The sequence below is a fragment of the uncultured Bacteroides sp. genome, from assembly GCF_937912035.1.
GTDB lineage: Bacteria > Bacteroidota > Bacteroidia > Bacteroidales > Bacteroidaceae > Phocaeicola.
The window spans coordinates 1-115,343 of the sequence record NZ_CALDPF010000022.1; the positions used below are offsets into that span (position 1 = coordinate 1).

Annotated in this window: 74 protein-coding genes (1 of these 74 running past the window's edge); 33 read left to right on the forward strand and 41 right to left on the reverse strand. The window is 38.5% G+C overall.

The window, feature by feature from the left end:
- Positions 1–319, reverse strand: a 319-nt coding sequence (locus Q0486_RS03295; RefSeq protein ID WP_299230280.1) for a hypothetical protein, incomplete at its 3' end; no start/stop codon positions are given.
- Positions 320–540: 221 nt separating this feature from the next.
- Here Q0486_RS03295 and Q0486_RS03300 point away from each other — a divergent pair.
- The 6 genes from Q0486_RS03300 to Q0486_RS03325 all read left to right on the forward strand — a co-directional run bounded on the left by Q0486_RS03300 (position 541) and on the right by Q0486_RS03325 (position 8,870).
- Positions 541–1,590, forward strand: coding sequence for an efflux RND transporter periplasmic adaptor subunit (locus tag Q0486_RS03300; RefSeq protein ID WP_299230281.1), 1,050 nt, complete (start codon positions 541–543; stop codon positions 1,588–1,590).
- Between the two features lie 14 nt (positions 1,591–1,604).
- Positions 1,605–4,640 (forward strand): efflux RND transporter permease subunit, encoded by a 3,036-nt coding sequence (locus tag Q0486_RS03305; protein ID WP_299230282.1) that lies wholly within the window; start codon positions 1,605–1,607, stop codon positions 4,638–4,640.
- 24 nt (positions 4,641–4,664) lie between these two features.
- Positions 4,665–5,963, forward strand: coding sequence for a TolC family protein (locus Q0486_RS03310; RefSeq protein ID WP_299230283.1), 1,299 nt, complete (start codon positions 4,665–4,667; stop codon positions 5,961–5,963).
- 75 nt (positions 5,964–6,038) lie between these two features.
- Positions 6,039–7,073 carry a histidine kinase gene (locus tag Q0486_RS03315; protein WP_299230284.1) on the forward strand — a complete coding sequence of 345 codons (1,035 nt, stop codon included), beginning with the start codon at positions 6,039–6,041 and terminating at the stop codon, positions 7,071–7,073.
- Positions 7,066–7,854, forward strand: a complete 789-nt coding sequence (locus Q0486_RS03320; protein ID WP_299230285.1) for a LytTR family DNA-binding domain-containing protein — start codon at positions 7,066–7,068, stop codon at positions 7,852–7,854. The genes Q0486_RS03315 and Q0486_RS03320 overlap by 8 nt, the downstream gene beginning before the upstream one ends.
- 47 nt (positions 7,855–7,901) lie before the next feature.
- The gene (locus tag Q0486_RS03325; protein WP_299230286.1) at positions 7,902–8,870 is read left to right on the forward strand and encodes a calcium/sodium antiporter; all 969 of its coding nucleotides are present in this window, start codon (positions 7,902–7,904) and stop codon (positions 8,868–8,870) included.
- 79 nt (positions 8,871–8,949) lie between these two features.
- On the opposite strand, the gene trpS is transcribed toward Q0486_RS03325, so the two are convergent.
- On the reverse strand, positions 8,950–10,041 hold the full coding sequence (gene trpS / locus Q0486_RS03330) for a tryptophan--tRNA ligase (protein WP_287678099.1): 1,092 nt from the start codon (positions 10,039–10,041) through the stop codon (positions 8,950–8,952).
- 80 nt (positions 10,042–10,121) lie between these two features.
- Positions 10,122–10,760: a lipoprotein signal peptidase gene (locus tag Q0486_RS03335; protein ID WP_154043438.1), complete on the reverse strand. Its 639-nt coding sequence runs from the start codon at positions 10,758–10,760 to the stop codon at positions 10,122–10,124.
- A 345-nt stretch (positions 10,761–11,105) separates the two neighbouring features.
- Here Q0486_RS03335 and Q0486_RS03340 point away from each other — a divergent pair, with 345 nt between their 5' ends.
- The 5 genes from Q0486_RS03340 to Q0486_RS03360 all read left to right on the forward strand — a co-directional run bounded on the left by Q0486_RS03340 (position 11,106) and on the right by Q0486_RS03360 (position 19,882).
- The gene (locus Q0486_RS03340) at positions 11,106–11,846 is read left to right on the forward strand and encodes a (Fe-S)-binding protein (RefSeq protein WP_299230383.1); all 741 of its coding nucleotides are present in this window, start codon (positions 11,106–11,108) and stop codon (positions 11,844–11,846) included.
- The gene (locus tag Q0486_RS03345) at positions 11,843–13,210 is read left to right on the forward strand and encodes a lactate utilization protein B (RefSeq protein ID WP_299230287.1); all 1,368 of its coding nucleotides are present in this window, start codon (positions 11,843–11,845) and stop codon (positions 13,208–13,210) included. Before Q0486_RS03340 ends, Q0486_RS03345 begins: the two co-directional genes overlap by 4 nt.
- 2 nt (positions 13,211–13,212) lie before the next feature.
- On the forward strand, positions 13,213–13,827 hold the full coding sequence (locus Q0486_RS03350) for an LUD domain-containing protein (protein ID WP_154043441.1): 615 nt from the start codon (positions 13,213–13,215) through the stop codon (positions 13,825–13,827).
- Positions 13,828–14,084: 257 nt separating this feature from the next.
- Complete coding sequence (gene carB / locus Q0486_RS03355) at positions 14,085–17,309, forward strand: carbamoyl-phosphate synthase (glutamine-hydrolyzing) large subunit (protein ID WP_299230288.1); 3,225 nt, start codon at positions 14,085–14,087, stop codon at positions 17,307–17,309.
- A gap of 134 nt (positions 17,310–17,443) precedes the next feature.
- Positions 17,444–19,882, forward strand: a complete 2,439-nt coding sequence (locus Q0486_RS03360) for a glycoside hydrolase N-terminal domain-containing protein (RefSeq protein ID WP_299230289.1) — start codon at positions 17,444–17,446, stop codon at positions 19,880–19,882.
- An 85-nt stretch (positions 19,883–19,967) separates the two neighbouring features.
- Here Q0486_RS03360 and Q0486_RS03365 read toward each other — a convergent pair whose 3' ends face one another.
- From Q0486_RS03365 to Q0486_RS03385, 5 genes are all read right to left on the reverse strand, one after another.
- Positions 19,968–20,267, reverse strand: a complete 300-nt coding sequence (locus Q0486_RS03365) for a heavy-metal-associated domain-containing protein (RefSeq protein ID WP_299230290.1) — start codon at positions 20,265–20,267, stop codon at positions 19,968–19,970.
- A gap of 19 nt (positions 20,268–20,286) precedes the next feature.
- Positions 20,287–22,506: a TonB-dependent receptor gene (locus Q0486_RS03370; RefSeq protein WP_299230291.1), complete on the reverse strand. Its 2,220-nt coding sequence runs from the start codon at positions 22,504–22,506 to the stop codon at positions 20,287–20,289.
- A 118-nt stretch (positions 22,507–22,624) separates the two neighbouring features.
- Positions 22,625–23,047, reverse strand: a complete 423-nt coding sequence (locus Q0486_RS03375; RefSeq protein ID WP_299230292.1) for a hypothetical protein — start codon at positions 23,045–23,047, stop codon at positions 22,625–22,627.
- 131 nt (positions 23,048–23,178) lie between these two features.
- Entirely contained in the window at positions 23,179–24,243 is a 1,065-nt protein-coding gene (gene buk / locus Q0486_RS03380; RefSeq protein ID WP_299230293.1) for a butyrate kinase, read from the reverse strand.
- 13 nt (positions 24,244–24,256) lie between these two features.
- The gene (locus Q0486_RS03385) at positions 24,257–25,168 is read right to left on the reverse strand and encodes a phosphate acyltransferase (protein ID WP_299230294.1); all 912 of its coding nucleotides are present in this window, start codon (positions 25,166–25,168) and stop codon (positions 24,257–24,259) included.
- 79 nt (positions 25,169–25,247) lie between these two features.
- Between Q0486_RS03385 and Q0486_RS03390 the strand changes: the two genes are divergently transcribed.
- Positions 25,248–27,014: a gamma-glutamyl-gamma-aminobutyrate hydrolase family protein gene (locus Q0486_RS03390; RefSeq protein ID WP_299230295.1), complete on the forward strand. Its 1,767-nt coding sequence runs from the start codon at positions 25,248–25,250 to the stop codon at positions 27,012–27,014.
- Between the two features lie 70 nt (positions 27,015–27,084).
- On the opposite strand, the gene Q0486_RS03395 is transcribed toward Q0486_RS03390, so the two are convergent.
- Positions 27,085–28,614, reverse strand: coding sequence for a Gfo/Idh/MocA family oxidoreductase (locus Q0486_RS03395; RefSeq protein ID WP_299230296.1), 1,530 nt, complete (start codon positions 28,612–28,614; stop codon positions 27,085–27,087).
- Between the two features lie 320 nt (positions 28,615–28,934).
- On the opposite strand from Q0486_RS03395, the gene Q0486_RS03400 reads away from it, so the two are divergent.
- The gene (locus tag Q0486_RS03400; protein WP_299230297.1) at positions 28,935–29,162 is read left to right on the forward strand and encodes a winged helix-turn-helix domain-containing protein; all 228 of its coding nucleotides are present in this window, start codon (positions 28,935–28,937) and stop codon (positions 29,160–29,162) included.
- Between the two features lies 1 nt (position 29,163).
- Complete coding sequence (locus Q0486_RS03405; RefSeq protein WP_299230298.1) at positions 29,164–29,385, forward strand: winged helix-turn-helix domain-containing protein; 222 nt, start codon at positions 29,164–29,166, stop codon at positions 29,383–29,385.
- A gap of 74 nt (positions 29,386–29,459) precedes the next feature.
- On the opposite strand, the gene bglX is transcribed toward Q0486_RS03405, so the two are convergent.
- The 8 genes from bglX to Q0486_RS03445 all read right to left on the reverse strand — a co-directional run bounded on the left by bglX (position 29,460) and on the right by Q0486_RS03445 (position 44,739).
- On the reverse strand, positions 29,460–31,757 hold the full coding sequence (bglX, locus tag Q0486_RS03410) for a beta-glucosidase BglX (RefSeq protein WP_299230299.1): 2,298 nt from the start codon (positions 31,755–31,757) through the stop codon (positions 29,460–29,462).
- 8 nt (positions 31,758–31,765) lie between these two features.
- A complete protein-coding gene (locus Q0486_RS03415) occupies positions 31,766–33,103 on the reverse strand; it encodes a glucoamylase family protein (RefSeq protein ID WP_299230385.1) in 1,338 nt (445 codons plus the stop codon).
- 60 nt (positions 33,104–33,163) lie between these two features.
- The gene (locus Q0486_RS03420) at positions 33,164–34,636 is read right to left on the reverse strand and encodes a RagB/SusD family nutrient uptake outer membrane protein (RefSeq protein ID WP_299230300.1); all 1,473 of its coding nucleotides are present in this window, start codon (positions 34,634–34,636) and stop codon (positions 33,164–33,166) included.
- Positions 34,637–34,657: 21 nt separating this feature from the next.
- Entirely contained in the window at positions 34,658–37,696 is a 3,039-nt protein-coding gene (locus Q0486_RS03425) for a TonB-dependent receptor (protein ID WP_299230301.1), read from the reverse strand.
- A 156-nt stretch (positions 37,697–37,852) separates the two neighbouring features.
- Positions 37,853–40,699 carry a two-component regulator propeller domain-containing protein gene (locus Q0486_RS03430; protein ID WP_299230302.1) on the reverse strand — a complete coding sequence of 949 codons (2,847 nt, stop codon included), beginning with the start codon at positions 40,697–40,699 and terminating at the stop codon, positions 37,853–37,855.
- Between the two features lie 131 nt (positions 40,700–40,830).
- Positions 40,831–42,561, reverse strand: a complete 1,731-nt coding sequence (locus Q0486_RS03435) for a family 43 glycosylhydrolase (RefSeq protein ID WP_299230303.1) — start codon at positions 42,559–42,561, stop codon at positions 40,831–40,833.
- Between the two features lie 233 nt (positions 42,562–42,794).
- Positions 42,795–44,432, reverse strand: a complete 1,638-nt coding sequence (groL, locus tag Q0486_RS03440) for a chaperonin GroEL (RefSeq protein WP_289090939.1) — start codon at positions 44,430–44,432, stop codon at positions 42,795–42,797.
- A 34-nt stretch (positions 44,433–44,466) separates the two neighbouring features.
- On the reverse strand, positions 44,467–44,739 hold the full coding sequence (locus tag Q0486_RS03445; RefSeq protein ID WP_154043459.1) for a co-chaperone GroES: 273 nt from the start codon (positions 44,737–44,739) through the stop codon (positions 44,467–44,469).
- A 295-nt stretch (positions 44,740–45,034) separates the two neighbouring features.
- On the opposite strand from Q0486_RS03445, the gene Q0486_RS03450 reads away from it, so the two are divergent.
- The 5 genes from Q0486_RS03450 to Q0486_RS03470 all read left to right on the forward strand — a co-directional run bounded on the left by Q0486_RS03450 (position 45,035) and on the right by Q0486_RS03470 (position 50,860).
- A complete protein-coding gene (locus tag Q0486_RS03450; RefSeq protein ID WP_299230304.1) occupies positions 45,035–45,400 on the forward strand; it encodes a BlaI/MecI/CopY family transcriptional regulator in 366 nt (121 codons plus the stop codon).
- An 11-nt stretch (positions 45,401–45,411) separates the two neighbouring features.
- Positions 45,412–47,007, forward strand: coding sequence for a M56 family metallopeptidase (locus Q0486_RS03455; RefSeq protein ID WP_299230305.1), 1,596 nt, complete (start codon positions 45,412–45,414; stop codon positions 47,005–47,007).
- Between the two features lie 26 nt (positions 47,008–47,033).
- Positions 47,034–48,215: a TlpA disulfide reductase family protein gene (locus Q0486_RS03460; protein WP_299230306.1), complete on the forward strand. Its 1,182-nt coding sequence runs from the start codon at positions 47,034–47,036 to the stop codon at positions 48,213–48,215.
- 241 nt (positions 48,216–48,456) lie between these two features.
- The gene (locus tag Q0486_RS03465) at positions 48,457–48,822 is read left to right on the forward strand and encodes a BlaI/MecI/CopY family transcriptional regulator (RefSeq protein WP_299230307.1); all 366 of its coding nucleotides are present in this window, start codon (positions 48,457–48,459) and stop codon (positions 48,820–48,822) included.
- Positions 48,823–48,847: 25 nt separating this feature from the next.
- On the forward strand, positions 48,848–50,860 hold the full coding sequence (locus Q0486_RS03470; RefSeq protein ID WP_299230308.1) for a M56 family metallopeptidase: 2,013 nt from the start codon (positions 48,848–48,850) through the stop codon (positions 50,858–50,860).
- Positions 50,861–50,905: 45 nt separating this feature from the next.
- Here Q0486_RS03470 and Q0486_RS03475 read toward each other — a convergent pair whose 3' ends face one another.
- Together Q0486_RS03475 and Q0486_RS03480 are read right to left on the reverse strand one after the other, a co-directional pair.
- On the reverse strand, positions 50,906–52,384 hold the full coding sequence (locus Q0486_RS03475) for a sulfatase (protein ID WP_299230309.1): 1,479 nt from the start codon (positions 52,382–52,384) through the stop codon (positions 50,906–50,908).
- Positions 52,385–52,445: 61 nt separating this feature from the next.
- Positions 52,446–54,440: a polysaccharide lyase family 8 super-sandwich domain-containing protein gene (locus tag Q0486_RS03480; protein WP_299230310.1), complete on the reverse strand. Its 1,995-nt coding sequence runs from the start codon at positions 54,438–54,440 to the stop codon at positions 52,446–52,448.
- Between the two features lie 406 nt (positions 54,441–54,846).
- Here Q0486_RS03480 and Q0486_RS03485 point away from each other — a divergent pair, with 406 nt between their 5' ends.
- From Q0486_RS03485 to Q0486_RS03540, 12 genes are all read left to right on the forward strand, one after another.
- Positions 54,847–56,367, forward strand: coding sequence for an arylsulfatase (locus Q0486_RS03485; RefSeq protein WP_299230311.1), 1,521 nt, complete (start codon positions 54,847–54,849; stop codon positions 56,365–56,367).
- 151 nt (positions 56,368–56,518) lie between these two features.
- Complete coding sequence (locus Q0486_RS03490; RefSeq protein WP_299230312.1) at positions 56,519–58,330, forward strand: heparinase II/III family protein; 1,812 nt, start codon at positions 56,519–56,521, stop codon at positions 58,328–58,330.
- Between the two features lie 33 nt (positions 58,331–58,363).
- The gene (locus Q0486_RS03495) at positions 58,364–59,848 is read left to right on the forward strand and encodes a sulfatase-like hydrolase/transferase (RefSeq protein ID WP_299230313.1); all 1,485 of its coding nucleotides are present in this window, start codon (positions 58,364–58,366) and stop codon (positions 59,846–59,848) included.
- Positions 59,849–59,934: 86 nt separating this feature from the next.
- The gene (locus Q0486_RS03500; protein WP_299230387.1) at positions 59,935–61,326 is read left to right on the forward strand and encodes a sulfatase-like hydrolase/transferase; all 1,392 of its coding nucleotides are present in this window, start codon (positions 59,935–59,937) and stop codon (positions 61,324–61,326) included.
- 414 nt (positions 61,327–61,740) lie between these two features.
- The gene (locus Q0486_RS03505; protein WP_299230314.1) at positions 61,741–62,859 is read left to right on the forward strand and encodes a glycoside hydrolase family 88 protein; all 1,119 of its coding nucleotides are present in this window, start codon (positions 61,741–61,743) and stop codon (positions 62,857–62,859) included.
- Positions 62,860–62,876: 17 nt separating this feature from the next.
- On the forward strand, positions 62,877–64,103 hold the full coding sequence (locus Q0486_RS03510) for a DUF2264 domain-containing protein (protein WP_299230315.1): 1,227 nt from the start codon (positions 62,877–62,879) through the stop codon (positions 64,101–64,103).
- Between the two features lie 18 nt (positions 64,104–64,121).
- Entirely contained in the window at positions 64,122–65,267 is a 1,146-nt protein-coding gene (locus Q0486_RS03515; RefSeq protein ID WP_299230316.1) for an SGNH/GDSL hydrolase family protein, read from the forward strand.
- A 260-nt stretch (positions 65,268–65,527) separates the two neighbouring features.
- Entirely contained in the window at positions 65,528–66,364 is an 837-nt protein-coding gene (locus Q0486_RS03520; RefSeq protein ID WP_299230388.1) for an ABC transporter ATP-binding protein, read from the forward strand.
- Positions 66,365–66,380: 16 nt separating this feature from the next.
- Entirely contained in the window at positions 66,381–67,235 is an 855-nt protein-coding gene (locus Q0486_RS03525) for a hypothetical protein (protein ID WP_299230317.1), read from the forward strand.
- On the forward strand, positions 67,235–67,603 hold the full coding sequence (locus Q0486_RS03530; RefSeq protein WP_299230390.1) for a GntR family transcriptional regulator: 369 nt from the start codon (positions 67,235–67,237) through the stop codon (positions 67,601–67,603). Before Q0486_RS03525 ends, Q0486_RS03530 begins: the two co-directional genes overlap by 1 nt.
- Before the next feature lie 43 nt (positions 67,604–67,646).
- Entirely contained in the window at positions 67,647–68,360 is a 714-nt protein-coding gene (locus Q0486_RS03535) for a DUF2807 domain-containing protein (RefSeq protein WP_299230318.1), read from the forward strand.
- A gap of 18 nt (positions 68,361–68,378) precedes the next feature.
- Entirely contained in the window at positions 68,379–70,862 is a 2,484-nt protein-coding gene (locus Q0486_RS03540; protein WP_299230319.1) for a TonB-dependent receptor, read from the forward strand.
- A gap of 120 nt (positions 70,863–70,982) precedes the next feature.
- Here Q0486_RS03540 and Q0486_RS03545 read toward each other — a convergent pair whose 3' ends face one another.
- A complete protein-coding gene (locus tag Q0486_RS03545; protein ID WP_299230320.1) occupies positions 70,983–72,344 on the reverse strand; it encodes an AAA family ATPase in 1,362 nt (453 codons plus the stop codon).
- Between the two features lie 185 nt (positions 72,345–72,529).
- Between Q0486_RS03545 and rmuC the strand changes: the two genes are divergently transcribed.
- On the forward strand, positions 72,530–73,876 hold the full coding sequence (gene rmuC / locus Q0486_RS03550; protein ID WP_299230321.1) for a DNA recombination protein RmuC: 1,347 nt from the start codon (positions 72,530–72,532) through the stop codon (positions 73,874–73,876).
- A 183-nt stretch (positions 73,877–74,059) separates the two neighbouring features.
- Here rmuC and Q0486_RS03555 read toward each other — a convergent pair whose 3' ends face one another.
- The 4 genes from Q0486_RS03555 to Q0486_RS03570 form a co-directional block, all read right to left on the reverse strand.
- Entirely contained in the window at positions 74,060–75,898 is a 1,839-nt protein-coding gene (locus Q0486_RS03555) for a U32 family peptidase (RefSeq protein WP_299230322.1), read from the reverse strand.
- Positions 75,898–76,821 carry a homoserine O-succinyltransferase gene (metA, locus tag Q0486_RS03560; RefSeq protein WP_299230323.1) on the reverse strand — a complete coding sequence of 308 codons (924 nt, stop codon included), beginning with the start codon at positions 76,819–76,821 and terminating at the stop codon, positions 75,898–75,900. Before metA ends, Q0486_RS03555 begins: the two co-directional genes overlap by 1 nt.
- Positions 76,822–76,989: 168 nt before the next feature.
- The gene (locus Q0486_RS03565) at positions 76,990–77,643 is read right to left on the reverse strand and encodes an FKBP-type peptidyl-prolyl cis-trans isomerase (RefSeq protein WP_299230324.1); all 654 of its coding nucleotides are present in this window, start codon (positions 77,641–77,643) and stop codon (positions 76,990–76,992) included.
- A 3-nt stretch (positions 77,644–77,646) separates the two neighbouring features.
- Positions 77,647–79,188, reverse strand: coding sequence for a glycine--tRNA ligase (locus Q0486_RS03570; RefSeq protein ID WP_299230325.1), 1,542 nt, complete (start codon positions 79,186–79,188; stop codon positions 77,647–77,649).
- A 218-nt stretch (positions 79,189–79,406) separates the two neighbouring features.
- Between Q0486_RS03570 and Q0486_RS03575 the strand changes: the two genes are divergently transcribed.
- Positions 79,407–80,777, forward strand: a complete 1,371-nt coding sequence (locus Q0486_RS03575; protein WP_299230326.1) for an MATE family efflux transporter — start codon at positions 79,407–79,409, stop codon at positions 80,775–80,777.
- Between the two features lie 22 nt (positions 80,778–80,799).
- Here Q0486_RS03575 and Q0486_RS03580 read toward each other — a convergent pair whose 3' ends face one another.
- From Q0486_RS03580 to Q0486_RS03660, 17 genes are all read right to left on the reverse strand, one after another.
- On the reverse strand, positions 80,800–81,936 hold the full coding sequence (locus Q0486_RS03580; protein ID WP_299230327.1) for a Gfo/Idh/MocA family oxidoreductase: 1,137 nt from the start codon (positions 81,934–81,936) through the stop codon (positions 80,800–80,802).
- Between the two features lie 17 nt (positions 81,937–81,953).
- Positions 81,954–84,050, reverse strand: coding sequence for a polysaccharide lyase 8 family protein (locus Q0486_RS03585; RefSeq protein ID WP_299230328.1), 2,097 nt, complete (start codon positions 84,048–84,050; stop codon positions 81,954–81,956).
- Entirely contained in the window at positions 84,047–86,215 is a 2,169-nt protein-coding gene (locus Q0486_RS03590) for a polysaccharide lyase family 8 super-sandwich domain-containing protein (protein ID WP_299230329.1), read from the reverse strand. Before Q0486_RS03590 ends, Q0486_RS03585 begins: the two co-directional genes overlap by 4 nt.
- Positions 86,216–86,239: 24 nt before the next feature.
- The gene (locus tag Q0486_RS03595) at positions 86,240–87,712 is read right to left on the reverse strand and encodes an arylsulfatase (RefSeq protein WP_299230391.1); all 1,473 of its coding nucleotides are present in this window, start codon (positions 87,710–87,712) and stop codon (positions 86,240–86,242) included.
- Positions 87,713–87,831: 119 nt separating this feature from the next.
- Positions 87,832–90,210 (reverse strand): glycoside hydrolase family 95 protein, encoded by a 2,379-nt coding sequence (locus tag Q0486_RS03600; RefSeq protein WP_299230330.1) that lies wholly within the window; start codon positions 90,208–90,210, stop codon positions 87,832–87,834.
- A 109-nt stretch (positions 90,211–90,319) separates the two neighbouring features.
- Positions 90,320–91,762 carry an alpha-L-fucosidase gene (locus Q0486_RS03605; protein WP_299230331.1) on the reverse strand — a complete coding sequence of 481 codons (1,443 nt, stop codon included), beginning with the start codon at positions 91,760–91,762 and terminating at the stop codon, positions 90,320–90,322.
- A gap of 109 nt (positions 91,763–91,871) precedes the next feature.
- Positions 91,872–93,437 carry an arylsulfatase gene (locus Q0486_RS03610; protein ID WP_299230332.1) on the reverse strand — a complete coding sequence of 522 codons (1,566 nt, stop codon included), beginning with the start codon at positions 93,435–93,437 and terminating at the stop codon, positions 91,872–91,874.
- Positions 93,438–93,527: 90 nt separating this feature from the next.
- Positions 93,528–96,185, reverse strand: a complete 2,658-nt coding sequence (locus Q0486_RS03615; RefSeq protein ID WP_299230333.1) for a sugar-binding domain-containing protein — start codon at positions 96,183–96,185, stop codon at positions 93,528–93,530.
- Positions 96,186–96,328: 143 nt separating this feature from the next.
- A complete protein-coding gene (locus tag Q0486_RS03620) occupies positions 96,329–97,252 on the reverse strand; it encodes an endonuclease/exonuclease/phosphatase family protein (RefSeq protein ID WP_299230334.1) in 924 nt (307 codons plus the stop codon).
- Between the two features lie 21 nt (positions 97,253–97,273).
- Positions 97,274–100,642, reverse strand: a complete 3,369-nt coding sequence (locus Q0486_RS03625) for a glycoside hydrolase family 2 TIM barrel-domain containing protein (protein ID WP_299230335.1) — start codon at positions 100,640–100,642, stop codon at positions 97,274–97,276.
- Between the two features lie 23 nt (positions 100,643–100,665).
- Complete coding sequence (locus Q0486_RS03630) at positions 100,666–102,939, reverse strand: alpha-N-acetylglucosaminidase (protein ID WP_299230336.1); 2,274 nt, start codon at positions 102,937–102,939, stop codon at positions 100,666–100,668.
- Between the two features lie 74 nt (positions 102,940–103,013).
- The gene (locus tag Q0486_RS03635; RefSeq protein WP_299230337.1) at positions 103,014–104,249 is read right to left on the reverse strand and encodes a glycoside hydrolase family 88 protein; all 1,236 of its coding nucleotides are present in this window, start codon (positions 104,247–104,249) and stop codon (positions 103,014–103,016) included.
- A 155-nt stretch (positions 104,250–104,404) separates the two neighbouring features.
- A complete protein-coding gene (locus Q0486_RS03640) occupies positions 104,405–106,075 on the reverse strand; it encodes a RagB/SusD family nutrient uptake outer membrane protein (protein ID WP_299230338.1) in 1,671 nt (556 codons plus the stop codon).
- A 14-nt stretch (positions 106,076–106,089) separates the two neighbouring features.
- Complete coding sequence (locus Q0486_RS03645; RefSeq protein WP_299230339.1) at positions 106,090–108,867, reverse strand: TonB-dependent receptor; 2,778 nt, start codon at positions 108,865–108,867, stop codon at positions 106,090–106,092.
- Between the two features lie 26 nt (positions 108,868–108,893).
- Positions 108,894–110,762 carry a RagB/SusD family nutrient uptake outer membrane protein gene (locus Q0486_RS03650; RefSeq protein WP_299230340.1) on the reverse strand — a complete coding sequence of 623 codons (1,869 nt, stop codon included), beginning with the start codon at positions 110,760–110,762 and terminating at the stop codon, positions 108,894–108,896.
- 12 nt (positions 110,763–110,774) lie between these two features.
- Positions 110,775–113,915, reverse strand: coding sequence for a TonB-dependent receptor (locus tag Q0486_RS03655; RefSeq protein WP_299230341.1), 3,141 nt, complete (start codon positions 113,913–113,915; stop codon positions 110,775–110,777).
- Positions 113,916–114,343: 428 nt separating this feature from the next.
- Positions 114,344–115,343, reverse strand: partial view of a two-component regulator propeller domain-containing protein gene (locus tag Q0486_RS03660; protein ID WP_299230342.1) — the end only. The gene runs 2,921 nt beyond the window's last position; the window shows 1,000 of its 3,921 coding nt (coding positions 2,922–3,921); the start codon falls outside the window, past its right edge — the gene reads right to left on this strand; it ends in the stop codon at positions 114,344–114,346.

The window sequence follows — 115,343 nt, forward strand, 5'->3', positions numbered from 1 at the left end:
CGACCCTCTGCTTGTAAGGCAGATGCTCTGAACCAGCTGAGCTAAACGCCCGAAAAGGTCTCTTTGTCAATTGCGATGCAAAGGTATTACTTTTTTTTGAAATGACAATACATTTCCCGTTTTTTTTCTTGAAAAAACTGTATTTCTTCTTTTTTCGCCTGTAATCATCTATCATAAGACCTGACATTGTTATCTCCACACGAACGTGTGGAGTACTCGACACGAACGTGTGGAGAACTCCGCACGAGCGTGTGGAGATCTTTACACGAGCGTGTGGAGACAAACCTGTATTGTATTTCTTAGAACAGAAACACCTCATTCATTTCAGTAATTAAAAACAACATTTCAGCAATCTCATTACCGGGTTGAGTAGAATCAATGTTTAAGACCTTATTATACAAGTATATATTTGCACGTGTAAAAGACGGAATTCAATAAGGAACACGCTGTTGCAAAGACATACTTCTCAGATATACACCACATATAGACAAGCGTGTTCCTTTTCCACCAAATCACAAGAATAATAAATATATGAAGATTATGAAGAAATTTTTGCTATTCACATGCATCGTATGCTGCTTGTTTTCATGCAAAGAAACAGCTACAAAAGAAGAACAACCAACAACAGTAAAAACAGTGAAGGCTATTGAAACCCCAAAGGAAACTACACGTAGCTACACATTCATCTCTAAACCTTACAGAGTTACCGAACTTTCTTTCCGTGTTGGAGGTCCTGTAAACTCATTCGATGTGCAAAACGGACAGTTCTTCAGGAAAGGAGAACTGATAGCTTCCATTGACAATCGCGACTACATTATACGTCAGAAAAGAGCCGCCACAGCACTGGCACAAGCAGAATCGGAATACAGAAGGATTTCAGCACTTTATGAACGTGACAATATCTCTGCTGCAAATTTTGAAAAGTCACAAGCAGATTTCGAAAAAGCCAAAGCTGATTATGATGATGCCACAAATGCACTTAATGATACAAAAATATATGCACCTTTCGATGGATATGTACAACAGACTCATATAGAAAAATATTCAGACGTAAAGCCCTCCGTTCCTGTAGTGACATTTATCGATCTGTCGAAAGTAAAAGCGGAAGCATATATCACAGAAAGCATGGCTAGCTCTTTCCAGAATAAAAAACAAATGGATATAACTGCCGGTTTCTCCACTCTACCTAAAAGAACATTTAAGCCAGACGAAACTTTCGTTACACAAAGTACAGCTGACAACAATATTTCATACCTTCTTACTTTGATTATAGACAATAAAGACAACAGCCTAATGGGCGGGATGACAGGTTCCATTTATATATCTTACCCTTACTCATTTTCTTCATCATCTACTGTTAACGGAACCGTAGTCATCCCCCAGGCGGCTGTTTGCCATAATAGTTCTTCGGGAGAATATGTCTGGAAGATAGAAAACGGTAATACCGCGAAACTGACACAGGTAAAAACAGGAAAACTGACAAAAGGAAATAACATAGAAATTATTTCAGGGATTGGCGCAGGCGATAATATAGCAATATCCAAGCTCTATCAGCTTTCGGACAACAAACTGGTAACTATAGTAGAATAAAAAAATAAACATTCATGAAAGCATTCGTAAAATTTTTCCTCAACAATAAGGCTTTGACATGGCTATTGCTCATACTGATAATAGCCGGAGGAGTGGTAGCCTACTCTGGGATGGGAAAACTGGAAGACGCGCCATTCACCATCAAACAGGCTGTAGTGACTACCACCTACCCCGGCGCTTCTCCACTGGAGGTGCAACAGCAAGTGACAGATGTATTGGAGGAATCTATCCAATCGCTCGGCGAACTTTATTATCTGAAAAGCGACAACCGCGCCGGGCTGTCGAAAATAACAGTATATGTAAAGAAGGAAATCCGCGCAAAGGACATGCAGCAATTATGGGACAAGCTACGTAGAAAGGTAAACGATGTTCAGAACAAGTTGCCACAGGGTGCAGGACCTTCGAAAGTTAACGATGATTTTGGAGATGTATTAGGAGTATTCTATTCTCTGAGCAGCGAAACACGCAGCTACAGAGAGCTGGAGAACTGTGCAAAAGATATAAAGAACGAACTGCTCAACGTAAAGGATGTTGCAAGAATAGAACTGTTCGGAGTACAGACAAGAACTATCGACATTTCTATCAAACCTAACCTGATGACATCGTGTGGTGTAACCATAAACGACATTGCCACAGCATTCGACCGCCAGAACCGCATTGTAGATGCAGGAGCAATGGAAACAGACAAAAACAGGATAAGGGTACAGTCGACAGGTAGCTTCAACAGTACAGAAGAGATAGAGAACCTGACCGTCAGCAATTCAAAAGGCGAATATTTCCGTTTGGGAGAAATAGCAGATATAACAGAGAGCTACTCTCATCCTGCCACAAACATCATGAAGACAGCCAATGTTCCAGCCGTTGGTATAGCCATTTCCACTGTATCGGACGGCAATGTGGTAGAGATGGCGAAACTGATATCAGAACGCATGGAAGAACTGAGAAATTCACTTCCCGAAGGTTTCAAGATAGATATTCTCTACGACCAGGGACACGAGTCGGATGTGGCTAATGACGGTTTCGTGATGAACCTGATAGTATCTGTCATAACCGTAGTGGCGGTACTGCTCTTCTTTATCGGACTAAAAAACGGTTTTCTGATAGGTAGCGGACTGATATTCTCCATTCTCGGTACACTCATATATATGCAGGCCACAGGAATTGCCCTGCAGCGTATGTCACTGGCAGCAATCATCATTGCCATGGGTATGCTGGTGGACAACGCCATAGTGGTTTACGATGCAACACTTGTAAACATGCAGCGCGGTATGCGCAAACGTATCGCGATAATCAATGCCGCAAGTTCAACAGCTATGCCGTTACTGGGAGCAACACTCATAGCCATACTTACATTCCTGCCTGTCTATCTGTCGCCACATATCACTGGTGAAATTCTTGAATCACTCTTCATCGTTATAGCTGTTTCTCTTCTTCTTAGCTGGATACTGGCAATAACACAGAACGTGTTCTTCGTACAGGAATTTGTACGCCGCCCGCGTCCGGAAGAACTGAAACAGGAGCTGTTCAGCGGCAGGATATACGATTTCTTCCGCAAGTCGTTAAGATTCATGATAAGGAAGAAATACACCGTGACGACATGTATGGTAGTTCTCCTCATCGTTTCAGCTTGGGCTTTCAGGTTCATACCACAACAGTTCATGCCATTGCTGAACAAACAATATTTCACCATAGAAATGTGGATGCCTGAAGGTACAAAAATAGAGGAAACTGAAAGGAAAGCAGATTTCCTGACAGAACTGTTGATGAGCAAGGAAGGTGTAAAAACCGTATCATCATACACTGGTCAGACTCCTCCAAGATATTATCTTGCAAATACCGCCTACGGTCCACAATCAAACTATGCACAATGCCTGGTTGAAGCAGAATCGCCAGAGAAATCGAAAGAACTTCAGGCCGTGTTATACGATGAACTTCCTGACCTCATACCGGAAGCCGTAGTCAAGGTGAACAGCTTTGAAATCAACTCTATACCACAGGCTCTTATAGAAGCCAGATTTTGCGGAGACGATCCGGCTGTACTCGACTCGCTTACCAACATAGCTATTAATATAATGAAGAAGAACCCTAAAGTTCTGAATGCACGCAACGAATGGGGAAACATGGCTATGGTTATCGAAGCGGGATATGACCCAGTAAAAGCCGGTATGCTGAACATAGGACGTGCAGACATGATGAATGTTGTTAAATCTGTATATGACGGTACTACAATTGGAGTATATAGGGACGGAGAAAACAAGGTTCCTGTACGCCTCATCACGGAAAAGCCTGAGACATGGGACACTGAATATATAAAGGACCTGCCGATATGGAACGGAAAGAACTCTGCCCCACTCGCTCAGGTAGCAGACGGAATAACAACCGGCTGGGAGTATCCTTTGGTAAGAACTTACAACCGTAAGTTGTCTATGGCAGCACAATGCGATGTGAAACGCGGATATACAATGAAGGAAGTGCATAATGAAATTCGCGAAGAGATAGAGAACATAAATCTGCCCGAAGGATATACTTTCTTCTGGGACTCACAGTACAAAGACCAGAAAGAGGCAATGGAAGCATTAACAAAATATTTCCCACTTGCCATAATAATGCTTATTGTGATACTCGTAATGCTGTTCGGCAATTTCAGACAACCGCTGATAATATTCCTGATTCTTCCACTGTCCATCATAGGTATGGTGATAGGATTGCTCATCACAGGATTCCAGTTCGGTTTCTTCTGCATTGCAGGCTGGTTGGGACTGCTCGGTATGATAATAAAGAATGTCATCGTACTGCTTGACGAGGTAAACATCCAGCGCAGAAATGGTCTTGAACCACATACAGCAGTTATTGAAGCTACAGTATCGAGAGTACGTCCTGTACTTATGGCAGCCCTTACTACAGTATTCGGAAGCATACCTCTGCTGTTCGATGTAGTGTTCGGAGGTATGGCAGCCACAATCGTATTCGGACTGACATTTGCTACTATGCTGACGCTGTTCGTAACTCCGGCTTTATATGCCATATTCTATAAGATTGAGTTGAAATAACTAACAACTAAAAAAGCAACTAAAATGAAAATCTCGCTAATATATATAGCTGCAACACTAATTTCCGGAAGTATTCACGCTCAAACTTCCGGACTGTTGCAGCAATACCGTTCTAAGGTGGAAGAATACAATCAGGATATCCGTTCCGCCGTACTTTCTTCACAAATCAGCAATGAAAAGCAGAAATCGGCAAAGGCTGATTTCCTGCCATCAATAAGTGGTAATGCCAACTTCAACTATGTAGGCAACCCGTCGGAACTATCAGTAGAGATACCTTCGCTCACCGAATCACTGTACTTCCAGGGACGCGACATGAAATACGGAGCATCACTTACTCTGGCACAACCTGTATATATGGGTGGCGCTATAAAAGCAGGATATGATAAGGCTAAGAAAGAGAACGAAATGTCACAATACGAAATAAAGCGTATTACCAACAACATCATATACAATGCCGACGTATATTACTGGAACAAAGTGGCACGACAGGAAATGACACTCGTAGCTAAGGACTTCAAGGAGTCCATCGAACTCCTGGTAGATGTAGTGAAGGACCGCGTAAACGAAGGATATACAGACCGTAACGACCTGCTAATGGCCGAAGTGAAACTGAATGACGCCGAGTACCGCCTCGTGCAGTCACTCAACGATGCAGAGGTAGCAAGAATGTCGATGAACTCATTCTCAGGAATACCATTCGATGAAGAAGTTCCTACAGACTCGATAGTAATTCCTCTGAAGGAAGAACCTTCATATGCAGGCATAATAGATATGGCCATGACTTCACGTCCGGAAATGCTTATTGCAAGCGGAAACATTGATTTGCAGAAATCATCAGCCAGACTTGCCAACTCCCAATATATGCCCAAATTGTCCGTAGGTATAGACGGAAGCTACTCATCGCCTGGCTATAACTTCAAGGCGGACCTGAACCCGAACTATGCCATATATGCCAAACTGAGCGTACCTATATTTGAATGGGGCAAACGCAGAAACACACGCAAGGCAGGGAAATATGCCATTGATATGGCTACAGAAAATCAAAGGAAAGTGACTGACAATGTACGACTGGAAGTGGAAACAGCCTTCTATAACTATTCACAGGCTATCAGAAAAGTTTATCTTACAGAGAGTTCACTAAATAAGGCGGAAGAAAGCAAGGAACTGGCATTCGAAAAATACCGTGAAGGAAACATTTCAATAGTAGAAGTTATCAACGCAGAAATCTATCATCTTGAGGCTAAAGTGAATTTCATACAGTCAAAACTGAATGCACAGATAGCCAAAAGCGGACTTGAAAGAGCAAGAGGAGAAAGGTTCTGAGTTTTTATTGGCAACAAATAACTAATAACTAACGACTAATTCACTACCTTTATACCGCAGATAAAACAAAGAATAATGAAACGTTACATATCAGATATAATACTTTACCTCTGCCTGGGATGTTTTTCATATTTCGTATTGGTAAACTACGCCGATATTCCTATACGCTCACGCGAACAGCTGATTACATTCAAGGCCTTTTCTACCGTAGCATTCATATTTTGCGGTGTCGGTCTCAGCATACGGCTTGTGTATGGAAAGATGATGTCATTCTACCAATACTTTCTGAAAGACAAAAGGGCATTATCTATAGCGATGATAATATGTGCCATTATTCTACTGGCTGTAAACTATCTTATGCTTGTCACATCAAAGTATATGGTGGGAGTCACTAATCCGTTTAATCTGCAACAAAACGGTATAACAATTATTCTTGGAGTATGGCTCATCGAGATTATAATAGTTGGACAGTTCATGCAAAACAAATTCTATGCCGATCTTGTAAGACTCTACAAGCGTGCCGAAGAACTTGAAAAGGCAAATGCACAAGCCAAATATCAGGCTTTGCAGAGCCAGCTGAACCCTCATTTCCTTTTCAACAATCTGAATACACTTATATCCGAAATAGAATACTCGCCTGCCAATGCGGTAGAATTTACAAGAAACCTTGCCGATACATACAGATATATTCTCATAAGCCAGAACAAAAATACAGTAAAACTGAGTGAGGAGCTTGAATTTATCGACAAATACATACAACTGCACAAAGTCAGGCTTGGTGACTGTATAGAAATAACCAACAGCCTTGATGAGTCATTTGCAGATACGTCCGTACCTCCGCTGACCATGCAACTGCTTATAGAAAACGTGATAAAACACAATGTAATAAGCATCAGCAAACCAATGAATATCAGTATCTATAGCGAAAGGAATGGCAAGTCATCTTTTATATGCATATCCAATCCTGTCAGGAAGAAACAAAATGCAGCCTCATCAGGAAAAGGCCTTGAAAACCTTTTACAACGCTACCGGATGATTTGCGGAAAAGATATCATTATAGAAGATGAAAACAACATTTTTACAGTAAAACTACCTTTGATATATGAGTAAGATTAGAGCCGTTATTATAGAAGACGAAATCCCTGCCGCACGTCTGCTGAACAAGATGGTTGGCGAACTGCGTCCTGAATGGGAAATCACTGTATTGCCCGGAATGATAGAAGATGCAGTGGAATGGTTTGCCGTAAATCCGCATCCGGACATCATTTTCCTCGACATACAGCTTAACGACGGCATATCATTCCTGTTCATAGAGCAGGCCAAACCCCAAAGTATGATTATTTTCACCACTGCATACGACGAATATGCGGTAAGGGCATTCAGCGTGAACAGCATTGACTATCTGCTGAAACCTATACACAAGGAAAGACTGAACGATGCCATAGAAAAGTTCGAGCGTTTTTATATGGCAGACAATGGGGCTAAATATCATTACGAAGGTATAGAACAACTGCTGAAAACCTTTACAGGCAAGCAGGAGAAGCAGTACCGTACAAGATTTCTCATATCATCGCCCAAACGTTTCTACACCATAATGGTGTCTGATATAGCTTATTTCTATTCGGAGGACAAAACTACATTCGCAATCACAAACGACAAGAGAAGGCATCTCATAGACTATCCGCTCACGAAACTGGAAGAGCAGCTTGACCCGAAACAGTTCATGCGGGTAAACAGGCAGTTTATCCTGTCTGCAGGATGCATAAGGAACGTACAGAACTATTTCAACGGGAAGATGACAGTCAGTGTATCACCCGAGTTTGAAGGTTCGATACAGATAAGCCGTGAGAAAGTTCCTGCAATAAAAATGTGGTTGGCTGAGGAAATATAATATTAAACTATATCTTTGCAACCGTAAAAAACAATAAACTAAAAGTTATGATTTGGAATATCTTTATATTGGTTGCAGGCCTGGCGCTGATATTGGCAGGAGCCAACGCACTGACAGACGGAGCCGCATCGGTGGCTAAACGGTTTAAAATATCCGACCTCGTAATCGGTCTTACTATCGTAGCATTCGGTACATCAGCACCTGAGTTGGTAATAAGCCTCCTGTCTTCAATACAGGGCAGCGCGGAAATGGCAATAGGTAATGTGGTGGGTAGCAATATCTTCAACATACTTATGATTATAGGCTGTACGGCTATGGTACTACCTATACAGGTGGGACAAGGAACAATGAGCAAGGAGATACCTCTGGTTATTCTTTCCTCACTCGTACTTGCTTTCATGGCTAATGATATATGGCTTGATGGTGGAAGCAGCAATGTGATAGGACGTGCCGATGGACTTGTACTGTTGGCTTTCTTCCTTATATTCATGCGCTACACTTTCTCTATAGCCCGCAATCAGGAAGGAGAATCGGAGGAACAGAAAATAGCAGAAATGCCGGTATGGCGTTCTTCAGTCTATATCCTTGGCGGACTGGCAGGACTTATTTTCGGAGGACAATGGTTTGTGGAAGGTGCCAGCGGTATAGCCTCATCACTTGGAGTAAGCGACTCTATTATAGGTCTGACACTCGTAGCAGGAGGTACTTCATTGCCTGAGCTTGCCACTTCAGTGACAGCCGCACTGAAGAAAAATCCGGGAATAGCCATAGGAAACGTAATAGGAAGCAACCTGTTCAATCTGTTCTTCGTACTTGGATGCAGCGCTTCGGTATCGCCACTGCCTATGGGAAATATCAACAATGTTGATATTCTGGTACTTGTATTGTCGTCCGTACTGTTCTGGCTGGTTGGCTGGTTCTTCAAAAAACGTACTATTACAAGAATCGAGGGTGCCTTACTTGTGATTTATTATATAGCTTACACAACATATCTTATCATGCAACAACAGGCATAACATACATATAAAGAAAAATGTCCGGAGCGATAAACACATTATCATCCGGACATTTTTCAGTTATATAATAATTCAAGAATTATTCAGCAAAGCGTTTAGCCTGTTCAGCTATAAGTTCTACATCATCAAAATAATTGATTTTCATTGCCTTGCGAACCTCATCCATAGTCTGTGCTGCTGTTTCGCGTGCCACCTCGCAACCTTTCTTCAACATTTCGTAAACGGCTGGGATATCTTTTTCGAACTCGCTGCGGCGTTCACGAATCGGACCAAGTTCTTCCTGCATGATGGCTGCAAGGAACTTCTTCACCTTCATATCACCAAGGCCACCACGTGTATAGTGAGCTTTCAGTTCGTCAAGGTTCGGATAGTCAGGCAAGTAACGTTCGAAGTGTTCAGGACGACAGAATGCGTCAAGATATGTAAACACACAGTTGCCTTCCAGTTTTCCCGGGTCGCTCACCTTGATGTGTGTAGGGTCGGTGTACATGCTCTTTACCTTCTTTTCCACTTCATCGGCAGAATCTGACAGATAGATACAGTTTCCAAGTGATTTACTCATCTTAGCCTTTCCGTCTGTTCCCGGAAGACGAAGACATGCGGCATTGTCAGGAAGGAGGATTTCAGGTTCTACCAGTGTCTCACCGTAAATATGGTTGAAACGGCGGACGATTTCGCGTGTCTGTTCTATCATAGGTTCCTGGTCCTCACCGACAGGTACTGTAGTAGCCTTGAATGCAGCGATATCGGCAGCCTGGCTGATAGGGTATGTAAAGAAACCTACAGGGATACTTGTTTCGAAGTTACGCATCTGAATTTCAGTCTTCACTGTAGGGTTACGCTGAAGACGTGAAACAGTAACGAGGTCCATGAAATAGAAACTCAACTCGCAAAGCTCAGGAATCTGTGACTGAATGAAAATAGTAGATTTGTTCGGATCAAGACCTACAGCAAGATAGTCAAGAGCCACTTCGATAACATTCTGACGAACCTTTTCAGGATTGTCTATATTGTCGGTCAGAGCCTGTCCGTCTGCCTCGAATACAAATATCTTATCAAATTTCCCAGAGTTCTGGAGTTCTACACGACGACGTAGAGAACCCACATAATGACCTATATGAAGCTTACCGGTTGGACGGTCGCCGGTCAGTATAATTTTTTCTTTTGCCATATATTAATTTATTTATAATTCCGATTTGCCGCAAAAATACAAAATAAAGAAGTATTTTGCACTAAACATTTAAACTTTAATTACTTGGATGTATTATTCTTACCGAACAACGAAAAACTCTCACCAAAAGTTTTTGAATAGAATATAAGCAATGCTATAGTGCCACAGCTTATTGCCGCATCTGCCAAATTGAATACCGGGGAGAAGAAGATAAAGTGATTACCACCTACAACAGGCATCCATGACGGCCAGTCAAATTCGAATAACGGAAAATAAAACATATCCACTACCCTACCGTAAAGCCAATCCGCATAACCTTCACCGGCAGGAACAAAAGTAGCGACACTGGAATATGTACTTTCGCTGAAAATAGCTCCGTAAAATATACTGTCGATGACATTTCCTATTGCTCCGGCAAAAATCAGTGAGATGCAGGTTATATAACCGTTCTTATATTTCGCCTTCACAAGTTTCATTATATACCACAATATAAACCCTGAAAATATCAGTCGCATAATTGTCTGAACAGCCTTAGGCATAACCTGCATACCGAATGCCATACCGTTATTTTCGATGAATGTAAGATAAAACCAGTCTGTTATACGAACACTTTCGCCATAATGGAAATTGGTCTTTATTATTATCTTAATGAGTTGGTCAAGAATTATAGTAACAAGTATCACGGCTATTGCCAATATGGATTTTGATTTATTGTTCATACACAAAGATCTGATTATTAAATTCTCCGTTATTTATTCTTCATTGAAGTGTGAATTACAGTAAGTCCGTAACTGTTTGCAAAGATAATTATTCGAATGAAAAAATCTATTATATTTATCATTATTCATGATACAATATTTACCTCATGAGTATCATAAATAAAATATGATGACATGCGATTTTATAGCACCTTAAATGAAGTGCCATTTATAATAGATGCAACCTAAACAGCTTACTTTTTTCTTAATAACCGCATATTTCTGTAACTTTTTTTATTTTTATTTTCTTGTTTATTCGATAATAACACATACCTTTGTTTATACAGAAACGAAATAGACAAAATGATGAAAGTAGGATTATTTATTCCCTGTTATATCAATGCTGTTTATCCCGAAGTTGGAGTTGCTTCATATAAGCTTCTTAAAAGTTTGGGGGTAGATGTTGACTATCCGTTAGACCAGACCTGCTGCGGACAGCCTATGGCGAATGCAGGGTTCGAAAACGAATCGAAGGAATTAGCCAAACGATTCGATAGATTATTTGAAAACTATGATTATATAGTCGGCCCTTCTGCCAGTTGTGTAGTATTTGTACGCGATCATTATGGTAATCTGCTGGAAGGAGAAAAACATCGTTGTGCCAGCGAAGGCAAGATATACGATATCTGCGAGTTTATTCACGATGTAGTGAAACCGTCTTCCCTTCAGGCTTCATTCCCTCATAAAGTAAGTATTCAGAACAGTTGTCATGGGGTACGTCTGATGAAACTTTCTTCTCCAAGCGAATTGAACATACCTTATTATAATAAGCTGCGCGATTTGCTGTCGTTGGTAAAGGATATCACAATTGTAGAACCAGAACGTCCGGACGAGTGTTGTGGCTTTGGCGGTATGTTTGCCGTAGAAGAGCACGATGTATCAGGGCAAATGGGGCGTGATAAAGTAAAACGTCACATGGCTACGGGAGCCGAATATATCGTAGGAGCCGACGGTTCTTGTCTGATGCATCAGAACGGTATTATCTCGCGTGAAAAACTTCCTATAAAGACCATTCATATTGTTCAAGTATTAGCTGCAGGATTATGAGTACAAAACATTCAAAAGCTGCCGGAAAGTTTCTGGAGAATAAAGGACTGGCAGCATGGCACGATGAAACATTGTGGATGGTTCGTGCCAAACGTGATAAAGTGAGCAAAGAGGTTCCTGAATGGGAACATCTTCGTGATATGGCATCTGCTATAAAGATGTATAGCAACAGTCATCTGGAGCAGTTGCTGATGGAGTTTGAAAAAAATGCCTTAGCCAACGGAGCTCATGTCTATTGGGCAAAAGATGCCGATGAGTACTGTTCCATTGTCTATAATATATTGAACGGACATCAGGTGAAGCATTTTATCAAAAGCAAATCAATGCTGGCTGAGGAATGTGGACTGAATGAATTTCTTGAGAATAAAGGTATAGAGGTCGTTGAAAGCGATTTGGGAGAACGTATTCTCCAGCTGATGCATAAACGTCCGAGTCATATCGTACTTCCTGCTATCCATGTCAAGAAGGAAGAAATCGGAGAGTTGTTCGTCCGTGAAATGGGAACAGAGCCCGGCAATAATGATCAGACTTATCTTACTCATGCTGCACGTAAAAACCTACGTCGTAAGTTTATCGAAGCCGAAGCAGCTATGACAGGTGCAAATTTTGCAGTTGCTTCAACCGGAGAATGCGTCGTTTGTACAAACGAAGGTAATGCCGATATGGGAACATCACAGCCAAAACTTCAAATAACAGCGTTCGGTATGGAGAAAATTGTACCGGACCGTGATGCAATGGGGGTATTTACCCGTCTGCTTGCCCGTTCTGGTACCGGACAGCCTATTACGACTTATACATCTCATTATCGGAAACCTCGTAAGGGAGGAGAGTTGCATATCATCATTGTAGATAATGGCCGAAGCCGTATTTTGGCCGATCAGGAACATGTCAAAACCTTGAACTGTCTTCGCTGTGGAGCATGTATGAACACATGCCCAGTATATCGTCGTTCGGGAGGTTACTCATATACTTATTTTATTCCCGGCCCGATAGGTATCAATCTGGGTATGCTGAAAGCACCTCTTCATTACTATGATAACGTATCGGCATGTTCTTTGTGCTATTCATGTCAGAACGTGTGTCCTGCAAAGGTAGATCTGGCAGATCAGATTTATCACTGGAGACAGCAACTGCATACACTAGGGGTAGCCAGCTCTTCCAAGAAACTGATGTCAGGTGGTATGAAATTCCTTATGTCGCGTCCTGCATTATTCAATTTCGCTTTAAAAAATGCTCCGATTGTAAACTCATTGCCTCGAGGCATGATATACAACAACTTGAATGATTGGGGTAAAGAACGTGAAATACCAAAATTTGCCAAAGAGAGTTTCAACGAAATGTGGAAAAAGAATAAAGTAAAATAAGTATGAGTAGCAGAGAAGACATATTGCAAAGCATACGCCGCAATACCAGAGTGCGTTATGAAAAGCCAGACTTATCAGGTTTGGAACATGAGGCTCTTACGTACGAAGATAAACTTTCGAAGTTTTGTGAGATTCTAAAACAGGTAGGCGGACAGGCTGTAATACTGAAAGATAAGGAAAATGTCAATGACGTGATAAAGGCTGCATATCCTGAAGCCAAACGTATTGCTTCAACAATAAAGGAAATAAAGACAGGAAATACAATACAGCCTATTACTTGCAGCACTTTTCATCCGGACGATGTAGAGAAACCGGGAGACCTGGATGGTACTGATGTGGCAATTGTAGAAGGACATATAGGAGTCTGTGAAAATGGAGCTGTATGGTTGACACAAGATGTAGAACAACGTGCCGTATATTTTATATCCGAAGCGCTTGTAATTATACTCGACAGAAACAATCTGGTAAATAACATGCACGAGGCTTATAAGCAAATCGATACAGGCGAATATGGCTATGGCGTATTCATTTCCGGCCCTTCCAAGACAGCCGATATCGAACAAGCGCTTGTTATGGGAGCACACGGAGCCCGCAGCGTTACGGTTATTCTGATTTAACAGTTCTTTTTGACCCAAATAAAAGCTTGCCCTATTCACACTGAGCAAGCTTTTTTTATTGGTATGACCGTTGTGGTATTAGCCAGTCAACCCTTTAAAAACCACATTTCTGTAAAATATTGTTTATCCAACAGATGGATGAATTGTTTAAAGGCAGACAAATACTTTGTTTTCTTCAAAATAATTGTTTTCTTTGCATATATTGCAAAAAATGAGACGACTATACATAAACAACCTTAAATAAAAACAAACATTTTATGAAGCAGAAATTCAAAAAAGTGCTTGTCCTTGGATCAGGAGCCCTGAAAATTGGTCAAGCAGGTGAATTCGACTATTCAGGTTCACAAGCTCTTAAAGCTTTACGTGAAGAAGGAATCAAGTCTGTTCTTATTAATCCAAACATTGCCACCATTCAGACTTCGGAAGGTATAGCAGACCAAGTATATTTCTTGCCTGTAAATACATATTTCGTAACTGAAATCATCAAGAAAGAAAGACCTGACGGTATTCTTCTTGCTTTCGGCGGTCAGACTGCATTGAACTGTGGTACTGAACTTTACCAGCAGGGTATTCTCAAGGAATATGGAGTTGAAGTTCTGGGTACATCTGTAGAAGCTATCATGTACACTGAAGACCGTGACCTCTTCGTTAAGAAACTTAACGAGATAGAGATGAAAACTCCTGTAAGCCAGGCTGTGGAGAACATGAAAGACGCCCTGGAAGCTGCACGCAGAATAGGTTATCCGGTAATGATCCGTTCGGCATACGCACTTGGAGGTTTGGGTAGCGGTATATGCCCTAACGAAGAAAAATTCATCGAACTGGCAGAAAGCGCATTCACATTCTCTCCTCAGATTTTGGTGGAAGAATCATTGAAAGGATGGAAAGAAATTGAATTTGAGGTTATACGCGATGCAAACGACCACTGCTTCACTGTTGCCAGCATGGAGAACTTCGACCCTCTGGGTATCCATACAGGTGAATCTATCGTTGTTGCTCCTACTTGTTCACTTACTGAAGAACAGGTTACAATGCTTCAGGATCTGTCAAAGAAATGTATCCGTCACCTTGGTATCGTGGGTGAATGTAATATCCAGTACGCTTTCAATGCTGAGACAAACGACTATCGTGTAATTGAAGTTAATGCACGTCTGAGCCGTTCTTCTGCTCTGGCTTCAAAAGCTACAGGTTATCCTCTTGCTTTCGTAGCTGCCAAGATCGGTTTGGGATATACTCTCGACGAAATCGGAGAAATGGGTACTCCTAACTCTGCTTACAAGGCTCCGGAACTTGACTATCTGATTTGTAAGATCCCTCGCTGGGACTTGACTAAGTTTGCAGGTGTTTCTAGACGTATCGGTTCAAGCATGAAATCTGTAGGCGAAATCATGTCTATAGGCCGTACTTTCGAAGAAATCATCCAGAAAGGTCTCCGTATGATTGGTCAGGGTATGCACGGTTTCGTAGGTAACGACCACACTAAGTTCGAAAATCTTGATGACGAACTTGCCAACCCGACAGACTTGCGTATATTCGCCATTGCACAGGCTTTGGAAGAAGGCTACAGCATAGAGCGTATATTCGACCTTACTAAGATAGACCCTTGGTTTATCGGCAAACTGAAAAATATAGTTGACTACAAGGCTAAACTCCAGACATATAACTCATTGGAAGAAGTTCCTGCCGAAGTATTGCGCCAGGCTAAGGTTCTTGGTTTCTCAGACTTCCAGATAGCACGCTTCGTTCTTAAACCTACAAGCGGAAATATGGAAAAAGAGAATCTGGCTGTACGCGAATACCGTAAGAGACTTGGTATCCTTCCGGCTGTAAAACGTATCAATACAGTAGCGTCAGAACATCCTGAACTGACAAACTATCTTTATATGACATATGCAGTGGAAGGTTACGACGTGAACTATTACAAGAACGAAAAATCAGTAGTGGTTCTCGGTTCGGGCGCATACAGAATCGGTTCTTCTGTAGAGTTTGACTGGTGTTCTGTAAACGCTATCCAGACTGCACGTAAGTTAGGCTACAAGTCTATAATGATTAACTACAACCCTGAAACAGTATCTACAGACTATGACATGTGCGACCGTCTGTACTTCGACGAGCTTTCATTCGAACGTGTACTCGACGTTATCGACCTTGAACAGCCTCGTGGAGTTATCGTTTCTGTGGGTGGACAGATCCCTAACAACCTGGCTATGAAACTTCACCGCCAGTCAGTACCTATCCTCGGAACATCTCCTGTATCAATCGACCGTGCAGAAAACAGAAACAAATTCTCTGCAATGCTCGACCAGCTTGGTATCGATCAGCCGGCATGGCAGGAACTTACAAGTCTTGACGATGTAAAAGCATTTGTACAGAAGGTAGGTTATCCAGTTCTTGTACGTCCTTCATATGTATTGAGTGGTGCAGCCATGAACGTATGCTACGATGAAGAAGAACTTACACGATTCCTGCAAATGGCAAGTGAGGTATCTAAGGAATATCCTGTTGTTGTATCTCAGTTCATGCAGGAAACTAAGGAAATAGAGTTCGATGCTGTAGCACAAAACGGAGAGGTTGTGGAATATGCAATCTCTGAACACGTGGAATATGCAGGTGTACACTCAGGTGACGCTACATTGGTATTCCCTGCCCAGCAGATTTATTTCTCTACAGCACGTCTGATAAAGAAAATCAGCCGCCGCATCGCTAAAGAACTTAACATATCAGGTCCTTTCAATATCCAGTTCCTTGCACGCAAAAATGAGGTTAAGGTTATCGAATGTAACCTTCGTGCTTCAAGAAGTTTCCCATTCGTATCAAAGGTTCTGAAGAGAAACTTCATCGAAACAGCTACACGTATCATGCTGGATGCTCCTTATACACAGCCTGACAAATCTGCATTCGACATAGACCGCATTGGTGTCAAAGCTTCTCAGTTCTCATTTGCACGTTTGCAGAATGCCGACCCTGTATTGGGTGTTGACATGTCGTCTACAGGTGAAGTAGGATGTCTTGGAGATGACTTCAACGAAGCTTTGCTCAACGCTATGATTGCTACAGGATATAAGATTCCTAAGAAAGGTATCCTTGTTTCTTCAGGAGCTACCAAATCTAAGGTTGATTTGCTCGACGCAAGCCATGCCCTAAGCCAGAAAGGTTACAGCCTATACGCTACAGCCGGTACAGCTGCATTCCTCAACTCACATGGTATCCCTACAACTCCTGTATTCTGGCCGGATGAACGTCCTGATGCAGAAAACAATGTGATAAAGATGATAGCTGAACATAAGTTCGACCTGATTGTGAACATTCCTAAGAACCACACAAAACGCGAGCTTACAAACGGTTACCGTATCCGCCGTGGTGCGATAGACCACAATATTCCGCTTATCACAAATGCACGTCTTGCAAAGGCATTTATCGAAGCATTCTGCTCTATGGATGAAAAAGACATCCAGATAAAGAGCTGGCAGGAATACGTATAATATTCTTATCAAAAGCTCCATAATCAGTCCGGTACCCACAAAGTGCCGGACTATTTTTATAAGTCAGAGAATGTTTGGATTTACGATTAAATAACTGTATTTTTCATTACCATTAAAATAGAATCTAATTCATTATGAATATAAACATTAATAAATACATTAGTACATTTATATTGATGTATGCATCTTTAAGTTCATTAACAGCATGGGCAGAAGGAGAAAGAAAAAGCTGTGATCTCAAACTAAGCTATGACCATCCTGCAGAATATTTTGAGGAATCAATAGTTATAGGTAATGGAACAATGGGAGCAATTATATATGGAGGCACAACCAATGATGTTATTTCACTTAATGATTTGACATTATGGACAGGTGAACCTGATAAAAAAATAACGTCACCAGACGCACACAAAGCTATTCCCACTATACGTGAGATGCTTAACAAAGAAGATTATCGTAATGCAGATATTGAACAACGTAAAGTACAGGGACACTATAGTGAAAATTACCAGCCATTAGGTCGTATCACGATTTCATATTTGGATAATTCTGCAAAAATATCAGGTTACAACCGTTCGTTAAATATTAGTAATGCCATAGCACAAACAAAATACTCAAGAGACAACCAAACTTTTTCTTGTGAATATTTTGCTTCTGCTCCAGATTCTGTCATTGTAATAAATCTAAAATCTGAGAAAGCAGAAGGAATAAAAGCAGTGATTTCGTTCAATTCACAGTTACCACATGCAACAACAGCTTCAAACAATGAAATATCATCAGAAGGATATGCTGCATACCATTCTTACCCTTCATACTACAAACAAATTAAGGAAAAACACTTATACGATCCTGAACGAGGAATACATTTCCGTACCATCATTAAAGTAATTACAAAAGACGGTAAAATAGAAAGCTATCCGTCAGGTGAGATAAAAATAGAATCAGTACATGAAGCCAGAATATTGATAGCAAATGCCACTAGTTTCAATGGATTTGATAAAGATCCTGTAAAAGAGGGGAAAGACTATCGTAATATAGTAAAAAAACGCATCAATTTAGCATCTGAAAAAACATACGAAACATTAAAAGATAATCATATAAAGGACTATAAATATTTCTTTGACCGAGTAAACCTGTCACTGGGAAAGACATCTCCGGAAATTACAGCTCTACCTACTGATGAGCAACTTCGCAGATATACAGACTACTCGGAATATAACCCAGAATTAGAAGCATTGTATTTCCAGTTTGGTAGATATTTATTAATATCGTGTTCACGAACCTCTGGAGTTCCTGCAAACCTTCAAGGATTATGGAACGAAAAAATACTTCCACCATGGAGCTGTAATTATACCACAAACATTAATCTGGAAGAGAACTACTGGGCTGCTGAATCGGCCAACCTTAGCGAAATGCACCGTCCATTAATGGACTTCATTGCCAATCTAAGCCATACAGGAAAAGGGACAGCAAAGGCTTATTATGGAGTGGACAAAGGTTGGTGTTTAGGACAAAACACTGATATATGGGCTATGACTTGTCCTGTTGGATTAAATGTAGGAGATCCTTCATGGGCATGCTGGACAATGGGAGGAGCATGGCTTTCAACCCATATCTGGGAACATTATGTATTTACAAAAGATATTGAAGTTCTTAAAAAATATTATCCTGTTCTGAAAGAAGCTGCCGAGTTCTGTATGAATTGGTTAATAGAAAAAGACGGAAAACTTATTACATCACCCGGAACTTCTCCAGAGAATAAATTTATCACACCCGAGGGATATATTGGTGCCACATCATACGGTTGTACTGCAGATTTGGCAATAACACGCGAATGTCTTACTGCCGCAATAAAAGCAGCAGAAATCTTAAAAATAGATAAAGATTTTAGAAAAGAAGCCAATAATACTATTTCTCAATTATCACCATATAAAATAGGGGAAAAAGGTAATCTTCAAGAATGGTTTCACGACTGGGAAGACAAAGATCCTAAACATCGCCACCAATCACATTTATTCGGACTATATCCAGGACATCACATATCAGTAGACAAAACACCTGAATTAGCAAAAGCATGTGCAAAAACACTTGAGATAAAAGGTAATGAAACTACTGGGTGGAGTACCGGGTGGCGTGTAAACCTGTACGCAAGACTTAAAGACAACAATAACGCTTATAATACTTACAGACGCCTATTACAACTCGTCTCACCAGATGAATATAAAGAAAAAGATGCACGTCGTGGAGGCGGTACTTATCCTAATCTGCTGGATGCACATTCTCCATTCCAAATTGACGGTAATTTTGGAGGTTGCGCCGGTGTAATTGAAATGCTCATGCAATCATCAGAAGAAAGTATAACATTACTACCTGCTTTACCTAAACAATGGAAAGATGGTTCGGTTAATGGTATCTGTGCACGAGGTGGTTTCGTTATTAATATGACATGGAAAGATGGTAAAGTGACTTCGTTAAATATTCTCTCAAAAAAAGGAGGAAAAACACGCGTCTATTTCAATGACAAATCTATAAAAATCAATCTAAAAGCTAACGAAACGAAACAGTTATTATAAAATATATTCAGCAGCTGTTTATTATCCGTTTAAGTTCGTTTAAACAGTAAATAAACATCTGCTGAATTATATCTAAAATTCTATTTTATTTTACTTCAGCATCACTGATGACTTTTGCCTCGTATTTAAATTTGGCAAAACCTTCTTTCAACTTTTGTATATTTGTTTTATCTGAATCGTAAGTAATAGTAACTGTACGTGTCTTAAGATCTGTTTCCATCTTCTTGACTCCTTTTTCAAAAGGTATATTCTTCTTTACTTTGTTTTCGCAGTTAACGCATTCCATTTGGTCAACTTTGAATACGATTTTACGAAGTTCTTTAGCAGATACCTGAGCTGCACACATAAAAGCAGCCATGAATGTAAACAATAATACTCGTTTCATAATATAAATGTTTTAAAGATTAGTTTCTTGGTAAATTATATCTCACTCCTATATATCCCTTTGCTCCGTGCATAGGTCCCCATATCATAGAAGCATCAAAGTTATCACCCCAAGGATCGTCTGCACCGATAATGGCATTCTTCTGCTTGAAGTTTGTAAGGTTCTCGCCACCAATATATACAGACCAGTTTCTGAAGAAACGTGTAACCTGGAAGCTCAACTGTTCGAAGCCTTTATATCTCTCGTTCCATGAAAGAGTTCCGTCGGCAAGAGTTTCCGGTGTCGGCATACGTCCACCTCCATTCAACTGTAATGTTCCATCAAACTGCCATTTTCCAAGAGGAGTCTTGTAAGATGCAGTCAATAGACCTTTATACTTTCCGGTAAGCGCTTTTTCATAAAGTTTTCCGTTTATAGTCTGCTTTACATCTGTCATACGCCATGCAGCAGTAAGATTAAATCCTTCGAAGAAAGGATATGTAGCCTCTATCTGGAATACCTGTGAATATGAACGTCCGTCAAGATTGGTAAATGCTATTGTATGAGCATCTGATTCCATATCCACTACTAGCTGATTCTGGAAATCCGTATAGTAATATTCTGCATTCAAATTAAGTGTCTTACCGAACAAAGGAATATACGACGCTATACTCAAACCATAGTTCCATGCCTGCTCCTGATCCAAATCGTCAGCAATAACTACTTTTCTGCTGCTGGCAAGCATATAACAGTTTTCTGCCAATATATGGTTTGTGCGATATCCCTTTCCTGCCGAAGCACGGAAATTGATATATTCATTAGGAGCATAGCGTACATTTGCACGCGGAGTAACAAAGAATCCGTACAAGCTGCTGTAATCACCTCTAAGACCAGCCATAACAGTCAGTTTATCACTTGGCATATATGTATATTGTGCATAGACACCACTCACAGTCTCTTTGTCAAGTTCCGGAGTCAGACCTAGATTTACATCATTCACAAGACGGTATTCCTGATCATAACGGTCATAGTTCAAGCTAAGACCAGTTGATAAAGAATGCTGGGAAGTGAATTCTGTTTCAAACAAAAGTGACGCGTATGCATTCTGCTGATCTACGTTATAGAGTTTACGTCCATATACTGCATCCATATTATGAATGGTACCGGAAGTGATAAGCGCGATATTTGTGTTATGTTCCTTATTGAAGATATAAGCCTGTTTGATAAAAGCCTCATATCTGTCTGTATTCATGTCTATACGATATGGATCGGCATATGTATGTCCGCCATGAGATACCTGTCCGCTGGCACGTTCTTCATTTATAAATTTGATACCAGCCTGGAACACATAGTGTTCGCCCATATAAGCCCATCTGTTGAAAAGATTGTATTGTTCCACCTGTGGGATATCGGCAAATCCGTCACCATCGCTGTCATGCGCCTTTGTCTCATTCTCATAATGAGCAAAAAGCATTGTACTCCACTTGTCCGACAGTTTAACTGAAGCATCAGCATTTGCCTCATAACGGTTTGTAGTACTTGCAAACAGATTGGCAGAGAACCAGTCTGCCTCGGCAGCCTGAGGTTTCTTGAATTCGATATTAATCTGACCTGTAAGGGCCTCGTAACCGTTCTTTACAGAAGATGTACCTTTGCTCACCTGGATACTGCTCATCCACGGTCCCGGAACATATCCCAGTCCGTAAGGCGCAGAAGCACCTCTGAAGTTAGGAATATTTTCAGTAAGCATCTGTACATATGTACCTGACAGTCCAAGAAGTTTTATCTGCTTTGCACCTGTTGCCGCATCGGAATAATTCACATCAACAGAAGGGTTAGTGACAAAACTTTCCCCAAGGTTACAGCATGCGGCACGACACAACTCATCCGAATTAATAAGTTCCGCATTTGTCACGCTACTACGCAGTTTCTGGAAGCCCATTTTTCTTCCGGTCACATTTACTTCAGCCAGCTGTACACCTTCGTTCAATACTATATCAATATATTCCTGATAAGATGCAATGCTTATGGTATCTGTGTTATAACCGATAAAGCTCACAATAAGCTTATCAGCATTAGCCGGACGTTCAAGAGTAAACTCACCATTCATATCAGTACTGGCTCCATGCGAAGAATTGAGCCATACAAGGTTTGCTCCGGGTATAGGTTCGCTGTTGCTATCTTTAACTGTACCCGTAAGAGTATTTGCCGCCATCATAGGCAAGGCGGTCAAAGACAATAAAATAATCAAGTATTTCATTAAAAAAAATATTTAGTTAAACACATTTTTCACAGTGCAAATGTAGCTATTCCTCAATGCAACACGATTGCAAAGAAGAGACAGCACATCAAGCATAACAAAAGCAAAATGTGTAAAACTAAATAATCAATACTGAATGAAAAGCCAATAATTTCCGTCCACTGTTATATACAGGAGGAGCATTAGGAGCCTGTGAGAATAAAAGTCCGGCAGAAACCGGAGGTATTATATAAGATACATGTTCAGGCAAATCAAATAGCATCGGAACAAACGACACCATATCATCATCCTGCGACACCTTAAAGAAATCTATGTTATAATGAACATTGATACAAGAACATTCCTCAGAAACAGATGTACACGAAGTGTCTTCATTAGAATGATGACAACATCCTGACATCTCAGTCTGCTTATGCAAAATAGAGGAACATGTCTGTGTCTTACAATAAGCCGAACAGATATGTACCACTCCTACACCTGCTCCCAGGTTAAATACGGTGAAAGCAAGTATAAATACCAATATGTTGCACAAGTTCTTCATCGGCTGCAAAGATAATACAAACTGAGCGAAGTACAAAGTGAAAACAAAGTTTTCGACTTTTAATTCCGAGATGCAGACTATCTTATATAAAGGTGCGAAAAGCTATCAAAATATGACAATTTCGTGACAAGCTATTTCGGATCGTAAACCTGCAAAGGCAATTCGCCACGTAATGCCCCCAGTGCATTCACAGCCAAAGCACCCATCTCGTCTTCACCCGGAATTACTTCTATCGGAGCAAGTCCGTCTATCCATGATGATATTTCAGATATGACATAATCACCGTGAGCCATTCCACCTGTAAGTATTATCGCATCTGTCTTTTGCCTCAAAACAATATGCATACTGCCTATAGTTTTTGCGATATTATATGCCATGGCATGCAAGACATTATATGCATGCTTGTTTCCGGCCTTTATTTCTGCAACGATACTTCTTACATCTGTAGTTCCCAAGTGAGCAAACAATCCTCCATGTCCGTTTATCATCTTACGTATCTCGTCATACGAATATTTTCCGCTGAAACATAAATCCACAAGTTGCCTCGTAGGTATAGAACCGGCTCTTTCCGGACTGAAAGGTCCGTCACCGTCAAGTGCGTTATTCACATCTATAACCCTGCCTTTTGAGTGTGCACTGATAGAGATTCCACCACCCAAATGGGCAACTATAAGATTAAGGTCTTCATACCTGCGTCCAACACTTGCAGCATATCTTCGTGATACGGCGCGACTGTTCAACGCATGAAAAACCGATATACGGGATATTTCCGGCATTCCGGTTACACGTGCCAGGTCGCTCATTTCATCCGTTACCACCGGATCAGCAATATACGCAGGACAATTACATCCTTTTGCAATCTCATCGGCAATCAATCCTGCCAGATTGGACGCATGCTCCATCTTGGCATTTATCAAATCATATTTAATCTTTTCATCTACCAGATAAACACCACCTTGTGTAGGTTTAAGCAACCCTCCTCGTCCTATCACCGCATCGAATTCCACCTTGAAACCTGCCTCTTCCAAAGACTTTATAATAAGCTCCTTTCTGAAATCATGCTGTTCATTGACATGCGAAAAACGCGAAAGTTCCTCAGCTGGATGATATACATTTTCACTCCACAGTTGTTTCTCATTATCATAAACGGCAACCTTTGTTGAGGTTGATCCGGGGTTTATTACAAGTATTCTCATAAAAACATAAGATTTATTTTCCTGCAAGACATGCCAGCACAAGACTGTAGTATTTAGAATTACCGGAATCGCTTCGCGAAGGAACAACTACCGGAGCTATAGTACCGGTAAGCATTCCTGCCATGTTGGCATCTCCAAACAGGGAAAGTGTTTTATAAAAGGTATTTCCAGATTCAATGTTAGGGAATATCATAATATCGGCATTACCGATAACAGGCGATGACATTCCTTTTATTTCTCCACTATGAGCGTCACAAGCAGTTTTCGCATCCATCGGACCATCAATATAGGCCTTACCCATCTTCCCTTTAGACGCTTCTTTTTTCAGTTCAGTATAACAAATGGTATGAGGGAATTTGGCATTCACCTTCTCCGAACAATGTATAAGAGCGACACGAGGTTCTTCCATTCCAAGCCTGTTGCATATCTTGATATCGTTCATTATCATGGCCCTGAACTGGTCTAATGTAGGTTTGGGAATTACGGCTGCATCAGAAAAGAACAATAATTTATGATAAAGCGGGATCTGTGCCACTGCCACATGACTAAGAACTCCACCTGGAGGAAGTAATCCTCTCTCTTTATGCAGAACTGCTCTCAGAAGATTGTCTGTATTTATCAATCCCTTCATAAGCACATCAGCCTCACCGGAACGGACCAGCTCCACAGCCAAAGCTGCTGCATCATCAGGAGTAGGAGCAGTATAGATACGAACAAAATCAGGAGATGCTGCATAAAGACTATTTGAAATGTCAACGTGATCAACATCAGTCACCAAAAGATATTCAGCAATTTCTTCTCTCAGACTTCTTATTATAACATATTCGGTGTGCGGATCATTAGGACAAACAACGGCAACCCTGCGTCGCTTATTGCTTAAACGCAGCCTGCTTACCATTTGGGAAAGAGTTCTTACAGGTTCCATAGTGTGTTATTTTAAACAAATATCCGAAATAAATCCGATTTTTCCGTATATTTGTCAGAGTTATAATAAAGATTAACGTATGAAAACGTATAATACATTTGATATACAGGCTGATTATGACTATTTGCATAGCAAATTGCCATCTGACAAAAGACGTCCGATAATTGGCATTACCGCCAACATAAGTGATGGAAACGTATCACTGTTTCCTGGATATTTCAAATCAATATATGAAGCCGGAGGAGTTCCGCTGGTTATCCCTCCTTCTGATGACCTGACCATCCTGCCAAATCTGCTTGATTCATTAGACGGGATACTTCTCAGCGGAGGCGCAGATATCAATCCGCTATTTCTGGGAGAAGACCCTGTAAGGGAACTCCATAATATAAATCCTTACCGCGACCGTCAGGAACTGATGATAGTAAAAATGGCTGCCGACAGACAAATTCCGATTCTCGGCATTTGCAGAGGTATCCAAATAATGACTGCCGCACTGGGAGGAACTTTATATCAAGACATCTACTCACAAGCTGAAGGGAAACTGATAAAACACAGTCAGGACCTTGACAGATCATATGCATCACACACGGTAAATATAAATGAAAACAGCCTGCTTGCCGAAATAATGGGTAATACAATATTGCCAGTAAATTCGTTCCACCACCAGGCAGTCAAGGAGCCGGCTCCAGGATTCAGAGTATGTGCACGTTCAAACGACGGTATAATAGAAGCTGTGGAAAGCACAGAATACAAATCGATGCTCGGAGTCCAATGGCATCCCGAATGTTTTATCCTTAACGGGGATAGAAGCATGATGCCTATATTCGAATGGCTGATAAAAGAATCATCTTCATTCAAAGAAGCAAAAAGGCTTCATCAGAGAATTCTGACACTAGATACCCATTGTGACACTCCCATGTTTTTCGGACAGGGAATAAACTTCGCCACAAGAGACAGCAAGATAAAAGTCGATCTTCATAAAATGACAGAAGGAAGACAGGATGCCACAATAATGGTTGCATATATTCCGCAGAAAGAACGTACAGACGAAGCATTGCTAGCCGCCACAGCAAAGACAGACAGACTGCTTAATGAAATGGAAAAGATGATTGCCGAAAACTGTACGGCTGTGGATATTGCCTACACGCCTTCGGATCTTTACCGTCTTAAAGCGGAAGGGAAAAAAGCCATAATGTTAGGTATTGAGAACGGATATGCCATAGGCAAGGACATTACCAATGTGGAACGTTTCAGGAAAAGAGGTGTGGTATATATGACATTGTGCCACAATGGGAATAACGATATATGCGGTTCGGCAAGATATAATGACGAGAATCTTGGTGTAAGTCTGTTCGGTGAAGCTGTCATACGTGAAATGAACCGCACGGGTATGATGATAGACCTGTCGCACAGTGGGGAAAGAAGTTTCTACGACACACTGGATATAAGCCAGATGCCTGTAGTATGTTCACACTCCTCATGCCGTTCTTTATGTGATCATCCACGCAACCTTACAGATGACCAGATAAAAGCCATTACTCGTAAAGGAGGAGTGATACAAGTTTGTCTTTACAGCAGTTTCCTCCGCTCAGACCGTGAGGCAAATATACTTGATGCGATAGAACATCTGAACCACATAGTAAATCTTGCAGGTGTGGAACATGTGGGAATAGGAACAGACTTCGATGGCGACGGCGGCATAATAGGATGCAACGACTCTTCGGAACTTATAAACTTCACCCGTCGTCTCATGAAAGAAAGATATAGTGAGGATGATATCAGACAAATATGGGGAGGCAACTTTCTGCGAGTAATGGAAGAAGTTCAAAAACACTCTTCACTATAAAATTTAAAGCCTTTTGAAAACTGTTTGCAAAGAGTTTTCAAAAGGCTTTAAAGATATTATCTATTCTGATTTATTTCCAATCCTCAGCACCCTGAAGTTTTAGTTTCTGTGTATAAGCCTCAGCTTTCTTGGCAGCTTCAGCCTCATCATCAGGTGAAGCAAAGGCATGTCTGTATCCTTTCACCTTATTCCAGTCACCACGTGTGAAGTCAGGGAATTCCACAGGAGCACAGTTATTGTCCATAGACAATTCACCAAGCTCGGCAAGGCAACACCATTCAGCCAGGTCATAAACATCCATATCCAATGGCAAACCGTTCTGTAGGCAATAAACCAAACGTGAATCCATAATGAAGTCCATACCACCGTGTCCGCCTACTTCCTTGGCCATATCACCGTATTTCTTCAATATAGGATGTCTGTATTTCTCTACCAATGCATTCATTTCCTTTTCTGGAAGGAAGCTGTGTGCATTCAGATTGTCAACTTCCGGTTTTACGCCTGAGGCCTCAAGCTGATCACCTCCTACAGCATATCCCTCAATAGGATATTTATTTGCAAAACCTTTTGTTCCTGTAAGCTGATAAAGTCTGTTGTATGGTTGCGGAGTCATTACGTTATGCTGTATTTCGATAACCTTACCATTTTCTGTACGTATCAAAGTTGTGGTATGATCACCGTTTCTGAAATTCTCGCATACTGAATCTGCAGATGCTTCAACCCATGCTTTTCCATTCACAGATTTGGTATCCATTGCCACCAAAGTCTTCATTCTGTCGCCACGATGAATATCAAGAGCCTGAGCTACAGGACCTAGACCGTGAGTTGCATACACATCACCACGATGACGCATATTATAATCCAGACGCCATCCCAACTTGTCTGATTCACCATTTTTCCAGTAATGCTTCCAGAATGGACTTAAATCGTGGATATATGCACCCTGAGCGCGTATCACCTCACCGAATACTCCCTGCTGTGCCATATTAAGGGTATTCATCTCGAACCAGTCATAACAGCAATTCTCAAGAATCATACAGTGCTTCTGATACTTCTCACTCAAGTTTACCAATGTCCAGCATTCTTTGAGGTTCATTGCAGAAGGAACTTCAATAGCAACATGCTTACCGTTTTCCAAGGCACATTTAGCCACTGGGAAATGATGTAACCAGTCTGTTGCTATATATACCAAATCAATATCGTCTCTTTTGCAAAGTTCTTCATATCCTTTTTCACCTGAATATATAGCTGCTTTAGGAAGTGAAGCCTCTTTAAGATATTTCTGACACTTTTCAGCACGCTTCTCTTCAAAATCGCATAAGGCAACAATATGTGTACCAGGAATGTGAGTAAAACGTTCTACCGCACCAGGTCCACGCATACCAAGCCCTACAAAGCCGACTCTGACAACCTCCATCTTTGGAACTGTAAGTCCCAGTACACTCTTTTGTCCAGCCTCACGTTCAGGGGTATTAACTACAATAGTACCACCGTCCCATTTCCATTCGGTACCATGTCCGTTTACATTAATCTTAGCTGTGTCATTCGAACAGGCAGTAATAGCCAGACACAACATGACTGAAAATAAAATTTTTTTCATCGTATTATAATTTATCCTCCGCTTTAAAACATATTTCTGTAAGGCTGCAGAGGATTTCACCTACAGAAACAAAATACAGCGTAAAGATAGAAATATTTATTATCACAATAAACATTTTTATGTTTTAAAAGCAAGAAAAAACTAAACATTATTGAAACGTCGTTATCAAAAGCAGAAAATTTCATAACATCATGATAAAAAAACATGCTTAACAGGTTACAACGTATAAAAAAAAATTGTATATTTGGGAAAAGCCTAAGGTTTAATAAATATTTGACTATATACAAAAACTGTATTTCTTAACCTAAATAATTAAAGATATGGATGTACAAAGTATAGGAAAATGTGCAGGTGTAGTATGGCAATTACTTAATAGCGAACACCGTAAATGGTCTTATAGTGAGATCAAGAAAACTTCCGAACTATCAGACAGAGAACTAAATGCAGCCATAGGATGGCTAGCAAGAGAAGGGAAACTCAACATTGAGGAAACTCAGATCGGTAAAAGAAACATACTATACGTAGAACTAAATTTTTTTATTGGATAATATGGATAAACACATTATTGGAGAAAATGCCGGTATTATATGGAAATTACTTAACAACGGTGAACGTTGGGAATATGAAAAACTTAAAGCCGCTTCCGGTATGTCCGACAGAGACCTCAATCTGGCCATAGGCTGGCTGGCTAGGGAAAACAAAATATTCTTTGAAAGAAACAAAAACGAAGGCAAAGAATATCTGTATCTATCATTGGATTTGTACTTTTAAAAAAATATATCCAAATATAAAAAAAGAGACTGTCTCATTTTGAAGTGACAGTCTCTTTATACTAATATCTATACTTATTTAGTAAGAGTAAAACCCAGCTTTGTAACATCCTTACTGTTAGGACCAATCATTACATCAAAATCTCCAGGTTCACAAACGTAATTCAAATCATAATCATAAAATTTGAGCATTTCAGGAGTTATTGTAAACTCAACAACCTGACTTTCTCCCTTCTTAAGATGAATTCTCTTGAAACCTTTCAACTCTTTTACAGGACGTGTTATACTTCCTACAACGTCTCTGATATACAGCTGTACCACCTCGTCAGCATCGTAGTTTCCTGTATTCTTTACTACGATAGAAGCAGTGATATTACCATTTGCATCCATCTTGCTGTTGCTCAGCTTCATGTCAGAATAACTGAATGTAGTATAGCTCAAACCATATCCGAAAGGATATAACGGATCGTTGGAAACATCAATATAGTTGCTTCTGAACTTTTCGAACCATCTTCCTTCTGCCAATGGACGACCTGTATTCTTATGATTGTAATACAAAGGTATCTGACCTTCGTTCTGAGGGAATGTAGTTGTCAGTTTACCGCTAGGCACAACATCACCAAACAAAACATCACAAATAGCATCAGCCGATTCACTACCTCCAAACCATACATTAAGGATAGCAGGAACATTTTCGTTTTCCCATGTCATAACAGTCGGACGTCCTGAGAAATGCAACAAGATTACAGGCTTGCCTGTAGCCAACAATTCTTTCAACAAATCATGCTGTGCATCCGGCATTCTCAGTTCTGAACGGCTACTAGACTCACCACTCATTTCTGAAGACTCTCCTAAAGCAGCAACAATGACATCAGACTTCTTTGCCACTTCAATGGCTTTCTGCAACAGCTCCTTGTCATCCTTTCTTGGGATTTCACGGCCAAACATTGTTGCACGAGTCTGATATTCCGCATCGTACATCAGATTACTGCCTTGAGCATACAATACATTAGCTTTTCCTTCTACAGCATTCTTCAGTCCTTCCAACAGTGTACTGTATCTGTTAGGAGTAGCAGCAACACTCCATGTACCAGGCATATTTGTACGAGTATTTGCAAGAGGGCCTATCAAAGCTATATTTCCTTTCTTTTTCAAAGGAAGCATATTGTTTTCGTTCTTCAAAAGTACGAACGACTTGGTTGCGATCTCACGTGCCACTTTACGATGTTCCTTATTAAAGATGTCTTTTGCAGGACGTTTCAAATCGCAATATTTATAAGGATCTTTAAACAAACCAAGTTTGTATTTAGCTTCCAACATTCTGCGACAAGCACGGTCTATATCTTCCATTGTAACCTTGCCTTCCTTCAACGATTTTTCCAAAGTTCCTATAAAACCGTCTGACACCATATCCATATCTGTTCCTGCTTTCAATGCTCTTGCAGATACTTCCTGCAAATCACCAATACCATGATCTGTCATCTCGTATATTGCAGTATAGTCAGTAACCACGAAACCGTCGAATCCCCACTGGTTTCTCAACACATCAGTCATCAACCAGCGGTTAGCAGTTGCAGGAACACCGTCAACTTCATTGAATGAAGACATGAAACTACCGGCCCCCTCTTCTGCTGCGGCTTTGTAAGGAGGGAAAAACTCATTATACATACGGTTACGGCTCATGTCAACCGTATTATAATCCCTTCCCGCTTCAATAGCTCCATACAATGCAAAGTGCTTTACACAAGACATTATTTCAGTATTACTGCTCATATCCTTACCCTGATAACCTCTTACCATAGCCTTGGCTATTTCAGAACCCAGATATGGATCTTCACCGTTACCTTCTGATACACGTCCCCATCTTGCATCTCTACAGATATCTACCATCGGACTGAAAGTCCAGCATATTCCGTCGGCACTTGACTCAATCGCTGCTATACGTGCTGATTTTTCCACTGCTTCCATATCCCATGTACACGACAATGCCAAAGGAATAGGAAATACGGTTTCATAACCATGAATAACGTCCATTCCGAAAAGCAACGGAATACCAAGGCGGCTTTTCTCTACTGCAAGTTCCTGCATTTCACGAATAGCCTTAACACCTTTCAGATTGAACAAGCCTCCGACTTCTCCACGGCTTATCTTACCTGCCACATCACTACTCTTAGCCTGACCTGTAGTAATATTTCCTGTTACAGGCAGGTTAAGCTGGCCTAATTTTTCCTGAAGAGTCATCTTACTCATAAGTTCTGTTACGAACTTATCCATATTACCCTCATCTTTAGGCAACATACTTTTCTTATTTCCTGCAATCACTGTTGAAGAAACAAACAGTGACGCCAATAATATAAATGCTGTCTTTTTCATTTTGATGATTATTTATTTATTTCAAATCCCAATTTCTTTAATCCATCCTGTATTTCAGGACAACTCATAAACAGATTCCACAAAAGTCCTGAGCGATAGTTCTCTATCATAGGAGCAATTGTACATTGATCTATTGCAAGGTAGTGAGGAACTGTCCAGTTATCTGTCTCAGAAAAGGCATCATAAAATCCGTATTTACCCCAAATCCAATCACCTTTCGAATAAAAATACCTCAATGCCCTCATTGACTCAACCGGTGTATATGGGAAGCTTGACAATGCAGCTGTAGGAGTTATTACACCCAGGTCATTATCTCCAGGACAATGTGCCGCATAACCTTTCACTGAGTAGCTGGCAGTCAGTCCCCAACAGTTCTCACCATATCCCTTGTAGTTTTTAGGATTATCCACACAATAGTTGTAATTTGATAGAGCATGGTTCTTAACCACATTCCAGTAATCAGAATATTGGTCAGACAGTCCTTTCGGATTTAGTCCGATGTAAGAATAATGCGCCCAGAAAAGAGGTCCTCCCAGTTTTTCTGCTCCATTGTGTTTAACCTCCAGCGGATAACCGTACGGTTTTGAGTCGGATTTGATATTTCCGCCTCTTGCCCATCCGTTATGATAGGCAGTAGCTGTAACCGGATGTGTTGGCGATGAAGCAGCAAGTACATAAACTATAAGAGCCTCATTATATCCTTCGAGAGGGAAATTCATCTCCCAACCATAGTTAGGCGACCAATGCCAATAAATCACATCTTTGCCGTTCTGGTACCAGTCAAATTCTACCTCATGCCATATCTTGTTGATTTTCTCACAAAGCTGTCTTTCCTTTTCATTTCCGTTCTGGAAATACTGACGTACACACAACAAACTCTGTATCACGAAACAGCTTTCCACCAGGTCACCGCCGTCATCTTTCTTACTGAAAGGTAATACCTTACCTGTAGAGCCTTCCAACCAATGAGGCCATACGCCATGAAAACGATCAGCCTTAGCCAGATAATCAACAATCTTTGTAAGTCGTTCCACACCTTCCTCACGAGTAATGAATTGGCGGTGTATAGCAGTTAAAATACCTGCTATACCAAAGCCGCTTCCTCCAATCGTTACGGTACCCTCATCATTCTGAGGGTAATTATTGTCAAGGTGTATTCTTTCCAAAGCCAGACCTGAAGTTTTCTCGGCTCCATCCCACATGTAATTAAAATGTACTTTCTGGATGTAATCCAACATTACACTATCATTCTCAAAAGAATCCGGACGTGAAGCAGTCTGTTCGGTAATACTCTCAACCTTTTCTGATGTCTTTTTATTTCCTGTATTACAAGATATAAGCAACATCGTAAGGAAGAAATATATAAGTCTGTTTTTTCGTATCATTCAAATTATATATTTATTTCATTAATTATCTTTTGGTTCATTTTCCAGTGCTGGAGATATATCAATTTGAGCAGTTGGAATAGGATAATACTCCTGACCTTGTTTCCAGCCTAATGGACCAAGCACCTCCTGTAATTTACCATTACGTCTCAAGTCATTATAACGTTCTCCCCATTCCAGTGCTAACTCCATACGTCTTTCGTCCAAAATCTGCTCCAATGTTACACCTGTTATTTCAGACATCTTTGCACGTTTTCTTACTTCATTGAATGAATTATCTCCACTCTTGTTTAGACGAACTTTTGCCTCTGCATTCATAAGTAATACATCTGCATATCTGAATACACGGATGTTATTATTTGTTCCATATTCAGTACGTCCCGGAGTTATCTGGCTTGAAGGTGTATATGCCTTACCATTAAAACAATCAGGAGCGACTTCGCTTGCGGGTTCCTTTATAAAATCACCTTCTGGTGTTGTTTCGCCAGCCATAAGGAAAGTAAGTTCAGCACGAACAGTTTCGCCACGTTCTTTAGCCCACTTTCTAAATTCTTTTGTCGGGCTAATAAATCCCCAGCCTGAAATAATTCCATCATTTATTGGGCCTTGGAATGTAAACCAGCTATCAGAAGTCACAACTTCACCAGAGCCATTTCCAAAATCTGTAAACTGTAACTCAAACAATGATTCATCACATAATTTTCCAGGAATTTGGAATAAAGCTCTATAATCTGGATTAAGCTCAAACTTACCACTACCAATTATGTCATCAGTCAGCGACTCTACTTTATCATATTGTCCTAATTCCATATACACTTTAGCAGCAAGCATTTCTGCAGTAAATGCAGAAGCAGCACCTATTCGGTCTGTATATTCATTAGGGCGTATTCTCTGCAAGTTATTGATAGCAAAATCAAGATCTTCCAACATATATCTATATACAGCCGCAATCGTAGAACGTGTCATATCAACTTGCTTATTATCGCGTAAAATTGTGACAGGACCAAACAATTGAGTCAGTCTATAATAACAATATGCTCTTATGAACTTTACTTCACCTGTATATTCGTTATAAAGTTTCATATCACTGTCTTTAGTGATATTTTCCTTAAACATATCAAGTGATTCCAAAGCAGCATTTGCAACTTTAATAATATCATAATAAACCATCCATGCCTCATTACATCCCCAGAATCCGGCATTATATGTATAATTCTTATCTATTGCCACCAAATCAGCCTGATCGTCAATTCGTCCAGTTGATACATCATCATCACGTACTATAGTTGCCCCCCATACAATCCAGTGCGATCCTCTCGAACGTAATTTTGCATACACTCCTGATACCGGCTGGTACATATTAGACAAGTTTGTATAATCTACATTCTCTTCATTTACTTTATTTTCCGGAAGTTTATCCAGAAAATCAGAGCAAGAAGAAAACATTATCAATGCGCTACATGCACACAATAATATATTTCTATAATTCTTCATATTATGTTCTTAGTTTAAAGGTTAGAAATTAATAGTCAGTCCGAATGTATAAGTTGCAGCCAATGGATATACTCCTTCATCCCATCCAAACTGATTACTGATTTCAGGAGTAAATCCGTTTGAAGTAAAGTAAGTATATGGACGGTCGGCTGTAAGACTTATTTTTGCATTAGGAAGAGTATATGAACCTATTTTTACATTCCTAAAGTTATAAGCCAACATTATATTCTGTATTCTGAAATAATTGCCTTTTTCAACAAAGAATGAATTTGTATTGCTATTATTCCATGCTTTCAACATACCCTTTGATGAAGGATAAGAATTGCTGGTTCCTTCTCCAGTCCAACGGTTATCATAGAAATCCTTATCGAAGTTAAAATTAGCCTGTGAATATCTTACAGCTCTTTTACGGTTATATATCTCATTTCCGGCCTGTCCGAATGTTGATAAAGAGAACTCCAGATTCTTATACTGGAAACCTAAATTAAAGCTATATGTCAGACTAGGAATATTCGAACCTAATATCTGACGGTCTCTATCATCAATCACCTTATCTTTGTTCACATCCTCAAAAATAAGATCTCCCGGCTCAAGTCCATTTGCTACAGCTATAGGATCTGCTTCAACTTGTTCTTTGTTCTGATATACTCCCAACACCTTATATCCATAATAAGATTGCATTTCTTCGCCTACTATATTTATTGTACGGCTTTCAGCACTTCCTCCATAAATATACGGTGCCCCATTAAGACTTTTCACTTTATTTTTGAGAGTAGACAGATTTACACCTGCATAATAAGAGAAGTCTTTACCTATCTTATCATTCCAGCTCAATTGAATATCAAAACCACTGTTAGAAATCTCACCATTGTTTCCAGCCAATGTTGCAGTACTGAAAGGCAGTGTTGTATTTATAATAGCATTCTTTGTAATACGGTTATAATAGTCAAAATCAACACTCAAACGGCTATTAAACAACGCAAAGTTCACACCTGCATTGAATTCTTCCACCATTTCCCAGCCTAACCAACTAAAGTAACTGGTATTCTGGAAACCTGGAAGTGTAGTATTTCCAAATACTCCAGAAGAACCTGTACCAGTAGAAATAGAAGCGAATCCATCGCTTGCAGCAACACGGTCATTACCTAACTGTCCCCAGCTGGCACGTATTTTCATATATTCAATCACATTCTGCTTCTTGAAGAATTCTTCATCACTTATAACCCAAGCAGCACCAACAGAAGGGAAATATCCCCATTTTTCCTGGTATTTTGAACTACCGTCGGCACGCATTGTAGCAGACAACAAATATTTACCTGCATAATCATAACTGATACGTGCAAAATATGAAAGACCTCTATAGCAATAACCGTCATCGTTAACTTCACGTCCGGTAGCGTTACCCTGACTTATATATAAATATTCATCATAATCGCCTGGAACATTTGTAGCAGTACCTTCCAGCTTTCTATATTGCTGTTCTCTGCTAGACTGTCCTAACAACACATTAAAATTATTATCCTTCCAAGAATCAGTATATGTCAAAGTATTATCCCAAACATAACTATAATAATTTGAATTTGTTTTTGTCAGTTTAGACTCAGCATTCAATTGTGTAGAGCTTACCTGATATGGTTGATAATATACACGTCCTCTTATCAAAGAGAAATCCTGATTATAACTTGTCTTAAATCTTAATTTTTCAGGTATAAGTGTAAATTCAGCATAAAAGTTAGCCATTGCCTGGAAATTATCATTCATGCTGTTATCATTATATTTTGCAATAGCTACAGGATTTGTAAAGTTACTTGTAAGCCCAATCTGCTGAGGAGCGGCAAACTTCTCAGGATATGCCTCCTCATCACTTCTTGAATAATCATAAACCGGTATTAATGATGGAGTCTTATACGCAGAAAGCCAAGCTGAATTATCAACATTATATTGTTCTGAGTTACTAATTATAATATTGCTACCTACTTTCAACCAATCTGTTGCCTCAAAATCAAGATTTGCACGGAAGTTCAACCTGTTATAGCTGCTTCGTGTGTCCATAATACCATTCTGATACAAATAGTTCATACCAACAGCATAAGTAGCTTTCTCGCTACCACCTGTTATATCAATACCATGGTTGGTCATAATGGCAGTTCTTAACAATTCGCTATACCAGTCTGTATCAGCTCCGAACGTCAAAGAATCATAATCGCCACCAAATTTTTCTATTGAAGACAGAATTATCGGTTCGTATGCCTCTTTATTAGCCTCAAGCATTACAGTTGCATACTCTTTAGAATTAGCCATCTTCAGAACATTGGTAGCATTCTGTACACCAACATATCCATTATATGTAATTTGTGCCTTTGAATTTCTTTTTCCCTTCTTTGTTGTTATTATAACAACTCCATTAGCAGCTCGAACACCATATATTGCAGCGGCAGAAGCATCTTTTAATACTGATATTTCCTGTATATCTGAATTGTTCAGGAAATCAATATTATCATAGAACATTCCATCCACTACGTACAAAGGTGCAGTATCATTAAATGAGCCAAGACCTCGAACAGTAACTTTTGGGCTACTTCCCGGCGCACCAGACGAAACAATATTTACCCCAGGTACTTTTCCCTGCAAAGCTGACATCGGAGATGAAGATGCAATAGAAGCTATTTCTTCACTTTTTACAACAGAAATAGGAGCAGTCAAATCCTTGGCTTTACTTGTTCCATAACCAATGACAACGACATCTTCCAATTGTTGAACATCATCAGACAACACTACGTTTACAGTAGTATTACCATTAACCTTAACTTCAACGGTTCTCATTCCGATAAAGCTAAAAACCAAAGTTCCATCAGCAGGAACATTCTCAATTAGATACTTACCATCCATATCACAGATGGTCCCGACAGTTGTGCCTTTCACTAATACATTGGCACCAATCACAGGTTCATTGAATGTTGCGTCTGTTACAACACCTTGAACAGTTACAGCCTTCTGTGCAAATACTGACGAGGCTGCAAACAATAAAGACATTAAGATTAAAACAAATTGTCTGCTCATAGATATTAAACTATAAAATTTCACGGCGGCAAAGGTGAACATAATAGAATATATCTACAAAAAAACCGACACTCTAAAGCTACTTCTAAGAGTAAGCCCTATACTTTTATACTACTTTTAGACAAAATAAATAATTGATAAACAAACACATAACGTTTATTTGAATTCAATAAAGAATTCTACAAGACTTACTCCGTCAGGAACACCTATCCTTTTACGTATTCTATATCTTGCAGCTTCAACTCCTCTTATAGTAAGGTTTGTCATTTGTGCAATATCTTTAGTTGACATGTTCAATCTCAACAAAGCACAAAACCTCAAATCCGTTGCAGTCAGTCCTGGATATCTTTCTTTCAGAGTCCTGAAGAAACGTTGATGTATCAAGTCAAAATTATTCTCGAAAACTGTCCAAAAATCTTCATTGTCAATGTTGTCATTGATCTGTTTTAAAACCATCTCCATATTTTTTCTTCCACACTGGTTTTTCAATAATTGTTCCTGAACAAATTTTCTTAAACTCTCCAAAGTCTCCTGTTTGGCCAATCTGGCAAGTGTCATACTGGCAAGTTCCTTTCCTTTCAAAGTCAATTCATTTTCTAATAATTGTTTTTGCTGTTCAGCAATCAACCTTTGCTGCTCACTTATTTGTATATTCTGCTCTATTCTATGGGTTTCAAACTCTTTCTTTTTTTTCTTCTCTACAGTCTTTTCCCTCCATCTGACAAACAAGAACAAAACAGCTCCCGCCACCAGAATATAGACAACAATCATCCAATTGGACATCCATACAGGCCTGTCTATTATAAACGAATATGACACCGTATCAAGCAATTTACCTTCCTCATTCAACACCTCGACATACAGATTATATTTACCATATTCCAAACTGGCAAAATGCATATATGGTATATAGCTTTCTTCTGTAATATCTATTTCTCCATTCATTATAAACTTAAACCTCAAACTTCCTTGCTTATAGGATGGATATGAAACATATACTTTCAAATCCCTGAATTTACTGTCCAGTGTAGTTTCAACTGCAAGATTTAGAATATCTGTCATTCCGTCAGACGATTCAGCTATAATCTTTGAAAATTCCGCTTTCACATATTCCTTCTTGTCAACAGAATCTTTCAGAGGGAATATTCTTGCCACGCAATTATTAAGATTCAGATAGCTGAGTTCATCTTCCACATAAACATTTGCATATCCTTCAATACAAGGAGAGTCAAAACTGCATGACAATATCCTTTTCTTTACATAGAACTTTCCTTTATTATACTGAAGCAAAACATATTCATCATCATTGACAAGCCAAATCATATCATCATAATGTGTGTCAACTGCACAATGTGCATTCTTTATTATCACATCAGAATTCTTCAGCAATCCATAAGGCACTATTTTCTGTTTGGATTCATCATAAACAAAATATCCTTCTTCGTCAGAAAAAACAACTTTACCCCTAATTTTAAATACATTTATTTTATTGGAGCTGTTATGTTCCGATTTACCCAGATCGTATATTCTGTCGATCTCTTTTATATTACACAAATCATCTGTCAGCTTTATCTTATATAAACCGCTATACATATGTGAAGCCCAGATAACACCGGACTCATCAATCTCCAAAGATTTTACCGGTGCCAGAAAATCATTAACATTATGCGACAGGAACCAATATCCGTCACTGTTCTTTTTCCAGATTCTCAATTCGGCATAACTGGCCTCAACCAGAACTTCTGTTCCATTAATATTGGCCTTTTTTATACAAGTACTGCTTGAAGTTCCTTTTACCGGACTGACTTTCCCGTCATAACATAAGGTTGCTGAATTATTTCCTATGAACAACTGTTTGTCTATTTTCTTGACATACCAGTTCTGTCCTTGAGTATATGGCAACAGTTCCATACCTCCACTGTTCATATCATATACATACGCCCCTTGGTTGGTAGCCATAAACATCTCTGTTCCTACCTTTTCCACTCCATACACCATGCCGAATTTATAATCTTTGGATGACGGTATCAATAATGTAGTCAAAGTATTTGTACGCAAGAAAGAAATTCCATCATCAAGTGCAGTCCACAAATTACCGTCCTTATCACGACATATACCCATAATAGTATTATTATTCAGCTGATTCTCCCTATTCAGATGCCACAATAATTTTCCATTATAGTCTATCCCATACAATCCATTGGATATTGTACCAAGTACTATGACTGAATCCTTAAGAATTATACTCCTATTTCCCCTGGCTTGTATAAGTTGAGTATCAATATCAGTAGCAAAATGTGAAACCGTTCCATTAGAATATCTGAACAAACCTTTATTTAGACTGAAAAGTATGAACTCGTTTCCCTTTAACGGCAATACAGAAACTACATCATCATTCAGTTGTTCCCTTGAGAACAACATTTTCATATTATCTCCATCGAAAGAATAAAAAGCGCCATCTATAGCCTGAATATATCCCATACCGTTTATAACGGAACAAAATAATGGACGTACAGGTATAGGCAATGAAGTAGGTTCTACCTTTTCTCCATCATAACAATATAATCTCGTGAATGACTGGAAAAAGATTTTATTATTTATACGGACTATATTCCATATTTCATCATTAGAGTTCACTTTTTCTCTAATAGAATCACTTAACGAGACATAATCCAATTCACCTCTATCATTTTTTCTGAAAAAACCAAACTCCTCAAAAGAACCTACATATATTCTATCTCCATCAACGAATACAGATCTTACAGCAAAATTTCCGGGAACTCTATACAAATTCCAGAAAAAACCGTCGAATGTCAATAATCCATTATTATTTCCAAAATACATTACACCGTTAGGTCCCTGTGTACAACTCCAGTTTTGATGACCTGCATTATATGAATCTACAGTATAATTAGTTGTAGCAGGAATAAACGAGGCTGCGTACAAATTAGCGAAACAAAAAATAAGGCAAATAAAAAATATATTGAAAAATTTTAGTTTCATAAAATAGTTTTTTCATATATCATACAATAAGACAAAGGTATATTTTAATTTCATAATTCAAAAACAGATTTAAATAAAAAGGGCTCAGGAGCTAATTGAAAACTCAATTTGAACCTGAACCCGTCTCTCTCTTATTTACAGAATATTATTTCCGATGTCTTGGAAACTCCATTCTCATTAAATGCCTCTATACAGAAATAGTAACTTTGATCTGTCGATAACGAGCGCATAAACAGCTCATTTTCATCATAAACCATCCATGAGCTGTAAAGTTTGTCAGGTGATATACCCCAAATCACATTGTAACCTTGAGCGCCTTTCACCTTTTCCCATTTTATTGATACATCTCTTCTGTCGGCCAGCCTTTCCACTGTCAATTCTTTAACTTTAGACGGCTGCTTTCCGTTTCCTAAACCGAAAATTCTTAACTCAGATAAAGCCAGATTTGGAGTAGGTACCTTAATATTCTTATATCTCACAAATCTTGCCTTTTGTGATTTAGGCAATTCGACATAATCGTTTGGCACATCCTTATAATTATTGCTCTTGTCAACCATTACATACCAGTTTTTTCCGTCCAGAGATCCCTCTATCACATATCTGTGATGAAGATTTTCATATCTTCCGTACATATCACTCTTATAATCATGATAGTTTATCTGCAGGGCATATACATCAGATACATTCTCAAGATCTATTGTCACCCACTGGTTTTCGTCATTCTTCTCTGCCACCCAGAAACTCTTGGTTTTCTCATCTGTCAGTTCATTTCCTTTAAATGTTTCCAATGAAGACGAAACCGTTACAGGCTTCTTATACGACAGAAGCATCCATCCACGGAACTCTCCCTTCTTATTAGGAACAGATGGAGCATAATGCGGATAATCACCAAATCTGGTATTGCAATACATTATTCCATCATCATCAAATCCCATAGGGAACATACACAAGCGGCGCTCCCAATTGACATTAATAGAAAGCGACATAGAAGCGAAATGCCAGTAAGTATTGTCAGGACCAAGAAGACTGCTGCCATGGCCTGCTCCATTCATAAAACCTCCCGGCTTATATGATACCGGATTATGAGGCTGATATTCAAACGGGCCTAGAGGATTGTCAGACACATATACTCCGTCGCCGTAAACATTGAACTCTGTACCCGGCGAGCCATACTGAAGATAATATTTGCCATTATGTTTTGTCATCCATGGGCCTTCGATAAATCCTCCGAGATCGGAATCGCTCACATGATTTTCACCGAAACGCTCCCAACCATGATTGGCAAGATCAAGATGCAACAGTTCCTTCACTTCACATTTTGGGATGAAACGATGATTGCGATCGAGCTCCATTCCCCTTATAGGGAAGACGTTAGAAGATCCCCAATACATATAAGCCTTTCCATCATCGTCTATAAACAATGCAGGATCCTGAAGATTGTTCAATATTGCCGGAGTTCCCTTCCATTTTCCTTCTTTAGGATTATCGGTGTATAACACACTCATAGAACCGGAAGGATCACCACATACATACAATACTGAGTCCTTGTAATTATGCGCTGCCGGCGCATTACATCCTTGCGGATACCAATTTGAAGGAGAAATGAAATCCCAGTTCTGCAAATCTTTTGAATGCCAGTATCCGTGCGAACGTGTGACAAACATATAGTATTCTCCTCTGAACTCAACCACTGCTGGATCAGCACCCGAACGGTAAGATATATCCTTGTCCGAATTATATATCATATACGTATAATCCAGATTAATAGGATTACAATATGTTTCCATTCGTGTATTTTGTCCGGAAGCAGGCAGAAGAGACAAAGCACTAGAAATAAAAAATAATAAGGTTTTCGGTTTCATAAGTAATGTTTTAGATTAGTATTAATTTTATCTGGTGGCAAAATAACCTCTTAATAATCTAACAGACAAAAAAACTCATACTTAGACACTACTTCTTTTAATAACACGCAATACTTCTATACTACTTTTACATCGTTTAACCGATTGGATATAAAAGAATTACAAAAAACTCCTGCCGGACATCATCCGACAGGAGTCTAATATCAATATTTTATGTGATTAAAAGGGGAAGATTACATCATGCCACCCATGCCGCCCATGCCTGGAGCGCCCATTGGCATTTCAGGTTTGTCTTCTTTCTTTTCAACAATTACACATTCAGTAGTCAAGAACATACCTGCTATTGAAGCTGCATTTTCAAGAGCAACACGAGTTACTTTTGCAGGATCTACTACACCGGCAGCATGCAAGTGTTCGTAAACATCTGTACGTGCATTGTAACCGAAGTCACCTTTACCTTCACGTACTTTCTGTACCACTACAGCACCTTCCTTACCTGCGTTAGCTACAATCTGACGAAGAGGTTCCTCGATAGCACGTTTGATGATTTCGATACCGGTTGTTTCGTCAGCGTTGTCACCCTTCAAGCCTTCCAATGCATCGATTGCACGGATGTAAGTTACACCACCTCCAGGTACGATACCTTCTTCGATAGCGGCACGAGTTGCGCACAAAGCATCGTCAACACGGTCTTTCTTTTCCTTCATTTCAACTTCGCTTGCAGCACCTACATAAAGAACTGCTACGCCACCTGACAATTTGGCAAGACGTTCCTGAAGTTTTTCTTTGTCATAGTCAGAAGTAGAGTTCTTCATCTCAGCTTTGATCTGATTGATACGTTCCTGGATGAGTTCTTTCTGACCAGCACCGTTTACGATAGTAGTATTTTCCTTAGAAACAGTAACCTTATCACAAGTACCAAGCATTTCGAGAGTAGCCTGTTCAAGTTTCAAACCTTTTTCTTCGCTGATAACCACACCGCCAGTCAATACTGCGATATCTTCAAGCATAGCCTTACGACGATCACCGAAGCCCGGAGCCTTAACAGCACAAATCTTCAACTGTCCGCGCAGACGGTTAACTACAAGTGTAGTCAATGCTTCGCTGTCAACATCTTCTGCTATAACCAACAAAGGACGTCCGCTCTGTACTGCCGGTTCAAGAATAGGCAAGAAATCTTTCAAGTTAGAAATCTTCTTGTCATAGATAAGAATGTATGGGTGTTCCATTACACATTCCATCTTTTCTGTATCTGTTACAAAGTAAGCTGACAAGTAACCACGGTCGAACTGCATACCTTCTACTACACCTATTGTAGTGTCAGTACCTTTAGCTTCTTCAATAGTGATAACACCGTCTTTTGAAACCTTGCGCATAGCATCTGCAATAAGCTTACCGATAACAGGGTCGTTGTTTGCAGAGATAGTAGCAACTTGTTCAATCTTATCGTAGTTGTCACCTACAGTTTCAGCCTGTGACTTGATAGATTCTACAACTTTAGCAACAGCCTTGTCGATACCACGTTTCAAGTCCATTGGGTTGGCACCTGCTGTAACATTCTTCAAACCTACACCTACGATAGCCTGAGCCAATACAGTTGCAGTAGTAGTACCGTCACCTGCATCATCACCAGTCTTTGAAGCTACAGATTTTACAAGCTGCGCACCTGTATTCTGGAATGCGTCAGCCAATTCTATTTCTTTAGCTACAGTCACACCATCTTTAGTGATGTGAGGAGCACCGAATTTCTTTTCTATAATAACGTTACGTCCTTTAGGACCAAGTGTTACTTTTACTGCGTTAGCAAGTTCGTCTACACCTTTTTTCAACTGATCGCGAGCATCAATGTTGAAGAGAATATCTTTTGCCATAATTTTCTAAACTTTAAAATGTTGATTATATTTATTATTCCACAACAGCGAGTACGTCACTCTGGCGCATCATCAAGTATTTTACACCTTCGTGTTCGATTTCAGTACCAGAATATTTTCCATACAAAACAGTATCATTAACTTTCAATACCATTTCTTCGTCTTTAGTACCGTTGCCTACTGCAATTACTTTACCCTGTAATGGTTTTTCTTTTGCTGTATCAGGAATGATGATACCGCCGATAGTTTTTTCTTCTGCAGGAGCAGGAAGAATCAGAACTCTGTCTGCTAATGGTTTAATAGTCATAATAGTATATTTTTTATTGTTATTTCTCTGTTTATCTAATGTTTTGTCTTTAATAAGACACAATCCTCAATACGAAAAGCGTGCCAAATAACAATTCTGTCATATTGGCATATTATTCCTTTATAATGTATACATAATACTGACATATAATCAGCCGTGACACATATTTCACAACGTATAATTGATTACAAGCATAAACTACTAAAAGATTTAGTAGAATTACTAATACTTTTAGTAGTTTATAAAATATATTTTTTATATTTGCAAAAACGACAATTTAAAATGTTTCGCAGATATGAAAAAACTGACATTGAAAGAAGAAGAAATAATGGACATTCTTTGGGATAACGGCCCAATGTTCATACGTGAAATGCTGGCATTCTATAAAGAACCCAAACCTCATTATAATACTGTAGCTACATTGGTAAAGCTACTTGTTGAAAAAGGGTTTGTATGTTACAGACCTCTTGGAAATACATATCAATACGAGGCTAAAATAACCAGAAAGCAATATCATGGTTCTGCATTGAGCGATATTATATCACAGTATTACGACAACTCTTATACCAAGGTGGTTTCGCAGTTCATCGAAGATCAGAAAATGGATCTAGAAGAGCTTAAGAAACTAATATCAGAAATAGAGAATAACCGTAAACAATAAAGAACGATTATATGATAACCTTATTATTCTATATATTGAAAAGCAGTTTTTGTCTGTTATTACTTTATATATTCTACAAACTGTTTTTATCTTCCACTACACATTTCCGGTTTAACCGTTATGTCATAATTACCGGAACTGTGGCGTGTATGTTTCTTCCGTTTGTTTCACTGGAAATAGAAAAAGACATTTCAGCACCGGTTTCTTTCTATGTACTTGAAGAAATGGCAACATCTGTAAATAGCCAGGATTTTACAGAGATAAAAAATAATGCTTCCGAAATCCAGATACCAACTATTTCCGGTACTATTATCGACATTCTTACTATAGTATATCTGGCAGGTACTATGATTATGCTATTATCATTGGTCACAAGCTATATAAGGGTGATGAATGTAATAAAAGGAATGGACTGTATGGAGCGTAACGGAGTGAAATGGATGCTGACAAGAAAAAATATACGCCCTTTCAGTTTATGGAATCATATCATAGTATCTTATGATGATTACAATAAATACTCCCCGATATGTGTTCATGAGACGATACATGTAGCTAAAAAGCATTTCTATGATGACTTACTTCTACAGATAGTGTTGGTATTCCATTGGTTCAATCCTTCAGTATGGCTGTTAAAGAAGGAATTGAAGACCATACATGAATACCAGGCAGACGAAGGAGTATTAAACAGTGGCATTGATGCAACTAAATATCAATTATTACTCGTAGAGAAAGCTGTGGGTTCAAGGCTCTACTCAATGGCTCACGGATTCTCTAATAATTCACTTAAAAAACGTATTTCTATGATGTTGAAAAAGAAAGACAGCAAGTGGGCACGGCTTAGGATTTTGCCGGCAGTCCCTATCGTGGCAGGAGTTCTGTATGTTTTTGCTACTCCTGAAGTAAAAAGTCTGAGCAATTATGACCCGACTAATGTTAAGGATTCCGTACGGATAGATTATTCGGACAATCTGTTATCGGAAATCAACTCTAATGGTGATAAAATAGTGGTTGATCTCTATGTGAACAAAAGTAATGAGTATTTGATTAACATGGAAACTTTCTTTAAAGAAATAGACGAGAATACCACTACCATGATTAAGGATATACTGGTCGGAAAATTTACAGAAGAATATAATAGGAAAAAAGAAGATTGCCGCCCGGTAGTTATATGTATAAAGGCTGACAGAAAAACCAGAATGGAAGCCATAAATGAAATAAAAAGAAATATAAGAAGCGCATATAGACTGGCAAATACGGAGCTTAAAATAGAGTATCCGAGTGATGTGGTAGATAAATGTATGCAACCAAGGTTGTTTTATACTTATCCCAAAGTAGGCCCGAATAATCCTCCCCAAACGACCAGTGATGAAACTGTACTAAACGGATATAAAGTAAGATTCTTAATTGAAACCAGTGAAGTTTTGAGTCTGAGCGATTTCTCTATCTCCGGCTTGAAGAAAGCGATAAGTTCTGTTTTGGAATCATACGATATCCAGAAACTGACGGTTTCGTTGAAATGTCCTTCCGACGCTTCCGAAGGCACGGTATATGATTTAAAACAAGTTCTGAGAAATGCCAGTTTACTGAAACTGAATCTGGAACATTGATTATAACACAGTAAAACGGGATGAATATGAAAACAATACTATTCTCTGTTATATTATTGCTTGCTTCCTGTACTCCAAAGCACAATGAAGTAAGAATCGAAGGTCAGCTCAAAGATGTAGATGACGGAATGGTCATACAACTGTTTTCAAATGAAGGAGGTGTGGGAAAATGCCTGATGTATGATACCATTATTGACGGAAAATTCAAATTTGTATATACTCCTGAGGATGACAAATTGAGAAATGTAATGATAGTATTACGCTCGGATAATTTTCCTTCCATGCCTCTCGATTTATGGGTTAAGAAAGGGTGTGATGTCAGTATCACAGGAAAAGACCGTTATATTTTCACATGGGATGTAGAAAGCAATTTAGATGAACAGAAATTCCGGCAGAAACTTATTAGAGCTTCCTTGAACGAATGGAAAGAAGTCCAGCGTCTGTCCATAGAAACAAATAAATACTACAGAGCTTATGCTATGGAAAGAAATCAAAGGATGAAGGCCATAGCAGACAGTTTGAATAAAATGAGGGATGATATACAATTTAATATCATATATAAGAGGATTGCAAAAATAATGCTGGACTCCGACATCAATGCAGCCTGGCTGAAGGAACTTGAAGGTCTTGCACGAATGTTGAGTTACGAAAAAGATATTCCCATAAGAGAAGAATTGCGAAAGCTTTATGATATGCTTGACCAAGAACAGAAGAATTCTGATATCGGAAATACTGTTTATTTAGCCTTGAATCCACCGACTGTTGCAGCGAAAGGTGATGACGCTCCTGATAGCGACATATATGATCTGGAAGGAAATATTCACCACATATCCGATTTTAGAGGCAAGTTTGTATTGCTTGACTTCTGGAGCGACGGATGTGGCCCATGTATCATGGCACAGCCTGAGCTGAAGGCTGTAAGCGAAGAATATAAGGATAACCTTGAAGTAGTAAGTCTTAACTTGCAGGACAAGAAAGGCTGGAAAAAAGTTTCAGAAAAATATCCTATAACCTGGCATAACTGGAGCGACCTGAAAGGTTTTAATGGTTTGGGGGCTGTTTATGGTGTAAGAGGCATTCCCCATTTCGTTATGATTTCTCCCGAAGGAAAAGTTCTGGACAGCTGGTCGGGATATAGTACAAATTATCTGAAATCAAAGGTTAAAGCTATAATCAGGACCAAGCATCCCAACTCCGCAATCCAATAAATTCAAGACAAGAAAAGCTCGAAAAAAAACGTGACCAAGTTTCGGTTAAAACGTGACCAAGTTTTAATTGAAACTTGGTCACGTTTTAATTACGATTTGGAGAAAGGAAAGTCCATAAAGAATAAACCTATAATAAAAATCTAATAATCAACAGATTAAACATATTTAACTATATTATTTAGTTAGGTAACTATATTTTTTAGTTACTTTGTAACAAACAAAAAAATACAGAGTAAGCCTTATGAAAAAACTGACATCAAAAGAAGAGGAAATTATGGATTTTTTTTGGGAAAAAGGTCCATTATTTGTGAAAGAACTTCTTTCATTTTACGAAGAGCCTAAGCCGCATATCAACACACTGTCGACAATAGTCCGCGGATTGGAAGAGAAAGGCTATATAGGACACAAAGCATACGGAAATACATTTCAGTATTATGCCACAGTTAGCCGGGATGATTTCAGTACGAAAACGTTGAAAAGTGTAATAAGCAAGTATTTCAATAATTCCTACCTTAATGTAGTTTCATCCTTAGTTAAAGAAGAAGACATATCCATAGATGAGCTGAAAGAACTTATAAAGAAAGTTGAAGAAGAGAACAGAAAATAAGTAATGCTAGAAAAGGTTTAATAATATGGGAACACTACTTATATATATACTGAAATCGGCCGTCTGTCTGGCAATATTCTATTTGTTCTACAAACTGCTGATGAGCCGCGAAACATTTCATCGCTTCAATCGGTTCTCGCTGCTTGGCCTGATGATTATATGCTCCATAATACCTTTCGCCAAGATAAGCATGGAGGAGCAACCCGTTGAAACAGTTCAGGTTGAAATGTCAATGGATGAATCACTTATTATGCCTGTCATAACAGATACGGATATAGTAACAACAACCCACAATACTTCCACAATGGAACATATCACCATATTTGCAGCAATCATTTACATCACCGGAATACTCTTCTTTGCCGTAAAAGAGATTTTACAGTTCAGAAAAGTATTGAAAATCAGCCGCAAAGGTAAAGAAGAAGACATCAACCTATATGTAAAAGATAATACTGGGAACATCAAACTGATAGTGACAGACGAAAAAGTCTCACCTTTCAGCTGGATGAACCGAATAGTAATATCGCGTACCGACCTGGAAGAAAACGGCAGAGAGATACTATGTCATGAAATAGCACATATCTCCAATCATCATTCTATCGACCTTATTCTGGCAGATATATGCATACTTCTGCAATGGTTTAACCCGGCATCATGGCTTATCAAATCGGAACTTCAGAACGTACATGAATTCGAAGCCGATGAAACTGTAATAAAAAACGGGATAGACGCAAAGAATTATCAACTATTATTAATAAAAAAAGCTGTCGGCTCAAGGCTCTACTCAATCGCCAACAGCTTTAATCACAGTAAACTTAAAAAACGTATCACTATGATGATGAAAAAGAAATCCAGCCCATGGGCTCGTGCGAAGTATCTCTACGTACTTCCACTGGCAGCTGTAACAGTTGCCGCCTTTGCCCATCCTGAAATCTCAAAATTAACTGACGAGATTTCAAATGTCAAAGTTAATGATTTTTCGGCAATTACGGAAAATCATGAGGTAGAAAACGTAAACTCCGTATCGGAAAAGTCTGTAATAGTTGAAGGAACTATTATAGACGATGCCACAGGACAACCTATAATTGGAGCTAGCATAATTATACAGAATACCAATAACGGTACCATAACCGACCTGGACGGCAAGTTCAAGATAGAAACAAATCCAAAGTCTGTACTTGTTTTCTCATACATCGGAAAAGAAACATATTCTGTAACTGTAACAGAAGAGAACATAAAATCAATGAAAAAGAGCCCGATAAGGCTGAAAGATGATGTTCAGGAAACGGATGAAATTGTGGTAGTCGGCTATGGAACCCAAAAGGAAATACCACAAACCTCAACATCTTCAAAAGACGAAAATACCTTCTTTATAGTGGAACAGATGCCTGAATATCCAGGAGGAATGTCTGAACTGATGAAATACGTTGCACGGAACATCAAATACCCGGCTGATGCCTTGAGGGAGAAAAAACAAGGAAGAGTTATTGTACAGTTCATAGTAGGAAAAGACGGATATACCTCCGACTTCAAAGTGATGAAAAGCGTGTCTCCATCGCTTGATGCAGAAGCTATAAGGGTACTGGCCAACATGCCTAAATGGACACCCGGAATGCAAAGAGGAAAGACAGTAGCTGTAAAATATACAGTACCTGTGACTTTCAAACTCAACAATCTGGATAAAGACGAACCAAAAGCCACTGCAAGCTCTCCCACTATACCCGGAGTCGTAAGGTTCAACAAGTCACTGGAAAACGTTCTGATTGTTATAGACGATAAAGTGGCATCACAGAAAGAATTCAGTGCCTTAAACCCTCAAAAAATTGAAAGTATAGAAGTCATAAGCGAACAGAATAAGACACAGGCGATTTTCCAGAAGTTCGGTGTATTCGACAAGAAGGAAGGAGTAATAATAATTAAGACGAAAGAATGGAGAGAGAATCCTACACTAACCATCAGTGCCGACAAGTTGGACGGTAAGACTGCAAACGTTATAAAAGAAAAGCTTCGAATTCATTCTGAGAATATCAGTAAATAAGAATTATCTAGTAAAGAACAGAAATAGAGGATGTATTCCATTCCTCTATTTCCTTAAAATAAGACTTTTAAGATTGGCATGCAATTCGAGTATGTCCGTATTCTCGTCAACAACATTTTTCTTTTCAATACAATCATCGTCATAACGGTACAATTCGGTGAAGATATTACCATTCTTATTGTAAACAGATATACGATAATCTGAAGTACGTAAACTTACACCATCATTGAAATAACTATAAGACTGATCAGGCCAATTTCTATCATCAGGATTATTCAATAGGGTTGCAAAACTTTTACCGTCAAGTCCGGAAGGTTTCTGGACTCCACACAAATCCATTAGTGTGGGATAGATATCCACGGAACTGATTATTCTTCTATTTTTGACGCCTTTCTTGCAATTGGGAGATTTTACTATGAGACAACTATTCAACGATTTCTCAAACAAAGTATGTTTACCCCATATACGTAGGTCACCCAAATGCCAACCATGATCACCCCACAAAACTACAATAGTATTATCTGAAAGACCATATTCATCAAGCGCGTTCAGCAATTCTCCTATCTGGTCATCAATATAACTGATACAGGCAAAATAGGCATGGCGGAGTTTACGCGCATAGTCATCAGATACATTCTTTTTTAGACTTACTTTCTCATCACCAAGCAAATAACCGTTAAACTCACCACTACCGTGTAAGGTGGACAGATTACAACCTTCGGGGATATCCTTCATGGGGGAAAGCGGTAAAGAAGATTCATCATAAAGATCCCAATATTTTTTGGGGGCGACAAATGGCAAATGAGGCTTGAAATATCCTACCGCCAAACAGAACGGCTGTTTTCTCTCTGACAATTCCTTGATTTTATCAACGGCAAGTCTGGTGGTATGACCGTCTGGTAATTCGATACCTTCCACATGGGCGCATTCATAAGGTTTAACCTTTTTCTTCATACCCTGACGGTTGGTGCCATCGGAATATCCGAAAAAAGCATTCCAACCACTCCCCCATTTACCGGAATCAAAACATAACTCATCCCAGCTATAAGGTAACTCTTTGATATCAGAACGCTGATCCTCATAGCCATAAACATATCCGTCTGATGAATGGCTGATCTTGCCTATACCTACTGTATAATAACCATTTCTGCGAAGATGATGAAACATGGTCTCAGGAGTCTCTACTTCAGGCTTATTAGAAATATTTTCGTAGCATGCCTCATTACGCAAATCGGATTTTCGTTTTGGTAAATGTCCGGTAAGCATACTGGCCCTGGAAGCGCCACTGGTCGGCACTTGAGCATAGTGATTGAAAAACAGACTGCCTTCGCTGGCAAGTTTATCAATATTGGGACTATTTACTACAGAACCATAACATCCAAGTTCTTTACGTAAATCATCAACACAGATAAACAATATATTGGGCCTATCTGATTTATTCTTTTCTGTCTTTGAAGAGCAGGACAAAAAAGATAAGGTTGAAACAGAAAGCAATAAATACTTTGATCCTAAAATTGTTCTCATAATATCTTATAATATAAAATCAACATAAAACCGTGTAATAATATTACACTAAGGCTTATTATTAAAAGAGTTTTATCATCACACTACTTCCAGCTTTATCTCCTTGAGGGAGTATAATATCAGACTCAAAATCTGTATTTGCTCCATGTAACCGTATATGGATTTTTTTTGTTGGAACAGATTCACACATCGGATTGGAAATATGTATTCTCCGTTTACTTTCGTTCCATACAATTGCACATGGAGAATCTGTAACAATTTCTACTCCATTATTTAATCTCAAAGTTCCAGGCCGATAAAAAATTATCTGAGTAATTTTAAGAGAATTATGACGTACAGCCTGTACATTTTCATTATTTGACAACACTGTTATCGGTATATTCTCTGCATATTTCATTATATCTGAAGTACTTTCAATATCAGGATATACAATATAAGCATATTTGCCATTTTTAGGCTGTACTCCATGGTCTATGTTTATACTAATAGTTGATTCAGGGCTATTTTCAACATGAATACTCGCATATTCGTCCAGATTTAAATAAGCTATTTTATTATGATAAATCCATTGTGGACTTACAGTAATCTTTTGTTCATTTAATGATAAGACTTCATTATCTATACAATATAATACTTCACCATGTCTGTTACACTGATTTATCGTTGTGAATACATTTCCTGTTCCTTGGTTACATCTGATTCCACATCCCAAAGCCACGAACTCACGATCGAAATAAAACCAAGCTTTATTTGCCTGCAATCCTCTACGATCCAAGTTCATTGCACACGTTCCGTATATGCTGTCACTTGCTCCCCCAGCAAAAGCAGAGGCATTACCTCCTCCTTCTCCCCATACAGGAATTGGTAGAGGCTTTGTATCTTGTTCTGAAGTAATTCCAGGATACTGCCTATTATTGAAAACTTTAAAAAAGTTTCCATTATATTCGTTACCTTCTACAAAGATATAGTTTACTCCATTAGAAGAATAATAATTAAAATTCCCTTCCCCATTACCGGCTTCATTACCAACGGTACGAGTTGAAGTCATGCGGGTAGTAGCCATATAGTTCTTCCTTCTATTAATCATATAGTCAAATCGCCAGAACATACGATTACCCTCGAGCTCATTATTCCCTGAAATATGCTTGGCAGCCAATTGACCTGCTTTCTGTTCAGTGGGAGGACATAGTTTATAAACTCTTTCAGCTAATGATTGGATTTCTTCAGAATATTTTTCACTACTAATAAATCTTCCAGCATTATTTGGATCGTACTGTTTATTAAAGAATATCCATTGTACACCATCAGTAAAAAGTCGTTGAATCAAATTCACCCCTGCTGGTGTTTGAAATTTTGTATCCTTACAAAATTCCATGTATGATAACGTAGATTTCACAAACTCTTTTCCATAATTCGTAAAATATAGTTGTCGTCCGTGTCCACTATGTTGTGAAAACAGATAATCAGACTGTATACCGTCTCGGTGCTCAATGGTCAACAGTTTAGTCATTTTCGTATTAAACTCTTGCATTTGAGCTTCGTTTCTTGTTAATATACTAGCAGCAAAAGCTCCCATAATTATGTCAGCACCATTTGCACCCGTCATTAGAGAAGGACGTGCGTTCATATATCCCCACCGTAAATATTCTATCGTATTATCAAATAAGTCCTGTTCTTTCTTTATTTCTTCTGACATCAACACTACACTTCTCGACAATTCATTGGGATACGGAATAAACCGGAACCACCAGTTTTTTGCTTGATGATTTGTGATAATCCAAAACCTAAGCGATTTCAGAAAAGCTTGTCTTAACTCTTCATTTTTATAATATTTGTTTTGTGGTTGTTGATAAGCACAAGCCAACTCTGTCAATAACTGTACGTGTTTTCTTGGGCTTCCATTTGAAGCCTTATAATCAATTCCCGATATAGCGCCATTGGGCAAAATAGTATTCAATATTTCTTCAATCTGCTCCGAAGACGGTGTACTACATTTTAAGTATCGTTCATACATTCGTTCATAGATGGTATCAAAATCATCCGCCCACATTGGCATAGCAGATAGAACAGTAAAAATTAGTAATAGACAAATTCGTTTTATGGTTTTCATATTCATAGATTAAATTTATTACACGCAAATATAGTTAGTTTTTAGTTACGTTTGATACATTGTTTTTGTCTTTTTATCGCTTCAAGAAAATAATAGTCAGCATAATTAATAGGGAGATCAACTTCAGCATAATCTAAATATACATTTCTTTATTATATATGTTATCTTAAAATAACATATTATATATCAAAATATTAGGAATGATGTACGAAAAGAAAACATATTCATTATATTTGTAGCATATGGGGATGATTATACTACTATTTCTCAAATAATTAGTAAACCTAATCATATATACTCCTTTTTAAGGAAAAAGACTTAAGAAATTACTATAAAAACAAATACTAATAATATGAAAAAGCTTCTATTTTATTCGGGGATTATAACAGTCCTAACTGCATGTTCAGAACAAAAGCATCCAAACATTGTGTTCATTCTTACCGATGATATGGGCTACGGCGACATATCATTTTTAGGAGGTGATTCATGCCGACTTTCAACTCCCAATTTAGACCGTATGGCCCAAGAGGGAGCTGTATTTACAGACGCACACTCCAGTTCTTCCGTCAGTACACCTACCCGATACGGTATCCTTACAGGTCGCTATAATTGGCGTTCAACTCTTAAACAAGGAGTATTAAGCGGTTATTCAAAAGCATTGATCTCACAGGATAGAGAAACCATGGCCTCAATGCTTAAAAAACAGGGATACACCACTGCAGGTATTGGTAAATGGCATCTTGGCTGGGACTGGAACAACATAGATGCAGGAAAAAACAACATAGATTTCAGCAAACCTGTAACAAACGGTCCTACAACCAGAGGCTTCGATTATTTCTTCGGATTCTGTGGTTCGCTGGATATGCCTCCATATATATACATTGAAAACGACAAACCTACCAGCGTACCAAATCGCGAGACAGTCAATGATGGTAAATACAGTTGGTGGCGTAAAGGTCCAACCGGTTCAGATTTCATACATGAAGAGGTTCTACCCAATATTATAGATCGTGCGTGTAAATACATAAGAGAAAAATCATCTTCTTCTCAACCTTATTTTTTGTATCTACCACTTCCTGCTCCTCACACTCCAATACTACCATTGGAAAAATATCGTGACAAATCCGGTCTCGGAGAATACGGTGACTTTGTACTGATGGTTGACGATATGGTAGGAAAAGTTCTTAGTGCAGTAAAACAATCGGGTGAAGAGAATAATACAATTGTTGTTTTCACTACAGATAATGGTTGTAGTCCGGCAGCAGGAATCAATGAATTGCAAAAACAAGGGCATGCTCCAAACGGAATTTTCCGTGGTCATAAGGCGGATTTATTCGACGGCGGACACCGTGTACCCTGTATTGTTCGTTGGCCTAATCGTGTTAAACCTCATCTGATTAAACAAACTGTCTGCTTAACAGACTTTTATGCAACTTTTGCAGATATATGTGATTATAGCCTATCCTCTACAGAAGGAGAAGACAGTTACAGTTTACTACCTGCACTAGAATCAGAGAAAGAGATCTCTCCTATCAGAGAAGCAACAGTCCATCATTCAATAGCCGGACAGTTTACTATTAGAAAAGGTAAATGGAAACTATTACTTTCTCCAAGTTCCGGTGGATGGAGTTTTCCAAAGCCTGGTCGTGATGAGGAGGTGATTGCAACTCTTCCAGCTGTTCAATTGTATGACATGGAAACAGACCCACGAGAAACAACCAATCTGCAAGCTGAACATCCGGAAATAGTAAAAACATTACGTAATCTTTTAAAGCAATATATCATAAAAGGGCGCAGTACACCAGGGGAACCACAAAAGAACGATGAACCAGAAATGTGGAAGCAGATAGATTGGATAAATAATTATCAATAATATATTTATAAACTCATATTAAAAAGACATTATGTATAATTTATTTTTTACTGTAATTGCATTTTTATTAATGCCCACATGTTTGTTTGCAAAGACAGAACAAACAAATATTTTATCTTCAATATGTACTTCAGATTTTCTAAAAAAGAACTTGGCAGCCCCCATGGAGTTCACTCCTGTTCCACTATATGGTGATTCATATTGGTCTGACTCCATACCTGAAGCTATGCGTAACAGTTATATAACTGAAGCCGAGAAATATAAAGGGACTCCATGGGAATCTGTTAATATATTTCTATTTTCTGAGTTCCAAAGGAATGGAAATAGGACCAATTACCAAGAATTCAGTTTTACAAAGAGGAAAAAACTGGCCACACTAGCATTAGGTGAAATTATGGAAGGAAAAGGCCGTTTCTTACCTGACATATTTAATGGTCTATTTTCCATTTGTGAAGAGACTTGGTGGGGAATACCAGCTCACTACGGCTCTGCTATTCCAACTAAGACAAAACAAACATTGGATCTTTTCAACGCTCAGACAGGTGGCCTGATGGCTTGGACATACTACATGTTTAAAGAACCTATCAAGAAATTTTCTCCACTACTGGAAAAGAGAATTTTAGAGGAAATCTCTAAAAGAATACTTGATGAGGCGATAAATAAAAAAGAATGGTGGAGAGGTGCTGCAATGAACTGGAATCCTTGGATTTGTTCAAATTGGTTGTCATGTATTCTATTGGCAGAGCCTAACAGGGAGAAACAGATTGAGTCTTTACAACTTGTACTAACTTCTCTTGACAGTTTCATTGACAAATATCCTCAAGATGGTGGTTGTAATGAAGGTCCTCATTATTGGGATAGAGCAGCAGGTTCACTACTTGACTGTTTAACTCTTTTAAAGAAAGCTACAAATGGAATGATTGACATATCATCTGTTGATAAAATCCAATCTATGGGAGCATATTTTTGTAAAATGAACATAGGTAATGGCTTTTTTGTTAATTTTGCGGACTCTAGTCCAATACTATCTCCTCATGTAGATTGGTTTCCTTCTGCCCTTTACCTTAAAAACCAGGAATTGATGAGCCTCTCTGCAAATACAGCAGCTAGTCTGAATTACTTCACTAACCCGTCATTTGTTTTTACTCGTGATAATTTTGGTTCTATCAGCAGAGAGCTTTCTTTACTAACTGTTTTAAAAGATTTAAAACAAATTGAACCTGTAGATGTACTATTCAACGACGCATGGTTACCTAATATTGAGGTACTGACAGCCCGTTCGATCCCTAATTCAACTTCCGGTCTGTTTTTGGCAACTAAAGGAGGACATAATGCAGAAAGTCATAACCACAACGATGTAGGCAGTTTTATCGTTTATGCAGATGGACTACCTTTATTTATTGATCCTGGAACTGAAACATACAGAAAAGAAACATTTAATGATGCCACCAGATACAAAATATGGTGTATGCAGTCCGGATATCATAATCTACCAATAATTAATGGAATTGAACAAAAAAATGGAAAACGCTATGCTTCATACAATGTAAAGACCACTATAAAGAAAACACAGGTAATGTTCTCATTGGAGCTTGCTCAAGCATATCCACAAGAAGCTAATGTAAAATCTTGGAAAAGAGAAATATTGTTCAAAAGAAATAAAGAAATTACAATAACCGAAAATTATCAATTGAAAGAATTTAAAAATCCTGCTGAAATAATCCTTATGACCCCAGTACGTCCGGATATTTCAGATAAAAAAATCATATTCGATATGGGAAGTTCTAAATATGCCTTGTATTTTGATAATAATGATTTGAACCCTTCTTATGAGAAATTTGAATTGAAAGACGAAAAATTAAAACAGACATGGGGTAAACAGTTATATAGAATCAAATTACGTATACTTTCAGAAGATGTTACGGGCAAAATACGATATGTAATAAAAAAATATAATAGCTAAGTACAGTTAGTTCAACCATTTATACAGATCTCTATGAAATTAAAATATACTTTAGGTTTATGTGGAATTATACCATTATCCTCATTGGGACTTCATGCTGAAGAAAGGCCCAATATTCTATTCATATTCGCCGACGATATGACATATAATTGTATGGGTAATATTGGGCAGGACAAATTATACACTCCCAATTTAGACGAACTACGTAAAAATGGAATGTATTTTACACATGCTTTCAATCAGGGGGGATGGAATGGAGCTATTTCAGTGGCAAGCCGTTCAATGCTGGTTACAGGCCGATATCTTTGGAAAGCCAAACAAGTGGTTTCCAACAAGGAAAATGTAAATAATGTAGATATATCTAGCCCTTTGTTTTGGCCGCAATACATGAAACAAGCAGGATATACAACTTATATGACAGGTAAATGGCATGTCTCAGTAGATGCCAAAAAGGTATTCGATGTGACTAATCATATACGTGGAGGAATGCCACGGCAAACCCCTGCCGGTTATGCAGCTTCAGAGAAGAATCCTCAAGGTAGAAAATTTATAGAAGGACAAGATGACAACTGGCAACCTTATAAAGAAGAATATGGCGGTTATTGGGAAGGTGGTAAACACTGGAGCGAAGTAGTAGGTGACGATGCTGTCAGCTATATTCGCAAAGCAAAGAAAAAGAATGAGCCATTTTTCATGTACATTGCTTTCAATGCCCCACATGATCCACGCCAGTCACCCAAGCGTTTTGTAGACATGTACCCGCTGGAAAATATTAGCATTCCCAAAAATTTCCAGCCAATTTATCCTTATTATCGTGAAATAGGTTGTGGCGAAGGTTTGCGTGACGAACAGCTAGCACCTTTTCCACGTACAGAATACTCTGTAAAGATTAATCGTCAGGAATATTATGCCATTATCTCACACATGGATGAACAGATTGGCCGTATACTGGATGAACTTAAAAAGTCTGGTAAATATGACAACACATATATCATCTTTTCTGCCGATCACGGATTGGCTGTTGGCGACCACGGAATGATTGGTAAGCAGAACATGTACGATGCAAGTATGAGAGTTCCACTGATTATCTGTGGTCCCGGAGTAAAGAAGGGACAATGTGAGAGTTTGGTTTATCTGCAGGATGCAATGGCAACAGCGATGGACATAGCAGATAGTGAACACATGAACGACGTAGATTTCAAATCCCTTCTTCCTTTGGTCAAAAAAGAGCAAAATGCAGAAAAAAAATGCGCTGAAGAAGCGGTCTACGGTGCTTATATCAATCTGCAACGTATGGTCCGTACTGAACGTTACAAACTAATACTTTATCTTAAAAACAATGTAGTAAGACTATACGATATAAAGAAAGACCCTTTGGAAATGAACGATCTGGCAAGACTGCCTAAATATAGAAGTATTGCAGATGATTTATTCAGCATTCTTCTTGAAAAGCAAAAAGAAACAGGTGATAATCAGAATGTCAGTACATGCTTCAAAACGTTTTTTTCTGAACAATAGTTTTATCAACAGACATAAAAATAATTAAGAATATGTGTTCTAATTTTAAGTTATTATTAACCGGAATACCATTATTATCGGGGAATATGATTCTGGCACAAGAATCACCAAATATAATTCTTATTATGGCTGACGACTTAGGATGGGGAGATGTGGGATTCAATGGTAATACTACAATAAAAACGCCTCATCTGGACAGCTTGGCATCAGAAGGAATCATATTTGATCGTTTTTATTCAGCTTGCGCGGTTTCATCTCCAACAAGAGCTAGTGTACTGACAGGACGCAATCCTTTCCGTACAGGAATCTTTCATGCAAATGTCGGAATCTTAAGACCAGAAGAAGTCACACTCCCTGAACTCTTACTCCAAAAAGGATACATCACAGGCCATTTCGGAAAATGGCACCTAGGAACATTAACGTATAGAGAAAAGGATGCAAATCGTGGTCGAGAAGGTAATACTAAAGAATATAATCCTCCTATAGAACATGGATATACAGAAGCTTTTGTAACTGAATCTAAAGTGCCAACATACGATCCTATGCGCAAACCAATAAAAAACGACGGACGTTTTTGGGATTGTCTACAACCAGAGGAAGAGAGCCTTCCTTATGGAACATCTTACTGGACAATTTCAGGAAAGAAAGTCACTGACAATATTTCAGGAGATGATAGCAAAATCATTATGGATCGTTCTATAACATTTATAGAACATTGTCAAGAAGCTGGACGTCCATTCTTCAATGTATTATGGTTCCATACTCCTCATCTGCCTTGTGTAGCCGGAGCCGAATATGCAGCGATGTATGCCAGTCACAATAAAAAAGAAAGAAATTATTATGGATGTATAACAGCTATGGATGAGCAAATCGGAAGACTTGTTTCTTTCTTGAAGGAACAGGGACTTTACGACAATACTATCATTTGTTTCTGTAGCGATAACGGACCTGAGGTCGGCACTCCTGGCTCAACAGCAAATCTAAGAGGAAGAAAAAGGGATTTATATGAAGGCGGTATACGTGTTCCCGCATTCATGGTGTGGCCTTCGCAGATTAAAGGTGGAATGAGGACCTCTAAGATAGCTATAACTTCTGATTATTTGCCAACTTTTTCTGAAATATTATCTTTACAATCGGCTCCATATCAATTGGATGGTGAATCGCTACTACCGTTATTGAAAGGACAAGAAGGAAGAAATAATCCTTTAATTTTTTTATTCCAGAATCAAGGAGTTGTAATGGAACAGGAACACAAATTGATATATAGAAATGGGGTGTATGAATTATATAACATCATTGATGATCCTTTGGAAAAGAACAATTTGGCCCCCTATTATATGCCAGAGGTAAATCGTATGAAAATAATACTTGATGATGCTGTTGCAAAATACCACAATTCATTCATTGGGAAGGAATACGGTACAACATCTGTAGAAAGAATGAAACAACGCTGGCAAGATATTAAAGTTAAGAAATAATATTAGTTGATACTAAATATACAGAAAGATAAAATAATAACTTTAGACGTGTCAATTTGTTTCAATATTTAAAATTCTTGTCTTTAATAATAAATTTTCCTATAGTATTAAAATATCTTTGTAAGAAATCATATGATATAGGATAAATCTATATAACTTTAACTCCCGAAATTTTGTGACATTTATTTATATACAATTATTAAATATATAAATCTATTATTGTCTTATTATAAAACGACAGCAAGGCTCAATATTTAAAAGTTTTTCTTTTATCATAGATTTATGATTTCAGATTAATTATATCCTACAACTATGTATAACACTAAATATTTACGTATGAAGAAAAATTTATTAAATTGTTTTTTATTAGCATTGGCTCTTTGTTCATGTTCAACGAATCAAGAAAGTGAAAGCATGAAATCAGTTGTTGAAAGAGGTCTGCAAAGATCTGCAGAACAATCATTGTTAATGGCATCAAGTCTGGAGAATGTAGAAGGGAAACTTCCTAAATCCATTAAGGACGGAAAATTAGAAACATCAGGATATCAATGGTGGTGTAGTGGTTTCTTTCCGGGTGTATTATGGTATTTATATGAGTATAACCCTACAGCAGAGATGAAGAAGTATGCTGAGATGTATACACAAAGAGTAGAAAAGGCACAATTCGTTACAGACAACCATGATGTAGGTTTTATGATTAATTGCAGTTATGGCAACGGTTATCGCCTTACCGGAAACAAAGTATATGAAAATACAATGATTCAGGCTGCAAAGTCTCTTTCCACACGTTATAAACCAAATGTTGGATTAATCCGTTCATGGGATTTTAACAAAAAAATATGGCAATATCCTGTCATAATAGACAATATGATGAACCTTGAACTACTTATGAAAGTAGGTAAAATGGTCAATGATTCTACTTATATAAATATAGCTTTATCCCATGCAGATAATACTATGAAAAATCATTTCCGCCCGGACTACAGCTGTTATCATGTCGTTTCATACGACACAATCACTGGTCAGCCACATATAAAACAAACTCATCAAGGATATGCTGATGACTCATCATGGGCACGTGGACAAGCTTGGGCAATTTATGGATATACTATGATGTATAAAGAATCTGGTAAAAAAGATTACCTTATCCAAGCAAACAATATTGCAAAATATCTTATGAGGCATCCAAAAATGCCGGCAGATAAGGTTCCATATTGGGATTTTGACTGTCCTGATATTCCTAATACTCCTCGTGACGCTTCTGCCGCAGCAATAATGGCTTCCGCACTTATTGACTTAAGCCAATTGAACCACGATGATTTTGGCAATAAATGTCTCGCTTATGCAGAAGATCAGATACGTTCTCTGACTTCCCCCGAATATCTTGCAGAAAAAGGAACTAACTGTAATTTTATATTGAAACATAGTACTGGACATAAACCTGGGAATAGTGAAGTTGATGTACCATTGAGTTACGCCGACTATTACTATGTTGAAGCTCTTATGCGTTTAAAGAATTTATATAACAAATAATTTAAAGAAAATATATCATGAAACACTACTTTCTATTAATAGTATTCATTTCACTTTTTGCATCCTGCACCAATACCGAGAAAAAAATTCCTTCAGGTGCAGAAGACAGAGAAGTATGGATAAACACACTGACAAAGATTGCAGACCCTGTACTAACAAATCTGGCCAATAACACTCTTAAGAAAAACATGCCGCAAGAATCTCTTGACAAAAAAAGAGTTACTGTATATTCACATCTTGAAGCTGTAGGCAGAACAATATGCGGAATCGCACCATGGCTTGAACTAGGAGAGGATGAAACAGAAGAAGGAAAACTTCGCGGCAAATATATTGAACTCACATTAAAAGGACTGTCTAATGCCGTAAACCCTTCAGCACCGGATTATCTTGATTTCGGAACACCCTCTCAACCACTTGTAGATGCAGCATTCCTGGCACAAGGTCTTTTGCGTGCTCCCAACCAACTTTGGGGAAGATTTGATGATGTAACTAAAGAACGGATGATTACTGAATTAAAACGTTCTCGTGGAATAAAACCAGGAAATAACAACTGGTTGCTGTTTGCTTCGATCGTTGAAGCTGCATTATTGGAATTCACTGGTGAATGTGACATGGAAAGACTGACATACGGTGTTAATATGTTCCGTGACAATTGGTATAAAGGCGATGGAGTATATGGTGACGGTCCTCAATATCATGCAGATTACTATAACAGTTTCGTCATTCATCCTATGTTGACAGATGTTCTGAAGATTATGAAAAAACATAATATAGAAGGAGCGGCAGAATTTTTACCTGTACAACAAAAACGTTTTGTCAGATACGCAGAACAGCAGGAACGCATGATCTCCCCCGAAGGCGCTTATCCGGTTTTAGGACGTTCAATAGCATATCGTGTCGGTGCATTCCACGCCTTGTCAAATGTTGCTCTGGATCACCAGCTTCCAAAAATTGTTTCTCCTGCTCAGGTCAGATGTGCATTAACAGCTGTTATTTCACGTCAGTTTTCTGCCCCAAATACATTCGATGAGAATGGTTGGTTACGTGTAGGTTTTGCCGGAAGTCAGCTAAACATTTCAGAAAGATATATAAATACAGGAAGCGTATATTTGTGCACATTTGGTTTTGTAGCGTTAGGTCTACCTCCTACAGATCCTTTCTGGAGTGATCCTTTTACTCCATGGACAGGACTTAAAGCATGGAATGGAGAAGATGTGAAAGCAGACCATGCCATCAGAAATTGATTTGCAATAATTATTAATATGAAAAAGACATTTAATTTTCTGATAATATTACTTCTGACTTTAGGTTATCTGAATGGACTTAATGCACAGACAACAGTCTGGTATAATCCGGCTGATGAATCTGTTTTTCCATTACAGGGACGATGTTTCAGTAATGAAATCGGAAAAGTTTATCACCGGTTGCCTGATAGAGCCCAGACTATGGTAAGAAAACCTGTATGGAATCTTTCTAAGAACTGTGCTGGAATGTATATTAAGTTCTGCACTAATGCCTCATCTATACAAGTCAGATATCAGGTAACCGGAGGTTTCGCCATGCCACACATGCCTTCTACAGGTGTAAGTGGCGTGGATTTATATATGCAAGAAGGTAATGGGAAGCAATATTGGTGTGCCGCAAGATATCATTTTGGCGATACAGTGCGTTATACCTATAAAGATCTGGTTTATAGGAATTCACCGGCCAATGGCGCTGAATTCACTTTATTCCTACCTCTTTATAATGGTGTAAAATCTTTACAGATAGGTATTCCGGACAACAGTTATTTTAAGTTCGTGGAACCGGACAAGAAAAAACCTGTGATAGTATATGGCACTTCAATCGCACAGGGAGCTTGCGCTTCCAGACCTGGTATGGCATGGACCAATATAGTCCAACGCAAACTGGATATGCCAATAGTCAATCTCGGATTTTCAGGAAACGGCTTTTTGGATGAAGAAATGTTCGAATTATTGTCAGAAGCGGATGCCTCTTTATTCATTATAGACTGTATGCCCAATATGACCGATGAACGTGTAGCATGGATTAGCCCACGTTTAAAGAAAGGATTGAAAATCCTAAGATCAAAGACTGATGCTCCTATTTTACTTGTCGAACATGATGGTTACATGGGTTATCAGGTTTCTGATAAAAGACATGAATGGTTTGATGTAACAAACAGAGAATTGCGTAAGGTATATGAAGAAACGAAGAACAACATTGAGAATCTTCATTATATGACATTCGAAGAATTGGGACTAAGTATGGATAGCCAGGTAGACGGAGTACATGCCACTGATTTAGGAATGAAAGAATATGCAGACGCATATCTTGAAAAAATCTGTTCAATACTTATCGACTCATTCTCGTCTGAAAAAAACGCCAGTCTCCATTCACAACAATGAATGATTAAAAACTGATTTCATTTCAGGAAGCTGCAAGACAATATTGTCAGCAATTTAAATTATCCAGATGTAAATAAAAGATTGTTCTCCATTATTGAAAACAAAAAGGAGAACAATCTTTTTTTATATACTTATAGCAATACTTAATATGTAATTTTTGTTAAACACCTGTTTATGGTATTGCATATTCAAGAAAAAGGAATACATTTGCAGTGCACTAATCAACTAATACACTAAAACAAATAATTATGGACACAACAATGATTAAAGCCGAACATCTCACCTTCGGATACGGGAAAAACAAACAGGTGTTCAATGATTTCAATCTTGAAATAGAAAAAGGGAATATAGTAGGCCTGTTGGGAAAGAACGGGACAGGAAAATCTACTCTGCTGTATATCATTTGCGGATTGCTAAAACCTTCTCACGGAAATGTAACTATAAAAGGTATAGATATCAGAAAACGTCTTCCACAGACTCTGTCGGACATTTATCTGGTTCCTGAAGAATTCGACCTGCCAAACCTGTCGATGAAACAGTTCGTAAAACTGAACAGCGGTTTCTATCCTAATTTCAGCAACGAGACACTGAGCACTTGCCTCAATGATTTCGATCTCGGAATGGATATCAACCTCGGAGAACTTTCTATGGGACAAAAGAAGAAAGCGTATATGTGCTTTGCTCTTGCTACAAACACCTCTCTCCTACTCATGGACGAACCTACAAACGGGCTCGACATACCGTCGAAAAGCCAGTTCAGAAAAGTCATAGCATCGGGAATGACTGATGAGAAGACTATCATAATCTCCACACATCAGGTAAGGGATATAGACAGGTTGCTGGATCACATAACAATAATAGATGGTACCGAAGTCTTACTTAACAAATCGGTAAAGGAGATTTCAGACAGGCTATATTTCTGCGAACAAAGCATGAACGAACCTACCGACGGAGCATTATTCATACAACCATCTGTTCAAGGTAACAGCATTATAATGGAAAACAGATTCGAAGAGGAAAGTCCTATGAATCTGGAAGTTCTTTTCAATGCCATACTGGCAGACAGAAACAAAATTCAGGAAGTATTCAACAAATAAGTAAGGAGGAACGGTTATGATAGCAAATATGAATTTCAGTTTTACAAGACTCATGGCGGTAATGAAACGCGACATGATGGAAAATTGGAGAACAAACATGTACAGGCTTATAGGAGTATATACAGGTGCGGCTATGGCTTTCCTGTTCGGAATGTACGGCGTATTGTCCGGCAATCGTAGAGAAACAGGAGAAATACAATACGAAAGTTTCTGCAATACATTCCATTCAATATTGACATTCGTTATTTTCTTCTATCTCATGATATGTGCCTCAAGAATAATGGAAGTAATGAATACAAAGAACAAGCGTATCTCGTATATGATGCTTCCGGCAACAATCGGAGAAAAATTCATCAGCAGAGTAATATATGTATGTATCACTTCTATGGTTATATTTTTTGTAGGACTGTTTTTTGCAGAACTGACAAGACTAGCTCTTCTGCCGCTGTTCGATGCACCGGAAGAATTTCACCGTTTCTGCCTGTTTGATATAATGTCTGTTTCTTTTTATGACACAATACATATCAATCCTGAAGTATACGGAACATCATCAACATTCATATCTTACCTGTTTTTAATCTCAAACGGTTTATGGGGACACTCCATTTACATATTGGGAGGTACATACTTCAGGAAACATCCTTTCATAAAAACTTGGGGAATAATGATATTACTGTTTGTCATTATTGCATACATATTCGGAAGGATGGTTGCCAAAGAATTATTTTCATATTTTGACCCTACTGATGTTGATTTATGGAATGTGAATATTATAAGCATTGTCTTCCTTGTTCTCACAGTTATTAACTGGACTCTGAGTTATCATTTGTTTAGAAATTCACAAATCACCGATAGAAAACTGTTCACATGATGAAATTTAAAGAATCGAAATCAATATATTTGCAGATAGCAGACAGAATTATGGACGAAATTCTTCATGACACATACAAGGAGGAAGAACGAATACCGTCTGTAAGGGAGTATGCCGCAATGGTGGAAGTAAACGCGAATACAATGATGCGTACTTACGACTATCTTCAGGGAATGGAAATTATATATAATAAAAGAGGTATAGGATATTTCGTAGGCGAAGGAGCAAAGGATAAAATTCTCACGTTCAGAAAAGAGATCTTCTTGAACGAAGAACTTCCGGAAATGTTCCGCACAATGAAGATTCTTGGTATATCAGGACCGGAAATATCAGCTCTCTACAAACAATTCCTGAAAGACAACAAATAAAGAAAGCCACAAACTAATATCATAATTTAAATCAAAGGAAACCATGAAACTAAAGAATTTTCTTTCAATACTTACAATCAGTGCCGTAACTTCCTTTACAGCCACATCTTGCATGATAAGTACTGCAACAAGCAAAAATGAGGCTACTTCCATATATGATGTGAATACCTCATATAAATCATTAAGCGTGAGAAGTGCAATAAAAGTGGACTACAGACACGACATTGACAAAATTCAGATTATTGCCGACTCTTCAATTCTTCCCAAAATAAAGGTAGTTCACGATGAAGACGGCATTGAGATTTACGCTTCAAGCTTTAAAAGTCCTTTCAAGGTTACCGCATTGGTTCCGGCAAGCAAGGAACTGGAAGACATCGAAATTTCAGGCGCTTCTTCATTCAGTTCGGATGAAGAGATTAAGGCGGAAGAACTTGATATTGAAGTGTCCGGAGCATCGAAGTTTGAAGCAAATATCAACTGTCAGTCGCTGAAAGTCAGTGTCAACGGAGCATCATCTGCAAGTATAGGAGGTAAAGCCGTGAATGCTGAAATCAATGTAAGCGGAGCATCGAAATTATCATCAGAAAATCTGAACACCGATTATGCAGATGTAGATATAAGCGGTGCCAGTAAGGCTGAAATAATATGCAACAAAAATATCACAGGAGATGTGTCCGGAGCATCGAAATTATCATTCGGAGGCACAGCCAAATCTGACGTGTCAACAAGTGGAGCTTCAAAAGTATCAAGAAAATAAATTCAAAATCGAACAAAAATGTCATCTAATGTTTTAAGAGGATTAATATGTTTCCTCGTATGCCTTACTACAGCTACAGTGTTTGCACAAAAGCAGGGCGGTATATATTCAGTGAAAGGAACTTTAGTTGACTCACTTCTTAACGAAAGCGAGCCATACGCAACAGTAAGAATATCAAGTGCGGCAAATCCTGACGAAAAAGTAAAACTTTCTGTCACCGACGAAAAAGGACGTTTCAACGAGAAACTGTCCGAGCCGGGCGACTACGTTATAACTCTCTCATCGGTAGGAAAGAATACCGTAAAAAGAAACTTTACATTAAGTACAAGCAAGAAATCTGTTGACCTCGGAACTATTTTTACTTCCGAGGCAACGGAAATGCTTAAAGGTGTAGAAGTGGTGGCACAGAAACCTCTAGTGAAAGCAGAAATAGACAAGATTACCTACAGCATGGAGGACGACCCAGACTCAAAGACAAACACCACACTGGAAATGCTCAAGAAAGTACCTCTCGTGACTGTAGATGGGGAGGACAATATACAGGTGAACGGTTCAAGCAGCTTCAAAGTACACGTAAACGGAAAGCCCAACACTCTGATGAGCAATAATCCGAAAGAGGTGTTGAGAAGTCTGCCCGCCAGCAGCATCAAATCGATAGAAGTAATAACAGAACCGGGAGCAAAATACGATGCGGAAGGTATCGGAGGTATTCTGAACATTATCACTACAGACACCAAGATGCAGGGATATAATGTCACACTTGGCGGAAGGGCAAGCAATCAAGGCTTTTCCGGATATGCATACGGTACTGTTCAGGTAGGTAAATTTACCGTATCCGGCAATTATTCGTACAACTACAACACACAGCCACGCAGTTATTTCAGTTCCGGACGTGAGGACTACACTTCGGACACAAACAAGTATCTTAACAGCGAAGGTTCTTCGAAAAGCAACGGAAATTTCCAGTTCGGCAATCTGGAAGGAAGTTATGAGATTGACACGCTGAACCTCATTACATTCTCTGCCAATATGTTCGGAGGAAACTTCAAGACAAACAGCAATTCAGAGAACCGTATGCTGAACAATATGGAAGAGTTGACATACCGATACAATACATTGAACAAATCCACAAGCGGCTTCGGTAATGTAGGTATCAATTTCGACTATCAGCATTCCTTCAAGACAAAAGGCGAGTATCTTACTGTTTCGTATAAATACAACGATTCTCCAAACAACAGTGAATCTACTACGGAATATATCGATATTGTAGATGTTCCTTTCTCGCTGAAAAATCAGTATTTTGACAATGATGCACATACATCTGAGCATACAGGACAGGTAGACTATGTAAATCCTATAAACGACAAACATTATATCGATGCCGGTATGAAATATATCTATCGTCTGAATGCGAGCGACAGTAAATACTTCATCCAGCAAGACGACGGTTCGATGCTTCAGGACAGCAAAATGTCAAGCATATTCGACCAGGGACAGAGCATCCTTGCAACATACGCCGACTATCAGCTGAAGCTAAAGAAGTTCGGTTTCAAAGCAGGTGTACGATACGAGCATACTTTCATGGATGTGAAATACGCACTCCAGCCGGAACGTAACTTCAATGCCGGTTTCGACGATGTTGTTCCTACCGTGAACATGTCGTATATGCTTGGCACAACATCCACACTGAAAGCCAACTACAATATGCGTATCAATCGTCCCGGTATATGGTATCTTAACCCTTTCCGCGACGAAAGTAACCCTACATCAGTGAGCTACGGTAATCCTGAACTGGAAACAGAAAAGGCGCATATCGTAGGACTGACATATAGTTCATTTTCTGCAAAGTTCAATATAAACGCAAACCTTAACTATACGTTCACAAACAACGGTATAGAGAGATATTCTTTCATGAACAACAGTATAATGGAAAATACATATATGAATGCCGGAAAGAAACAGATTACGAGGCTGTCATTGTGGATGAACTGGAACCCGGGAAACAAGACCAGAATATCAATCAACGCATCAGGCTCTTATTCTGACTATAGCAGCGATTTGCTTGATACTAAAAATTCCGGTTTCAACGGCAACATGTTCGGAAACATACAGCAAACTCTTCCTTGGGATCTGCAACTCAGCGTTTACGGAGGTGGAAGTACTCCATATATAACTTTACAGGGTAAAGGCTCGTCATATTATTACTACGGTCTGGGACTGTCACGTTCATTCCTGAAAGAAAAGAGACTGAGCGTTTCACTGTCAGCCAACAATATCTTCAACAAATACAATACATACGAAAACAATACTGTTACGGACACCTTCCGCTCTTGGAGCAAAAACAAATACTATAATCTCGGCTATTCACTAAGCATAAGCTGGAGATTCGGTGAGCTGAAAACTCAGGTTAAGAAAACAAGCCGAAGCATAAACAACGATGATGTAAAATCAGGAGGAGGTAGCGGTTCCGGCTCTTCTGGCGGAGGACAGGGAGGAATGTAATAAAGACTATATTAAAGACTACGGTTAACTTTTAAACATAACAAAGCCTCGGTTAAAAGAATCGAGGCTTTATTATAAGTTCCTCCACGATACCCATCTTTTTTTAAAACGGTTTCAGTGTTACAGACAAAAAGCCATATAAGAAGGTATATACACCGTATTACCCTCTACTTTCAGATTCTTGGGATGAATAACATAATTACATCCTATCCTACCACGGAATTTAACATTGAACTTATCAAGAGACTTTACGGTATATTTTTCTTTTGATTTCACCTCTATGGGATAAATCTTATACTTCAATTTACTGTTATTTGAAAGAATAAAATCTATCTCAATATCATTACGATGTTGTTCTCTGTCATAATGTGTGTAAAAATATAATTTATGACCTGACGCAACCAACATTTGCGCTATCACATTTTCATAGAACATTCCTTCATTGACTGATAGCTTCCCAAAAAGAATTTCTCTGTACAACTCGTTATCCGATATCTCATTTTCATCAAAAGTATGGCTTATAAGCAATCCGGTATCTCCCATATAGCATTTGACATAAGTACGATCCTCATTCAACGATAAACCGACATTAGGGTCAGAACTATTGAAACATTCGTTCACCATCATTGAATCAGACAACCAGAAGAAAGTGTCGTGATATTTAGGGAATGTCGCTCCTTTTTCTATTCTGTTCATCATCACTCTACGTTCCGATTTTGAAAGGAAAGCAGGAATCTGGTCAAAAATAGCCAACACGCCTGAACGGTATGGCGAATTGATTTTCATTATGTCACTACGATACAACTCCAGAATATCTCTTTTTTCAATATCAGATTTGGCAAAATCCCTATCATTCTCTAAAAAAGCAGACACACTTTTAGGCATTCCGCCTACAATCATGTATTGACGAAAAAGTAACATACATTTGGAATGAAGTCCTTGCTCCAAAGGCATTGAACTTTTAAAGCAATTACGGATATATTCTGCCATCTGAATCTCCCCCATAGCCCAGATGAACTCTTCAAAATCCATAGGATACATCTTCACCCTACGTTCCTCGGAAGGAATGGTGATACCTGCTACATTTTCCTTTATGGAAATCAGGGAACCCGTTTCTATATAATCATATCGCCCATCGGCAACCAAATATTTAACCGCTTCGCGCGCTTTCGGGAACTTCTGAATTTCATCGAATATGATTAAGGATTCTCTTTTTTGCAACTTAACACCATACTCGGATGAAAGTATCATAAAAAAAGTATCCAAATCATTCATATAGTCATTAAAGGCCGACAAAACGGCTCCTCCGGCGATATTGAAATCTATCAAGATGTAACTTTTATATTCTTTCTTGGCAAATTCTTCTACTATTGTTGATTTGCCAATTCTACGGGCACCCTCTATCAATAGAGCTTTCGTTCCATTAGCGGTATTCTTCCATTCCAGTAACTTGCTGTATATTTTACGATTAAATACTACCATGACTATATTTGTTTAAACGAGATAATATACAAAAATAACACCAACTATTATAATACGCAAGTTTTATATAGTATTTTTACCCTACAATACGCAGGTTTTATATATACATTTTACCCTATAATACGCAACTCTTTGCCTGATTGAAAGTTTTTAATAACTTTGTGCTTAGAGAAAAATAGACAAAAATGTACATATACATCATAACAGGAATAGCGATAGGCAGCATAATAGGCTACCTGATTGCAGCGAGAAAGACAGCCGTGTTGAAGTCGCAACTGAAAATGCAGCAGGAACATTCAATGCAGTTGATTAAATCTGAGCAGCAGAAACACCAACAGCAGGCAAACCTGCAAGAACAAACTTTAAACGCTGTTCGAACACGACTAGAAGAGTGTTTAAAACGTATTGAAGAGACAAGGGCGGAAAATGCTTCACTCGTAACGGAAAGGAAGAACCTGATGGAAAAGTTGGAAGCACAGAAGGAAGAAGTGGCAAACATGCACAAGCAATTCAATCTGGAGTTTGAGAACATAGCCAACAAGATTTTCCAGCAGAAGACTGAAACGTTCAACAAGCTGAGTGCGGAAAGCCTCAGTAGTCTGCTAAAGCCTTTCGGCGACAATCTGAACGAGTTCAAGCATCAGGTGGCAGAGGTATACGAGAAGGAATCGAAACAGCGTTTCTCACTCGAGGACAGAATAAAGGAACTTGTCTTGCTGAACAAACAGATAAGCGATGATGCCAACAATCTGACAAAGGCCCTAAAAGGTGACTCGAAGATGCAAGGTAACTGGGGCGAAATGATACTGGAAACGATACTTGAGAACTCCGGTCTGCACGAAGGTGAGGAGTATTTCCGTCAGGAATTCCTGAAAGACGAAAATGGCGAGTATCTGAAAAACGAGCAGGGACAGCGACTTCAGCCAGACGTTATCGTAGTTTACCCAGACAATCGCCACGTAATAATCGACTCCAAAGTATCGCTCACAGCATACACGGCATATATAGGGACAAACGAGAAGGCCGAAAAAGACCAGTATCTGAAAGAACATCTGCGTTCTGTAAAGGCCCATATAGACGAACTGAGCAAGAAAGACTATTCCAAATACAACGTATCAGCACTGGACTTCGTAATGATGTTCATCCCTAACGAACCTGCATACGTACTTGCACTTCAGGCTGACAACAACCTATGGAATTATGCTTATCAGAAAAAGGTGGTACTGATGAGTCCTACAAATCTTATTGCAGCCTTAAGACTGGCTCTTGACTTATGGAAACGTGAGTATCAGGAAAAGAATATTCAGGAGATAGTGAAACGTGGAACTGCGCTCTATGAGAAGATGGCAGGATTTGCAGAAACATTCGAGAAGATTGGGGATGCAATAAACACCGCAAATACGGCATACTGCAATGCACGCTCACAGTTCTCGGAAGGAAAAGGGAATCTCATACGCCAGGCTGAAATGCTCAAAGAACTGGGTATTACTCCCAAAAAGAACATCCCTTCCAGACTGCTGGATGAGAAGTAATCTAAAAAGATCAAGTCCGATTTAACCATACATTTTTTGGTGCTGACGATGGTCGACAATGCTGCCGACTATAGTGAGCAGAGCTGCCGACTGTAGTGGGCAATGCTGCTGACTATAGTCAGCACCAAAAAAATCGGGCTTATTTTCCTTCTTATATGAAATCAGGAAAAAGAAATATTACAACTATTGTTCAGAATTATCAGCAAGAACTTTCATCTGACACATCTTACAGTCAAACTCCAAACGGAAACGTCTGCCGTCAGAGCTAACAAGATAATAAGGCTCGCGGAACGGAGAACGTACCTTGTGATGTACCGGACACCAGCCCATACTGTAGCGGATACAATGCTTACAGAACATCAGAACGGCATCCTTAGGCTGTTCCTTCTCGAATGCAGGCATTACTTTCAGAACTCCATGGTTCTTATAAAATTCGGCTGCAGAGCTGTTCATCACGTTACCAAGATATGTAAGCGTACTTACAGGAAACTTAGTCTTACTTTCCTTCAAACGGAACACTTCCCTGCGATAGTTTATCCTGCGCGCTTCAAGCAGTTTTTCCACGGCATTACGTCTTAGTTCTGAAAGTTCGGATGAAGGAATAAACCAGTTATCAGACAAATCTATCTTTATATCCTTAGCCTCAAACGGGGTGTTTCCCAATTTACTTAGCTGATTTCTCAGATTATCTGACTGTGGTGTACGTGCCGGTTCTTTCACACGCTGCAGTGTGAGAGATACGCTATTGTCGTCCTCGTCAGTAAAGCTCAATGTAAAGCCAAAATTATTTTCAGCCAGACATATATCGACTGCAATCTTCCTTTCTGCCGATTTCTTCTGCATCAGCTTCTCAAATTCCTGATCAAAGTTACGGTAAAGACGTGTTTTTGGTTTCAGCCTAGGCATATCCTGCGGGAAAAGCTTGTTGTTCTCTACACGGTTCACTCTAAATCCCTGAAGACGACCGTTATCGTCTATATAGCAAAGTCCGTCGCCATTGTTGAAAGATTTCACACCTGCCACAGTAAAGTAGTTTCCTCTGATTTCCTTAACCGTACCTACCTCCTCACCCAGTGATTTAGGAGTACTAAATGAGAATATTCCCGGATTTCGTCCACGGAGAAAATAATCTGTAAAGCCACGGCTGAAACTCTTGTCAAGCTGCGGAGTGAATGTAGTCTTAACTGTACCTGACGATGCCCTGACATACTCCTTACGGTATTTGAATATCGAATCCAGTTTCTGACGATAGTATGCAGTGACATTCTTCACATACGACACATCCTTCAAGCGGCCTTCTATCTTCAGCGATGTGGCTCCGGCATCAAGCAATGCTTCAAGATTATCGCTTTGGTTCATATCTTTGAGCGAGAGGAGATGCTTGTTCTGTTCTATTGTCTTTCCGTTGGAATCCACCAAATCGAAAGCCAGACGGCAGAACTGTGCACACTCGCCACGGTTTGCACTGCGTCCGTAGCAAGCCTGGCTCACGTAACACTGCCCGCTGTAGCTAACGCACAAGGCACCGTGAATGAACACTTCGAGAAGTGTTTCAGGACATGTATCGTGTATCTTCTTTATTTCATCAAGCGAGAGTTCACGTGCCAGAACCACCTGACGGAAACCTATATCCGAAAGGAACTTCACTTTCTCCGGTGTACGGTTATCCATCTGCGTACTGGCATGCAGTGCTATAGGCGGAAGATTAAGGCGCGTGATACCCATATCCTGTATGATCAGGGCATCTACACCGGCACGATACAATTCCCATATCATTTTCTCCGTTTCCGGCAGTTCCTCGTCATGCAGGATTGTATTTACTGTGACATATATACGTGCGTTATACAGATGTGCATGCTCTACTAAAGCCTTGATGTCTTCTATGGAATTACCTGCAGCGGCACGCGCACCGAAACGTGGTGCACCGATATAGACTGCATCGGCACCATGATTGATAGCCTCGATTCCACATTCAAGATTCTTGGCAGGAGCAAGAAGTTCTATAGGACGTTGTTTTATCATTATTTAATCTGATTAATATCGTATGGAGTTTCCTGATATACATAGTAGTTGAGCCAGTTGGAGAAAAGCAGATTTGCAGTGCTGCGCCACCTCACCACCGGTCCCTTGTCTGGGTCATTGTCGCGATAATAGTTCTTAGGCATATCGATAGGCAGACCTTTTCCAAGATCGCGGCGGTATTCTCCATCAAGTGTAAGCGGCGAATATTCCGAATGGCCTGTCACGTAGAATTCGCGTCCGCCACGTGCCATCACTATATGTACACCCGAATCTTCGGACTCGGAAATAATTGACAATTCAGGGCACTTTTCTATATCTTCACGGCGAACCTCAGTATGGCGGCTGTGCGGTACAAAGAACTCGTCATCAAATCCACGGAATATAGGCAGCTGAGTGAATCCGTCGCAGATATGATGTTCGAAGATACCGAACATTTTCTTGTCAAGAGCATATTTAGAAATACCATAATGGTGATACAATCCTGCCTGAGCAGCCCAACAGATATAGAAAGTGGATGTGACGTGAGTACGTGTCCAGTTGAATATATCCTGAATTTCACCCCAATAATTCACATCCTCGAAATCTAGATGCTCCACAGGCGCTCCGGTGATAATCATGCCGTCAAACTTCTCGTCGCGCATATCTTCGAAATCACGGTAGAAAGCTTTCATGTGTTCTATCGGAGTATTCTTTGATGTGTGGCTCTTTATTTTCATGAAACTTACTTCTATCTGTAGAGGAGAGTTTGAGAGAAGACGTATAAGGTCTGTTTCTGTAGTAATCTTCAATGGCATAAGATTAAGGATGACAATCTTCAGCGGACGTATGTCCTGCGATGTAGCCCTGGAACTGTCAATAACGAATATGTTTTCTTCCTTCAGGATATCAATGGCAGGAAGTTTATCGGGTAAATTTAAAGGCATAAGTGTAAGTTTTTAAGTTTATCAGTTTTTAAGTTTGTGAGTTTTAAGTTCACGTCAACTAACCTATAAACTTAAGAACTAACAAACTAATAATTTGCTTATAACAAAAAAGCATCCAGAACAGTAATAACCATTAAGGATGCTTTTTGTATTCACTGGTCAATAATTTCAGTTATCTGAATTATTGGTACTGTATGGATGAATAATCTCGTCAATATACATTTCAAATATCAAAGTAGAATAAGCTTTGATTACATCACTTTTATTCTCATCTTTATATCCCATTTGGTATGGAATATAAACAGTAGCCTTGTCAGACATGTCAGGCTTCATGTGCATCAAAGCTGTGGTCCAACCGACGACATAATTCTCCGAAACATCAAACTTTCCAAAGTTATCAGTAACTTCCTTATCGAAAGTGCCATAATAGTTACCGTCGAAACGGGTTCCGTCTATTATGAAGCCCTGATATGCCAAAGACACTGTATCTGTAAAGTTTATCAACGGCTCATCTCCTGTATAAATATCTTCCTCCTTGGCATACTTTACGTATACATAGTCATAGTTTTTATATTCGTATGGCTTCAGTGGATTATTTATCTCATTTTCGAATTTTATTTTGTAGTTCTCATACTTACGCCATATCTCACCCGAAGGAGGATTACTTACCACATCCGCTATAGAATCGATAAACTGCTCATTTCTTTCTTTCCAGTTGGCATACGGATCTACAATCTCTGTATCTTTAGCACAAGAGGAGAAACCCACTGTCAATACAGAAAGAATTATTACGAGCCAAAAGAATCTATTATTTGTATGCATAAATTATTGTATAGTTTTCAATAAGCTTGTGATACTTACCTTATCAGCAATGATATTGTTAAGTTCTGATATAGCCACACGTTCCTGCTGCATTGTATCACGGTTACGCAATGTTACGCAGTTGTCTTCCAAAGTCTGGTGGTCGATTGTGATACAGTATGGAGTACCGATTGCATCCTGACGACGGTAACGCTTACCGATACTGTCTTTCTCGTCATACTGACAGTTGAAGTGGAACTTAAGGTCGTTCATGATTTCGCGTGCTTTTTCAGGCAGACCGTCTTTCTTAACCAACGGCATGATAGCTAGTTTCACAGGAGCTAAAGCAGCAGGTAATTTAAGAACAACACGAGTTTCGCCGTTTTCAAGCTTTTCTTCACAATATGAAGCACTCATGATGCTGAGGAACATACGGTCAACACCGATTGATGTCTCGATAACATACGGAGTGTAGCTTTCGTTGATTTCAGGATCGAAGTACTTGATGCTCTTACCTGAATATTTTTCGTGCTGGCTCAAGTCGAAGTTAGTACGGCTATGGATACCTTCAACTTCCTTGAATCCGAATGGCATTAGGAATTCGATATCTGTAGCGGCATTAGCGTAGTGAGCCAGTTTTTCGTGGTCATGGAAACGATAATGATCATCACCGAAGCCGAGAGCTTTATGCCATTTCAGACGGATTTCTTTCCAAGTTTTGAACCATTCAAGTTCTGTTCCTGGTTTAACGAAGAACTGCATTTCCATCTGTTCGAACTCACGCATACGGAAAATAAACTGACGTGCAACGATTTCGTTACGGAAAGCCTTACCAATCTGTGCGATACCGAAAGGAACTTTCATACGACCGGTTTTCTGTACATTCAGATAGTTCACGAAGATACCCTGTGCAGTCTCAGGACGAAGATATACTTTCATTGCGCCATCGGCTGTAGAACCCATTTCTGTAGTAAACATAAGGTTAAACTGACGCACCTCTGTCCAGTTCTTAGTACCTGAAATAGGGCATACAATTTCCTCATCAAGTATAATCTGACGCAATTCGTTCAAGTCATTAGCATTCATAGCCTTAGCGTAACGTTCATGCAATGCGTCAAGTTTAGCCTGATGTTCAAGGACACGTGCGTTAGTGCTACGGAACTGAGCTTCATCAAAAGCATCGCCGAATTTCTTTGCAGCCTTGGCTACTTCCTTGTTAATCTTATCTTCATATTTGGCTATCTGTTCTTCTATCAAAACGTCTGCACGGTAACGTTTCTTTGAATCACGGTTATCAATCAATGGATCATTGAAAGCGTCAACGTGTCCTGAAGCTTTCCAAATAGTAGGATGCATAAAAATAGCAGAGTCTATACCTACAATATTTTCGTGCAGAAGCACCATGCTCTGCCACCAATACTGCTTGATATTATTTTTCAGTTCCACACCCATCTGACCGTAATCATATACAGCTCCTAGTCCATCGTATATATCACTTGAAGGGAATACAAAACCATACTCTTTACAGTGAGAAACCAATTTCTTGAAAACGTCTTCCTGTGCCATTGTTCTAACTTATTTTATATTTTTCTAATTGTTTTAATTACTATTGGGCACAAAGATACGCAAATATGAAGAAAAATGAACTAATAGTATATTAATTTATCTTATGAATATGGACGAAATGGCTCATTAATAGGAAGAAAAACAAAAAAAACATCTATTTTTGTAAGACTTTTCACAATTGCGAAGCATAATCCAGACGCAAAAAAAATTACAGTTTTATGAAAGCAACAGCACAAGACAAACATAAGATGATGACCACAGCACCTATTCCGGGACTGATAACCTCACTGGCTATACCGACCATAATAAGTATGCTGGTTACATCATTCTATGTAATGGCTGATACATATTTCGTAGGACAAATCAACACACAGTCGACGGCAGCTGTAGGAATATCATTTTCCGTAATGGCGATAATCCAGGCCTTCGGTTTCTTCTTCGGACATGGTTCCGGCAATTACATTTCGCGAAAACTTGGCGCCAAGGACTATGACAATGCCGAAAAGATGGCATCGACAGGATTTTTCTACGCATTCACATTCGGACTGCTGATAGCCGTCATAGGAAATATCTTTCTTACTCCGATATGTCTGATGCTCGGTTCCACAGAAACCATACTGCCATACGCGGAAAACTATCTGGGAATAATTCTGCTGGGAGCGCCTTTCATGGCCTCATCGCTGGTGCTCAACAATCAGATGCGTTTTCAGGGAAATGCCGTTTACGCCATGATAGGTATTATAATAGGCGCGATAATCAACATCGGGCTTGACCCTCTGCTTATATTCGTATTCGATATGGGTGTTGCAGGAGCCGCGCTTTCCACCGTAATAAGCCAGATATGCAGTTTCATGGTCCTTATGTACATGGACAGCAAGGGAACAAACATCAAAATAAAGTTCAGGAATTTCACACCCTCGTTCAATTATCTTAAAGAAATAACATACGGCGGTATACCGTCGCTCAGCCGTCAGGGACTTGTAAGTCTTTCCACTATCATGCTTAATGTGGCTGCAGGCAACTATGGCGATGCCGCAATAGCCGGGATGTCAATAGTGACAAGAATATGCATGTTCATAAACTCGTTTGTAATAGGATTCGGACAGGGATTCCAACCTGTTTGCGGATTCAACTATGGTGCAGGACTATACAGACGTGTACGCGAAGGATTCTATTTTTGTGTGAAAACGGGTGTAATATTCCTTGCTGTATGTTCAATAATAGGATATATATTTGCCCCTGAAATAGTGTCATGGTTCCGTAAGGACGATCCTTTGGTAATTGAAATCGGAGCCAGAGCGCTTCGTTGGCAACTGATAACTCTTCCAATTGGCACATGGGTAATACTATGCAACATGATGCTACAGACAATAAGAGTGCCGGGAAGAGCTCTTATCCTTTCGTCGGCCCGACAAGGACTTTTCTTCATACCTCTTATAATCATTCTGCCAGGCATATTCGGTCTGCAGGGTGTAGAAATGTGTCAGGCTGTGTCGGATTTCTGTTCTTTCCTTCTGGCATTTCCGCTTACAGTACCTGTACTTAAAAAATTAAGAAAAGACAATATGAATCAGACAATGCTATTATAAGCCTGAATCAATGTTTCGGAAGCTACAGTGTTATTATACGTCCCTCTGCAATAGACGTTTTTGATAAAGGAGTTACAGATGTCCACAGAGCCAAATCACTAATGTTTATCGGATATATTTCTTCCCCTTCCATATCACCTGCCAACAATTTCAACATTATATAATCCATACCCTTGTGGTGCTCGTCTATACTTATAGCATCTTTCCCCCATTTCTTCCACGATTCATGTTCGAAGCTGTCAATATATTTGCTGTCGTCTTCCCATGTCTCGTACGGAGATACATTTTCTATATATATCTTTCTGGATTCACCTCGCCATATTCCCTTGCTTCCCTGAATCTCTATATCCATGCTTCGCGGTCTTGGCAAGGTTGTGTCGTGTGTCAATGTCACGAGAGTTCCTTTCTCCGTAATCATCTGTGTCACAATCACGTCTCCCATAGTTATCTTCTTATCATTATTTCCTCCACAATGATTTATATATTCATTTATACCGTATGCGGCAGAAGCAAATGAAACCAGTTTCACAATTTTATCAGTCCTTCCTATCCCAGAAAATAAACATATAGGCGCCAATCCATGTGTAGGATATATATCTCCGTTCTCTTCCAGATAGAACTTACTTCTCCAGGCTGCATCGGCACCTGAATCAACTCCTATTTCTCCTCTTTCATTAATGAGTATTTTCCTTATGTCATGTCTATAGCCTCCTTTCACGGCGACTATGTCTCCCAGTATACCGGAATTGATAAGGTTAAGCATGGACAAATGCTCACGCATGAATATGGTATTTTCAAGAGGATATATATTCCTTCCTCTATCACGGGCAGCCTCTATCAATGGCTTATATTCATCGAGATACAACCCACCTTTTATTTCCAAAGCAACATGGCAACCATTCAAAACCGCAAACATAGCCTGTTCCACATGATATTGCCATGGAGAGGCTATAATAACAAGTTCGGGAGAACATTGCAATATCATATTCCTGTAATCATCCTTACCATTCGAATAAGAACGGTAATTCATCTTGATATCTTCACCCAGATATGGGTCAGAAACAGATACCACTTCAAAATCATCTATAGAAGACAAAAGCTCCAACAGTCTTTTTCCTCTATATCCCAGACCTATTATACAGGTTTTAATGGCTGCCATATTATTTTGTTATATAATCAATTTAATACAAATGCTTTGGTTGCACCGGCAAAGATAGGATTTTCATCTGGAGTAAATACTATCTTATGCTTTTCTTTTCCATTCTTGCCTTTAGAAACAGAGATGTTTATTACTTCACATTTCTGTCCAGGATCAGCAACGTGTATCACAGGATTATTTCCTTTAATGCCTTTCAGTAATATGGCACACGGTTTGTCAGTCTCTACTGTAACATTTTTGCCTAAGAACACTCCTGCCTTATAGAATACGATTCCTATGACATCCAGTTTTTTATGGCAAACAGCCTGAACATCCGAGGTGTTTTCAATAATCTCTACATTTCCCTTATTGATATATTTCTTTATCTCTTTGGCATCATTCATTCCCGGAGCAACAATGTACGCATACGAAGCATTCTTAGGCTTAAGACCATGGTCGAAACCTATTGTGAATATATCTTTCTCAATCACATTTTTATCGTTTATGCTATTGTTTATCTCATACCATGTACCACTCTGCTTGTCTGTAAGAGTAAATACATTTCCTCCATTAGGGAAGATGTATCCAATATTATCGTGTATAATCCATTTCGTATTCTCACCCGCATTACCTTCAATAAGGCTTTCACGAGACAACAACGACTGATTTACAGTAGTGAAAACCTTCTCAGGCGCTTCGGAGTTTATACCAGCCCCAAGACATACGACTTCGTCATCAAAAAAGAACCAAGCCTTATTGGCAGAAGTTTTAATGTCTTTATAATCGTCGCTATAAGAATAAGTTGTGACACCATAAATAGAATCAGACACACCTCCGGCAAATGTAGAAGTTCCCAATTGTTGCCAATCACTTTTAGCCTTTGGTATTTCCTTGAATTGTGGTGCCGTAACGCCCGGTATACGTGCCCAATTCCAAACAGGGAATATACCATCATATTCATCACCACGCATTACAATGTTTGTACATCCGTCCGACATGAAATATGTTTTCAGGTTTTCACCGTTTCCATATTCGCATCTACCTGTACGACTAGATACCATACGAACATCGAATGTATACTCAGGACGTACATGAAGAGTATAGTCTCCTCTGAAATAGTGTGTATGGAATGGTTTCAAAGCATAATCAGCAGGTTTTTTCTCTGTCAACCTGTCTATTATCTGCTGGAATTCTTCCGCATTTTCAGGATCTAATGTCTTCATACGTTCGGCAAACAAAGCTGTATGCGATTTATCAGGAACTCCGGGACGGCTAACACTTCTACCCATCACATCGAACAACATAAATTTACCGCGAATTGAAGGATAATATGTCTCCCTCATAAATTTACTGATAAGCTGTACTTTCTCTTTCGGAATGGCAAAACGGGTTCCGTGTGCATACATGGCAACCTGTGTTACCCCCTTCAAGATTTCATCACCATATCCGCCAATATACAGTTGCTGGCCATGCTGGAAATTGCTGTTATCATACTGAAAGCCTTCCTTTGTGGTATAGACTATAGGATTGTATACATTTTCCATAGCAAAATCCAAACTCTCTGCATCTTCTTTCAAGCATGAACGATATATCCAGTGCAATGCAATATCAGTACGGTTTGCACCTGTCCATTTTGCAGGATTTCCACCGTCTGTCTTGATTCTTTCGAGTATTTTATCCTCAAGTTCAGCCGGAATTTTCTTTTCACCAATACGCATCTGTATAAGCAACACACCAAGCAACTGAGGTTCGGCTATCTGGTTATACCACCAGTTGTGACACCAAGGATTGCGTTCATGCCAGTATTCCAATCCCTTGACTATCTTATTATACAGCTCCTCATTCTTATAGTATTTATTCTCGCTGTTAGTGTAGGCAAAAGCAAAGTTATACAATCTGTCAATGTGCACAAGCGGAGGCCAATGTGTTCTTTGGATGCTTGCATAATCGACATCCGTGAATTTGCCTTCAGAAGGATCGTAAGTTTTCAAATCCTCATCAATAGACGGATTTATCTTGAAATCCTGTCTTATCTTCTGCATGAACATCTCAAATTCGTTAGTCTGGGCAGATATATTTTCTATACCAAAAGCCAGAACTAACATACAAAACAACAATCTTAGAATTTTCTTCATAATGATGTAAATTTATTGGTTAATTTAATACTAGTACCACTATATTTTCCTTTTGGCAAATTGCCTGTAAATTCTTTACCATTTGCATATACCGTAGCTTTTTCCAAGGCCTGAGTAGGATCTGAATACATTATATCAACATCGTTTCCCTGTAACGAAACTTTATATAGACCCGCAGTTCTGAAGTCTAAATTTATATCTGAATTAATATTTAAAGTAACAGGTTGTGATACAGAAGCCCAACATATACCTTTATTTTTCAGATATACTGCCTGAATACATGAATTGTTTTCAAGTATAGCAATATCAGATGTATTCAATTCTTTCAAAGAGCGGTAATCTGTATTTGGTACTATAGCATAACAATAAGTTGCATCAGCCGGTGCCTTTCCATGATTAATATATATGGAAAATATCTCGCCGGAAATCTGCTTGTCTTTGCTATACATATTCATTATATCATGCCAGCTACCACTCGCAAATCTTCTTTCAATAGTACAATCATCAACATTATTCCATAATATATATCCGGTGTTATCATGCAAAATTCTGACACTCTCAGATGAGTTCGTGCCGGCATGGCCCTGATTTACAATTTTTCTGATACCACCCTTTGCCCAACACTGTTCAACAGAAGTCGTTACATTCAGTGCTGAATCAGACTCTATTCCCGAGCCAAGACAAATAATCATAGAATCTTCAAAAATCCAAGTTTTGCGAGCCTTCAGACCATCTCTCTTAAGTTGCATGGTGCTTATTCCACATACGCCATCGCTTAATCCACCTACAAATGCTTCATCATTTCCAGGTTTATAGGAATTTCTCAGCACAGGCATATCTGCACTTTCGTCATAACATGTTATTCCAGGCAATTTTCTCCAATCCCATAATGGGAAGATATCCAAATACTCATCTCCATTCTTGTACAGATACATTGCCCCATCTGCCATATAATAGCCTTTCATATTATCACCGTTCATACACTCAGCTCCTGTCACCCTAGTCGAAGCCATTTTGAGCGAAGTCATCCAGTCTTTCCTCCTGCATATAGAATAATCCGACTGCCAAAAATGATACATTCCGGTGAAACTGTTTCTCTTACTGAAACAGTTATTTATAAACCTTTCAGATACATTCCTACAATCTTTGTCATCACCGCCAAGTTTTGATGCCGCAATGGCCATACTGAGTGCCTTATGTACGGGGGCAGAAACAAACAATTGTCTACCCAAAGCATTTATATCCATTCCGCCATTCCATATAATCCACTGATATCCTTTTTCAATCAATGAAGATATAATGTCAAGCTGTTCTTTTGTAAATGCCATGGATGTTCCAGACAACATACCAGAAAGCAGACTCATGGTATAGACGTAGGCCAAACCATAGTTACCGAATTGTTGCTGGCTTCCATGCTGATGAAAACACCAGTCATCCTTTATTCCTTCTTTCTTACCGGTGGTTATTTCGGACACAATACTGTTTCTGGCTTCACTGATAAGTTTATCATCGCCGGCCAGTACTCCTCTCATCATAACATTTGCAGAAAGCCATACCTTGTTCTGACCCGTCATACCTATCTTTGAATTTTCCATCACGGCTATGGCTTTCTTTATTTCAGTATCAGACATCCTATCCATAAACAGAATAAATGCCGTACCTAATGTTCGTGGTACACCAATCTCATTATACCACCAGTTAGAGCATCTCAATCCGGAGTCAAACCAATAATTCATGGCATTATGTACAGCAATCTCCAATTTATCCGAACCATAATAAAAAGACTCCTTACTCAGATATGCTATCACCATTTCCAATATTCGCTCCACATGCCGACTAGGCTCCCAACCGGAACGGTTACCATTCTTATAGTCGATATCTCTCCATGAGCCATTTGCATTTAAGGTCTGCAAATATTCTGTTATTCTCTCAGATGATGTAGGGACCAGTTGCTGCAATTCTACTACAACTCTGTCGGACACATCATATCCCGGCTGATTCTTTATTAGGGACTCTTTAAGTGTATTGTCAGAGAAATCGTTTTCAACATAAATTTTGTTGAAGTTTCTACGTATAGTATTTATGTCGTTGCCGTTCTGTGAATATACTGTTGTACTTAATACCAATAAAATCAGCAGTAAAACATACTTAGTAATGATTTTCATAACTTTTCATTGTTATATTAGTACTCAGATTCCGGTATCAACAGGGTTTTCGTCCGGGAACAATGGACTATAAAGAACAGTTCTCTTTAATATCTGAAGCTCTCCATCTTTTACAAATTCATCACCTCTTTCAGACAAATGCTCAATCATAGCCTTTCTTAGTTCCTTATAGACCTTATTATATCGCTTGTCATGAATCACATTATGATTCTCCTGCGGATCTTTCTTCAAATCAAAAAGTTCCTCTTCACCTGTTGAGAAACGCCATACGTATTTAATCTTTCCATCCGTCAATGCACACCAATAATTATCCTTGCTGTAGCATGTAGCATGTTCCAAATCAATATACTTACGCCATTTGTTTTCATTACCGTTCAAAAGATATGTCAATGGAAGACCATCCATATCTTCAGGAACTTTGGTTCCGGCAACATCGAGGAATGTAGGAAGCAAATCTCTTAATTCTACAGGACTGTCAATATGTTGTCCTTTTGCAAAATTATACGAAGATGGCCATTTTACAATGAATGGAATATGCGTAGAGCCTTCGTATGGGTAAGTTTTCCGCCAATGATGATGATCGCCCAACATATCTCCATGGTCGGAAACATAACATATTATTGAATTCTCATACATACCTTCATCCTTAAGAGCATCTATAATCTTACCTATTTCTTCATCGATAAATGTTACATTTGCATAATAATGTCTTCTGGATTCTTTGGCATATTCTATTCCAAAGTTACCGTAAGGAGCATCCGGTGCTGCATCTTTCGGATTTGTAAGTTTGGCATAATCCCTTTCTTTACACCATTCGGAAATAAATGGTGCTTCAACATCTTTTCCTTCATACATTTCGGCAAAACGTTTTGGCGGATCATACGGACTATGCGGACGTGCAAAAGAAACTTTCAGGAACAATGGCTTATTAGTTCCATTTTTATGGTTCCTAATCATTTCGCATGCCATTTTTCCGGTCCATGCAGTAGGATGCAATTCTTCAGCAAGCTTATAGACACCGGAACCATGATCATTCCAGCCGATACCGGTAGAATCAGGATTTATTCCAGGAGCCTGCATCTGCAGCCACAATCTATAGTCGCTGATAAAATCTTCACTCTCTACCCTGCCACTCTCATCGACCAGAGTTCCGTGAAAGCCATGTAAAGCTTTCTGAGGGAACCAGTGCATTTTTCCGATACCAAAAGTGAAATAACCGTTTTCCTTTAACATGGCAGGCATTTCATATTTATATTTACTTCCAACACGTCCATATCCCAACATTCCATGATGCCAAGGCGACATTCCTGTAAGAAGCCCTGCCCTGGCCGGAGTACTTGACGGAGCAGAAGTATATCCACTAGTAAAAAGAGTTCCATCCTCAGCCAAACCGTCCAAATTAGGCGTATTAATAAAATCATTACCCATACAATGCATAGCATCACCTCTGTGTTGGTCAGAAATAATCAATATAATATTAGGTTTTTCCTGAGACATAATGCTATTCGGGAAAAGCAAAGAACAACAAACTGCACTTAATGCAGGTTTTAAGATTTTGGTTTCCATGGTACATATAGAGTTTTTTAAAATTAATATTCACAAAAGATGACGCAAATTTAAAACTTTATATAATAAGTCATATCCTTTTTAGTTTTGAATTCTATAAGATCACTGTCTATAATCTTAAACCTTACGGTTTTCCCTTTAGCGTCTGTTATTTTTGCATTACACAAACCTTCATATCTTACCCTACATAACTCTCCTTTATTCGATAAAATTGCGATTTCTTTGGCATAACCGTTTTCCCAATTTACTGATACCTGAAAATTACCACGTGCCATAAGTCCGCTATAGCTACCAGTAGACCAATCGTCTGGAAGAGCCGGCAATGGTTCAATATAGCCTTCATGACTTTGTAGAAGCATTTCAGCCACACCGGCTGTAGCTCCCAGATTTGCATCAATCTGAAAAGGAGGATGTGTTCCCCACAAATTTTCAGCAACCCCTTTCAACAGTATATTTTTATATAACTGATAAGCTTTATTACCATTTTTGGCTCTGGCCCACAAATTCTGACGATGTGCCATTGCCCAACCAGTTGATTTGTCTCCACGATTATTCAAAGTAACTATGGCAGCATTCATCCATTCGGGAGTATTGCTGTTTATTACCGTACCTGGATACATTGCACACAATTGGGATATATGTCTATGTGTATATTCACCTATTTCTCCATATTTATTTTCTTCCCTAAATTCCTTAATCTGTCCTGAGGCTCCTATCTTTATAGCATCCAGCTTATCAATTTGTTTTCTCACTGTTTTCAGGAAAGGGTCTTTTATGTCCAATATCTCAGCAGCCTTTAACAAATCCTGATAAGTCTCAAGAATCATACTTTGATCAAATATACATCCTTTTGCACGATAATATTGTTTGTTATGCCTTTGTTCTGGTGAAAAAGATGGATCTACCAATAATGTTCCGTCCTGTTGTTCCTTTAATGTTTTGGACAAAAATTTACTCATTCCAAGTAAAGCCGGATAAACATGCTCCTTCAACAGTACTTTATCACGTGTAAAATCGTAATAATCCCAAAACAATTTTGCAGTAAAACCTCCTGTTCCAGGACCTGAATGTCCACCGGGAGCTTCAATTTCAAAAGCTGTAGCTCCTGTTCCTATTGTCCAACCATTTTCTTCATCTATAGGATCAAGTGCTTCCGGATTATTACGAGTGATATAATCCACAGCTTTTTTGACAGCTGATTTCCGGAAAGCCTCATTATACATCATATATGGGATAAATAACTCACGCAAATTTGTATTAAAAGCAGGCCAATAATTCATTTGAACATTTACGTTGTGCCAATATCCACCGGACCATGGAGAAAAATCATATTGTGTCCATGCCCCCTGTAAATTTGAAGGTAGTGATCCGGTTCTTGACGATGAAATAAGCAAATATCTGCCATATTGGAATAATAGTTCCTCTAAATATAAATCAGATTTACCAGAACGATACTGAGACAATAATATGTCAGTAGGGATATCAGGAACCTTATCTGTCAATTGTATATCAGCCCTATTGAAAAAATATTGATAATCAACAATATGTTCTTTACGTAAAAAATCATATCCTTTGTCACATGCAGATTGGATTCGTTTGTTAAGTAAAGAATGAGGATGAGGATTACCTTTGAATTTTTCTTTGTTAGGACGCAAGAAAACACTATCATTCAATTTGTATGATGTAGCAGCAGCAATGTATAGAACCACACTATCAGCATTTACAACTTCTATCTGCCCATTATTTTTGTTATCTGTTTTACATTTAATTTCACCATTGTAATTGACTACCTTTATCTGCGATTCATAATCCAAATCATAATATTGTATTTTTCCAGACATTGTAATTAATCCAGGCGAAGCTATCACACTTCCACTTCGTCCATTCTGTTCTTTGTCAAATGGTTTCAGATATGGAATTCTTGGACGTAAAGTGAAAGATATCATTCCTGGCTTGTCTGCTTTAAATTTTACAGCAATGATTTGACTCGGATAATTTGCAAAATATTCACGTGTATATTCTACTCCTTCATGTTGATAATTAACTGTAGATATAGCCTCATTCAAATTCAAAATTCTCTTATAGTTCTTACTATAATTATGGTTTATATCAATATAGATTTCAGCAAAATTTGTGAAACCACCGAAATTATAAGGACCTCTATTACCTAAAGTCTTTTCAGACAACTGTATACGTTCTGTATCAGTACGTCCAAATATACAAGCACCCATAGCACCATTGCCTATGGGAAGGGACCATTTTTCCCAATCTTCATCAAAAGGATATCCTCTCGATATAATATGAGTGTAATCACCTCCTCTGTTAAAAGCAGGACTATTATACCACAATGAATATTCTTTATTTATATTACCAGCTTGTGAAGTAATATTTAATATTAGAAATAAAAATAAAAAAGTTATTCTAGCCATAATATAATCAAAATATTGGGCCCATCTCGAAAAGTTTTTATGATGAAATCAAAAAATACTGTTTTTCAGAAATGAGCCCAATTGTCAATATTCGTTATTTTGCAATAAGTTATGTCAGTGCATCAATATATTTATCTGATTTTCCTGTTTTCAAATCAATATTTAATTTGATAACAAAAGGACCTTTCGGCACATCTAAAGGCATATCAATATTATATTCATTACGTGCTATCTCCTCAGCTTTGACATCTTTTCCTTTAATAACAGACGCATTTATAATTTTTACTCCGTCAGGTACCTTAACATTCAGCTTTCCTGAATATGGCACATTAAAAACTACCATATAAACATTATCATCTTTTTTTGTATAGTATCCCCAGTCTTTCTTTTCCCAACCGGCATAATCACATCCGTAAATAGACTCACCATATTTGTTCATCCAATTACCTATAACTTCAGCTATTTCTTTTTCCTCAATCCTGAAGTCTCCATTTGCTTGTGGTCCAAAATTCACGACCATATTTCCTCCCATTGATACAGCATGTACAATACGCTGTAACACCTCGTATGGCGTCTTTACATAGCTTATTGACCAGTCTTTATGATACCCCCACTGATTTTCAGGTATTGTCATACATGCTTCCCAGTCCCATTTGGTAACTCTAAGATCTTTTATAGGATCCGGCAATCTACGTTCGTATGCTGATTCATAATCTCCCATCAAATGTCCATTACTGTCAAAATGTCTTTTTCCAAAATCATCAGCTCTTAATCTGCTGTTAATTGTAACTCCTGGGATCATCTCTTTCAGCATTTTTTCTACATGAGCTGTCCACCAACCATTCTTCTTCATACTTGCATCCCAAGTTCCATCGAACCAAAAATCTTTTACGGACGGATAATTCGTAGCAAGCTCCTTTAACTGATTATCAGTAAACTCAAGAAAACGTTTGAAAGCTTCTTCGTCCTCTTTAGATTTAATATCATACCTATAGTCAGGATGACTCCAATCCAACACTGAAAAATAAAAATGTACATCAATACCTTCATCATTATAAGCCTTCACCAATTCCCCTAAAATATCTCTCTTATAAGGAGTATTAGCTACTGTATGTTCGGTGTATTTACTTGGCCACAAGCAGAAACCTTCATGATGTTTTGTCGTAATTTTCACATATTTGGCTCCCATTTTCTTAGCCATTTTTGCCCATTTTCTAGCATCAAAATCTGTAGGATTCCATTTTTCCTTTAGTTTCAACCATTCATCAGTTGGAACTTTTGCCCAAGCTTTAAGCCACTCTGCAGCGCCATTATAGATTTTCCCATTCCATTCTCCACCTGGTATCGCATAAAGTCCCCAATGAATAAATATACCCAAGCGGTTATCTCTGAATCTTTGCATAGCTGCATCCTGACGTTTTCCTAACCTGTCTGCACCATACTTTAAGGTTATTTCCTGATCCGCTGGTAACAATTTAGTTTCTTTCTGCCCATACATATATGTCGGTAATATGGACAATAATATTAATATATTAATAAGATATCGTTTCATAATTATATTTTACATTTAATTGATAAAAAGGAGTTGCCAAAGAAAGCATTAGGCAACTCCTTATCGTACTACTCAAAGAGTTCTTTCAAACATTATTTTCAGAGTATTATTACTTTTCCCCCTTCAAAGTCCTGTAATGTGCTCCACGCCCGATTTCCTGTAACAGTTTAGAACGAAGTTCTTTTACCAATTCAACATTTTCTTTAGCAATATTATTTTTCTCTCCAGGATCTGAGACCAAATCATACAACTGGTCTTCCTTCGGATTGTTTCCAAGCTCTGTGTTAGTCTGCTTATTGTAAACAGGTCCATCAGCAGCAGGAATGTATTTCCATTTACCATCTGTAATAGAAAGATTGTTCTGAACATTTTGTTCCACTAATGAAATACGTCCCTTAGTTTTGGAATCAAGCCATGAAGACAGATGATTTTCACTATCAGGAGCAGCCCCTTCAGGTATCTGTACACCGCACATTTCAGCAAATGAGGCAAACCAGTCAAGCTGTGACATCAGGTTATTTGACACTCCTGGCTGTACTTTACCTTTCCAACGTAAAATACATGGAACACGGGTACCACCTTCATAGCTACTATATTTCCCGCCACGGTAAATACCGGTTGCCTTATGGTCACCAAGAAGTTCTACCGCCTGGTCTTTATAACCATCATCAATTACTGCGCCATTGTCACTTGAAAGAACAACTATTGTATTTTCATCCAAATTAAGACGCTTCAATGTTTTCATAACCTCACCAACAGTCCAGTCGAATGAAAGCAAAGCGTCACCTCGAGGTCCGAGACCACTCTTTCCGGCAAATCTCTCGTGAGGTACACGAGGTACGTGTATATCATTTGTTGCAAGATACAGAAAGAAAGGTTCGCCGGATGCATGGCTTCTTTCAATAAATCTGACAGCATGAGCAGTTATACTGTCGGCTATATCTTCATCACGCCACAAAGCGCTCTTTCCACCCTTCATATAACCTATACGGGAAATACCATTCACAATAGACTGGTCATGACCATGAGAAGGATGCATACGCAAAAGTTCAGGATTATCCTTTCCTGTAGGCTCACCTGGAAAGTTTTCTTTATAGCTTACGTAAACAGGATCATTAGGATCAAGACCTACACCCTTACCATTTTCCATAAACATACATGGAGTTCGGTCGGCTGTGGCAGCCATTATATAAGAATAATCAAAACCTATGTCCGAAGGATTAGGTTTTACTATACCATTCCAATCCTGTTCTCCTGTTTTATCGCCAAGTCCGAGATGCCACTTACCGACAACCCCAGTATGATAACCTGCATCTTTGAACATATCTGCAAGAGTATATCTTTCTGGTTTGATAATCATTGCAGCATTTCCTGCGGCAATACCAGTTCCCTGACGTCTCCAGGCATATTCACCCGTAAGCATAGCATAACGTGACGGGGTACTTGTGGCCGCCCCACAATGAGCATTAGTAAAACGTATACCTTCCGATGCCAGAGCCTCAACATTAGGAGTACGGACAGAAGAAGTCCCATTACAACTCAAATCGCCAAAACCTATATCGTCGGCATAAATAAACAATACATTTGGTCTCTCAGGCAATTGTTTTTCGCCTGAGGATGAACATGCTGCAAAAGCCAATGTTCCTAAAGGGAAAATTAATTTTAGATTCTTCATAGTTATAAATATTATGTGTTCTACTTCAATATTTAAAGGATAAAATTTAATTATCAATGTAAAGTAAAATGTTAAGCTGAATAGTTCATATTAATCATTTATACCTACTCCAAAATGTGTCTGCTGCTTTTCAACCTCCTTAACCTTTATACTATTCAATTCTTTCCTTAGGCGTTCATTCTCGCGTTCCAAATCAGATTTCATAAGATGCCTGTCAGTTTCTCCATTCTCCGATACTACATTCATGAATTCAAGTTCCTTTCTATCAGCAATTTCTCTTTTCTGATTAGGAATACTTTTGAACTCCAAAACGCCTTCAAGTGGTCTTGACTCTCCACTCACTGTAAGAGATGCAGAAATTCTTATCTTACCGGCTTTAGTTGTTGACTGAACAAGAACTGGAGCTGAGCCCCAAGAAGAGACTATAGGATTAGTTCCTGTTTGAGAATTTGCCATCAACCTACCTTCACCTTCAATACTGAAATTTATAATAGAATTATTAAGGCGCTTCACTGTTCCACGTTTATCCACAATCTCTGCAATAACAGTCACTATATCCGAACCGTCGGCTACTAATCCCAAACCCTCATCATCTATACGCAAACGGATATGGTCAGCCTGTCCAGAAGGATATCTCTTATGAGTAGCAACAACCTTTCCATCAATAATACCCTCAGCCAACAGATAAGCATCTTCATGTTTACGGGCGCGTGCTTTTGCTTTCCACTCCATAAAATGAAATACATCATTAAATTTAATTACCGGTGAAGGCATTCCAACATGATTAGGATCCTTCTTATATGTATATGTTTTTCCGTCACGGAATACGGTAAGACGTACTTCATCGCAGTTAGAATACACTGTTACGTCGTTAGGCGAAAATGGTGTCAATTCATGCGCTATATATACCATAGGACCGTTATCAGCTATAAGTTCGTTTTTTTCAGCAGGTCTTTGTGACATGAACATATAATAAGATGTTTTTGGCTGACGAAAAGCATCCATCATTCCTCCATAAAAAGGATCGGCATGATATCCTCTCTGATGATCAAACGAATGCCAGAAACAAGCTCCTGTAATCTGTGCCGGCTTTTGAAATATTGTTTCAAGACACAGAACAGGATGATTTTTCTGATACGAAGGCAAAGCATAATGTTCCGCCTGAAGCAACATAGGAATCTCTCCCCAATTTCTTGCCACACGACTATCTGAATTCTGCGCATTCCAATCGTCAACGTTATCACCCCACTCTCGTATGAAATATGTCTTGTCAGGACGAAGTTTTGATTCGATAGGACGAAGCAACAAAGGATAATAATGGTCACCGGCAGCACCATGATCACATGCCGCTACACTATATGGATATGGATACTCCTCATTACATATATCCAAGGCATTTTTTGCAAAGCTTTCAGGATAATGTGTTTCATTCAGAATAGGTTCCCAAAAGAATAGTGAAGCATGATTACGGTGCAAACGTATCATATTACGTATATCTGAATACAAACGTTCGGCAAATATCGGCTCTTTATTCCAAAACTGCCACCCAGGGACTTCTACAAGAGCAAACAATCCGAGTTCATCACATGCATCCATAAAAGCTGGATCAATAACATAATGCGTACGTATAACTTCCATTCCAGCGGCACGAAGTTTTACTGCATCTCTCCACTGCAAAGAATTAGGCAAAGCATTACCTATGACAGCAAAATCCTGATGACGGTTTGTTCCTATTATTTTACCAGGATAAGGTTTCCCATTAATCCACAACCCTTCAGTCTTACGAAACTCTATACTGCGTATACCTATTCGCTTTCTATATCCATCAAGTATATTTCCATTATTATCATATATCCTAACTTCAAGATTATAAAGGTATGGAGAACGTGGACTCCACAATTTTGGATTTTCTAACTTTATAGAAGATGTAGAGTGTGCTGCTTTTCCACTACGTAGTAACAAAGAAGCAGTAGCTGTCTTTACAGTATTACCTTGTTTATCATTCAGACGATATTCTATTTTAACTTTTTTACCGGATGACGATTCATTACGTACATGAAGTTTGAGGTTCACCTTTGCAGACTTTTCAGAAACATCTGCATACGATACAAATAATCCTCCGCCAGCTACCTCATTTTCATAATTTGCGTCGGTAATAAATATATCATTATGAGCCACCAGCCAACAGTCTCTATAAATACCACCAAAATATGTAAAGTCAAGCATATTCTGCTGTTTACCTACTGGATAAGTAGGATCATCACTATTATCAGCTTTTACTGCTATAACATTATCGGAGTCATTATTAAGGATTTCAGTTACATCTACAATAGCCGGAAGATATCCTCCGAAATGTTTCTTCACAAGATTTCCGTTTATATATATTTCGCTTTTACCCATAATACCCTCAAAGTGCAGGAACAACTTCTTTCCAATAAGTTCTGAAGGCTTACGGAAATGTTTTCTATACCATACTACCCCCTGATAATTTGCACAGCCACTTGCATCTACCGGCAGTAATTCTATACCATGAGGTACTGAAACTACACTCCAAGCACTATCATCAAATCCCATTTCAAAAGGATTTCCACTTATGTCTCCTTTATGGAAACGCCATGCTTGATTCATTGAATAAACAGTACGTCCGGTTTCCTTCAGTTCGAAAAAACCAGCAGTGGAAAATGACACAGCAAATGCCCATTTTATTGAGCAGATGAGTAAAACCAATACAAAATATAATTTTTTCATTTTATAAATCTGTAAATTATTAAAATCTCACAAGTCAAAAAACATTGAATTCAAGAAAGTATGTTGTACATAATTACTAACTAAGGACTAACATAATCGAACTAAAATAATCATTTTTTTCATCGCTGCATGTTTCTTCAGTCCTAATTTACTTTTATTAACAAATCTACACCTACCGGATAATGGTCTGACAAATAATCATTATCAGAATCGTTATAAATAAAAGCATCAACCACGAGCCTTAACACATAAGGAGTTACAAATATATAATCTAACCGTTCACCAACTCGTTTTCGTATATCTTCATTTCTAGAAAGAGACATTAAAATCGGAGTTGGGAAAGAGATTCTACGAGTTGGTTCTGTAAATTTCTGACAAACATCAATAAGAGGGAAAGAAAGGAAACGGGCTATAACCGAGTAATCAAAATTACCTTCCAACAAATTAGTACTACTCTTACCACCATACTTCATAAGTAGTTCTGTTGAAGTATTCTCCATATAATCAGCATCAAAAGGAGAATGAGCGTTCATATCTCCCATCAACAGACAAGTATCCAATTTATGCTCTCTGATATAGTTTGTAATAGTTTCGGCCTCCATTCTACGTTTTTTTGTATCTCCAGGATTAAGGTGGGTAACCAAAACATCCAAACCATAAGTTTTCACATGCAACAAACCATGTCCACAATTTTCCAGTATCTTATTCTTAACTGAAATTGGTCGCTTTGAAGTAATGCCAACCGGATAACCATTCTCTTTTACAATTACAGCATACGAATGTCCCCATTGTCCTGCAAGTTCAGTCAGACTTTCCTGAGTAAATCCACACAACTCCTGCAAAGCCAATATTTCCGGATCAGATTGCTTAACCCATTCGATAAACCTATTCTTCCTATCTTCATCCTTTCCCCAATTAAAGCCATTAAAAACATTATATGAAATAATACGGATTTTCTCATAACCATCTTTCCAATATCTTTCATAATTATCATAGGATTTTTCCTGAGCAAATGCACATTTCACAAACAATGCAATAACGGCTATAATAAATAAAGCTCTTTTCATAACAATCTTGATAAATAAACTTTAAAACTCATACTTCAAAAGGCGATTAACGTCCTTTCTTCCAGATACAGGAGCAATAGTAAATCCCCATGAATATTCCCTATCGGCAGGGATTCTATAATCAGGCTGTACACGTGCCCCCCAACTGTCGTATCCAGCTACCCCTTGCTGCTTCATATCTACACATACCTCAATAAAGTTACGGAAACGAATATCACAAACATGAGTCATACGGCGTAACACATTATGAGCTTCAGTTTCATTGTGATTTTTCACTTCCTCAGGGGAATAATTTCTCCACTGATATGGGTGAGTTTCAGCATCTTCAGAGTCAAAATCTTCCACTGTATTACGAAGTACATTAAAACCGATCGTACTGTCGGCTTTAATCATAAGTCCTCTACCATACTTGTCAGACAATACAAACCAACGGGTATCTGTACGATGACCATTCTCTTGTGGACGTACATACCTCACATACATATCCTCGGCTGTAGTTTTATATAATCCGACCATGCTTCCGGCATTACGGTCAATATAGTTTTCTTCAGGTCCACGTCCGAAATACTCCACATTATTAATCAACACAGGAACTCGGAAACGTACACCTATACGTGGAACTTCAAGACGATTTTTATCTTCTTTTTTCTTGCCGGGAGTATATGTAGCCAAGTTCGTATCTTCTGATATGTCTGTATGTGCTGCCTTCATTTTAGTTGGAGTAAATCGATAATCAATATTAATAACCCCATCCGGATAGATTCTATAATTAAGAATACATGTATTTCCTGCAGGAAGACTATATACCACATTCACTAATGCCGTTTTATCATCAAAGTTTACATTTGTTTCAATTACATTGAAATCTCTACTTGATTTCTTCCATACATGAAGTCGTTTAGGATTACCATTCCCGTAATCATTATCATTTGGCGCACGCCAAAAGTTAGGCTGTATACCAAATCCTTCTGCAAAATACTCTTTACCATTTACCTTATACGATTTCACAATTCCTTCAGTCTTACTGAACTCAAAATATACCTTCGAAGAACTCAAGATAATTTTTTCTCCATTACTGCAATCCTTAATCATTGGTCCAGAGGCAGTATATTCTTTTGGTTCAACAGAGACTGGTATTCTGAACTGTTCGTATGCAATTTCATGTCCTGCCGGTATAAGCGGTTCCTCGAATTTATTACGTACACTGAAATGAATGAAATACTCCTCTCCCGGTTTTGCCGATATATTATTTACAGGAATAGAAAACTCATGTTCTTCCTGAGGACAAACATCTAATTTCAGCTCACCCCCTTTCACTCTCCTACCATTAGCTCTGAGTTCATAAGATATCTGATATTTATTCAGATTCGTAAAATAAAAACGATTGATAACCTTATATATACCTTTTGAAATATCTATAGCCTCGAAAGCAACATTCTGATGAACATATTTAACTTCAGCCATCGAAGGGTGCGGCTTTCTATCTGGTCCTACAATTCCATTGCAACAGAAATTTCCGTCACTAGGCATATCCTCCCCGAAATCGCCTCCATAAGCCCAATATTCTCTACCTTCATCATCACACATAAGTATTCCCTGATCAACCCAATCCCATATATATCCTCCCTGCAGGTTTGGATATTTATAGATAGCTTTCCACTGATTCCAAAGGTTACCACTAGAATTTCCCATAGCATGAGAGTATTCCGAAGGGACTACAGGACGGTCAGATCCAGTCTTACCAATATATTCCAACCAGTCAGCACTAGGATATTGTGGTACATACATGTCGGAGTTCCACTCCCACTGTGCACGCTCATAATTAACAGGTCTGTTCATAATTTCTTTGTCGGCCTCTTTTATCCACAAATATGTCTGATAAAAATTATATCCGTTACCAGCTTCATTACCAAGCGACCAAAATGTAAGACTAGGATAATTCTTGTTACGCTCAAACATATTTATTGTACGATAGATATGAGGCTTCAGCCATTCCGGATTATTACCGAGTGTACCTCCTTTACGAAGATCATAATACATTCCATGGCTCTCAATATTAGCTTCATCATATACATATAGACCGAACTCATCACAAAGTTCATAAAAACGTCTGTCCTGAGGATAGTGACACAGACGCACTGTATTAAGATTATTCTGCTTCATAAGCATAAAGTCCTTACGCATCAAATCTTCCGATACATAATGTCCGGTACGTTCATCGTGCTCGTGTATGTTCACCCCCTTTAGTTTTATGGGTTGTCCGTTTACCAACAAGACTACATAAGGTTTACCATTTTCAGCTATACGGTCTGTCTGCTTAATCTCTATACGACGGAATCCAACATTAAAAGGAACAACTTCTGAAGTTTTTCCGTTCTCCTTTACAGTCATAATCAGTCTGTACAGATTAGGTGCTTCAGATGTCCAAGTCTTCACACCAGGAATTTCTCTATCAAAAACTACAGTTTTCTCATTATCTGCTTCTACAGTAACTTTTTTAACTGAAGACACTAATACTGAGTTATCCTTTCGGTCAATCAACTCGTATGCAACTTCAAGCTCAGCGTTATTAGTTTTATGATTTCTCAAATCAATGGCAAGACGAAAAATACCATCCTTATACGTATCATCCAAAGTAGAAGTTACTCGAAAATCTCTTACTGCTACTTTAGGTTGAGAATAAACAAATACGTCTCGTTCTATTCCACTCATGCGCCAGAAATCCTGACATTCAAGGAAAGAGCCAGTACTCCAACGATATATTTTCAAAGTAAGAATATTATCACCTTCCTTAAGATAATCGTTAATAAGAAATTCTGCAGGATTTTTAGAATCTTCGTTATATCCAACTTCTTTACCGTTGATATACACATAACAACCTGATTTCGCTCCAGCTATATGAAGAAAAACATCTCTATCATTCCAGTCGGACGGAATATCAAAACTACGCCTATATACTCCAACAGGCACATCTTCCGGTAATTGCGGTGGCTGTGGATTTCTTGGTTTAAACTCATAGCCATGATTTGTATATATTGGAATACCAAACCCCTGCATTTCCCAGTTACCAGGCACTTTAATATCCTTCCACCCGGAGATATCAGTATCCATCGAAGTGATATCTGCAGGAAGTGTTCTGTGTGAGTCTGTATAATAGAATTTCCAAACTCCATTTAATAATTTATAATACGGACTTGACTCATACTTACCCGACATAGCCTGATTTTTATCAGCGTATGTCATAAATGATGTTCTAGGTTCTTCACGATTTATGCATACTGTCTGTATATCTTTCCAATATGGCAATACTGTTGCAGTATCACTATCTGCAATTATATTCAATGTGGAACAAAGAATCATCAGTCCAGATAATATAATTCTATTTTTCATATTTCTTTAATTACATTCTAATATCAATTATCACCTAAATTCTCATAACATTTTTCTGACAATGATATTTTATCCAAGATAAGGTTCTCGTTATAATATATTTTCGCCAATTCCAAGTATTTTTCATATAGTTCTACAACAATCTCCACCTCATCTCCAGCGGTTACAACAGGGTTAGCCTTATTGGCAGAACTAACATATTCCAATTCCCAATCTGCTAATCTATCATAGAAAGAATTTGCCCTAAAGGCCTCCCTACCATGAGTTAATTTCAAACCTTTTTCTTTATATTCCGTTCCATTTTTCAAACAATCCTCAAGCATTGAATAAAAAGATTTCCATCTAGGTAAATAATAAGTTCCAATAAGTCCACACCATTCTCTCCATGAATAATCAAAAATCAGAGGGTCACCGTCACCTCCCCATACAGTTACAAGACTTATAGCATCACTTTCAAATAAATCTTTCTCTTCAGGAGTGTCTCCCCAACTTCGAGCACCAGCAATCCACCTATACATATTAAACTCCGAACGAGTGTGTAACAAAGTGTCAACATCTGCCAACAGTTCAAGGAATCGCCTACTATGAGTCTGGAAAGCTTTTAAATCCCTATCATGAAATGCTTGTGCCACTTTACGATGTATAACCTGACCCATATTACTCATTATCTGTCTTTGGATATCAACAATATCAAATCTATAAGCATCAGATACATTAAGTATAGAACAATCTTCAAGCAACAGTTTTTGTACCTCGAAAAGGAGTAATGGATTGTATGGTATTCCTAATCCTGCGTTAGGGCCTGATTTCTTTACATTAAGTGCAGGACGAGCCGCAATAATAGAACTACGTTCTGTTCCGTTTGTACCTTTAGTATACGGTCCATCAAGTAATTTCATACAAGCCATATATGCAGCATCAGAAGGAGAACCATATCTACGCCATGCATATTCTCTAATCCATTTGTCCAAATACACACTGTCACGATATAGAGGCATTTCAAATGCCAGTTCATAATACATTGGATTCTGCTCTATACCTTCCATAAATAATCCACTACCACATATATTTGCAGATTTAGAATTTGCTTTCATATATTGATTAGAGGCAAGTAAACGCATGTCGCCGTGTAAATTTATGCGTCCGCCAAAATTATGAAGGTTGCCTGCAACTGCAGAATATCCCCAAAAAGGATTCTCTACTGTACTTTTGGCTCCATTCAAATCAAGAATAAGTAAATGCTCTTTGGGTACAGATTTTACAATTGGTTCTCTAAGGCTCCACGCCTGCATTACCCATATTGCATTTTTATCAAAGCTTTCAAATAATTTATATATACCTTTACCAACTTCACCGAGATATTCCGGGGTATCTATAGGTGGCTTACTTTCATGAAACGGATCGGCTGCATAAAAGCCATAAGAGCCAAACAATTTTTTTTGTTCTTCCAAAAAATCCCTTCCAAATTTTGCAAATAAGGAATCAGTAGGATCCAACTGTGCAGAACCTTTAAACCCACACCATGAAGGCTGAAGACGAATTTTTGCATCAGGGAACTTTTCTTTAAATTCACGTGGAACATATCCTGAAAATCCCTGTTGTATAGGTTGCATTCCCAATTCAAGTTGTCGTTTTAATATTTTTCTACCCAAATCAATATGTTTATCTATCCATGATTTAGGTAGAGGTCCTCCATAGCCTTGAATATTTTGCATCCATTGCCATGCCATGTGACCGGGAGCAGCAAGAAAAGTACGGGCCTCTAAATCTGTAAAACCATACTTGAGCAATGTATTATACCATACAGCTTCTAAACCAACAACAGACAAAGGAGTATTAATAGAATTCATAGCCATATAATCCAACTCACGTTGCCATCTTTCCCAATCCCACCATGCTGCAGAATAACTAAAAGTACAATAATTCATATACACTCTATACTTACCGTTTATCCTGTTTCTAACAAAATATTCCGGCATAGGAAGAGACTCAGGTAAATTCAATTGATTACCTAGCCAAGAAATGTGTGCTTTACAAGTATATTTTAAATATTGATTGTAAGCTGTAGCTATCGATACTGTATTATTGCCTCGTAAAATTATCTTACCATCCCCACTCGCAATTTCATAGACGTCAAAACCTTCATCCGAATCTATGAGTTGAATTTCAAACTGTCCTGAATATCCGGGAGTAACACGTTCTATAAGATCATAGGCTGCAATAATACGTTTATCCATTTCTTGTGTACAGCTACATATAAACATTATGCAGAATATGATATAAATAAATTTTCTCATTTCAGATAGTATAAAAAAAATGACCGGACAAATTTATAAAAAGTCGTCCGGTCCTTCATAAGTTTAAAAAATATTTATATGCCGGCTTTCTTATATCTCAACAAAGCTTCAAGGTAGTAATAGTCTGCATATACTAGAGGAACATCAATCTCATTTCCGTGAGGAATACTTCCCACACTGTGCATCAGTACAAAATTATTGTTTGTACCAGATGCAGCAAGATAATCCGGCGAAGAAAGAGACTTTAAAATATGTTCGGCAGCATTATAATATTTTTCTCCATCGTTCACATAATTAGCCAGTTCAAGAAAAGCAGAAGCGGCAATAGCAGCAGCTGAAGCATCACGCGGTACAACTTTAAATTGTTCCGGATTATAATCCCAGTCTGGTACATACCCCGGCTGTCCGGCATTGAAATCCCAATACGGAATTCCATCTTCAGGCATATTAGGATGATTCAGCCAAAATTCAGCAGTCTTCACTGCCATATCAAGAAAGAAACGATCTTTAGTTTCTCTGTAAACCATTGTATAACCATATATAGACCATGCCTGACCACGCGCCCATGCCGAATTATCGGAAAATCCCTGACATGTAGCTTTATGAAGAACCTCACCGGTATTTTCATCATAATTCACAACATGGTAATTACTATAATCCTCTCTGAACTGATTCTTGGCAGTAGTGCGTGCATGTTTTGTTGCAATGTCAGCATACTTTTTATCACCTGTAACTTTAGTAGCAAAATACAACAGTTCGAGATTCATCATATTGTCGATAATTACAGGATAGAACCATTCGTCCTTTCCGTTCCAAGCTTTTCTATAATTCCACGATTCTATACATCCTACTGTATCGTTATAACGTGTACAAAGTGAATTGGCAGATTCTATAAGAATATCTTTATATTTTTCATTACCAGTAAGTCTGTAACCATTACCGAAACTGCAATACATCAAGAATCCTACATCATGATGATGAGTTGTTTTCTTCATCGGTTCAAGTGCTTCAGTCCATTTTATTGCATTTTCTTTCCAGAAATCATCCTTACTGAATTCATAAACATACCATAAACATCCGGGATAAAAACCTTCAGTCCAATCATTAAGTTTTGTAGCCTTAAGTTTTCCATCCTTACCTGTTGTTCTAGGATATGCAACAGGTTCCGGAACTGCAACTAACTGATTCTTCAATTGCACTTCTGCCGTTTCAAATCCAGTTGTAACAAAATCACATTTCTTTTCATTACCTCCGCACGATGATAATATTCCTAATATAGGGAAAGACAATAGAATTAAAAAATTTCTCATCTATTACTTACTTTTATTTTACAATTGTTTAAGAGACCATAAAGATGAACACTTCATTTCTCGTTCATCTATATTTCGATTAATACCTATTGAATAAATTTTGACATTTAATCCGACAAGCACGATATAATCATACTTGTCGGATAATATTAATTTTACCAACCTGGATTCTGTACAAGATTATCATTCTTGAACATTTCTGTATTTGCTATCGGATAAAAATATAACTTTTCATCCATATCACGTGTTTCCATCAAGAAAGGAGTATAATGCATAGCTCCGTCATCATCTTTTTCTACTTTTACAGCGTAAATATCCATTGACTCTTCTAAAGATTTCCAACGGCGTAAATCCCAGAATCTGTGTCCTTCAAATGCCAATTCGACTCTACGTTCATGTTTGACACATGCCAAAAATTCATCAGCATTCTTTCCTGTTATTGCAGGCATCTTTACACCGTTTCTGTTTCTTACCATATTCAATGCTTCTTCGGCAGACATCATGCATACATCATCTTTATAAGTTGGATCATTATAAGCATTTACCATAGCTTCCGCATAATTCAACAATACTTCAGCATATCTGAAAAGTACCCAGTTATGATGTGCTTTGGCTGTTGGAGCACCAGGTTCAAAACTTATTTCATTATTTACATATTTTCTAAGATAGTAACCTGTTGTCGTCGCATTATTAAGAGGAAGAGCATTTGCACCTCCTTCCCATATCTCGACAGGATTCTTTGCAGGCCATATCATTTCATTATGGACTATAGTCAGATAGAAGCGAGGGTCTCTATTCTTATAAGGATTTGCGGCATGAGCAGGATTGTTCCAGTCGAATGGAGTACCGTCTTTCATATCGAAAGCACTTGCCAGATTTTCTGTAGGACAAGTAGATGTCTTTCCACTCTTTACCCCCATTGGGAAGTTTGAAGATTCAAAACCATTGTTCTGTCCCGTTGGACGCGCAAGAATAACTTCCTTACTCATATTATTCTTAGGTCCGAACAAATTAGCAAAGCTTTTATCCAGATCATATCCTAACTGAGAATGTTGGCCAATTATTTCATAAGCAGCTTTTGCGGCCGCAACCCATTTACTCTGCGATGATTCAGAATACAAAGGACTGGCAGCATACAAAGAAGCACGTGCTTTAAGAGCCAATACCGCACCTTTTGTTATACGGCCATACTCTTTGTCCTTGAAATCGTTATAATTGACAGGAAGCTCGTCTTTTATTTCATCACACTCTGATATGATAAAATCAAAAATTTCCTGTGGACTATCAACAGGCTTTGAGTTGTTAACTTCATCAATAGAAAGTACTTTAGTAATCAAAGGAACCCTCTGGTAACGACGTACCAACTCAAAATAGAAATATGCACGCAAGAATCTTATTTCATATTCATGATATTTATAGTCGTGCATCCAACTCTCATAGTCATCTCCATATTCCCAGTCTTTAAAATCAAGACCTACAAGATTCTCAAGATAGAAGTTTGCGTCATGAATACCATTGTAATATTTACCATACTGATCGTCTATTGTATAGTTTGCAGACCATGTTCCGTTAACAAAACGTTGTATATTAGATGTTTCATATACATGGACAGCATCATCTGTTGCCGCATCTTGCATTGCACCATCAAGACTACAGAAATCAGAAGGCAGATAACCATATACATTCGTAACAAACTGTTTCACTCTACTGTAGCTCTGTTGAATCTCGTCCAACTCATAGTAGTCAGACTCATCACAATCCATAAAGTTGCAGGAACTCATAAGTCCTACAGACAAACAAAGCAATATATATTTTCTTAACTTCATATTTTTTCTTTAGTTTAGAATGTTAAATCAACTCCGAAAGAGAACTGTGTCATTGCAGGGTATACAGCACCTACAGCTTCAGGATCCTGTAAATCTATCCCATCCAAACAGAACAAATCATGAGCACGTGCAAATACCTTTGCCTGCCCCAATGCTTTGGTCTTTTTCAAGAATTTCGCAGGAAGGTTATAATAAAGTTCCAAAGTTCTTAATTTCAAGAACGAAGCGTCTGCTACCCAAAGAGAGTTTGTACTATAATTATTATCAGAACCTGTATATGTAAGACGAGGATACATTGCATTAGGATTATCCTTTGTCCACCTATTCTCATAATAATGATTTGAAATTGTATTATCATTTATTAAAGGGCGATACAAGCTTCTTGTATCTAGAATCTTACTATAGTTGCCTGTACCCTGGAAAAGCGCATATACTCCAAATCCCTTGTATTCTGCTCCTAAATCAAATGAATAATAAATCTCCGGACATGTAGAGTTATATCCTAATGCAACTTGATCGTATGTATCAATACGATTGTCTCCATTTTGGTCTTTAAACATTAAATCACCAGGACGTACATCTCCCAAATACTGTTTGACATCTCTATTGTCAATCTCCTCTTGAGACTGATATATTCCTATAACTTCATATCCAAAAATCTGACCGATAGAACCACCAGTTCGTTTAAGATACTCTTCAGGACGATATTCTTCATTTTGGTTGATTATCTTATTGCGAGTAAAACTAAACTGTCCACCCAAGTGGTAAGTGAAATTACCAATCTTGTCATCCCAATTCAAAGCAGCCTCTATACCTCTATTATCAACAACACCATTATTGATTTTAGGAACGGCCATACCAAATACTGAAGAAATAGCATTACCTCCATCAACAAGAATATCTGTACGATGATCGTAGAAGGCATCTACACTCAAAGACAATTTATTCCATGCTGCAAAATCAATACCGACATTAAGTTTATGAGATTTTTCGTATGTAAGTCCATTTATACCAAGCTGAGTCATCTTCATACCTGAATAAGAAGTTGGAGTTTCCTTAAAAAAATAGTCATTACCATCACCATATATATCTTTATATAGGTCTACGCCATAGTCTGCTCTACCAACTATACCGTAAGAAGCTCTCAATTTAAGAAGATTCAACCAATCATTATCCATAAACTCTTCTTTCGAAATAATCCAGCCAGCACCAACTGAAGGGAATATACCCCAACGTTTAGAAGGATCAAGTATACTTGAAGCAGAACCTGACAAAGCAAAATCAACAAGATAACGGTCTGCATAAACATAATGCGCCTGACCTACTACATCCATAAATGCTCTACTGGTATTACGTCCTTTTGATGAAGTTCTGTCCATAGAGTAAAACAATGTAGAGTTAAGACTATGTTTACCCCAATTCTTAGCATACTTCAAATATGTTTCAAAATAGAAGTGTGTGACAGCAGAACCTACACTCTTGGAGAATGACAAAGTTCCTTCATCCTGAAGTTTCTTGAATGATTCTTCACCAGTTTCAACATCAAGTATCGGCATTTCATAACCATACTTTTTGGTATTACTATCCCAGTACGAAGCCGTATTATCCAAAGCAATCTTGAAACCCATTTTAAGTCCAGGAGTAATCATAGACAAATCCTGACTTAAATGCATATCAGCAAACATTGCGCGGGTTTGTGAACGTGCATATCCTGTACCGGCAATAGAAGCAACGGGGTTGTTTCCATATACAGTTGTACCCCCCCACACGCCGTTAGAAGTTTTCACCGGGAATGCTCCTGAAGGAACTTGATATAAACGCTCAAATAAATCTCCGGTTGTTGTTCCTGGACGGTTATGTTCAGTAAAATTACCCAGCAAGTTAAGCTGAACCTTTGTTGTTTCTGTTACTGTTATATCAAGATTTGTACGTATATTCAACTTTGAATACTTCTGCTGTCCTGAATAACCTTCATTCAATTCAGTAGGTTTAAGCAATCCACGGTTATCAGCGAAGTTAAGCATTGTGTAATACTTAACGTACTTACCACCTCCTCGTGCAGAGAAATTAACATTATCACCAAAAGTAAAATTTCTTAAAGACTCATCAAACCAGTCAACATTAGGATAAAACAAAGGATATTCCTGCGACTTGAAATATCCAAGTTCTGTTTCTGAATAACGTGGTGAAAGACCATCATTCATCATAGCCTCATTCAAGGCAGAAGCGTATGTATATCCATCCGCAAAATCAGGCAAACGGTTAGGCTTTGCCATATTAAACTCGTAAGAGAATTTTATCTCAGGTGCAGATTCAGAGCCACGTTTTGTTTTAACAAGTATAACTCCGTTCGCACCTCTGATACCGTATATTGCAGTAGCGGCAGCATCTTTCAATATACTTACAGATTCTATCTCCTGAGAACTTAGTTCTTTTAATGAACGCTCAAAACCGTCAATTATAACCAGAGGAGATTTTGAACTTAGAGTCCCAAGTCCACGAATATAAAAACTTGCTCCATCTTCCCAAACCGTACCGGTATTCTGAAGAGTTTGAAGTCCGGAAAGCATTCCAAACAACTGATTTGTAGGATTTATACTGTTTTTATGAGAAAGCTTATCACTACTTACAGTTGAAACAGCCCCTGTAAATTCTTCTGTATCAACCGATACAGTATGCCCAAGTTCCTGTTTTCTTATATTCAGAATATCTAAATCTATATTCTCTTGGGCAGAGACTCCTGCCGAACAAAGAAGTCCTGCAAATAATATATTTAGTTTGTTAATTGCCATAAATCTATAGTTTATTTATATCAGTATTACTCCCAACCCGGGTTCTGAATCAACCCATATCCCTTATTTACTTCATCAAAAGGGAAAGCACTCAAGAACCATTTCTCGGCAAAACCTCCTGGATTCCACCATACACGGCTTTGGTCTCTTCCCATTAATGGGAATTCCTCACAAATATACTCACCGGTATTCTTATTCTTATATACATTAAGACCATGTAATGGTTTAGAGAATCTGTCAGACATTTTCCAGCGTATCATATCGAAGAAACGTACCTCCTCATATCCAAATTCACACGCACGCTCACGAAGAACAGCATTTCTGAATTGTTCCTGATTCAATGAGCCGTAGCATTCCTTCAATCCTTTCATTCCTACTCTGGCACGTACAGCATCAACCATATCGTATGCCAATTCTGTAGGGCCATTATTATATTCATTAAGCGCTTCAGCGTAGCTTAAATAAATTTCCGCTATACGAAGGTGAGGCCACTGTATTATGTGCCCATTATACTCACCACCACGGTCGAGCCCCCATTTTCTGCAAGCTATACCTGTCATTAGACTTTTTGCGGTCATTTTTCCTGTAGCCCAATCCTTACCAGCAGGATAATTAGTCGGATCCTTTGAATATTCCTGAGTTACAGCCACCTTTCTACCCTGATAAATATCACCATCCAAAATAAATGTCTCGTTAAGACGAGGGTCACGATTTATGAAAGGATTCTTGGAATGTTCAGGATTATTCCAGTCAAACTCCTTACCTTCAGCAGTCTGGAACATATCAAAATATTCTTTTGTCGGGCAATAAGCCCCCCAACGTATAGCCTGATCCGGGAACTTATTATCGTTTGCTTTAAATATATTTCTATGCACTGAAATCAAGGTTTCTGTAGTACCTCTGTCGAAATATGCCTTACGGAACGCATATCTATACTCTCCCTCTTTAACATCTTCTTTCTGAACGAGTTTATAGAAACCGTTCTGTTCCAATGCCTTAAAGAAATCTTCACAAGCCTTTACAGCTTTTCCCCAACGCTCATGATCATAGTTTCCAAACCATGTCATCTTCTCATCAGCTGCCTGACCAGGCCAATATGGTTGATCGCTATTAAACAATGGACTTGCAACAAACAGATGCAAACGTGCTCTTAAACCGTACGCACCAGCCTTTGTCATACGTCCGTCCCAGTTACCCATTTCCTCTGCCGGAATATTCCATGGAAATTCAGGGCAATCTATTACCTCCTGAAGCAGTCTGTCTATGAAATCAACAGTTTCCTGAAGAGTGGCACGTTTAGGCATATTGGCCTCATCTATTGGAATAACTTTATCCACAATAGGTAAAGCTCCGTAATGACGTAACATGTGTGTATAATATACAGCCACTATCATTTTGGCCTCAGCTTTAAGACGACTTTTTTCCTCAGCTGACATATCAGGAGTTCTATCAATATTTTCTACAGTAATCCATGCATGACGAATAGCTGACCACATGTGAGTCTCACTCTCGTTAAATCTTATTTTAGTTTGTGAATTTGGTGAACTTCTAACATTTTCTTTTGATGAATTATAATCTCCTGTATAATAATTAGAATTAACACCGGAATAATTTATATAAGACTGATTCAAATCTGTCAATCCATCTAATGTAGCAAGATAAATAGCATTGTAATATCCATTTCCCAACTCTAGACCGTATGGAAGATATTGATAAGAATACCATAATACACGTCTTGCGTACTCAGCCGTTGAATAAATTGTATCTATTGTAACATCAGAACTTGGTGGTTTCTGAAGAAATTGATTACCAAATGCCAAGTCCTCACAAGCGACATTTATCAACAATCCACCTGCTATTAATGCAACATGAAAGTGTTTCTTTATATTTTTCATAATTATACTCTATTAAAAACCAAGTTTTAAACCAAAGTTCACTATCTTTATAAGAGGATATGCCTCACCATTAGGATTAGACTCAGGATCACAGAATCCCATCTTATCAAATGTCAAAAGGTTATATCCTGATAATGACAATCTCAATGATGACAAATGTAATTTACTGATCATTGATTTTGGGAAAGAATAACCAATTTCAATATTCTTCAAACGAACGTACGATGCATCACGTAGCCACAAGTCTGAATCTTTATAGTTATTACCTTTACTTGAAGACAACGAAATACCTGGAGCTTTTGAAGCATCTCCCTTTTCTGGTGTCCATGCATCATCTATCATATATTGTAACAGAGAATACTTATTTGTACTTCCGAATGGTATTCTATAAAAACTGCTTACAAGACGAGAAGTCTTAAATGCACCAGTCCATGTCATACTAAAATCGAATCCTTTCCAAGAGAATCCCATTAATAAGTTACCTGTCAATAATGGATATTTAGGATTTCCTATTGCAGAAACATCATTATTATCAATCTTACCATCATTATTTAAATCCTTATATTTCACATCTCCGGCAACTGGCACAAATCCTTCTCCATGATCAGGAATTCCACCTTCTTTACCTTTTAGTGATGCATAATTAGCAGCCTCCTCCTCTGTAAAAAAGCCATCATATATATAACCGAATTGTTGACCTACAGGTTTTCCTGTCTCCTCCATCCATTCGTATGGCTGTGGAATTTCGTCCTTGAATACAACCGTATTCTTCGCATACGACCAGTTAGTACCAACATAATAGTTTACATCGGCGACCTTATCTTCCCATCTGAAAGATACTTCATAACCTTTATTATCAACTTTACCCAAGTTTACAGTAGGAAGTTTAACTGCAAGATATCCGGGGTTCATCTGACGAGAAATAAGAATATTCTTACGATGTTCAATAAAATAATCAAAAGAAATTTTAAAGCGACTGTCAAAGAAATGAACGTCAACACCATAATTTTGTTTTGCTGCTGTTTCCCAAGTTACATCAGGATTACCAATTTTTGATTCTTTAGCTCCGGACACCGTATAATTATTATACGATCCAAAGCTATAGCTACCTGAACTTATTATATAAGAATCCGGCAAATATAAGAAACGGGAACCATCTGAAACACGATCGTTACCCACAATACCGTAAGAAGCTCTTAGCTTTAAGTAGTTAAGGTATGGTTTAAGTGATTCCATGAATTTTTCTTCAGAAACAATCCAACCTAAAGAGCCGGCAGGGAAAAGGCCAAAACGATTACCAGGAGCAAAGTTTTCCGAGCCATTATAACCAACACTAAAATCCACAAGATAACGTGTCTTATAATCGTATGTGGCACGTCCAACAAAACCTACATAGCTTCGAGGAATTCCAGGAAAGTTACTTGAATAGTAATACTTCATAGACTGGTTATACATAGCCAAAGCTGAAACCGAATGACCATTAAAATTACGACTATAGTTCAAAGCAGCCTCCAAATACCAGTCACGAGACTGTCCGGTAGACTCAGAGTAACCAAGAGTTGAAGCTTCCTGATTCTTTTTATATAGGACCTCTCCATCTTCTCCCATAAACGCTTCATATCTGTCTGTACGACCTTCTCTACGTTTATTTATAGTAACACCACTATTGTAAGCTCCTTTTATATGAGCTTTAAGACCTTTTGTTAAGAAATCAAGTTTTTGTTCTAACGCAAAGTCAAAGTTTATAACATTATTTTCAGAAGTATTATAACCTTTACCATAGTATGAATTAAGAGCATCAGAAACATCACCAAACTCACCAAACGTTTTAGAATTAAGCATAACCCATCTTCCATCTACAATACCCGGACCGGAAAATGGTGGAGCCTGATAAACATCCCTAAACAGATAGTTTACGTTTGTAGTTGTAGAATTATTATAATTAGGTTCCCTCTTATCAGTAAGACGTCCACCAAGATTGATTTTCATAGTAGTAGTCTTGGTTACATCCACGTCCATATTTACACGATAGTTATAACGATTATATTTAAAACCACTATCATAATCGCCTGTATCGTACATATTGAAAAGACCGTCCTGAGTATAAACACCCAATGAAGCAAAATATCGTGCTCTCTTAGTACCTCCGGAAATATTAAAATTATGCTGAGTCTGCCATGCCGAATTCTTTATAAGCATATCAGTCCAGTCTGTATCAGGATATAGAATAGGGTTACTATGAGTACGGAACGCCTCTAGCATTTCATCATTAAACACTACATTTTCAGGTTTAACACCATCACGAATCTGAGCATTGTTGTATGTAGTTGCATAGTCATAACTATTGGCAAATTCAGGAATACGTGTAGGAAGCTGTAAGGCCATACTTGTAGAAAAGTTTATCTTTGCCTTTCCTTCGCTACCTCTCTTTGTAGTAACAAGAATCACACCATTGGCACCACGTACACCAAATACGGCTGTTGCAGAAGCATCTTTCAGAACAGTAATATCTTCAATTTCATTAGGGTCCAACTGATAGAATGAACGCTCTACTCCATCAACCAACATTAAAGGTGTAGACAATCCTTCTGTCAAAGAACCGACACCACGGACATAAATCTGCGCGTCATCAGCACCAGGCTGTCCACTTGACTGAACACTGGAAAGTCCTGTAACTTTACCACTCAAAGCATTGGCAATACTACCGACAGGGCTTTTAAGAATTTCATCCGATTTCACAGAAGATAGCGCTCCTGTTACAGTTACTTTCTTTGTTGTACCGTATGCAATAACTTGCACTTCCTCAAGAGCTGTAACATTTTCCTCTAGTTGAATATTCAACTGCGCCTCACCTTTATACACAACTTCCTTATCGGAATATCCTACAAAAGAAACTACAAGTGTTGAACCTACAGGTGCGGAAATTTCAAATTTTCCATCAAGATCGGTAATAACTCCGGTTGTAGTTCCTTTTACCATTACAGCGGCACCTATAACCGGTCCCATAGCATCTGTAACCACACCCGTTACTTTCTTTTCTGCTGCACGCTGAAATGCTTCTAATGCTGTACTATGTGTTTCTGCCAGCACTCCATACGACTGAGCCTGTAATGCCAGCATCCCCATAGTACACAACAAAATTTTGTGCTTCATACAATGAAAATAATTAATTAAGGTTTAGAATTCCATGTAAATTTTAGCACAAAAATAGCCTATACGTGATCATTTTTCATACATAAATTGTAATGCATATATGCTAATATTGTACGACAAACTTTTTTCGTACAAAACTTTACAATAATTCTTTTGGTATAAAGACTTACCGAACAGGCTATTAATAATATAATGATATAACGTAACCGTAAAATGATTAGAATTAAGGTTTGTAAATAATAGAGTTTATATATAAATACAAATATTTCAGTACATAAAAATATCACTTATACATTTTAAAAAAACGCCGCCGCATTCTATTTCAAATGCGGTGTCATTTAAACTGAAATAACACCGTATTTTATATTTTTTCTGATCCTAATTCAAGTATAACTTTCAGCATCAAATACAAACTGCATATTACTTTTTCAGACAGTCTCCCCACCCTTTCTATAAGTCTGAGGTGCAACTCCATAAAAATCCTTAAAACATTTACTGAAGTAACGCGGTGAAGAGAATCCAAGTTTGTAAGATATCTCAGAAACATTCAGTTCGGGAGAGTCTTTCAACATTCTTAATCCCTCTTTCAGTTTTATATTTAAAGAGAATTCATTTGGTGTAAAACCGGTTATCTCCTTTATTTTCGAATAAAGTTTACTTCTACCTATCTTCAATTCATTGGCAAGAACATTCATATCGAAATCCGGATTCTCAAAGTTACGCATAATGATATCAGTAGTTTGCTCAATAAACTTTTGATCTACGGCATTTGTTGCAACCGCAATACTTTTATCGTCACTCTGAGTGTTTCTCATTCTCTCAAACAAAAGATGCCGATTTTTCACCAGACTATTACAACGTGCCATTAACACTTTTACATTAAAAGGTTTAGTCACATAATCATCAGCACCAAACATATATCCTTCAACTGTATGTTCCTCAGAAGTCTGAGCTGTCAGCAGAACAACAGGTATATGTGATAATTCAATATTATTTTTTATTTTATAACACATCTCTTTTCCCGTCATGACAGGCATCATAACATCACTCAATATTATATCCGGATGAAGCTGCATCGCCATATCAAAACCTTCGGCACCATTACTTGCTCTATAAACATTATAAGCCGGAACAAAAATATCCTCAAGCAATGCAAGTATATCCTCATCATCCTCTACAATAAGCATGACCGGTTTTACAGATTCTTCATCATCCGATTTAGCATTTGATACAGTCTCAGATGAAACAATGGATCCTTCAGTCACATTAATTACATCAGGATTCTCAATAGTCAATTTATAATCGGATTTAACTTTCAGTTGTTCTGGAGAGAAATGTGAATTACCCATAGGAAGTAAAATTCTAAATGTACTTCCCTTATCCACTTCACTTTCAACTTCAATACTCCCCTTATGCATTTCTACTATC

What these genes read in the sequence shown, in the direction of transcription:
- Q0486_RS03300 (WP_299230281.1), top strand. Translation starts at nt 541, where the DNA reads ATGAAGAAATTTTTGCTATTCACATGCATCGTATGCTGCTTGTTTTCA.
- Q0486_RS03305 (WP_299230282.1), top strand. Translation starts at nt 1,605, where the DNA reads ATGAAAGCATTCGTAAAATTTTTCCTCAACAATAAGGCTTTGACATGG.
- Q0486_RS03310 (WP_299230283.1), top strand. Translation starts at nt 4,665, where the DNA reads ATGAAAATCTCGCTAATATATATAGCTGCAACACTAATTTCCGGAAGT.
- Q0486_RS03315 (WP_299230284.1), top strand. Translation starts at nt 6,039, where the DNA reads ATGAAACGTTACATATCAGATATAATACTTTACCTCTGCCTGGGATGT.
- Q0486_RS03320 (WP_299230285.1), top strand. Translation starts at nt 7,066, where the DNA reads ATGAGTAAGATTAGAGCCGTTATTATAGAAGACGAAATCCCTGCCGCA.
- Q0486_RS03325 (WP_299230286.1), top strand. Translation starts at nt 7,902, where the DNA reads ATGATTTGGAATATCTTTATATTGGTTGCAGGCCTGGCGCTGATATTG.
- trpS (WP_287678099.1), bottom strand. Translation starts at nt 10,041, where the DNA reads ATGGCAAAAGAAAAAATTATACTGACCGGCGACCGTCCAACCGGTAAG.
- Q0486_RS03335 (WP_154043438.1), bottom strand. Translation starts at nt 10,760, where the DNA reads ATGAACAATAAATCAAAATCCATATTGGCAATAGCCGTGATACTTGTT.
- Q0486_RS03340 (WP_299230383.1), top strand. Translation starts at nt 11,106, where the DNA reads ATGAAAGTAGGATTATTTATTCCCTGTTATATCAATGCTGTTTATCCC.
- Q0486_RS03345 (WP_299230287.1), top strand. Translation starts at nt 11,843, where the DNA reads ATGAGTACAAAACATTCAAAAGCTGCCGGAAAGTTTCTGGAGAATAAA.
- Q0486_RS03350 (WP_154043441.1), top strand. Translation starts at nt 13,213, where the DNA reads ATGAGTAGCAGAGAAGACATATTGCAAAGCATACGCCGCAATACCAGA.
- carB (WP_299230288.1), top strand. Translation starts at nt 14,085, where the DNA reads ATGAAGCAGAAATTCAAAAAAGTGCTTGTCCTTGGATCAGGAGCCCTG.
- Q0486_RS03360 (WP_299230289.1), top strand. Translation starts at nt 17,444, where the DNA reads ATGAATATAAACATTAATAAATACATTAGTACATTTATATTGATGTAT.
- Q0486_RS03365 (WP_299230290.1), bottom strand. Translation starts at nt 20,267, where the DNA reads ATGAAACGAGTATTATTGTTTACATTCATGGCTGCTTTTATGTGTGCA.
- Q0486_RS03370 (WP_299230291.1), bottom strand. Translation starts at nt 22,506, where the DNA reads ATGAAATACTTGATTATTTTATTGTCTTTGACCGCCTTGCCTATGATG.
- Q0486_RS03375 (WP_299230292.1), bottom strand. Translation starts at nt 23,047, where the DNA reads ATGAAGAACTTGTGCAACATATTGGTATTTATACTTGCTTTCACCGTA.
- buk (WP_299230293.1), bottom strand. Translation starts at nt 24,243, where the DNA reads ATGAGAATACTTGTAATAAACCCCGGATCAACCTCAACAAAGGTTGCC.
- Q0486_RS03385 (WP_299230294.1), bottom strand. Translation starts at nt 25,168, where the DNA reads ATGGAACCTGTAAGAACTCTTTCCCAAATGGTAAGCAGGCTGCGTTTA.
- Q0486_RS03390 (WP_299230295.1), top strand. Translation starts at nt 25,248, where the DNA reads ATGAAAACGTATAATACATTTGATATACAGGCTGATTATGACTATTTG.
- Q0486_RS03395 (WP_299230296.1), bottom strand. Translation starts at nt 28,614, where the DNA reads ATGAAAAAAATTTTATTTTCAGTCATGTTGTGTCTGGCTATTACTGCC.
- Q0486_RS03400 (WP_299230297.1), top strand. Translation starts at nt 28,935, where the DNA reads ATGGATGTACAAAGTATAGGAAAATGTGCAGGTGTAGTATGGCAATTA.
- Q0486_RS03405 (WP_299230298.1), top strand. Translation starts at nt 29,164, where the DNA reads ATGGATAAACACATTATTGGAGAAAATGCCGGTATTATATGGAAATTA.
- bglX (WP_299230299.1), bottom strand. Translation starts at nt 31,757, where the DNA reads ATGAAAAAGACAGCATTTATATTATTGGCGTCACTGTTTGTTTCTTCA.
- Q0486_RS03415 (WP_299230385.1), bottom strand. Translation starts at nt 33,103, where the DNA reads ATGTTGCTTATATCTTGTAATACAGGAAATAAAAAGACATCAGAAAAG.
- Q0486_RS03420 (WP_299230300.1), bottom strand. Translation starts at nt 34,636, where the DNA reads ATGAAGAATTATAGAAATATATTATTGTGTGCATGTAGCGCATTGATA.
- Q0486_RS03425 (WP_299230301.1), bottom strand. Translation starts at nt 37,696, where the DNA reads ATGAGCAGACAATTTGTTTTAATCTTAATGTCTTTATTGTTTGCAGCC.
- Q0486_RS03430 (WP_299230302.1), bottom strand. Translation starts at nt 40,699, where the DNA reads ATGAAACTAAAATTTTTCAATATATTTTTTATTTGCCTTATTTTTTGT.
- Q0486_RS03435 (WP_299230303.1), bottom strand. Translation starts at nt 42,561, where the DNA reads ATGAAACCGAAAACCTTATTATTTTTTATTTCTAGTGCTTTGTCTCTT.
- groL (WP_289090939.1), bottom strand. Translation starts at nt 44,432, where the DNA reads ATGGCAAAAGATATTCTCTTCAACATTGATGCTCGCGATCAGTTGAAA.
- Q0486_RS03445 (WP_154043459.1), bottom strand. Translation starts at nt 44,739, where the DNA reads ATGACTATTAAACCATTAGCAGACAGAGTTCTGATTCTTCCTGCTCCT.
- Q0486_RS03450 (WP_299230304.1), top strand. Translation starts at nt 45,035, where the DNA reads ATGAAAAAACTGACATTGAAAGAAGAAGAAATAATGGACATTCTTTGG.
- Q0486_RS03455 (WP_299230305.1), top strand. Translation starts at nt 45,412, where the DNA reads ATGATAACCTTATTATTCTATATATTGAAAAGCAGTTTTTGTCTGTTA.
- Q0486_RS03460 (WP_299230306.1), top strand. Translation starts at nt 47,034, where the DNA reads ATGAAAACAATACTATTCTCTGTTATATTATTGCTTGCTTCCTGTACT.
- Q0486_RS03465 (WP_299230307.1), top strand. Translation starts at nt 48,457, where the DNA reads ATGAAAAAACTGACATCAAAAGAAGAGGAAATTATGGATTTTTTTTGG.
- Q0486_RS03470 (WP_299230308.1), top strand. Translation starts at nt 48,848, where the DNA reads ATGGGAACACTACTTATATATATACTGAAATCGGCCGTCTGTCTGGCA.
- Q0486_RS03475 (WP_299230309.1), bottom strand. Translation starts at nt 52,384, where the DNA reads ATGAGAACAATTTTAGGATCAAAGTATTTATTGCTTTCTGTTTCAACC.
- Q0486_RS03480 (WP_299230310.1), bottom strand. Translation starts at nt 54,440, where the DNA reads ATGCCAATGTGGGCGGATGATTTTGATACCATCTATGAACGAATGTAT.
- Q0486_RS03485 (WP_299230311.1), top strand. Translation starts at nt 54,847, where the DNA reads ATGAAAAAGCTTCTATTTTATTCGGGGATTATAACAGTCCTAACTGCA.
- Q0486_RS03495 (WP_299230313.1), top strand. Translation starts at nt 58,364, where the DNA reads ATGAAATTAAAATATACTTTAGGTTTATGTGGAATTATACCATTATCC.
- Q0486_RS03500 (WP_299230387.1), top strand. Translation starts at nt 59,935, where the DNA reads ATGATTCTGGCACAAGAATCACCAAATATAATTCTTATTATGGCTGAC.
- Q0486_RS03505 (WP_299230314.1), top strand. Translation starts at nt 61,741, where the DNA reads ATGAAATCAGTTGTTGAAAGAGGTCTGCAAAGATCTGCAGAACAATCA.
- Q0486_RS03510 (WP_299230315.1), top strand. Translation starts at nt 62,877, where the DNA reads ATGAAACACTACTTTCTATTAATAGTATTCATTTCACTTTTTGCATCC.
- Q0486_RS03515 (WP_299230316.1), top strand. Translation starts at nt 64,122, where the DNA reads ATGAAAAAGACATTTAATTTTCTGATAATATTACTTCTGACTTTAGGT.
- Q0486_RS03520 (WP_299230388.1), top strand. Translation starts at nt 65,528, where the DNA reads ATGATTAAAGCCGAACATCTCACCTTCGGATACGGGAAAAACAAACAG.
- Q0486_RS03525 (WP_299230317.1), top strand. Translation starts at nt 66,381, where the DNA reads ATGATAGCAAATATGAATTTCAGTTTTACAAGACTCATGGCGGTAATG.
- Q0486_RS03530 (WP_299230390.1), top strand. Translation starts at nt 67,235, where the DNA reads ATGAAATTTAAAGAATCGAAATCAATATATTTGCAGATAGCAGACAGA.
- Q0486_RS03535 (WP_299230318.1), top strand. Translation starts at nt 67,647, where the DNA reads ATGAAACTAAAGAATTTTCTTTCAATACTTACAATCAGTGCCGTAACT.
- Q0486_RS03540 (WP_299230319.1), top strand. Translation starts at nt 68,379, where the DNA reads ATGTCATCTAATGTTTTAAGAGGATTAATATGTTTCCTCGTATGCCTT.
- Q0486_RS03545 (WP_299230320.1), bottom strand. Translation starts at nt 72,344, where the DNA reads ATGGTAGTATTTAATCGTAAAATATACAGCAAGTTACTGGAATGGAAG.
- rmuC (WP_299230321.1), top strand. Translation starts at nt 72,530, where the DNA reads ATGTACATATACATCATAACAGGAATAGCGATAGGCAGCATAATAGGC.
- Q0486_RS03555 (WP_299230322.1), bottom strand. Translation starts at nt 75,898, where the DNA reads ATGATAAAACAACGTCCTATAGAACTTCTTGCTCCTGCCAAGAATCTT.
- metA (WP_299230323.1), bottom strand. Translation starts at nt 76,821, where the DNA reads ATGCCTTTAAATTTACCCGATAAACTTCCTGCCATTGATATCCTGAAG.
- Q0486_RS03565 (WP_299230324.1), bottom strand. Translation starts at nt 77,643, where the DNA reads ATGCATACAAATAATAGATTCTTTTGGCTCGTAATAATTCTTTCTGTA.
- Q0486_RS03570 (WP_299230325.1), bottom strand. Translation starts at nt 79,188, where the DNA reads ATGGCACAGGAAGACGTTTTCAAGAAATTGGTTTCTCACTGTAAAGAG.
- Q0486_RS03575 (WP_299230326.1), top strand. Translation starts at nt 79,407, where the DNA reads ATGAAAGCAACAGCACAAGACAAACATAAGATGATGACCACAGCACCT.
- Q0486_RS03580 (WP_299230327.1), bottom strand. Translation starts at nt 81,936, where the DNA reads ATGGCAGCCATTAAAACCTGTATAATAGGTCTGGGATATAGAGGAAAA.
- Q0486_RS03585 (WP_299230328.1), bottom strand. Translation starts at nt 84,050, where the DNA reads ATGAAGAAAATTCTAAGATTGTTGTTTTGTATGTTAGTTCTGGCTTTT.
- Q0486_RS03590 (WP_299230329.1), bottom strand. Translation starts at nt 86,215, where the DNA reads ATGAAAATCATTACTAAGTATGTTTTACTGCTGATTTTATTGGTATTA.
- Q0486_RS03595 (WP_299230391.1), bottom strand. Translation starts at nt 87,712, where the DNA reads ATGTCTCAGGAAAAACCTAATATTATATTGATTATTTCTGACCAACAC.
- Q0486_RS03600 (WP_299230330.1), bottom strand. Translation starts at nt 90,210, where the DNA reads ATGGCTAGAATAACTTTTTTATTTTTATTTCTAATATTAAATATTACT.
- Q0486_RS03605 (WP_299230331.1), bottom strand. Translation starts at nt 91,762, where the DNA reads ATGAAACGATATCTTATTAATATATTAATATTATTGTCCATATTACCG.
- Q0486_RS03610 (WP_299230332.1), bottom strand. Translation starts at nt 93,437, where the DNA reads ATGAAGAATCTAAAATTAATTTTCCCTTTAGGAACATTGGCTTTTGCA.
- Q0486_RS03615 (WP_299230333.1), bottom strand. Translation starts at nt 96,185, where the DNA reads ATGAAAAAATTATATTTTGTATTGGTTTTACTCATCTGCTCAATAAAA.
- Q0486_RS03620 (WP_299230334.1), bottom strand. Translation starts at nt 97,252, where the DNA reads ATGAAAAGAGCTTTATTTATTATAGCCGTTATTGCATTGTTTGTGAAA.
- Q0486_RS03625 (WP_299230335.1), bottom strand. Translation starts at nt 100,642, where the DNA reads ATGAAAAATAGAATTATATTATCTGGACTGATGATTCTTTGTTCCACA.
- Q0486_RS03630 (WP_299230336.1), bottom strand. Translation starts at nt 102,939, where the DNA reads ATGAGAAAATTTATTTATATCATATTCTGCATAATGTTTATATGTAGC.
- Q0486_RS03635 (WP_299230337.1), bottom strand. Translation starts at nt 104,249, where the DNA reads ATGAGAAATTTTTTAATTCTATTGTCTTTCCCTATATTAGGAATATTA.
- Q0486_RS03640 (WP_299230338.1), bottom strand. Translation starts at nt 106,075, where the DNA reads ATGAAGTTAAGAAAATATATATTGCTTTGTTTGTCTGTAGGACTTATG.
- Q0486_RS03645 (WP_299230339.1), bottom strand. Translation starts at nt 108,867, where the DNA reads ATGGCAATTAACAAACTAAATATATTATTTGCAGGACTTCTTTGTTCG.
- Q0486_RS03650 (WP_299230340.1), bottom strand. Translation starts at nt 110,762, where the DNA reads ATGAAAAATATAAAGAAACACTTTCATGTTGCATTAATAGCAGGTGGA.
- Q0486_RS03655 (WP_299230341.1), bottom strand. Translation starts at nt 113,915, where the DNA reads ATGAAGCACAAAATTTTGTTGTGTACTATGGGGATGCTGGCATTACAG.